This window comes from Providencia rettgeri, assembly GCF_001874625.1.
GTDB lineage: Bacteria > Pseudomonadota > Gammaproteobacteria > Enterobacterales > Enterobacteriaceae > Providencia > Providencia huashanensis.
Genome location: NZ_CP017671.1, coordinates 288,358 through 403,700, shown reverse-complemented (window position 1 = coordinate 403,700; position 115,343 = coordinate 288,358). Strand labels below are relative to the sequence as shown.

The window sequence follows — 115,343 nt, the reverse complement described above, 5'->3', positions numbered from 1 at the left end:
CAACTGCATCACAAGTGGTGTTGTCATCATAGAAAGGGTGACGACCACCAATAAGAGGTCCATTTGGCGCTCGTCAATCACACTTGCACCAGATGCGGTTGCGTAAATGACAAAAGCAAATTCCCCGCCTTGACTTAAAACACCAGAAAATTGTGCTCTAGCACCATTCCTAAGCCTTGCTGCATGGCTCAGGCCATAAAGGACAAGGGCTTTTACCGCGACAAGAATGACCACAGCAACCAAAACTTGTGGTAAATACGCCCAGAGTATTTGTAAATTTAGTGACATCCCAACTGAGATAAAAAATAACCCCAGCAATAGCCCTTTGAATGGCTCAATATTAATTTCGAGTTCATGGCGAAATTCTGTTTCTGCTAGCATCACACCTGCCATAAACGTCCCTAATGCCATAGAGAACCCAAGGCTTTCCATTATTAATGCAGACCCTAACACTACCAATAGTGCTGCAGCTGTAAAAATTTCATGTACGCCTGATTTCGCCGCTAATTTAAACATTGGGCGTAACAAGTAACGCCCCACCACCCATAAACCGGCAAATGCGATAACTTTTAAGCCAATCTTTTGCCAATCACTTGTGGCTGAATCCCCAGCTAATAAGGGGATCAATGCCATAATGGGGATCACCGCCATATCTTGGAATAACAACACAGAAAAACCAAGCTGCCCGCTTTCTTTGTTGGACATGCCTTTTTCATTCATGAGTTGCAAAGCCATAGCGGTTGAAGACATTGCCATCCCCAGCCCACCAACCACAGCAGCTTGCCAAGAAAACTTCGCTAAAAATAACAGTGATGCCATTATTGCCGCAGTAACAACCACCTGCACGGTTCCTACACCAAAAATAGAGCGCCTAAGTTCCCACAGTTTAGATGGTTTTAACTCTAAACCAATTAAGAACATTAGGAATACCACCCCCATTTCAGAGAAATGTAAAATGTCATCGACGTTATGAATAAAGCCCAAAACAAATGGCCCAATCATAATCCCCGCGAGTAAATACCCAAGCACCGCCCCTAAACGGATTTTTTGTGCAATAGGTACCATCACCACACCGGCACATAAAAAAATAATGACAGATTCAAATAGCCCCAATTCTGACATTAGGAGAGCCCTCCCGCGCTTAGCGGTTGTTGTATCCATTGACGGTAGTCATCAATCAGCTGTTGAAACCGCTCAGTGGGCTGCCGACGTGCTGCATAAATAATGATAGGTTCCAACCATTGCATATCACACATCAATGCGGTCAATTCAAATGGTCGAAGTATTTCGTTAAGTGGGTAATGATTATAGCCGTCATGTTGATATGCATGAATGGGTTCGCCTGTCGTGATCACAGAACGCCAGTATTTCCCTTTCAGTTTTTGATAGCCCATCTCCGTTGCAAAACGGCGCGTTAAAACACGGTCAAACCATTCTTTCAACAACGCAGGGCAACTATAAGTATAGAGAGGGTGTTGAAAAACAATGATATCGTGCTGGCACAGTAATTCTTGTTCCGCAGTTACATCAATAAAATAATCAGGATAGGTTGCGTATAAATCATGGACTGTCACATGTTCAAAACCACACACCACACTAAGCAATGCCTTGTTAGCAATAGACTCATCAGGGTCTGGGTGAGCGTAGATCACCAGTACTTTAGGTGTATTTGACATCTTTCCCTCCTCAAAGGCGTGTCAGACGGAACATTTTCCGTTACCATGCAGCCTGCTATACTCGTCATACTTCACGTTGCTGTGTTGTTGACTACGCGCATTCGCACTAGTCACCTACTTAAATAGGCTCCTAGCGACTCATTTGCTTGTCGCCTAACAGCACCGTGAATTATTTAGAGTATATACGTTGATAATTTAACATATTTTTAATAGACGGTTGCTATGATTGTTTTCTCTTCACTCCAAATTCGCCGAGGTGTTCGTATCCTACTGGATAACGCCACTGCGACGATTAACCCTGGCCAAAAAGTTGGTTTAGTGGGTAAAAACGGCTGCGGTAAATCGACCCTTCTAGCACTATTAAAAGGCGAATTACAAGCTGAAGCAGGTTCTGCAACCTTCCCAAGTAATTGGTCTATGGCATGGGTCAACCAAGAAACCCCTGCCCTTGATGTCCCTGCCCTTGAGTATGTGATTGACGGTGACCGTGAGTTCCGCGCCCTAGAACAAAAACTACAACAAGCCAATGAAAAAAATGATGGCCATGCCATTGCGGTTATCCATGGGCAACTCGATGCAATTGATGCATGGACAATCCGTTCTCGCGCATCCAGCTTGCTACACGGCTTAGGCTTTAGCCAAGCGCAATTAGACTCACCAGTGAAATCTTTTTCTGGTGGGTGGCGTATGCGTTTGAACCTCGCTCAGGCTCTACTTTGCCGTTCTGACCTATTACTACTCGATGAACCAACTAACCACCTTGATTTAGATGCGGTTATTTGGTTAGAAAAGTGGCTTAAAGGCTACCAAGGTACATTAATTTTAATTTCCCATGATAGGGATTTCCTTGATCCAATTATTGATAAAGTCCTGCATATAGAACAAGAAAGCCTGTTCGAATACACGGGCAACTATTCTTCTTTTGAGCGCCAACGTGCAACTAAATTAGCACAACAACAAGCGTTGTATGAAAGCCAACAAGCAAAAGCCGCTCATTTACAAAGCTATATTGACCGTTTTAGAGTGCAAGCGACAAAGGCCAAGCAAGCGCAAAGCCGTATTAAGATGTTAGAAAAAATGGAAATGGTGGCGCCCGCTCATGTGGATAACCCGTTCCATTTTTCATTCCGCAAACCTGAAAGCTTACCTAATCCATTATTAAAGATGGAAAAAGTCAGTGCGGGTTATGGCGAAAAAGTCATTTTGCAATCGATAAAATTGAATTTAGTGCCCGGTTCACGTATTGGTTTATTAGGCCGTAATGGTGCTGGTAAATCCACCTTAATTAAAATGCTAGCTGGCGATTTACCACCATTACAAGGGGAGATCTCCCTCGCTAAAGGTATTAAGTTAGGTTACTTTGCTCAGCATCAATTAGAGTATCTGCATCCTGAAGAATCGCCCTTGCAGCATCTAGCTCGTTTGGCTCCTGAGCAAACTGAGCAGCAGTTACGCGACTATTTAGGCGGTTTTGGCTTTAAGGGTGACCAAGTGACAGACCCTAGTGGCCGTTTCTCTGGCGGTGAAAAAGCACGCTTAGTCTTAGCGTTGATTGTTTGGCAGCGCCCGAATCTGTTGTTACTCGATGAACCAACCAACCACTTGGATTTAGACATGCGCCAAGCGTTGACAGAAGCCTTAATGGCATTTGAAGGGGCTTTAGTGGTGGTTTCCCATGATAGGCATTTATTGCGCTCAACTACCGATGAGCTGTATTTAGTTCACGGCGGCGCGGTCGAGCAATTTGATGGTGATTTAGAAGATTACCAACAATGGCTTGCCGAGCAAAACAAGCTGGAACTACAGCAAGTCCGAGATCAACAAGAAAAAGATAAGCCTGCGGCAACTTCAACAGTCACCGCCCAAGATAGAAAAGACCAAAAGCGCCGCGAAGCAGAGTTCCGTCAACTGACTCAGCCAATCCGTAAAAAAATCACGGAATTGGAAAAGCAGATGGATAAACATTCCAACGCCCTGAGTGAGCTAGAGGCAAAACTTTCTGATGCAGCTATCTATGAACAAGATAAAAAAGCCGATTTGGCAGAATGTTTGAAAAAGCAGACTGAGCACAAATCAGCACTTGAAGACGTTGAAATGGAATGGATGGAGCTGCAAGAACAGTTAGAAACCATGACCAGTGAGTTTGAAATAAATTAGTTATAAAACATCACAATTCCTTAAAATCACGAAAAGCTATCTTTGATAGCTTTTCGTTTTTATCATAGTTGAATCTTATCCTTTCACACACATCACATAATACTGCCCATCGATAATTTCAGTCCCTTCGGTTTCGTGTTCAAAACCGGGGAACTCACTGTCCCACGCTTGCAAGCTATGCAAGTAACCGATATGTGGACTATTTTTATCACCGAAGCTTTCACCTGATAACAACATTGGGATACCCGGTGGATACGGAATTATTGAGTTAGCAGCAATGCGCCCTGCCAATTTATCAAGGGGCACCGCTTCAACACGGTTAGCGACAATCTCTTGGTACGCATCCCTTGGGCTCATCATTACTTCAGGCAGTTGCTCATAAGCTTGGTTCAGTTGCCCTCCGGGGTTATTTTTTTGCAGATAAGTGAACATTTTATCACCTAAGTCACGTAACCCCATATGACCATAAATCTCAGGAGCGGTTTCCACCACTTCCGGTAATACCTTCTTCAGCCCAGTATTATTGTCATAGTGGCGTTTAAAAGACAGCAGCGCATTGACCAAAGTCCCCCACTTCCCTTTGGTGATCCCCATAGAAAACAAGAACATAATCTGGAAGTCAGTGGTGCGGGTCGGCACAATACCATAATGATTTAGCCACGCGGTCACTAGTGCCGCGGGTACACCTGTACCCAGCAGTTTGCCATCCTCCCCCATTCCCGGTGACAAAATACTGACTTTAATTGGGTCAAGCATCGCCCAGTTTTCAGGGATATCCTTAAAACCGTGCCATTTATCTTCAGGATTCATTACCCAGCAGCTTTGCTCTTTCATCAACAATTCAACAGGGGCTTCTTCAAAGGCATAACCTTTACCTGTTGCAGGGTCTTTCACCATTTCCTGATTCCATGGTTTAAAGAACCATTCATCATCGTTAAGAAACTCTTTATACAAGTAACCTAATGATTGGCGAAAATCGATAGCTTCACGAATAACTTCATCTGTCAAAGAACGCCCACTATTACCATCCATCATATCTGCTGCGATATCATTCGAGGCACAAATCGCATACAGCGGTGAGGTGGTGGCATGCATATGATAAGCCTGATTAAAGCGATTGAAATCAATAGCATTACGGCCATTTCGGATATGAATAAATGAGGCTTGTGAAAGCGCGTTAAGTAATTTATGAGTGGAGTGTGTAGCAAAGATGGTCGGTTCATCGCCATTTCGTGGTTCATCCCGCATGGCAAAATGGCCATGATAAATTGGGTTAAAACGTGCATAACCGTACCATGCCTCATCGAAATGGATTCTATCTAAGGATTTATCGAGTAAATCTTGCACCTTACGTGCATGGTAGCAAACACCGTCATAGGTGCAATTGGTTACCACGCTATAAGCTGGGCGTTTGCCGATTTTATCCGATGTTAGTGGATTTTGAGCGATTTTTTCAGTGATCGCTTCCGGCGTCATCTCTGTCGGGTAAATTGGCCCAATAATTCCGTAGCGGTTACGACTCGGGGTCATGTATACGGGCTTAGCTCCGGTAAGGATCAGCCCTTGTTCGATAGATTTATGGCAATTTCGATCGATTACCACCACATCTTCATCAGTCATACAGGCTTGCATAATGGTTCGATTGGAGCCCGAGGTTCCCACAACCACGGAATAAGACTGGTCAGCCCCGAAAATACGCGCTGCATTTTTTTCGCACTCACCAAAAGCACCGGTATGATCCAGTAATGAGCCTACTGCGACGCGTTCAATACCAATATCAGTACGAAATAAATTTTCACCAAAAAAATCATGATAAATGCGGCCCGCAGGGGTTTTGGTAAAACCAACGCCACCTTGGTGACCCGGTGCTGCCCACGAGTATTCATGTACATCGCTATATTTAATTAAGCTTTTCATCAGTGGCGGCAATAATTGCGCACGATAACGAATAATAGCGGCGAGGACGCGCCCTGCGATAAAATCAGCTGAATCTTCTAAAATCCATGCAAACTCATCGACTTGTTCCATCATTTTTCGGTCAAATGCCGTTAAAGCTTCTTCGCGATCACTCAATAAAAAAACGGGGACATCTTCTTGGCGGCGATGAAGTTGAGTAATTAATTGATGTGCTTGTGTTTGTTCTTGTTTGTCGGACATATCACGCCCATATAACAAACAATCAATGCTGGTATTCGAGCGAATGTATGCCATTCCATCTTCAAAATCGCGGATAATCACGGTCTCTACGTGTTCATCATTAAGCTCACTAGCAAGCCTTGCTACGGCATGGCTGATAACGGAATCTTCGTCGGTTAACTCAGTATAAACAATGAGTGCTCTCATCAATAATTCCTCTTAAACTAGTTAAAATTAAAATACTTATATCGTTAGTCTTAACGTAAATAAGGATTTTTTGCAAAGTTATCGATGAGCCCGTTCTTCCTTTTCAACGCTATTCATCTAATTTATTAATAACAACTCTTGCATTCATTACTAGCGATTTTGCTTTGGCTTCTCGCCTTTGTAATAGCGCCATAAAGATTAAATCGGTCAGCGTATTCTGAGCAGTTCTCGATGAAATAGAAGAACTACGCCATTCATCTTCTTCTGCGACACTTTCAAGAATGTAATCAGAAATTTGTGCAAGAGGTGAATGCCGGTCCCGGGTAATGGCAACCACACAGGCTCCTTGTTTACGTGCAATATTAGCCGCTGTTAGCATGTCTTTGCGTTTACCTGTAAAAGAGATAACTATCTGTATGTCATTGGCATTAAGTGTTAAAGCGGCGGCAATTTGCACATGATGGTCGGATTCGACGAGTGTCGTAATACCTATTTTTTGTAACTTGTAGCTCAAGTCCTTTGCCGTCAGCCCTGACCCACCAATGCCAACAATTTGTACTCGCTGAGATTGGTCTATTCGTTCGACAATTTTTTCAAATTGCTTGAAATCAATTAATTTTGTTGTTTCCGTGATGGAATGGTTCTTTTCCATCGCTAATTTTTGAGCTACCACCATCAAGTTATCATTCGGTGCAATACGGTTATGCAAAGCCACGTGAGGGGCACTTTCATTAAGCTGTTGACGCCCAATAATCTCACTTAATGCCAATTTTAGCGCTGGGTAGCCTTTTACCCCAACTTTTTGACTAAACTTAACAATAGCTGATTGGCTCACATCTAAGATTTCTGCCAATTGTTGAGAAGATAAGTTCAGTACGTTTTCCGGATTTTCAATAATAAATTGTGCAATTTTACGTTGATTTTCGGCTAATCGCGGTAATGAATAAGTAATGATATCCAATAATGTCATGACAACCTCAGCTGATAATCGCTATATCAGGGTTCATAAAAATAAAACAACAATAAATTATTCCTCTTTTAATTCTCTGATGAATCAAAAATAATAACTATAATTCAATCACATACAATTTAAATCCATTAAAAAAATAACAAAATATTCTTTTATATTCGCAACTTAGAATAGATAACACCGTGATTCCAATCACACCATTGGAATAAATAATTCCTTAATATTAATCCAATTATGGATTTAGGAGCAATTTTTTATGGCTATCGATTTAAGCAAAATGGTAACGGAAAGCCGCAATGCGGCGAGTACGCATATTGACCAACTACCGACCTTGCAAATGCTGCAAGTGATTAACAACGAAGACAAACAAGTCCCTTTGGCAGTCGAGAAAGTTCTTCCTGAAATTGCACAATTGGTTGATAAGGTCGCAGACGCATTTCTAAACGGCGGGCGGTTAATTTACTCGGGAGCAGGAACATCAGGGCGTTTAGGAATACTTGATGCCAGCGAGTGCCCACCAACGTACGGTACCCCCCATGAGCAAGTCGTTGGGCTTATTGCAGGCGGCCACCAAGCGATTTTCCGTGCCGTTGAAAATGCAGAAGATAAACCCGAATTAGGTGAGCAAGACCTGAAAAATATTCAATTTAATGAAAAAGATATACTCGTTGGCATTGCTGCGAGTGGGCGTACCCCATATGTGTTAGGTGCGTTAGCCTATGCAAACAAGATTGGTGCAACCACAGCTGCCATCAGCTGTAACCCAAATAGCCCTATCGCTAATGCAGCAGATATCGCTATCACCCCTGTTGTGGGCGCAGAAGTGGTCACAGGCTCTTCACGCATGAAAGCGGGAACCGCTCAGAAATTAGTGCTGAATATGATCACTACTGGCGCGATGATCCGCATTGGAAAAGTATTTGGTAATTTGATGGTCGATGTAGAAGCCACCAATGCCAAATTAATTGAAAGGCAAACGAAGATTGTCATGGAGGCAACAGACTGCGACCGAGCAACCGCAGAAACCGCGCTTCAACAATGTGATAGGCACTGTAAAACGGCCATTTTGATGGTGTTAACCGGCCTGAATGCCGATGATGCACGTCAACTACTCTCGGACAATCATGGTTTTATTCGTACAGCACTCAATATGGCACCTTCCGCCTAATTCGCGGATTTTAATGAGATAAATGGTATGGCTAAAATAACAATAGAAATGATGCAGCAGATCCTGCAACAGGTTGGGGGTCGTCGCAATATTAAATTAGCGGGTAACTGTATGACCCGTTTACGACTCACACTCAATAATGATCAATTAGTCGATAAAGCCGCACTAAAACAAATCGCAGGTGTGCTTGGCGTTATCGAAAGTGATGAACAACTGCAAATTGTTCTGGGCCCCGGTAAAGCCCAAACTGCCGCGGACTTAATGAACCAAATGCTAGAAGATGCTGAAGATGATATCGACGAGTCTTCTCATCAGACCCAAGACCTTAACCAAATTGCTTCTGCTAATAAACAGCAGTTAAAAAAGAAACAAACTAGCGCAGTACACCGCTTTCTCTCAAAATTCGCCACCATATTTACCCCATTGATTCCAGGATTCATCGGAGCGGGTCTTTTGATGGGGATAGCCTCATTGCTTGGGTTGTTAGTCGCCAATGAAAACTTATTTCCACCGGACTCCCAACAGTTGGGCTGGTTAAAAAGTGCCATTGCCTATCTCGCGATATTCGGCAAAGGTTTATTTACCTTTATGGGACTATTAATTGGCTATAATGCCCAAAAAGCCTTTGGAGGTAGTGGCGTTAATGGTGCCATTATTGCCGCTTTATTTATTTTAGGTTACGACCCAGAAGCAACAAAAGGCTTTTATTCGGGGATGTCAAACTTCTTCGGCTGGCACATTGACCCTCGAGGCAACATCATTGGAATTTTAATTGCCTGTATTTTTGGGGCATGGGTTGAAAAACAAGTTCGCAAAATTATCCCATCCAGCCTTGATATTATTTTAACCTCAACCATAACTCTGTTAATTGTGGGCGCAGCAACCTTTATCTTTATCATGCCGATTGGTGTTTGGCTGTTTGATGGAATGTCTTGGTTATTCATGCACTTAAATGGCAATCCTATTGGAACAGCTATTTTGGCTGGGGTGTTCTTAATCGCCGTGATGTTTGGTGTTCATCAAGGGTTTATTCCTGTCTACGTTGCCCTCGTTGATGCACAAGGGTTTAACTCACTATTTCCGATATTGGCAATGGCGGGTGCTGGTCAAGTGGGTGCAGCCCTCGCCTTGTATGTGAAAGCGAAAAAAGGTTCAGTCACCCGTGGGCAAATTGGTGGCGCCCTGTTCCCCGGTTTCTTAGGGATCGGTGAGCCGCTGATTTATGGTGTCACACTCCCGCGCGTCAAACCGTTTGTCACCGCCTGTTTAGGTGGCGCAGCTGGTGGTTTCTTTATCGGGGCCGTCGCGTGGATGGGGTTACCTGTCGGTTTAAATACTGTGTTTGGGCCATCTGGGTTAATTGCCATTCCATTAATGACATCCGGTCAAGGTGTCCTCGCCGGGATGGCTGTGTACGCGGGGGGAGTATTGGTTTCCTATGTGTGCGGCTTCCTATTTACCTACCTGTTTGGTAGTAAAGGCGTAGATTTAAGTTAATCATGCCCTAAACAAAAAGCAGCTCTTAGGGCTGCTTTTTTCAATCAATAAAAAACGCTATTCCAACCAAATCAATGGGACACACAGCGCAGTTAGCAGCCCCATCGCTAAATTAAAGATAAACCAAGCTTGGCGACTACGTAAAAATAAGCTAATCAATGAGCCAAAGCCCATCCAAATCAAACCTGCCACTAAGTTGACGATTACAAATGCCACGCTCATGACTAAAATAGATTGGCTGAATAACTCACCAGGCAGGCTAAAGCCACCAACTGCCCCTAGCCCCATCATCCAAGCTTTAGGGTTTAGAAATTGTAATAAGCCCCCCTGATACCATGTTACGCTTTTCCCCACTTCGCTATCCGTCTTAATTGGTGCATAATTAGCTGTTGCTGTTTTCCATGCCAGCCAGAGAAGATACACACTGCCCACCACTTTTAAGGCAATATGAATCGCAGGATAGAGCAATAAAAGTGCAGCAATACCAAATGCTGAGAGGTAAAGTATCGATTGCATACCTAGCATAATACCTAAGCATAATGTAATCGCATGACGAAAACCGTAGTTTGCCGCACTTGATGTTAGCAACATATTATTAGGGCCGGGTGTGACTGCTGCAATGAATAGAAATGTAAAAAGAGAAAAGATCAGCCCCAGTGTCATTTATAATTTAATCCTCAAACCCAAATTTGTTTACTTGCATCACAAAAAAATAACAGTATGTTATGTGACTCACAAGAGCTCCTATTAAATAAAAATAAGGTTATGTCTGAAAACTTTCGTCCAATCAGTTGGGCTAAAAATCCACACCTCCAAACTCTACTGCCTAGGATTTTTCGTAGAACCCCGAAAATTAAACCTATTTGGCAGCGACTTGAATTGCCTGACGGTGATTTTATTGATCTCGCATGGAGTGAAAAACCTGAGCTTGCGGCTCATAAACCACGCTTAGTCATTTTTCATGGGTTAGAAGGTAATTTTAAGAGCCCTTACGCTCATGGAATGTTAGAAACAGCGGAAAAACACGACTGGCTGGGCGTTGTCATGCACTTTCGTGGGTGTAGCGGCGAACCCAATCGCCAACAGCGTATTTATCATTCAGGTGAAACCGATGATGCTCGCTACTTCTTACGCTGGTTAAAACAAACTTTTGGTGATACGCCAACGGCTGCTGTGGGGTATTCCCTTGGTGGGAATATGTTGGCTTGTTACTTGGCTGAAAGTGGTCAAAATGCGGATTTAGATGCGGGAGTGGTTGTATCTGCCCCATTAATGTTAGAGGCTTGCTCCCTACGAATGGAAAAAGGAATTTCCCAGTTTTATCAGCGCTATTTATTAAATGGCTTAAAACGTAACGCAACTCGTAAACTCGTACGCTATCCTGGGTCATTACCACTGAATTTATTGCAGCTTAAGCAAGTTAAACGCATTCGTGATTTTGATGATGTTATCACTGCACGTATCCACGGTTTTGATGATGCCTCAGATTACTATCAGAAATGCAGTGCATTACCTAAATTGGCTCACATTACTAAACCAACATTAATTATTCACGCCAAAGATGATCCATTTATGGCTCCTGAGGTTGTTCCTGATTTATCTTTTCTTCCCCATAATGTGGAATATCAAATGACAGAACATGGCGGGCACGTTGGTTTTGTCAGCGGGACCTTTAGAAAACCGCAAATGTGGCTAGAAACTCGAATTCCACAATGGTTAACCCCTTATTTAAATAAGGAAAACCCATGATTATCCCTTGGCGTGAGTTATCTCCAGAAGCACTGGAAAGCCTCATCGAAAGCTATGTTTTACGAGAAGGAACTGACTATGGGGCACATGAGAAAAGCTTACAAGACAAAGTTAATGATGTGAAACGGCAGTTAGTTTCTGGCGAAATTGTGCTAGTCTGGTCTGAATTGCATGAGTCGGTTAATTTCATGCCTAAAACCCGCTAACCCGCTTTGTTCGCTATTTTGCCATAGTGGACATAAGCGCAACACAGGGAGTTCGCTATGTCCAAAAAACATCCGATTATTGCTATCACCGGTTCCAGTGGTGCAGGCACGACCTCAACTAGCCAAGCATTCCGTAAAGTTTTCCACCAACTCAATATCCAACCAGCTACATTAGAAGGGGACAGCTTTCATCGTTACACGCGGCCTGAAATGGACATGGCTATCCGCAAGGCGAGAGAACAAGGTCGGCATATCAGTTATTTTGGTCCTGAAGCGAATGACTTTGCTTTGCTAGAACAAACTTTAATTGATTATGCAAAAACAGGTTGTGGACAATCACGAAAATACCTACATACCTATGATGAAGCGGTTCCGTACGGTCTACAACCAGGTACTTTTACACCTTGGGAACCACTCCCTGAAAAAACTGATGTGTTATTCTACGAGGGTCTGCATGGTGGGGTTGTTACACCTGAGCATAATGTAGCGCAACATGTTGATTTACTTGTTGGCGTTGTCCCGATTGTCAATCTTGAATGGATTCAAAAGTTGGTTCGTGATACGACCGAAAGGGGCCATTCCCGTGAAGCGGTTATGGACTCTGTTGTGCGTTCAATGGGGGACTATATCAACTACATTACCCCTCAGTTTTCGCGTACTCATATCAACTTCCAACGAGTTCCGACTGTAGACACCTCCAACCCATTTTCAGCCAAAACTATCCCTTCACAAGATGAAAGTTTTATTGTGATCCGCTTTAGAGGGCTCGAACACATCGATTTCCCCTATTTGCTTTCAATGATCTGCGGTTCTTTTATTTCGGCTATGAATACCATTGTCGTACCCGGAGGAAAACTCGGTCTAGCAATGGAATTGATCATGATGCCATTAGTTGAAAAGTTAATTAATCAGAAAAACAGTTAAATTATTTCTCAAATAATAAGTAAGACGCTTACCATTAATTAAGGTAAGCATCTTTTTATTAAAATTTTAATATAAAAAATAAATTTATTTTTAATTTTTTATTTCAAAGCTATGAGTGACTTCAACCGTTTTTTCTAGCATCAGTGCCACTGAGCAATATTTTTCAGCCGAGAGCTGAACAGCTCTTTCAACCGTTTTTTCCGTTAATTCATTTCCTGTTACGATAAAATGCAAATGTATTTTAACAAAATAACGTGGAGCTTCTTCACGGCGCTGCGATGTTAATTTAACTTCACAATCAGTAATATCATTTCGCCCTTTTTGTAAAATTGAAACGACATCTATTGCACTACATCCACCTGCCGCCATTAGCACCATTTCCATTGGGCTAGGTGCTTTATCACCTGCATTACCATCCATCATGACTTGATGCCCTGAAGCTGACTCACCTAGAAAGGAAAGTCCTTCTACCCATTTTACTCTTGCTTCCATTTTATTCCCCTTGAAATGAAATCGGTTTAAAGGCTACATTGTTCCATAGATATAATGAATGTTATATCAGCTTTATTAGGCTGAAGCGATACAGGGGAGACTTTCTTCATTGGATATGCTACAAACAATACTTAGTTGATAGGACTAAGATCAAAACTCAGCGGTTTAATTGATTATATTATAGTGTTGATATCAATTTGTTTACCCTAGCCTATCGAATGCGCTGAAGTTATTCAGCTCTTCACATTATTTAGGGTATATAAGGCAAATTAATATGCTAAGCTAGTGACTTTAAAGCCAGCCTTTCTGGTAAGCTTTTCCGGATGGCTGCAATAACATACAGAGGATAACGCTAATGGTTCTCGGCAAGCCACAAACAGACCCTACTCTTGAATGGTTTTTGTCACACTGCCATATTCATAAGTATCCATCCAAGAGCACACTGATCCATCAGGGTGAGAAAGCAGAAACCCTTTACTATATCGTTAAAGGTTCAGTGGCTGTTTTAATTAAAGATGAAGAAGGCAAAGAAATGATCCTCTCTTACCTGAATCAAGGGGATTTCATTGGTGAACTGGGGTTATTTGAAGAAGGGCAAGAACGTACTGCGTGGGTGAGAGCTAAAATCGCTTGCGAAGTTGCTGAAATTTCTTACAAAAAATTCCGTCAATTGATTCAGGTTAACCCTGATATTTTAATGCGTCTCTCAGCGCAAATGGCCAGTCGTTTACAAACAACATCAGAAAAAGTCGGCAACCTTGCCTTCTTAGATGTCACAGGCCGTATCGCTCAAACCCTATTGAATCTAGCGAAACAACCTGACGCAATGACCCACCCAGACGGTATGCAAATCAAAATTACCCGTCAGGAAATTGGCCAAATTGTCGGTTGTTCCCGTGAAACTGTTGGCCGTATTTTAAAAATGCTGGAAGATCAAAACCTGATCTCTGCACACGGTAAAACCATCGTTGTTTATGGTACACGTTAATTAACCTTTCAGCCTCGCTCTCTTGGCGAGGCATGCAATTTAAAATAGCTTTATATCGTCGATATAAGGCTATTTCAGTTTAATTATAGCAACATATTTATATGCTTATATTAATGAGTATCGTTTCTTTATATTTTCTCTATTTAGCTCTCTATATAATAATAATTATAATATTAAGTAGGGTTATATTTATGAAAATTACACTTAGCAATTTGTCAGGCCATTCCGAAATTTTTAAAAACATTAGCAATTCCGATGATTTTATAAAGAAAATCTTTGCTGTGACTGCCTCATCGAGAAAAGAGCCATTATCCACTCAGCGACAATCTAAACCATCACATGCTTGTAGCCTAGAAAGCATTGACTCTGCTTATGAAAGTGATTCAGAAAGTATAAATGATACTAAATTATTGAGTACTGACAAATTTAAGCATAAAGTTAATCAATTGAAAGGCCGCTTATATAAATTTTATGCATCTACTTTTTATAATGAACAAGATGCAGAGTCGCTAATAACAGAAAACCAGACAGTTTTTGAGGATTTTAACAGTACTGATAAAGAAATGCATGGATATGCGAATTTTTTATATCGGTACGTTAAAATCCCAGGAATTAACATCAACAGCTCAGAAATAAAAAACGAAATCATAAAAAACTACCATCATCCTAAGCAACTAGAAAATAAAAATGGCACTAAAATCCCTTTAATAACCAGAACAAGCAAAAAAAACATCAATAATATTGCTTTACCTTTAGAACCAATTAAACAAAGAACAAAGAATTCCTCTCAGAAAAAGTTTAAATATGTGCACTATAAAGTCGCTGATAATAATCAAGATAATTCCAAATACATTCCTCTACCTAAAAGCACTTTTGAATTCAAGGGAAATATACAACAAACAAAAACTTCAGTATTAAGAACACAATATATCATGCAACATTACAAACTATCTAACAAATCTATGCCATTAGACTATAAACCACGAAAAAATCACTTTAATAGAAATGTTAATTCAATTAAAACCGCTGACTTAATAAAAATAAGCAATAGCATTGAAAAAGAAAAAAGACTAACCATGGAAATGATGGCACTTAAAGATAATATATTTGAAATACAAAACCAAATTCATATTAACGATAACTTATTGAAAGAATTAAAAAAACAAACCATTAAATAAAACATCTCTATTTTATATAAGATCATTATTAATTCAAATGATTAATAATACATTATTAGTAAAATCATAATGCCATAAGATAAAATCAATGCATTGAATAAATTAATTATTTCAATATTAAGCATGAATATTTATTTAGCAAATTACTTTTTTAATATTAATATAGGATATGACTATGAAAACCACCCCCCTAGATACCACCATAACTAGCTCACTATACAGAAAAAACTCATCAACTGGGGCTAAGAAAGAAACACCCACTATTACACAAAAAATTAAAAATTTGAAAATAAATAATCCATTCTCATTTTTTCATTTTAACAAAAAAAATACGGAATCAAAATTCTATATTAGCTTACCAGAAGCTGGTTCAAAGGGAAGTGATTTAAATTTACTTAATAAATTAAACTCAAACAAAAAAACAATTTCTTCCCTTGAAAATAAGCTTATAGATAATTCATTTAATATCCCACAATTCATTAAGGATTTAAAAAATAAAACAGAAAACTCCATTGATAATTTACTAGGTAAGAATGATTTTTTTAGTGAAATTCCAGCTACAGATGAAATCATAGAGAAACAAAATGAAACAATAGGCTATCTTAAACATTACCTAGATTTATTAGACAAAAATAAAAAATTGACCAATAAAAGCGAAGAGCTAAAAAACGAAATTGATGATCTGAAATCAGCCATAAGATATGAATCAAAAATAAGAGGAATTGCATACTTAAAAAAAGAAAGTAAATACTTAGTGTCATTAGAAAAAGAAATACCAATGAAAAATAATATAGAAGGAAAAAATAAAAAAATTGAAAAATTAATTAAAATACAAAACTCAGTAAAAATTTTATTGAGTAATGAATTAAAAGATATAAAAAATAAAGTTCACAATATTACATTGGATAAAAATGCTCTAGAAAAAAATATTTTAGCTCTGAAAAAACCGATAATATGTGAATCTTTCATTACCTACGATGAAGATAATACACCTATTTACCACAATGAGTCTCACGACTTTGATTTTGATGACCTATTTGAAAAAAAATTAGAAACTGAAAACACAAAAAACAATAGAATTATTAAAAACTTAATATTAGAAAATGACTTGTTATATAATTCAATTGAAGAGTTAGATAATGATAACCTTGATTATAGAGGTTTAGTCCAAGACTTAAGAATTGATAATAATAATAAAAATCATGAAATTAGAGCACTACAGGAAAAGCTTGCCAACAAAGCGCTATCCATGGCCTCAATTAGTCTCACCTCGTTATCTTCTGGCTACCACTCCGATAATGAAGACAATAACCTTACATCAGCCCTTAAGGTTAATGAGGGAAAAACAGCTCAAAAAGAAGAGACCCTAAAAAATAAATACCCTTTAGCCAATAATAAAGGAGTAAAAAAATATTCACATACACATAAAGTTCAATGCCTAGCGGCTGGAATACCAATTAGTAGTTCAAAAGAGCAATTACAAGCACGATTAAAAGCAATAAAAATACCATTACCAACTCAGTAAACGCTATAAAATTTAACTTTTCAATAAGTTGCAGAAATCATTCTGCAACTTATCTCTTAGTTATTTCAACAACTTCCCAATCGCTGTCTCTAATTTCACCATACCGCTATTAATTTCTTCTTCAGAAATAATCAGTGACGGCGTAAACCGCAATACATTAGCACCCGCATTAAGCATCATTAAACCTTCTACTGCACTGGCTTGCAGGATATCTTTCGAACGGTTCAATAGTTTGCCGTCTAACTCAGCACCAATTAATAAGCCCATTCCTCTGATCTCAGAAAAAACGTGGTATTTATCATTCAGTTTATTTAAATGAGCGATAAATAATTCACGACGTTTTTCGACACCATTTAGTACTTCCTCAGTATTAATAATATCAAAGGCCGCGTTCCCTACCGCACAAGCCAATGGATTACCACCATAGGTTGTACCGTGAGACCCAACTTCCATTGTTTTAGCAATTTCTTCTGTGGTGATCATAGCACTAATAGGAAAGCCGCCCCCCAGTGCTTTTGCCGTGGTTAAAATATCGGGGGTCACATCATAATGCATATATGAAAATAATTTCCCTGTACGCCCCATACCACTTTGTACTTCGTCAAAAATTAACAGTGCATTATTTTCATCACACAGCTTACGTACACCTTGTAAAAATGCAGATGTTGCCGCGGTCACCCCACCTTCACCTTGTACAGGCTCAAGCACTACCGCACAGGTATTTTCATCTATAACCGCTTTTACTGCTTCAAGATCGTTGAAAGGGACATGGATGATATCGGCAGGTTTTGGCCCAAAACCATCTGCATATTTCGCTTGCCCACCAACAGAGACCGTAAATAATGTTCTGCCATGGAAAGCTTGCTTAAATGCAATAATCTTAGTTTTATAAGGATTATATTTGGTGATGGCATAACGACGCGCTAACTTAAATGCGGCTTCATTCGCTTCAGAGCCTGAATTAACAAAAAATGCACGGTCAGCAAAAGTAGCGCTAGTTAATTTTTGCGCTAACTTAAGTGCTTGCTCATTGGTAAAAATATTACTGACATGCCACAGTTTTTCGCTTTGTTCACGCACTGCCGACACTAAGCTAGGATGGCAATGGCCAAGGGCAAGAACGGCAATCCCCCCTGCAAAATCAATATATTCTTTACCTTGCTGATCCCAAACACGGCTACCTTCACCTTTAACTGGGATAAACTCAGCGGGTGAAAAAATAGGCAACATAACTTGATCAAAAGTCTGCCGATTGACTGATTGTTGTTCTGACATACCCCTCACCTACCCTTACTCTCTGCTAAAATGAAAATATAATCATCAAATATGAATAAAAAATCACAAAAGAGCAATAGTTAACGGAGAAATATGCATAATTAATTTGTTATCAATGATATTCGCAAACTAATACTTCAGAAAATTATTCAGTAATTCATGACCTTGTTCACTTAGAATACTTTCTGGGTGGAATTGAACACCTTCTATAGGTAAAGTTTTGTGCCGTATTCCCATGATTTCATCAACATCACCGTTATTTAATGACCATGCTGACACATCAAAAGAAACAGGAAGTGTCTCTGCTGCAATAACTAAAGAATGGTAACGAGTCACAGTCAAAGGACGGTTTAAACCTTTAAACACACCTTGGTGATTATGATGGATTGCTGATGTTTTGCCGTGCATAACTTGACGAGCCTTAACGACTGATGCGCCAAAAGCTTGCCCAATCGCCTGATGCCCCAAGCAAATACCCAAAATAGGGAGTTTACCCGCAAAATATTTTATTGCCTCAAGGGAGATACCAGCCTCATCAGGCGTACATGGCCCAGGCGAAATCACAAGATGGGTAGGCGAAAGCTGTTCAATTTCTTCGATGGTAATTTCATCATTACGTTTTACAACAACCTCAGCACCTAACTCACAGAAGTATTGGTATAAGTTGTAGGTAAATGAATCGTAATTATCAATAAGTAGAAGCATATTAGGCTATCCGACTGATTTTTATCATTATATATTATTTTCTTATGCATATTTTTTAGGTCTTGGCAATCAGAACGATGATTAAAAACGCTAAAAAATAATAAGGTCGGCTATCATAGCACAGCCAAGACAAGAAAATAGCCTATTTAAGTCAATGAATGCTTTTATCAGAAATAATTTTCCATATAAAAATCATGGAATTATATTTACATTACGATAACAAAATGATATTGAAGTTAAGAATTACTTTAAATACAAGGAAGTAAAAGCCACCTCAAAAAATAGAAAAATCGGATTAACTTTTAGTGGATAACACAAGTAAGGTGCATCAGAACATGTCACAGAACCGATATTTACAACTCAAGCGGGCAGGTAAATTCACCTACCCACTGTGTATATAAGATTAAGGCTTTTTAATCACTTCTGCTGAAATGATAGTAACGGGTTCAACAGGAACATTTTGATACGGACCAACATTCTCTGTTTTCACTTTAGAGATTTTATCCGCTACATCCATACCTTTTACCACTTTACCAAAAACCGCATAACCAAAGTCACGTTGACCATGGTCTAAAAACGCGTTATCAGCAACGTTAATAAAGAACTGGCTTGTTGCGCTATCTTTATTTGCAGTACGAGCCATAGAGATGGTGCCACGTAGGTTACGTAGCCCGTTATCTGCTTCATTTTTAATTGGCGCTCGAGTTTGTTTTTGCTGCAAATCTTTATTAAAGCCACCGCCTTGGATCATAAACCCAGGAATAACACGGTGGAAAGTGGTTCCGTTGTAATAACCTTCATTAACATATTGAACAAAGTTTTCTGTCGAAACAGGGGCTTTCTTACCATTCAGTTCTAATTCAATATCACCCGCTGAAGTGACTAATTTAACATAAGTCTCACCCGCCGATAATGCAAAAGAGGACGCGCTAATTGCGCAAATGGCCAAAATTGGCACAAAAATTCGTTTTAACATGTAAGATCCCTTTCATTGTGACTCATTACAACTACAATCAAGCAATTTTAGAGCGAAGCTAGCAAGATTGCTGAAGATTTACCTATATTTACGCCAAAAACGGTCAAACCTACCAAGCATGTTAAATTGTAGACTAATTTAGACAAAAAACTTCACAGATAATGATTATTTATTAATTAGCTAGATTTTACGATTTATATCACGCTAAAGGTAAAGCATTTCACTATTAAGTCAGTAAAATCAATACAAGGGATATTTCAAGTTGTCGGGATGGCGTAAGCAAAGCTATAATCCCCCAGCCTTTTGAGGCTAACTCAGGGAGAACGACAAATGGCAATTAAGAATCATAACTACCAGATGGCAAAATTTGTCATCAGTGCACCGGATATTCGGCATTTACCAAAAGATACCGGTATCGAGGTTGCTTTTGCTGGCCGCTCAAATGCGGGTAAATCAAGCGCTTTAAACGCATTAACTCAACAAAAAGGTTTAGCACGCACCAGTAAAACCCCAGGAAGAACTCAGCTAATCAACCTATTTGAAGTTGAGGAAGGCATTCGCCTTGTTGACCTTCCCGGTTATGGTTATGCCGAAGTTCCCGAAGAAATGAAACGCAAATGGCAACAAGCGCTCGGTGAATACTTACAAAAGCGGGAATGTATTAAAGGGCTTGTGGTGCTAATGGATATTCGCCATCCATTGAAAGATCTTGATATGCAAATGATAGAATGGTCTGTTGCAATGAGTGTACCAGTCCTCGTTTTACTGACTAAGGCGGACAAACTTGCCTCTGGCGCGAGAAAAAAACAGCTGACGGAAGTGCGTCAAGCTCTTGCACCACTTGAGGGGGATATTGAAGTTGAATATTTCTCAGCACTGAAAAAAATAGGCGTTGATAAACTTCGTATTAAGTTAGATAGCTGGTATAACACACCAATTTAATCCCATCACTGTGTGAGCTAGAAATAGCTCACTAAGCCTTTGATAGTCTAATCTACTGAATTTTAGGCAAAAAAAATGCTCCAATCAAAAAAATTGACTGGAGCAGCTAATATTCAGCTAAATCCGATTACGTGAAGTAAAAGGTCTGAAAGATAGAACATCTTACCTCTGTACCCTACGCCTATTAATGTACTTTATTTTTCGCTCGAAAAAAAGGCTTTTTGTAGTTTTTTTTCAAAGCTTACTACGATTCAGCAAGTACATCTTAAAAACACAGCCCTAAAAACGTATTTTAATTACATATTTATGAGAGGTAAGTCGCATAAATATGTCATAAAATCATTCTGTTTTCATTGTTAGTTTAGTGGTTTATCGGGTAGTTATATTCAATTTATAGTGAATAATGTCAAATGCATAAAAAAACGCCTAATGGTTTTATTAGGCGTTTTTTATTGTCAGTCAGATAAAACTAATAATTAATGAGCTTCATCCCAATTATTACCTATTCCAATATCTACTTTTAACGGAACATCCAGTTTCATGCTTTGCTCCATTAATGTCTGAACCTGTGCTTGTACCTGTTCGAGTTCTGACTCCTTAACTTCAAACACTAATTCATCATGAACTTGCATTAGCATATCAGCATGGGGTTTCTCTGTTTGTAGCCACTCATCGACAGCAATCATTGCTTTTTTAATAATATCAGCAGCTGTTCCTTGCATTGGAGCATTGATAGCTTCACGTTCAGCAGCTTTACGGCGCATACCATTACTTGATTTTATATCAGCCAAATAAAGCCTGCGCCCTTCTAGTGTTTCAACGTAGCCTTGTTCTGATGCTTGTAGACGTGTATTTTCCATATAGCGTAGAACACCTGGGTAACGTTCAAAATAGAGATCCATATAACGTTGAGCTTCACCACGCGGGATACCTAATTGCCTTGCTAGCCCGAATGCGCTCATCCCATAGATAAGACCGAAGTTAATTGCCTTAGCACTACGACGCTGATCACTGGTTACTTGTTCAAGTGGAACACCAAATACCTCTGCTGCCGTTGCTTTGTGAATATCCTTGCCTTCCGCAAATGCAGTGAGTAGGCCTTTATCTTGAGATAAATGTGCCATGATACGTAATTCAATTTGTGAATAGTCCGCAGCCATGACTTTATAGCCTTCGCGTGCAACAAAAGCTTGGCGAATACGGCGGCCTTCTTCTGTTCTTACTGGGATATTTTGTAAGTTTGGGTCCCTTGAAGACAAACGCCCAGTCGCCGTAACGGCTTGATGATACGACGTATGCACACGCTGCGTACATGGGTTTATCATAAGCGGTAGTTTATCTGTGTAAGTCGATTTCAATTTAGCTAAACTACGATGCTCCAGAAGTAATTTTGGTAAAGCATGGTTTAATGCAAGTTCTTCAAGTACTTCTTCATTGGTCGAGGCTGCACCACTTGGCGTTTTTTTGATAACAGGTAGTTGTAATTTTTCAAATAAAATTGCCTGTAATTGTTTTGGTGATGCCAGATTAAACTCTTCACCAGCGAGCTCAAACGCTTCTTTTTCAAGTTCTGCTAAACGCGCAGTAATGATTTTCGACTGTGCAGCTAATACTGTTGCATCAATCAAAACCCCTTTACGCTCCATTCTGACTAAAACAGGAACTAATGGCATTTCGATATTCTTAAAAATATGGTTAAGTTTTGGCTCAGCTTCCAATTGAGGATACAGTGCTTGGTGCAGTAATAATGTTACATCAGCATCTTCTGCCGCATAGTTCGAGGCCTGCTCTAACGCGATTTGATTGAAAGTTAGCTGTTTTTTGCCTTTGCCCGCAATTTCTTCAAAACTCACTGTCTTATGGTTCAAATGCCGCTCAGCCAAACTGTCCATATCATGACGGCCCATCCCCGCAACGCTATTGAGCACATACGACTCCAACATCGTATCGTAGCCGATACCTTTTAACTCAATGTCATAATTTTCAAGAACTTCCGCATCATATTTCAAGTTTTGCCCGATTTTGAGGATTTTTTCACTTTCCAGTATCGGTTTCATTGCTTGTAAAACTTCATCCAGTGGCAACTGAGCTGGTGCATCAAGATAATCATGGGCTAACGGTAGGTAGGCGGCATGACCCGCTTCAATTGCAAATGACATCCCCACAAGGCGCGCTTCTTGTGTGTCTAAGCTATCTGTTTCAGTATCAAAAGCAAACAAAGATGCTGAGCTCAATTTTTCCACCCAGCGCTCTAAGTCTGCCTTTTCTAAAATTGTTTGGTAATTTTCAGCATTTAAGGTGGGGGCCGTCGGTACTGAGACTTTTGCCGTAGATGTTGCTATAGCCGGATTTGCTTTAGCAGTTGAACCTTTACCTTCCATCCACGTCCCATTTTCTACATCAGACAACCAGCGCTTGAATTCATAACGGCTAAACAACTGATGCAATTTGTCTACATCAGGTTGATCGACGCGTAACTCTTCACAGGTTTTGTCTAACTTAACATCCGTTTTAATAGTGGCCAGTTGGTATGATAAGAAAGCTAATTCACGATTTTCAGCCATTTTTGGCGCTAATGTTTTAGACCCTCTAAAGCCCAAAGGCGCTATAGCTTCTAGGTTCTCATATATTTTTTCTAAGCTGCCAATCCCTTGTAATAAAGCCAGCGCTGTTTTTTCACCAACACCAGGCACACCTGGGATATTGTCTGATGAATCCCCCATTAACGCTAAGAAATCGATGATAAGCTCAGGTGGTACCCCATATTTTTCTTGAACCTCATCCGGACCTAAAATAGTGTTATTCATGGTATTGATGAGCGTAATATTAGGCTCCACAAGTTGTGCCATATCTTTATCACCAGTACTAATCAAAACAGGTGTACCGTTACGACTAGCTTCACAGGCCAAAGTACCTATTACATCATCAGCTTCTACACCAGAAACAACGAGCAACGGTAGCCCCATAGCTTCAACCATACTGTGTAGTGGTTCAATTTGTGCGCGTAAATCATCTGGCATCGGCGGGCGATGAGATTTATAACTTTCGAATAACTCATCACGAAATGTTTTTCCCTTCGCATCAAAGACAACAGCAACATGGCTAGGTTTATATTGCATGACCAAGCTACGCAGCATATTAATTACGCCATACATAGCCCCTGTAGGTTCACCAGCACTGTTGGTCAGAGGTGGAAATGCATGGTAAGCACGGTATAAGTAAGAGGAACCATCAACCAAAATAAGAGGGTTTTCTGCAATCTGAGCCATAATCTGTCATCATCTTTTATCGGGAACGAATGCTAATAGGATGCCATAATGTCGCTTCAGATACATCCCAAGTTTTTTCCACTTAACCACTTTGTTAAAATCTCGCCGATCAGTATCTTCTTTCAAGTAAACGACCTAGCTATAGTTAACCTAAGTGATTACTTTCATTAACTCTAGTCACTTAATGTTACTAGGTGCTTTGACAAAACCTGTGGATAACCGTGTGTATAAATTTATGTTGCTCAGTAAATTCAACAAGTAACATGCATTAAAAAGACTAAAACAAGAAAGTAATATCAATGACTTAGTGTAATGAAGAATTGCTTTAATGCAAAGAAGAGGAGATTAAGTAATTGTGGATATTGATTCAATATACTTTATATGACAGTTGATGGTGGCGATATTACCACCATCAATCATACTTATTTTTTATTGACTAAAAAATTCACAACGTTAGAGAATTCTTTACCATAGTCTGCGGCGTTATCTACAGTGATGCCGTTATTACGTACTTGGTATTTACCATTAACAAATACAGCTGGAACGCCTCTAAGCTTTAAGTTCTGCGCGGCTTGTCTTTGTTGCTCAACAAGACCTTTAACAGCGAAACTATTTAAAGCTGCATCATACTCCTCAGCAAGAATACCAGCTTTGATAAAGGTATTACGGATATCTGCTTTGGTGTTAATAGTTTGCGTTTTTTGAATACCTTCAAACAAAAGAGGGGTCATTTTATCTTCTACTTTCAGAACAGTAGCAACCACCCAAGCTTCAGTTAAATCAGGCCCCAAAGGACCAAGGAAATCGACGTGATAACGCGCTTTTGTTACATTGTCTGGTAAGTTTTTCTCTACTGTTGCAGGTACTTTATACACAGTTTCAAATTGGTAACAGTGTGGGCAATAGAAAGAGAAAAACTCAATAACTTGAGGTAAACCTTGCACAGGTTGTACCTCAGTGTACTCTTTACCTTCGGTATAATTTGCCGCAGCAGCACCAAATGACATAGCAATACCAAGCAAAGCCAACATAATTTTTTTCATATACTACATTCTCCAAAAACAAAGACTTAAAAGTTAAAACTGAGGGGTTAACTGCAAAGGGGGATCTTTCAATCGTTCGGTTTGTTGTATAAATTCGAGTGATTGTTTTTTCCAAAAATCATCAGCTTGCAGCCATGAAAATGCACGAGGGAATGCAGGGTCTTGCCAGCGACGGATAACCCATCCAAGATAATGCACCATACGCATAGCCCTGAGAGGTTCAATAAGCTTTAGCTGTTTTACATCAAAGTCACAAAACTCATTATAACTTTCTAATAATGTATCTAATTGAATGACCTGCTCTTGACGAGGGCCATTTAATAACATCCATAAATCTTGGATTGCGGGACCATTTCGAGCATCATCAAAGTCCACCAGCCAAGCCTCATCTCGCCATAAAATATTACCGGGGTGGCAATCACCTTGTAAGCGAATTGACGACAATGTTGTAGGCCACAGTAATTTTACTTGTGCAATTAATGCATCCAGTGACTCAATAAACTGCTCTTTATAACGTGCAGTTATCAGTGGGCTAGATGTAATTATGTGCCGAGGTTGATCAAGGTATTCCTCAACACCCATTGTAGGACGAAATGCAAAGTTTTTACGTTTACCAATCTGGTGTATTCGCCCTAATAAGTGCCCTACACTTTCTAATTGAAATAAATTATCAGTTTCATATTGCCGACCACCGATACTCGGAAAAACAGCAAATAAAAAGCCACCGAACTCTAATACTGTTTGCCCTGCAAATTCAATTGGTGCAGCTATAGAGAGACCTTCCTCGACTAATTCCAATGTAAAGTCGTGTTCTTCTTGAATTTGTGAGCGGTTCCAACGTTCAGGGCGATAAAATTTCACCACATAACGCTGACGGTTTTCGTCTTGAAATTGATAAACTCGATTTTCATAGCTGTTTAACTCTATTAAGCCCGATTCAGGGTAAATGCCCACTTCCATCAAGGCATCTAGAATCAAATCAGGAGAAATTCCACTGAAATGGAAATTCGAATGCTCTATTTTATCCATCACAGTTTAATCTTTAATGATGCCGCGAGCGCGCAAAATGGCTGTTTTAAAGTCATCTTCATAATCTTTTTTTAGACCAGGGATCACTTCATTACTGTTCGTGCCACGCATTTTTAAATGATAAATTAGTACATCATCTGTCAATTCAGACAAACTGCCTTTAAAACCTGCTTCATCTGCCAGCTTTTGTAATAACTCTACTAGGTTTAAATCTGAATTATCTTTCCAAACAGGATGTAGTAGCTCAATAACTTCATTTAAACGATGGCATTTCATGTTTATTCCTTTATCACGAATATTCGATACAAGTTACCAATAATCATACAAGAGAAAAAGCGAACTGTTGTCAATCTACGTAAAGTTTAACTGCAATTGTGACGAATATTCATTGATTTTATAACCAAATAGAATAAATTTTAGCAATTACTATACTCGAAGGTGTTTTCTGGGAATGTTAAAACATTTTATTGAAGATATTCAAGGATATTGAACATGACGTTTCGCCAGTCAATAACAGGTGTCATACTTGCAGGTGGCCTAGGCACCAGAATGGGGGGGCAAGATAAAGGTTTAGTCCCTTTGATGGGTAAACCCCTTTACCAACACATATTAGAGCGCCTAAGCCCACAGGTAGGGTCAATAATGATCAATGCCAACCGTAACCAAGCTCGTTACAATGAAAGTCAGTTAACGGTTATTTCTGATTTAGAGAATAACTTTTCTGGCCCTCTTGCAGGTATGCAATCTGCAATGCATTATGCCAAAACTGATTGGTTGCTATTTGTCCCCTGCGATGTCCCCGCTTTTCCGCTAAATTTAGCTGAAAAAATGTTTAACGAAAAAGGCAATCATTTAGCCTGTTATGCACAAGATGAAAGACGCGAGCACCCTACATTTGCCTTGCTCCATCGTTCATTAAAAACACAACTTGATGATTACCTTGCAAGAGGTGATCGTAAATTGATGATATTTATGCAAGAAGTTAATGCAAAAGGGATTATTTTTTCATCAGAATTCGATGCATTTGCAAACCTAAATACCTTAGAAGATAGTCGTAATTGGGAGTTACAACAAAAATAACTATGAAGCAAAATACTCTACCTCTACTAGGAATTACTGCTTATAGCGGTACCGGTAAAACAACATTGTTGAAAAAAGTGATCCCTTTGCTCCGCCAGCGTAACTTACGTGTTGGCTTAATCAAACACACACACCATGATATGGAAGTAGATAAACCGGGCAAAGACAGCTTTGAACTACGCAAAGCTGGGGCTGACCAAACCTTAGTCGCCAGTCAAAAACGCTGGGCACTGATGACTGAAACCCCTGATGCCAATGAAATGGATTTGTATTATTTAGCGAGTCGCTTCGACCCCGCGTCATTAGACCTTATTTTAGTCGAAGGGTTTAAACAGGAAACGATCGATAAAATTGCCTTGTTTCGTTCAGAGGTCGGTAAGCCACTCAACGGCTTGATTGACAACTATGTCGTTGCTGTTGCTAGTAATGAAATTATCGATACCAATGTGCCACAGTTAGATATTAATAACCCTGAGCAAATTGCTGATTATATTGTATCTTGGTGGCAAAAGAGCCATTAGCTTGCTAATTTTTGTGTAATTAATAAACAAGTAAATTTGGATTAACTATACATAGCAATACGAGGTTCCTCACATTTTCAAGCTTTGGCATTTGAATTCATATCCCAATTTGATTAAAGTGCAGAAAAGTAAGAATACTGGATTGTTACTGTCATTACTGACAGGCAAAACCTGATATACCAATGATTTGTCATTGGGCTATCGGGTTTTTTTCGTTTCTAAGGGATTGAAAGTGAAGATCGCAAAAATATTAAACAACAATGTGGTCATTGCCCTGAATGAGAAACAACAGGAAATCGTTGTCATGGGGAGGGGCTTGGCATTTCAAAAAAAAGCACATGACGATGTCGATATAACAAAAATTGAAAAAATTTATGAGTTACGTAGCGACGAGTTAACTGCTCGGCTTAGCGAATTACTTAGCCATATTCCCATTTCCATCATGAAAACCTGTGATGAGATAATTCAACGAGCTAAATACCAGTTAGGTGAATTAAACGAAAGTTTATATATTGTATTAACCGACCATTGTAATTATGCCATTGAAAGGCAAACAAAAGGCTTAGCAATCACTAATACCATGCTATGGGAAATACAACGTTTATATCCAAAAGAGTACCAATTAGGCTTAGATTCATTAGCTCTAATTAATGAAAAACACGGTATCGAGCTACCTGTTGATGAAGCAGGGTTCATTGCTTTACATTTTGTAAATGCACAACTTACTGGTGAAATGCCCGTTGTCATACAAACAATGAAAGTAATGCAAGAAATCATTAATATCGTGAAATATAACCTCAAAGTTGACTATCATGAAGAAACTTTGAGTTATCAACGTTTTATTACTCACTTAAAGTTTTTTGCCCATCGCATGATGAATAATACACCCGTGCCAAATGATGATGCTTCGATGCATCTTGTCATTAAAGAAAACTATTCAACATCTTGGCGATGCGTCGAAAAAATAAGCCAGTTTTTACAAAAAAAATACCAACGCACTTTAACGGATGAGGAATGTATGTTTCTTACTATCCACATTGAGCGTGTCAGAAAAGAGAACTCGATATAACTTAATTAAATACGCTATGTGACTGACTTATAATAAAAACCTAATGGATTGTTACCGCCAATTCTGGTGGGCAAAACCTGATAATGACTCTTCTTACTGATAAGAAGAGGGTATCAGGTTTTTTTTTGCACATTCATAGCACTAATGTTTATCATCATGTGATAAAGGAATATTTTATGAAGTACCAACCTTTAGCAGAACAAATCATTCACGATGTTGGCGGTCAAGACAATATCGTCAATGTTATTCATTGTGCCACTCGCTTACGCTTTAAACTTAAGGAAATAAAACAAGCCAACCCTGAACATTTGAAACAAAATTCAGAGGTGATTACCGTTGTTGAAAGCGGTGGGCAATTTCAAGTTGTCATTGGCAATCACGTTCATGAAGTCTATAACGCAATAAATCAATTAATTGGCAAAGAAGATACAACCGTAGTGTCTCCCTCTAAAAAAGATAAAAACCTATCCAGCGAAAAAGAGGATAAAGAAAATATTTTTAGCCATTTTATCGATATTGTTTCCAGTATATTCACGCCAATACTGGGAGTTATGGCTGCATCAGGGATTTTAAAAGGCTTTCTTTCTTTATTTGTTACGCTTCATTGGCTATCAGAACAAAGTGCCACCTATAAATTATGGTTTGCAGCCAGTGATTCACTATTTTATTTCTTCCCGCTAGTGCTCGGTTATACCGCAGGGAAAAAGTTTGGGGGTAGCCCATTCTTAACCATGGCTATTGGAGGGGCGCTAGTACATCCATCCATGTTAACTGCGTTTCAACAAAGCCTTGCGGGCGCAGCTCCCGAATATTTTTTAGGAATTCCACTCACATTTATTAATTACAGTACGTCTGTTATTCCTATTATCTTTGCAGCTTGGCTGAGCTGTTTATTAGAAAAAAGGCTGAACCTCTTATTACCTGCGGCGATGAAAAATTTTATTTCACCATTTTTATGTTTATTAATTATCGTCCCCCTCACTTTCTTGGTTATCGGCCCGTCAGCAACTTGGTTAAGCCTATTAATTGCAGATACATTCCAAGCTATTTATAACTTTACCCCCATTATTGCTGGCGCATTTATGGGCGCAATTTGGCAGGTGTGTGTTATTTTCGGTCTACACTGGGGAATTGTTCCAATTAGTATCAATAACCTCAGTGTATTTGGGCAAGATGCACTCGTGCCATTACTTCTCCCTGCTGTTGCTGGGCAAGTCGGTGCAGCACTTGGCGTCATGTTAGCAACCCATAATGCAAAAATGCAAATTATGGCAGGCTCTTCCGTCACCGCGGGGATCTTTGGTATCACTGAGCCCGCTGTGTACGGTGTTACCCTACCACTACGCCGACCTTTTATCTTCGGCTGTATTGGAGGCGGTGTCGGTGGTGCAATCATCGGCTACAGCCAAACGCTAACTTACTCTTTTGGGCTAGTGAATATTTTTACCTTTACCCAAATCATCCCTGCAAGCGGCTTTGACAAAACCGTTTGGGGAGCAATCATCGGCTCATTGATTTCATTTACCTTCGCTTGCCTAGCAACCCGTTTTTTTGGCGTTAAAAAGCAGCCACAACAAGCTCAACCTACTGATGTTCAAGTGCAACCCGTTGCTCCGAATGACATTCTATCGCCAATGTCTGGCCGTACATTACCTTTAAATGAAGTTCCCGATGAAACCTTTGCAAGTGGATTACTCGGCCAAGGTACTGCAATTATTCCAAACATTGGTGCGGTATATGCCCCATTTGATGGGGAAGTGGCCTCATTTTTTAAAACTGGGCATGCGCTAGGTCTATTAAGTCAAAGCGGTATTGAGGTGTTGATCCATGTGGGTATAGACACCGTGAAACTAGACGGTCTCTACTTTACTCCTGAGGTAAAACAAGGGGATACGTTCAAAGCTGGTGACCTGTTACTCACCTTCGATTTAGAAAAAATTATTGAATCTGGTTATGACGTAACAACACCAATCATTGTTAGTAATAGTGATGACTATGCTGCTGTTAAAACCATCACGCTCAACCAAACAATCAATCCCGGTATTACATTCATGACAGTTAATCCGAAATAAGGAATAAAATGATGACAAAATTTCCTGAGACATTTTTATGGGGAGGCGCCATTGCAGCAAACCAAGCCGAAGGCGCTTATTTGACAGCAGGAAAAGGGTTAAGTACCTCTGATGTTCAACCAAATGGTATTTTTGGTGGAGTCGTTAAACGCACCAATAATGACCAATATATTAAAGATATCGCTATCGATTTTTATCATCGTTACCCAGAAGATATTGCTCTTTTTGCTGAAATGGGGTTCACCTGTTTACGTACCTCTATCGCATGGAGCCGTATTTTCCCACGTGGCGATGAGCAAGAAGCAAATGAAGAAGGGCTGGCTTTCTACGATAAATTATTTGCAGAAATGGCGAAATACCATATTCAACCTGTAGTTACTTTATCTCATTATGAGATGCCCTATCACTTAGTCACGGAATATGGTGGTTGGGGAAGTCGCCAAGTCATTACATTTTTTGAACGCTATGCACGCACTGTTTTTCAACGGTATAAAGACAAAGTCAAACTTTGGCTCACATTTAACGAAATCAACATGTCACTTCACGCCCCGATGACAGGTGTAGGATTAGCAGAGACCAGTTCAAAAACAGCGGTTTATCAAGCTATCCATCACCAACTTGTTGCCAGCGCAAGAGTGACAAAAGCCTGCCATGAAATTATCCCTGATGCCAAAATAGGGAACATGTTGCTCGGTGGGTTAGTTTATCCCCTAACATGCAAGCCCAATGATATTTGGGAAGCCATGACTGAAAATCGCACATGGTTATTCTTTGGTGATGTTCAATGCCGTGGGGCTTACCCCGGTTATATGCTACGTTATTTTAAAGATAACCAAATTCATCTGAATATTACCGAAGAAGATAAACAAGATCTTAAACAAACTATTGATTTTATCTCTTTCAGTTATTATATGACTGGCTGCATTACCGCAGATAAAGAAGAATATAATAAGAAACGAGGTAATATTCTCAGTATGATCCCAAACCCTCATTTAGAAAGCTCACAGTGGGGATGGCAAATTGATCCTCAAGGGCTAAGAACAATATTAAATTTATTATGGGATAGATACCAAAAACCATTATTTATTGTTGAAAATGGGCTAGGGGCTATCGACCAAGTGACTCCTGAGGGAGATATTATTGATGATTACCGCATACAATAATATATTAACGACCATTTAGTCCAAGTACATGAAGCCATTCAAGATGGTGTAGATGTTATGGGTTATACTAGTTGGGGACCGATTGATATTGTTAGCGCCTCAAATGCGCAAATGTCTAAACGTTATGGGTTTATTTATGTTGATAGAGATGACCAAGGCAATGGCACGCTTGAACGCAAACGGAAAAAAAGCTTTTATTGGTATCAAAAAATCATTAAGTCAAAAGGGGAGTTATTAATTCGTTAATTAACCTAATTAAATATTGAGGGGTTTATACTTTATAAGCCTCTCTAGTAATATTACAGATATTATATAGGTAGTTTCTACATCCTATATTTAATATATAAAATTTACGTAGATATTAATAAATACTATTTTGTATTTATTAGTTTTTTGCGCCTTAAAATAGGTTCCATAATAAATGAATAAAAAAATTATATTTCCCCTGTTATTTTTAACATTACCCGCTATTGCTAATGAACAATCATGGGATGGTACTGTATTAGGGTTTGAACCTGCCCCTAAAGGGCTATTTGGCGACATGCTTGGCATTCGCCCTATTTTATCGGATCATGGTTTTTCATTTCATAGTAATTATTTAAGCCAAGTTGCCTATAATGCAAGTGGCGGTTATGATGATGATAAATACACCGCTTATATTGACCAATTTGCCTTCACCTTTACCCAAGACCTAGAGCGGTGGACAGGCATCCCAGATGCTCGTATTGAAGGGAATATTGTTAACCGCAATCACAATGATGACCTCACCTTAAAACGGGTTCAAGACCCACGAACTCCTAATTATGACCAAACCCAAGAAAGTGCTGGCGGTGGTTCTATTACACGCTTAGGTTGGCTAACTTTCGCCCGAAGTTTTGACGAACGCCGTCTCACTTGGCGTATTGGCATGATGAATAAAGTACAAGAATTCGACCAAATTATTCCATGTGATTTTCAATTGCGCACCCAGTGTGGTGGTAAATCTGCAAATGCTCTTGTCTGGAGTAACTGGAATATTCACACGTGGGGAACCACTGTCAGCTATAAAATCACACCAGAGGTGACTATTAAAACAGGGGTTATGGAACAAAATCCTCAAGCAACTGATAGAAGCCACGCTTGGAGCTGGTCAACTAAAGGCAGTAAAGGCATTGTATTACCTTTAGAGGTCGAAAGCCGCACTTTCGTCAATGGGTTACCGGGGGCCTATAATGTAGGATTATTGTACACCAATGCCAAACAGCAAGATCTCTACAAAGATAAAACCTACCACAGCACATGGTTTATCTATGGTGGTATGAACCAACAATTAACTCGCCACCAAGACGACCCCAATAGAGGTTTAAGTTTATCCTTAAGTGGAAGCTACCACGATGAACGTAGTAATTTTATGAATTATGTGGTTTCAAGTTCCTTGCGTTATCGTGGATTATTCGATGCAAGGCCTGAAGACTGGGTGGGTTTAGGTGTTTCTTATATTGAATTAAGTGATCACTTTGCCAAAGGCCAAAAACAGTATAACCAACAATTTGGCATCACAGATTACCATGACCCTTTCTTTCGCCCTATAACCTCTAATGCGTTTAACGCAGAACTGTATTACCGTTTCAAACCGGTTTCTTGGCTAGAGCTACAACCTGATGTCCAATACTGGCACAATCCAGGGGGGATTAAGCAAACCTCTGATGCATGGGTACTCGGCTTAAAAACCGTCGTCACTTTCTAAACATATCAGGCCTGAAAGCTAAACTTACCGGCTATCAGGCCAATAATTTTCCGCCATCTTTCGCAGCTTTGATTTTTCCCTGTAATACCCTATTCTGTGTTTAATTTCTTAATCTATCGTTCTAGCTAGGCTGATAAATGACTCGCACTCAACGCTTACTGACTTTATTGCAAATACTCAAAGAAAACCGCTACCCCATTACGGCAGAAGCTCTTGCTTCTCAGCTACAAGTCAGTATCCGCTCTATTTACCGAGATATTGAGTCGTTACGCAACCAAGGCGCTGAAATCTTAGGTGAGGCGGGTATTGGTTACCAACTAAAAACCGGCTTATTATTGCCTCCACTCACTTTCGATGAAAATGAACTGGAAGCACTGGTTTTAGGTTTGCGCTGGGTTAAAAGTAATGCCGATAGAGAGCTAAAAAACTCAGCAATACGTGCCATTAGTAAAATAAATGCTGTCGTAGCAGGTAATTCACAGAAAATCTTAAACCAAAACACCTTGTTTGCGCCCACCACACATTTCCATGAAATAAACGATATTATTGCTAAAGACTTGCGCCTAAGCTTACGCGAAGAATGTAAAGCTCAAATTATTTACCTAGATGGCCAGAACCAACAGAGTGAACGAATTATTTGGCCGATTGCAATTGGTTATATGAAAGATTCCCAAGTACTCGCCGCTTGGTGTGAATTACGGGAAAGTTATCGCCATTTTCGTTTAGACCGCATTCAATCCTATCGTGCCCTTGAGCATAAACTCCCCTACCCTAAAAATTATTTGCTTGAACGATGGAGTAAAGAAGTCCTCTGCGTGTCTACTGACAATTTCTGACACAGCTGTACCTTATAGTAAGTGCTCAACTTCTTATAAGGGAATAATCATGAGCGAACTGGTGCTTTTTACTAATTCAATGTCACGCGGTAATACTGTTGACCTACTGTTAAAAATTTTAGATGTTCCTTATAAACGTATTGAATTAGATTATGGTGCAGATATGCACACGGCCGAATATTTGGCAATTAACCCAATGGCAAAAGTCCCAGCATTGGTTGATGGTGAGGCTATCGTCACTGAAACAGCGGCGATTTGTTTATATTTAGCGGACAAATTTATTGAAAAAGGCTTAGCTCCTGCACTTAACGACGCCAAGCGTGCTGATTATTATCGATGGTTCCTATTTACCGCGGGCCCAATAGAAACTGCGTTCACAATTAACGGCCTTAATATTCAGCTCAATGAAGAACAACAAAAATCATCTGGATTTGGTTCTGTTGAACGCACAATGGCGTGCTTAGAAACCGGTTTAAATAACGCTAAACCTTTTATTTGTGGCGAGCAATTCACCGCAGTGGATGTGTATGTAGGGGCATTTGTAATATTCTTCACTAAATACAATATGATGGAAGTCACACCAGCAATGAAAGCTTACATGAAAAGCTTGTCAACTATTCCTGAAATTGCCGAGCTACTCGCGTAATCCCCATGTAAAAAGAGCCAAGTTATTAACTACTTGGCTCTTTTATTCATTAACAGTATAACCAATATTATTCGTATGCTTAACGCATAGTCACAAACTCTTCCGCTGCGGTTGGGTGAATAGCCACAGTGTTATCAAAGTCTTTCTTGGTTGCGCCCATTTTTAACGCTACTGCGAAGCCTTGCAGAATTTCATCCATACCAAAGCCAATGCCGTGAATACCGACAATTTTTTCTTCTTCACCCACACAAATTAACTTCATACGGCAAGGTTGACGATGAGAAGTTACCGCAGTATACATGGCTGTGAAAGACGATTTATAAGTTTTCACATTTTCAGCGCCATATTTTTCAACGGCTTCTGGCTCAGTTAAACCCACAGTGCCAATTGGTGGGTGTGAAAATACTACCGTTGGAATATTACTGTAATCTAAATGTTCATCTGGTTTATTATTAAATAAACGTTCGGATAAACGACGCCCTGCCGCAACAGCCACAGGAGTCAATTCAACAGCACCAGTATTATCACCCACTGCATATACACCAGCGACATTGGTATTTTGGTATTTATCCACTTTGATGTAGCCTTTCTCATCCAGCTCAACACCCGTGGCTTCAATATTCAGGTTATCCGTCATTGGCTCACGACCAATAGCCCAAATCAATGCATCAACTGTATGCTCTTGGCCATTTTCCAATTTTAACGTTAAAGAACCATCGGCATTTTTTACCACTTCTTTTGGAATAGACTCTGTGTGCAGCTTTGGCCCTTCCGTGTTCATAACTTCAACCAGCGTTTCTACAATCAGAGGGTCGAATGAACGCAGTGGCGCATGTTTACGAACAAATAAGTGTGCTTGCGCACCGAGTCCATTTAAAACACCTGCCAATTCAACAGCGATATAACCCGCACCCACCACAGCAACACGCTTTGGTAGCGCTTCCAGCTCGAAGAAACCATCAGAAGTCATACCATACTCTGCACCAGGAATAGCAGGGATCACAGGGCGACCACCGGTAGCAATTAAAATATGATCCGCGGTATAAGTTTCGCCATCCACTTCAACAGTATGTGCATCAACAAAACGAGCAAAACCACTGATCACATCAACTTTATTATTGCCAAGAACGCGGTCATAAGATTGATGAATGCGATCAATATAAGCAGTACGGCTATCAATTAATGTTTTCCAATCAAAACGATTAATTGTCGTATCGAAACCATAGTCAGGACCATAATTACGAATGGCTTCAGAAATTTGTGCCGCATGCCACATAACCTTTTTCGGTACGCAACCTACGTTCACACAAGTTCCACCTAATGCTTTAGCCTCAATTAAGGCACATTTTTGCCCATACATTGCTGCACGGTTCATCGACGCAATACCACCGCTTCCGCCACCAATTGCAATATAGTCGTAATGTTTGCTCATAATTTGGTTATTCCCATTGATTGAATGACTCATTGATTCATTTTCTCGCATCATGCTATTGATTGCCATGGCATGAATAGCGTTTTATGATAGCTAATACCTGTTAATTCAATTGGCTATACCTATCCTATTGTGCGAATTATTCTGGTACAACCCACTCAACTAAAGTATGCCCTATACCTTCAGGCACCAGTGTTTTATGTAACCAAGGCAGCACATTTTTCATTTGCTGTTCCAATTTCCACGGTGGGTTGATGACAATCATACCCGATGCCGTCATGCCGCGTTGGTCGCTGTCAGGTCGCACAGCCAATTCGATTTGTAAAATTCTGCGGATCCCTGTTGCTTCTAATTGATTAAGCATACGTTTTATTTGTTGGCGCAACACGACGGGATACCAAATTGCATAGGTTCCCGTTGCAAAACGTTTGTACCCTTCAACCACACCTTTAACGACCGCTTCATAGTCTGTTTTCATTTCATAAGGTGGGTCCATCAACACAAAACCTCGACGACTTTGTGGTGGTAACTTTGATTTTAATTGTTGATAGCCATCTTCTTTAGAAACTTGTGCTCGATTATCACGTGAAAACTCAGTACGTAATAACGGATAATCGCTCGGATGTAATTCCGTTAATACCAGTTTATCTTGCTCACGCAATAAATATTTGGCTAATAAAGGCGAGCCCGGATAATAACGCAAACGGCCATTATCATTGAGCTTACGTACAATACTCATATAGGGCTGTAATTCCTCAGGTAAATCTGGTTGCTCCCATATCCGCGCAATCCCTTCGAGGTATTCACCTGTTTTTTCTGCATGTTCACTGGTTAGTTGATAACGACCTGCACCTGAATGCGTGTCTAAATACAGAAAAGGTTTTTCTTTCTCTTTTAGAGACTCAATAATCAAACTCTGTACCGTGTGTTTTAACACATCGGCATGGTTGCCTGCGTGAAAGCTGTGACGATAACTTAACATGTAACGTTTATTTCCTGAGGAAATTCAACACTAGCCAAATAAGATGACTACTATTAAATAGGTGCTTTAAAGAGTGCCTTTTTGAACAAAAAATAGGCCGGATTAATTCTTCAGCCTCATTATAGCTAAATTTAGCCACAATTGTCACAGTGAAGGCAGCGCTAAAATTCACATGACCTAAATGAAATAAAACGCTATCCTAAATACAAATTTCAACATAACCAGGGGTAAATCATGAAGAAGCTACTGATAGTAACCACAGCTTCCGCTTTGTTTTTTGTAAGTTCATCAGTCATGGCAGCTAAAACACAAAATGGCTGCGACATTAAAAAACAAAGAATTGAAGCACAGATAAAATACGCGAAACAGCATGGCAACCAATACCGTGTTCGCGGCTTAGAAGAAGCGTTAGATAACGTTAATCGTTATTGCACCCCAGAGTCTTTATATCGTGATAGCCAAAAGAATGTCGACGAAAAACGTGAAAAAGTGCAAGAACGCGAAGCTGAATTAAAAGAAGAAAAGCAACAAGGTAATGACCTCAAAAAGATTAAAAAACGTGAACGCAAATTAGCTGAAGCGCAGGCTGAATTAAAAGAAGCACAAGACGAGATGCAGATATACAAAGGGGCTCTTTAATTTTGATATATTCCCTTTTTCCTGATTAATGAATTGGTTACTTTCACTGCACAATATCATTCCAATGACATTTGTTTATCTAAAAAATAGGCATTGGGATGAAGTTACCCTTTATTTTAGGCTATAGTATTGTGCATATCATTCATAACTAGCCACTGAACAAGGCCAAAGTAAGACAGTTTTCGTTGCAGGAAAAGGGGATTAAATGTCGAATATGCAGGAAGAAGAACAAAAAGATAGCAACAAGCTGAAAGCGACACTGAATAAAAGTATTGATGGCAGTAAAAAAGCGCTCACATTCTCAATGCGTGTTGTTAATTTTATTTGTGCAATTCCATTTATTGCACACCTCATTCGAACCGCACAACGTTTTACTGACCGTATGGGAAACCAGTTTGGTGCCGCAATTACCTATTTCTCATTTCTATCGTTAATTCCTGTTTTAATGTTTTCATTTGCAGCTGCGGGTTTTGTCTTAGCCAGTAACCCTGAACTACTTGAAAAATTAGTCCGAGGAATTTCTGCAAATATTACTGACCCAACCCTAGCTAATACATTAGAAAGAACCATCGATACTGCAATTCGCCAACGTACGACGGTCGGGTTAACCGGTTTAGCCTTAGCGGTATATTCAGGAGTCAACTGGGTAAATAACTTACGCTTAGCTATTTTGGCTCAATCGCGCCCTGTATGGGAGCGAAATGAAGATGAGCACGAAAACATTATTTTCCGCTATATCCGCGATTTTTTTGCTTTGATTGGTTTGCTGATCGCATTGGTTGTCACAATCATGCTCACTTCAGTGGCCGGTTCTGCACAAGCAACCATTGTCAGCACATTAGGGCTTGATGGTATCGAGTGGTTAAAACCTGCGTGGACACTAATAGGGTTAACTATTTCTATCATGGCTAATTTCCTATTATTTTTATGGATTTTTTGGATTTTACCTCGTATGCAACATCGTCGTCGGTCCCTCATCAAAGGGACTTTTCTGGCTGCCATCGGGTTTGAAATTATTAAATCAATCATGACATGGATTTTACCGAACCTAGCGTCATCTCCTTCCGGTGCAGCATTTGGTTCAGTACTAGGTTTAATGGCTTTTTTCTACTTTTTTGCCCGTTTAACCCTATTTTGTGCAGCATGGATAGCTACCGATGAGCAAAAAGACTCATTGCCTACCGAAACAACGCTTTAATCATCCAATTAGGGCAGCGATAATCGCCGCCCTACTATTTACACAATTTATCCATTCATCTCTTCAACCCACGTTTTCACAAGCAAGGCGGCTGGCATTTCGCGTATTTTCACTAGGTTTTTCCCTGCCCAATGAGCAGAAAAGTCATCACTCCCCAACTGACTTGCTGCGGCATTTAACTGTTTTGCAATATCATAAGCAATTGGATAATCAGGTAATTCATTTATTTTATAATCAAGGCCTATTTGCGTAAATTGATTCGCAATCCCCCTTGCTGGCCGCCCTGAGATTACAGTTGTTAAAGTGGTGGTATCCGTTGTCTGGCTTTTCAATTTTTGCCGATAGCTACTATTTGCGGCAGATTCAGGACACAAAATAAACGCCGTTCCCAACTGCGCTGCGGCTGCACCTCCATCTAATGCCCCTTTGATATCATAACCATCCATCATTCCCCCTGCTGCAATAATAGGTAACTGGGTCTGTTTTATAAGTAATGATACCAATGCGTTAGTCGTTAATTGTTCATCTTGCATATTTACATCAAATATACCGCGATGCCCACCAGCCTCAATACCTTGAGCAACAATTGCATCAATCCCGGCCTGTTCTATTAACTGGGCTTCTTGCAAATTAGTCGCGGTGGCTAAGGTATAAATGCCTTGCGACTTTAATTGCTGTACGACCTCGGCTGAAGGGATATTAAAATGAAAGCTGACTGAAGCTGGTTTCATCTCTAACAACATCGCCAACATTTCAGAGTTACCTAAAAAAGTTTGGTAGATTTCATTAAGATGAGTTGGAGGAGTCGTATTAAACTGAGCAAAGTAAGGCGCCAGATATTCTATCCATGCGCGTTCATTAGTTTGGTTGCGTTTTGGTGGTTGATGACAAAATAGATTCACATTGAATGCCTTATCTGTCAGTGCCTGTGTTTGAGCTATCATCTGACGTGCTTGTTCAACTGTGCTTGCCCCTAACCCTAATGAACCTAACCCACCGGACTCAGAAACTGCCGCCACTAATGCAGGTGTAGACACCCCCACCATCGGTGCTTGAATGATAGGATAGCGTAAGCCTAACCGGTGTAAAAATGCATTTTCTTTAGCCATTTTCTTTCCTTTATTGTAATGTCGGGATACACTTTACTTTCTTACATTGAGAATGAATATAGCACCATATTCACATAAAGAGAAAATGAACACTGAAACTCTTAAAATATTCTGTACCGTTGCTGCTGAGCTCAATATCACCCGCGCAGCTGCACGTTTAGGTCGCGTACCATCGAATATCACAACACGAATTCAACAATTGGAGTCAAATCTTGGCGAACTGTTGTTTATTCGGCAAAATAAACGCCTTGAACTTTCAGAGGCTGGTAGACAATTTCTTGATTATGCTCATCGGTTATTAGCCCTTGAGGAAGAAGCTCGCCATGTCATTAGTGGGGGGCGAGAAGGTGGGCAGTTGCGTATTGGAAGCATGGAAAGTACGGCGGCTTGTCGGCTACCCATACCTTTAGCACAATTTCATCAGCAAAACCCAAATACTAAATTGTTATTACGTACTGGGTCTTCACTTTCATTGCTAGAACAAGTCAATAGCGGCAAACTAGATTGTGCGTTTGTCGCACTGCCTTCTGCGCTATATGAACCTAACCAACTCTCACAAATGGGGATCAAGACCGAGGTCATTTGGCAAGAAGAATTGCAATTGTTGCTTCCTGAACATGAACATTCAGCAACCATTGTAAATCAAGTTAAAACCCGTTGTTTAGCGGCTTTTGCACAAGGGTGTAGCTATCGGAATATTGCGGAGCAATGGTTAAATATTCCAGCAAGTTTCGATTGGAATGTACAAGAAATGAACTCTTATCACGCGATGGTGGCTTGTGTTACCGCAGGGAGCTGCGTGGCACTTCTTCCAAAAAAATTAATCGAATCAATGCCTGTTTCATCTTTAAAATTAGGCAGAATTACAGTGACTCACTGTGATACCCTTTTGATTTACCGCGAAAATTACCATGTCCCTGCTTTTAGCGCATTTAAAGCGTGTATTAGTGCATCTAGTCATGATTAATATAGTGCCTTCATTATAATTACCTAACATGGGGTCATGATGACTAGCTTTGTGAAACAACTTGAAGAATTAACCTGTGGGGTTGTTCTCTATTATCACAACCAGACGAAAAGCAGTGTTGCTAGTTTCTGTTCTAGGGGATCAGACCTTGCAGGCTCCCCACTCACTGTCGATACACCACTACGGATAGCGAGTAATACAAAAACCTTTACCGCGGCAGCGATTTTACGACTTGCTGAATTAGGCAAGCTGAGCATCAATGATGCTATCTCTAAACATATCGACCCAAAATATAATTTATTACTAAGTGCCCAATATGACACGAATGCAATTACCGTGCGTCATTTACTCAATCACAGTAGCGGGCTATTAGACCATGCTGATGCCGACTACCTAACTGAAGTTCTCAAACGCCCTAATTATCAGTGGAGCCGTGCAGAGCAATTAGAAATGTACATCCACAAGCAGTTTCCATTTTTTCCACCTGCTAAATCGTACATCTACTCAGATACTGGCTATATTTTGTTGGGGGATATTATTGAGCGAATAACAGGCAAATCACTTGGTCTAGCAGTAAGAGAATTACTCAAATTTGATTCAATTGGACTAGAAACTGCCTATTGGGAACACCTAGAATCTCCCCCAACAATAGCAGCACCTAGATCACGCCAATATTTAGGGAAGTTGGAAGGGACACATATCCACGCCTCTATGGATGCTTATGGCGGTGGTGGTTTAGTGATGTCATCAAAGCAGATGGCAGTGTTTTTAGAGGCGCTTTTCGGGGGGGCTATTTTTTCATCGCCAGCGACCCTAACAACCATGTTAAGTACCGGCCCCCATGATGGAGCAGAAAATTATCGACTCGGCATTATGGCAAGTGTTGTTAACGGCATTACCTTATATTCTCATTTAGGTTTTTGGGGCTCTGTGGCTTATTACTCCCCTCAAACAAAAACAAGTGCCGCAGGGTTTGTCGATAACAGGGGTTCACGAGAAATACTAATAACGGCTATTGAATCGTTACTAAGCCAACAAGTTTGAAAAAGGATAGCCAATGGTGACCAACGGCTACCCTTCATCATTTATTGTGCAACGGCCGGTTTAGCAGGCACGAGTTCTGTTTGCGTGCCAGTTGATGTGGAGGCTTGTGGCCAAAGTGCTTTAATAAATTTTTGGCGAATTTGTTCCGCATCCATTGTTTGTTTATCTTTTGGCTGCGCTAAAACAAAAGCTGCTTCTTGCGATAATAAGCGACGCGCTTCCATGTTAACTTGCTCAAGGCTTTGCGATGCTAAAAAAGACTGCCTTAAACGTTGATACTGTTCGGGAGCAATATCAACGACCCCATTTTGCTGGGAAATCAAACGCTGACTAATCAAAACATCAGTGCTGGTGCGGGCATAGGCAGCAAACAATTGTGATAGCTGCACCTGTTTTTCTTTCATCATGTCATCAAACAGCTCGGCAGGGATACCATTTTGGTTAATTGTAGCTAACTCATTAATGACAATATCAGTCACCGCGGCCATTTTTTCGGGTGCAGCACTGACTGATAGCGTACAAGTGGCTTTCTGGTATTGCACACGACAATCAAGCCCAGAGACCACTTCACCTTGGTTAAATTTTTGATTAAACGTTTTTTGCAAAGAACGATAAACCGCTTCGCGCGCTAAGTCACTTGCCCAATAACGTAATAATATATTTGAGTCTTTAATTGGTATCCAATCGATATCCCAAATCAAAGAAAGGGTATCCTGCGCCAGTTGTTCTTGTAAAATATCAATAGATTGTGGTTTTACCGTGGATAGCACCGCGACAGAAACAGGCTCAGAGCGTCTTCCTTCCAGAGATGAAAAAGTTTGCGATATCGAGTCAGATAACATCCGAGGATCCACATGACCAGCAACGTATAACGTCATCACATCTGGCGTATACCATTTTTGGTAAAAAGCGTTCACGCTTTCGAGATCGACATTGTCATTTGGTTTTTGGCCAGGGTCATAACCCATCATCGCAGAACCTTTTAAACGAGCTCGCCAAACTGGGTCGCTTGCATTTAAAGGCAGTGTTGCAACAGGCACGTTTTCAGCTGTTAAGCCATTATGCAGTGTCGTTTCGGTATATTCGGCTTTCACTACAGAGGTAGCTAGCCAACTCAATGCTTGCTTGATTAAATCAGGCCTGTTGTTAGGTAAACTTAAGCTGTAAGTTGTGTAATCATAAGAAACAACCGCAGGTGGAATTGGCATGTCTGGGTCTGTTGCCTGACGCCAAAACTCTTGTAACGTTGCGGTTGGAAATGTTTCAGTCTGATGATACAACGCCATTTTAGGAATTAAATAACTGTACCCTTTCTCACTCGCTTTTTCTGTTAATGAACCTGTTTTAATTGCTAATCTGAGTTGGATACGGTCATTTGGACGCTGTGGTGTTTGTAATAATTGCCAGCTAAAGCCATTTTCTAGCTTTCCTTGCTGCCATGCTGGATCAGGTTGCAAAGATTCAGCGCTTGCAAATTGAGTCACTGATAATAATACAACACTGATAATATACCGAACTTTCAAGCCCTGCATGTAAACCCCTATGTGTTTTATATCTTTATATTTAACCGCAAATTACGACAGGTAAATTAACGAAAAGCGTGAACTTACCGGGTTAAACAATACCGTTTGGCTTTATCCAATTTTAATTTTCACCACTATAACGATATTAGACCATAAAGCTGAGTTCATGTTCATGGCTTAGTCTGAATTTTGCTGTTTTCTTTGACGGTTGTAACCTTTTGCAAGTAACCCAAGCTCATCATCATGATGATATTCAGAAACAACCAGCTGATTAACTTGATCATTTGTCTGTAACTCGATAGCCATTTTACGCAATGGCCTGACAATCATCCTGCTGACACACCACGTCATTGCAATAGCAATGATAAGCACCAACAATAAGTAAGTCGTTGTCATCAATGCCAGTGTGTTTAAAGCAAACCGATATACACGATTAGGGTCGACTTGTAAGGTTAAATACCCTTGAGGCTTCGCTTGCAATACAGCATTGCCGTATGCATATAAAGGTACCGTCATTTCGACTGGAATGCCGACAAAGTAAGTCGCCCACTCGGGGATTGGCTTCGGTGTTGCAAAACTTAAATTCATCACCGTTGCATTATCAACCGTCACAATCGCATTACCCATAATACCTGATGTCTTTAAGCTAATGAGTAATCTTTTCGCCTCGCTAAGGTCCGAACTTAGCAATGCGTCGGTTAATGGTTTCTGAATTTGTACAACAGCATTACTAAGCTGGTCTAAATAATCTTGCTTACGTTGTTCGATTAAGTAGCTGAATTGGATAGCTAAAAAAAGCGCGAGAGAGAGTAACGTAATTCCAAAGAATACGATCATACTTTTTAACGTTAGTGAGCGTTGGACCTGTGTGTTCATTTGACCACAACCTTCCTAATCAAGCAGCTTTTTAAAGAAAAATAGAAACGTCAATCAGTATACTTGATTTTATCCCCAAAAGAGTAATTTAAAAAGAAAGATTGGATATTTAGGATAAACGATATCCTAAAGAGAATTAAATATAAAATAGAAGAGAAAAACGGCAGAAAGTCAGACTTTCCGCCGTATTAAACATTAACTCACGACAACAGATTGTTTCTCGTCTTCATCAACAGCAAAACACGCTACTAACTGTTGGTCATACTCATTTAATGTCGGCTGGAACTGAGTACATTGGCCAAAAGCTCTACGGCAACGAGCCGCGAAAGCACAGCCTGGAGGTGGGTTCAGTGGGCTCGGCAATTCCCCTGTTAACTTAATACGTTCACGCCTTGAGTCTGGGTTTAACCTTGGTGTTGCAGATAACAAGGCTTGTGTATAAGGATGCAAAGGGTTATTAAAAATCTGCTCTTTCGTGCCTTTTTCAACGCAACGTCCTAAATACATTACCATGACCTCATCAGCAATATGCTCAACCACAGATAAGTCATGGGAAATAAACACATAAGACAAGCCAAGATCCTGTTGTAAATCCATCATCAAGTTTAATACCTGAGCGCGAACAGAGACATCCAGCGCAGAAACAGGCTCATCTGCAACAACAATGTCTGGGTCAAGCATTAAACCTCGTGCTATCGCAATACGTTGTCTTTGCCCTCCCGAGAACATGTGTGGGTATCGGCTATAATGTTCTGTTTTTAAACCTACTTTTGCCATCATTGATAATACTTTTTCTTTGCGCTGTTCTTTCGATAGCGAAGTATTAATCAATAAAGGTTCTTCTAAAATTTGCCCCACCTTTTTACGGGGATTCAATGAGCCGTATGGGTTTTGGAAAACAATTTGAATTTTCTGACGACGCAGCTTCTCCGCTGATTTATCTCTAATCAGCAAATTTTGATCTTGATAATACAATTCGCCATCAGAAGGTTGCTCTATCATCGTTAACAAACGACCAAGTGTGGATTTACCACACCCCGACTCCCCAACTACGGCCAGCGTTTTACCTTTCTCTAATTCAAAAGAAACCCCATCTAACGCTTTAAGGGTTTTCTCCGCAGAAAAAAAACCACTTTTAACAGAATAATACTTTTTCAAATCCACGGCTTTTAGCAATGGGGTATGTTGTTTGTCACTCATAATGTTGGCCTCCCCATATCATCTAACGGCATATGGCATTTGACTTGGCGATCACCAACGGTTTGTAACATTGGCTCCTCTTGACGGCACTTATCCGTTGCGTATGGGCAACGTGGATTTAATAAACAACCGACAGGCCTGTCATATTTACCGGGAACAACACCAGGGAGTGATGCTAAACGTGATTTATTCGTTGCAAACTCAGGTAATGCTCTCAATAGTGCTTGGGTATAAGGGTGACGTGGGTGTTTAAAAATATCACTCGCTTTTGCTGATTCAACCACCTGCCCTGCATACATCACGATGATATGGTGTGCAGCTTCAGCCACAAGTGCAAGGTCATGGGTGATCAACACTAACGCCATGTTTTCTTGCTGTTGTAGCTCCAAAAGTAGCTCAATAATCTGCGCTTGAATTGTGACATCCAAAGCTGTTGTTGGCTCATCAGCAATCAACAGTTTAGGGCGACAAGCAATCGCCATTGCAATCATCACCCGCTGACTCATCCCACCTGATAATTGATGGGGATAGACATCCAAGCGTGATTGAGGATCAGGGATACCTACCATGTCGAGTAAATCGACAGCCCGCTGTTTCCGTGTGCTTTTACTGCCGCCTTGATGCACTTTGAGTGCTTCCATGATTTGATAACCCACGGTAAAACATGGGTTTAGGCTGGTCATCGGGTCTTGGAAAATCATCGCGACATCCGCACCAATAATTTGTCTACGTTCTTTTTCAGGCATAGACAATAAATCGCGTCCATCAAACTCCAACGATTCTGCCATCACTTTCCCGGGGTAATCAATTAACCCCATGATGGCAAGTGAGCTAACCGATTTCCCAGAACCAGATTCACCGACGATACCAACGACTTGCCCTTTATCAACGCTATAACTGATACGATCAACCGCGCGAAATGGCGCTTTTCCATCGCCAAAATGAACCGAGAGTTGTTCTACATTTAACAGTGCCATTAGATTACCTCATCACTGCTTGAGTTTTGGATCGAATGCATCGCGTAAACCATCACCCATCAGGTTAAACGCAAGCACCGTCAGTAAAATCGCCAGTCCTGGGAAAGTCACCACCCACCATGCACTCTGTGCAAACTGCAGCACATCAGACAGCATAGTTCCCCACTCAGGAGTTGGTGGCTGAGCGCCCATACCGAGGAAACCCAAAGCAGCCATATCTAAGATAGCATTCGAAAAACCTAAAGAGGCCTGTACAATCAATGGAGCCAAACAGTTAGGTAAAATATTCACAAACATTTGACGTATTGAGCCTGCACCAGCAACTCGAGAGGCCGTCACATAATCACGGTTCACTTCCACTAAAACGGCGGCACGCGTTAACCTGATATAGTGAGGTAAAGCAACAAAAGTCAGAGCAATAGACGCATTAACAATAGAAGGCCCAAAAATTGCGACTAAAACTAAAGCCAATAGCAAGCTAGGTAATGCCAACATGATATCAACTACACGCATGATTAGCGCATCAACAATACCACCGAAGTAACCTGCAATTACGCCAATGGTCACGCCCATTATCAAGGACAGCACGACAACCAAGCACCCAACTAATAAAGATAAACGAGCGCCATACATCAAGCGAGAAAGTAAATCACGCCCAACATCATCCGTTCCTAGAATAAACTGCCAGCTCCCACCCTCATCCCAAACTGGTGGAGCCAATAAAAAATCACGAAACTGTTCATCAGGGGCATGTGGTGCTAATACACCCGCAAAAATAGCAATTAGTACCATCAGGATGATATAAAACATCCCAACAACGGCCCCTTTATTACGTTTAAAATAATGCCAAAATTCTTGTAGTGGTGTCATCGGCTGTGGGGCGCTGACAACAGTTGGCTCAGTAGATTGAGACATTTAGCGCTCCTTATTTTTTATGACGAATGCGTGGATTTACAATGCCATATAGCAAGTCGACCACTAAGTTAACAAAAATGATCAGCGTTGCCACGAGCAGTACGCCACCTTGTACGACAGGGTAGTCACGACGTTGCAGCCCTTCGATTAACCAACGTCCCAACCCAGGCCATGAGAAAATAGTTTCTGTTAAAATAGCGCCTGCTAACATGACGCCAACTTGTAAACCGATAACCGTTACAACGGGGAGTAAAGCGTTGCGTAGTGCGTGGATTAGGATCACGCGTGCACGGCCAAGGCCTTTCGCTCGCGCTGTTCGAATATAATCTTCGCCTAACACTTCCAACATTGATGAACGCGTCATGCGAACAATAACCGCCAGAGGGATCGTCCCTAATACAATAGAAGGCAATATCAAGTGCTCAACAGCATCAATAAAGTTACCTTCTTCACCCCAAATCCAAGTATCGATTAACATAAAACCGGTCAGTGGGTTTGAATCATCAAGGAAGACCATATCACTCACCCGCCCAGCAACTGGAGTGAGGTCTAATTGCACCGACACTAACATGATGAGCATAATCCCCCACCAAAATATCGGCATTGAATAACCCGTTAAAGAAAGACCAATCGCGGTGTGGTCAAAGATTGACCCACGTTTTACAGCGGCTAAAACCCCAACAGGGATACCAACAGAAACCGCAAAAATCATTGCACAAGTGGCTAATTCAACTGTCGCTAAAAAGCGAGGTAAAAACTCTTCCCAAACACCAATACGGCTTTTTAGAGAAATCCCTAAGTCACCATGAAATATCCCATTAACATAATGCAGATATTGCTTCCAAAGTGGCTGGTCAAGGCCTAACTCAGCCATTAAGTAGGCGTGCCTTTCAGGAGAGATCCCCCTCTCCCCAGCCATGATCATAACTGGGTCACCGGGGATCATGTGAACAAAAGCAAAAGTAAGTAGTGTGATACCGATAAACGTCGGGATCACAAGCCCCAATCGTCGGAGGATAAATTGCAGCATATCCTGAATCTCTTTAATAATGCCGTTGACGGCTCTTAGTCCGTTTGGCTACTCAGAAAATAAATTTTCCGGGTGCTCACAAACAACTGAACTTCTCTGTTTCTTCTAAGTCTTTGGGTTATTGATCCTTATGGGTGCTGCTTACAGCACGCTTAGATGCAAGAAACCGTTAACATGATTAATTTACAGACTACTTAATACAAAACTCACCGTGCAAAATTATCATCTAGAAGAATACCCCTTAGAGGAGAAAACGCCCCGCGCTGCAAATTAGCAACGAAGGGCATTAACAGATTAGATACGATTACTTCTCAATGTCGACGTTTTCGAAGTGATGTTTACCTAATGGATCAACCACATAGCCTTTCACTTCCTTACGTACAGGTTCAAACACCGTTGAGTGTGCAATGATAAGCGCAGGAGCCTGCTCATTCATTACGACTTGTGCCTGTTTATACAATTCGACGCGTTTGTCATGATCAGCCGTCTGACGTGCAGGTTGGATCAAGTTTTCAAAGCTTTGATTACACCATTTTGAATAGTTAGAACCTTGTTCTTTTGCTGCACAGCTAAATAATGTTGCGAAGAAATTATCAGGGTCACCATTATCACCAGTCCAACCCATCATCACGGTTTGAGGCTCACCATCTTTCGCACGTTTGAGATATTCGCCCCACTCATAGCTCACAACTTTAGATTTAACACCGATCTTTGACCAATCCGCTTGGATCATTTCAGCCATACGGCGCGCATTTGGGTTATACGGACGTTGTACTGGCATTGCCCATAAATCAATCTCAAAGCCATTAGGGAAGCCTGCTTCTGCTAATAATGCTTTTGCTTTTTCAGGGTTATATTCATAATCCTTCACAGCGTCGTTATATCCCCACATTGTTGGCGGGATTAAGTTTTTCGCTTTCTGACCTGCGCCTTGATAAACCGCATCAATGATGGCGTCTTTATTCACTGCCATTGAGAGGGCTTGACGAACTTTTTGGTTATCCAGTGGTTTTTTCTCAACATTATATGAAAGATAGCCAACGTTCAGACCTGGCTGCTCCATCAATGTAATGTTTTTATCTTGCTTCATCCGCTCTAAGTCAGCCGGGTTTGGATATGGCATAACTTGGCATTCATTTTTTTGTAGCTTAGCATAACGTACTGAAGCATCCGGCGTGATTGAGAAAACTAAGCGGTCAAGTTTCGGTTTTGTACCCCAATACTGATCATTGGCTTTATACAGAATACGAGAGTCTTTTTGGTATTGCTGTAAAACAAATGGGCCCGTCCCTATTGGGTTTAAGTCCACTTTTTCTGGCGTACCTGCTTTGAGCATTTGGTCCGCATATTCCGCAGAAAGGATTGATGCAAAGTCCATAGCCATATCCGCTAAGAATGGAGACTCAGGGCGAGTTAGCGTAATTTTTACTGTGTTATCATCAACTTTTTCAACTTTATCAATGATTTTGTCCATATCCATGCCCATAAAGTACTCATAGCTACCACCTGATACTTTATGATATGGGTGATTAGCGTCTTTTTGGCGCATAAATGTGTAGATCACATCATCTGCATTGAAGTCACGGCTTGGCTTAAATTGTTTATTAGAGTGCCATTTAACCCCTTTGCGTAAATGGAAGGTATATACCTTGCCATCATCACTTACTTCCCAGCTTTCAGCTAAGCCAGGTGCGATCTCTGTTGTCCCTAATTTAAATTCAACTAAACGGTTATATAATGGGATTGAACTTGCATCATACGTTGTTCCAGAAGTAAAGAGTTGAGGGTTAAAACCTTCAGGAGAACCTTCTGAACAATAAACTAATGTTTTTGCTTGTACTGAGGCCGATACAGCCAATGCTGCTAATGTTAACCCTACAGTAAGTAGACCTGTCTTTTTAATAGAGCGCATCTGTATGCTCCTATGTTGTTTTTGCTTAATGCCTAAACCCGTCATATAAATGACAGATGTAGTATCTGTATTTTTTGTTATTCATTGTGCAATTAATCAACTGTCACTCACTTCGTCAATAGCCGTATTTGCTACACACCCACAACTCTCGTAACATATTAGAAACATTTGTCACACTAAATTAGCTTAATATATTACCAATCAAGACAAAAGGCAGACGTTATAACCACATTATTATTGATGATTAGTGTTTTATGTTTGAGCTATTTATTTTTATATTTGTGATTAAGTGCTGAATTAGTGAACGAATATAGCGTGCTATACGGAGGTACGCAAAATAAAACTCTAAAGGAAATAAAGTTAGAAACTATTTTAGTTTGTTATTATTTAGCTTGTTTTTCATGCAGACAAAAAACATTCAACTAAACAAGCTAAACATAATTTTAACTATTTGATAACTTAAAGAATAAAATCGCTATATGTCACTTTTTTATTTAATTAGACTGAATACAGAAAATGCTTTTATACCCACCATAAAAGATATAATTACCCAAAATTAAAATATATTAAATAAAAACAAATGGATACATTAAAAACCAATTAAGTTAATAATGAAAACTGAATTTAATACCGGAACTGACTGTATTGAAAGCAAGCGGCTGATATTGCCATAAAGGGGTATCAATGAATAAATGGTAAGACAAGCCCTTTAACTGACCTTTCGCGCCTATTTTGCAACCTAATAGTAAGTTCTCTTTCCAAAATGTCGCTCGGTCATTCGCCGTTGTTCCTAAGCCTAATGACGAATACAACTGTACATGTGGCCAAGGAGTCTGCCACCGCAGCTCATTGTGAAATTTTAAGCTATGATCCCCCATTTCAAAATGTTTTACCCCCGTAAGAAAACCACTCACACCGCCATTTCCTATGAATGTATCACGTTCTAATAAAGCATCTAGATTGGAACGACTTAACTGCACATCAAGTTGGCTTAGATAATAAAACGGCTGTATTTCTCTCAAGTTAGACAGTGAAAACTGAAAGATTTGTGCTTTATCCAAACCTGTCGTTTTTTGTGCATTAGCACCAAACCAATCTACCCCTTGTTTGTATTTTAAAGAAACAAGCGTATTCCCCTTTAAAAAATCAACCTGATGTGAGAATTCAGCAATAGCATAGCTCGCCAGACGTTTTTGCGTCTGTAAACGTAAGTCGGATAAAAAAGTATCACTTTTTTGAACTTGGCTACCAATACCGAATGAAGTCACCGCGTTTTCAGTGCGATTCAGTATGCGCTCAATTTGTAGCAATAAACCCCAGCTACGCTGTTGAAAAGGTAAATTAACATCATAATTTGTTATTACTACTTGGTTTTTATGGTACTCAGCAGATACAGAAAATAGCCAATAGTGGTATGGGAGAGAATATAACAATACCATTGATTTCATTTCGCTTCCGTTAAAAGCATTTAAGTGATGGTTAACCTCTGAATACAAAAAATCACTTCGTAGTAAAGGATTTGCAAGCATCCATATATGGCTTATAACATTAGTCGTTTGCCCAGCAGCCCTGTGAGCTTCATAAGAAATCACCCCATTTAATGCACGGCGTTGCTGGCCAACAACGATAACTTGAGTGGCATTTTTATCGACGTCATCAGGCACTAGATTTATATGAAATGGAAGTAAAGATACATTCTGTAAATTAGATAAGCCTTGTTCAATATGGCGGAGATTTAATAGATCCCCTGGCTTCAGTGGAAAAATAGATAATAAAGAGCGATCTTTGTTTTTTTCATTTTGGTAACTCACCGCAGAGATAGTCCCCTCAACGATTTTTATACGCAAAATACCAAACAAAAATGTTTGCTCAGGATAGTATAAATATGAGGTTAAATAACCTGCTCGGACAAGGTCAGCTGTAATATAATCGGCATACTCCAATAGCTTACGATCATCAACGCATTGCCCTTCAATTTGCTGCCTCCATGCATTAATACGTCTTGGCTCTACTTTAGTTAACCGCTGGGAATTTACCAAGTGAACTTGATTAATAAGAATGCATTGCGCAGTATTAATAGGTTGAGTTATAGCGGAACTATAAGCGTGAGAAGTAACAAGAATATATAACCCTAACAATAAAAAACGAATGTGTTTTGGTACAACGTATTTTGCTTTCATTAACAGGTCCTTGTCATGAAAAACTGTTTTATTAGCTAAAACCACCCTAATAGAGGGAGTTGCCAGCAAAAAATACGTAACCCATGAGATATTCTCAAACCGTATGCTTTTATCTATATCAGCAGAATCTAGGTGTTGGATGCAAGTAAAGTTATTCTTAAAAATGGAGAGGAAATGAGAAGTGCCATAAACGGAAAAACCCACCTCAATGAGGTGGGTTTTAAAATTTGGTCGGCGAGAGAGGATTCGAACCTCCGACCCACTGGTCCCAAACCAGTTGCGCTACCAAGCTGCGCTACTCGCCGAAAACGGTGTGAATAATACTGCCAAGAATGGGGGTCGTCAACCCATTTTTTATTAATTTGGCTCGAGTGCTGATAAAACCACCAAAATGGTAAGGTTTATAGGCAACTCACCTTATTTTACTAAAAAAATAAGCACTAAATTAATTTAGTGCTTATTTATCAAACAGATTAACTTTTATAAAAATAGCATCATAAAACCAGTTTATGGCCTAATTTTAAGTTATTGCAGTAAAGAAATATCTGCTACCTTTAAAAACAGCTCACGTAATTGGCTTAATAGCGTCAAACGGTTAACACGAACCGCTTGGTCTTGGTCCATTACCATCACATTTTCAAAGAATTCATCCACTACATCGCGTAAAGAAGCTAGCTCAGCTAATGCTTCTTGATAATTTCTTTGCGCAAACATTGGAGCAAGTTTTTCTTGTAGAACTACAACATGAGTTGCTAGTTTCACTTCTTCTGGTGTTTTCAGTACAGAAGCTAAGACAGTATCCGCTAATTTTTCTTCTGATTTACTCAGAATATTAGAAACACGCTTATTTGCCGCTGCAAGCGCTTGTGCTTCATCTAGCGTACGGAAGTGAGTCACAGCTTTCACTCGTGCATCGAAGTCAGCAGGTTGAGTTGGGTGACGAGCTAATACAGCTTGGATGGTATCAATGCTATAACCTAATTCTTGATACCAAGAACGGAATCGGCCAAGCATAAATTCGACCACATCATTAACAACGTCTTTATTCGTTAATTTATCGCCGTATAAACGAGCTGCTTCGGCGGTCATTTCAACGAGATCAAGCTGATAGCCTTTCTCAACGATAATGCGTAACACACCCAAAGCCGCGCGACGAAGAGCAAATGGGTCTTTATCGCCTTTAGGGTGCTGCCCAATACCAAAGATACCGGCAAGTGTATCCATTTTCTCAGCAATGGCTAATGCAGCAGAAACATCAGTAGAGGGAAGTGCATCACCGGCAAAACGTGGTTGGTATTGCTCTTTCAGAGCCAATGCGACGTCTTCTGATTCACCATCATGCCGAGCATAATGCATACCCATTACACCTTGAGTATCTGTGAATTCAAACACCATATTGGTCATTAAGTCGCATTTAGCGAGTAAGCCAGCACGAGTCGCATGATTAACGTCTGCACCAATTTTATTGGCAACCCAACCCGATAGTGCTTCTAAACGGTCTGTTTTATCACGCAAAGTACCTAATTGCTTTTGGAATAGCACCGTTTCTAAGCGCGGTAAGTTGTCTTCTAAACGTTGCTTACGGTCAGTTTTAAAGAAAAACTCCGCATCAGCTAAACGAGGGCGTACAACTTTTTCGTTACCTGAAATAATTTGTTGAGGATCAGAAGATTCAATATTCGCCACAAAGATAAAATTAGGCATTAATTTACCCGCATTATCATAGACGGGGAAATACTTCTGGTCACCTTTCATGGTATAAACCAATGCTTCAGATGGGACGTCTAAAAATTTCTCTTCAAACTTCGCCGTTAAAACAACTGGCCACTCAACCAATGAAGCAACTTCTTCAAGTAAACTATCAGTTAAATCAGCGTTACCACCTAAAGCTTGAGCCGCCTTTTCTGCATCCGCTTTGATTACGGCTTTACGCTCTTCGTAATCAGCCATCACTTTACCGCGTTCACGTAGGATAGCAGGATATTGCTCGGCGTTATCAATGGTGAATTCTGCTTCACCCATAAAACGGTGCCCACGAATTGTGCGCCCACTCTTAATACCTAAAATTTCACCCTCAATGACATCACTACCTAACAGCAATGTTACAGTGTGAACAGGGCGAACAAATTGGGTGTCTTTATCTGCCCAACGCATTAATTTAGGAATAGGTAGTTTAGCAAGTGAGCGGCTAACCATATCAACCAGTAGTTCATTCACGGCTTGCCCTTTAACTTGGGCACGATAAAGTAACCACTCGCCTTTATCGGTTGTTAAACGCTCAGCTTGGTCAACGGTGATACCACAGCCTCGAGCCCAACCTTCTGCGGCTTTAGTTGGTTGGCCATCAGGGCCAAAAGCCTGAGAAATAGCAGGACCACGTTTTTCAACCTCACGGTCAGGTTGGGAAGATGCTAAATCAGCAACTTTTAGTGCCAAACGACGGGGTGCAGCAAACCACGTTACCGCGCCATGCGCAATATTCGCGCTATCAAGTTCGCTGGTAAAATTTGCAGCAAATGATTCAGCTAATGAACGAAGAGCCTTCGGCGGTAACTCTTCGGTGCCGATTTCCACAAGGAAAGTCTGTTGAGTCATGACAGCCTCTTAATTCTTATGACACATAGGGAATCCAAGCGCTTCGCGTGAAGCATAATAAGCTTCAGTAACCCCTTTCGTCAGGGTGCGGATACGTAAAATATAGCGTTGGCGTTCAGTAACAGAAATAGCTTTACGCGCATCAAGTAAGTTAAAAGTATGAGCAGCTTTCAAGATACGTTCATAAGCCGGCAGTGGAAGTGGAGTTTCCAAAGCGAGCAGATGTTGAGCTTCTTTTTCATATTCTTCAAAGCATTTGAAAAGAAAATCAACATTTGCATATTCGAAGTTGTAAGTTGATTGTTCAACTTCATTTTGATGGTAAATGTCACCATAAGTGGTTTTGCCCAGCGGACCATCACACCATACAAGATCATATACGCTATCAACACCTTGGATGTACATCGCCAAGCGTTCCAAGCCATAAGTGATTTCGCCAGTCACAGGTTTACACTCAAGCCCACCCACTTGCTGGAAATAGGTAAATTGAGTCACTTCCATACCATTTAACCATACTTCCCAACCTAAACCCCAAGCCCCTAAAGTTGGGTTTTCCCAGTTATCTTCAACAAAGCGAATGTCATGAACAGTTGGGTCAACACCCAGCTCTTTTAAAGAACCGAGGTATAATTCTTGGATGTTATCTGGTGATGGTTTAATAATCACCTGAAATTGATAATAATGCTGCAAACGGTTTGGGTTTTCACCATAGCGGCCATCTGTTGGCCGGCGAGATGGCTGAACATAAGCCGCCGCAATAGGCTCAGGGCCTAATGCTCGCAAACATGTCATTGGGTGGGAGGTTCCTGCGCCGACTTCCATGTCCAGTGGTTGAACAATGGTACAGCCTTGGCGCGCCCAGTAATCCTGCAATGTCAGGATAAGACCTTGAAAGGTTTTGGTATCAAACTTTTGCATGTTAGATCCGCACGCGATACGTTAAATTAATGAAAGTACGTCAGTATACCCTTTGACCGCAAGATATACAGCATTGAATATGTCTGTATTTATTCTAAAAATAAAAAAAAATACTTTCACCCCTTTTAAGCTGGTTATTTATACAGTATAAATATCTCATTTTTAAAAAAGATTAATATGATTGTAAAAAGGATGAAAAATGAATACAGCATCAACACGTTGCCATTGGGTTAATAAAGACCCTGAATATATTGCTTATCATGATCATGAATGGGGCAAACCAACCCATGATAACCAAGCCCTGTTCGAAATGATCTGCCTTGAAGGGCAACAAGCAGGTCTTTCTTGGTACACTATTTTGAAAAAACGCCAAGGTTATCGGGAATTATTCTATCAATTTGATCCTAAAAAAATCGCCTTGATGAACGACAGTGATATAGAACGCCTTATGCAAGAGCCCCGTATTATCCGTAATAGGTTAAAAATTAAAGCGATAATTGCCAACGCAAAAGCCTATTTAGCAATGAAAGAAAGCGGAGAGGACTTTTCCACTTTTCTTTGGCAATTTGTTAATGGCCAACCTATTGTCAATGGCTGGGAAAACTCGTCCCAAGTCCCCGCCGAAACAGAACTTTCTATGCTGCTTTCTAAAGCGCTCAAAAAACGTGGGTTTAAGTTTGTCGGTTCAATTACTTGTTATGCCTTTATGCAAGCCACTGGCATGATAAATGACCATTTAATACATTGTTGCCAGTTTAAATAAATTAGTGTTTATGGATGATACTTAGCGTATAAAAAGAAAAAGAAACTACCAAACTATTAACATCTCAGAGCTTTCATCTATTAATTTACTCATTATCAGATATTTAAATCACAAATATATGCAAATGAGCGGTTGAACTCTAAGGTTCAGCAGAGTATGTTTTAAATCCTATTAACAATTTATATAGACATATGTGAATAAATGCGATGATATTCTCTAAATTTGGTAATAAATTTGCTCAAAATTCAGGTATTTCATTATTAATGAAAGACTTGAATGAAGGCATAAGAACCCCCGGCTCCATAATGTTAGGGGGAGGGAACCCAGCTCATATCCCTGAAATGGACAAGTATTTCCAAGATCTGTTAACTGAAATGTGTGCTAATGGCCAATTGACGGACACTTTATGTAATTATGATGGTCCTCAAGGCAAAGATGCCATGTTGAAAGCGCTTGCTGCAACACTAAAAGCAAAACTAGGTTGGAATATTAGTGCGAAGAATATCGCTCTATCAAATGGTAGCCAAAGTGCGTTTTTCTACCTATTTAACTTGCTAGCTGGTCGCTTTGAAGATGGTATCACCCGTAAAGTTCTATTTCCTTTAGCGCCTGAATATGTGGGTTATGCGGATTCTGGGCTCGACGATGATTTATTTGTCGCCAACAAACCGCAAATTGAATTTCTACCTAATGGTCAATTTAAATACCGTGTGGATTTCAATACACTAGAAGTCACTGATGATATTGGTGTTATTTGTGTTTCTCGTCCAACAAACCCAACTGGTAATGTAATTACCGATGAAGAAGTTGAACACTTAGATCAATTAGCTAAACAAAATAACATTCCACTATTAATAGATAATGCTTATGGTGTTCCTTTTCCAGGTATTATATTCAGTGAAGCCACACCATTTTGGAATGAAAATGTCATTCTGTGTATGAGCTTATCTAAACTTGGTTTACCGGGGACTCGTTGCGGTATTATCATCGCGAATGAAGAAATCATAGAAGCCGTCAGTAACATGAATGGCATTATTAGCTTAGCTCCCGGTGGGATTGGGCCTGCCCTAGCTTTAGAGATGCTGAAAAAAGACGACCTTATATCGCTGTCCCAAAATGTCATAGGGCCTTTTTACAAACAACGTGTAGAAGAGGCAATTGACATCATTCGCCGTTATATCCCTGAAGATAAGTGCTTAATACATAAGCCTGAAGGGGCTATTTTCCTGTGGCTATGGTTTAAAGATTTACCTATTAATTGTTTAGAATTATACCAACGCTTGAAAAAACGGGGGGTCTTAATGGTTCCCGGCCACTACTTTTTTCCTGGTATCGAGCAAGATTGGCCACATGCACACCAATGTATGCGTATGAACTATGTTCCTGAACCCGCAAAAATTGAACAAGGCATTAAAATACTGGCTGAAGAATTAGAAAAAGCTTATCAAGAAGTCACTTCTTAAATTGAAGTAAAAAAAAAGCCCTTTCAATGATAGAAAGGGCTAAAATTAGCGAGAACTCCGTAATTGAAATCAAATTTATTTTTCAATACGAATATCATTCAAAACTATTAAAACAGGTTTTAGACTTGGTGATTGCTTGAACAACGGTACTTTTTATCTCTATATATCGTGATACTAACTATTATTTTTTATGTACCTTATCAATCACAGCCCTTCTAACTCACCCTATCAAATTGAAAAATATATATTTATTTTATAAAAAAACGCTAAACTGCCCAAAATAAGATTGCAAGTAATTGAGGAGAAATAATCCTTAAAAACATCGCCAATGGATATACTGTCGCATAAGATAATGCAGGGGCACCACTCGTCGGGTGAATACCATTCGCAAATGCCAGTGCCGGAGGGTCAGTCATCGAACCCGCTAAAACCCCACAAAGGCTTAAATAATTCATTTTGCCAAAAATTCGGGCAACGACCCCCGTAATAAATAAAGGCACAAACGTAATCAACAAACCATAGCCAATCCACGTTAACCCATCACCTTTAATTAAGGTATCAATAAACCCACCACCAGAATTTAGCCCCACCACAGCTAAAAACATCACAATACCGAGCTCCCTTAAAGCAAGGTTAGCGCTCGGTGGCATAAACCAATATAAGCGGCCAATAGTCCCTATCCGGCCTAAAATTAATGCGACAACCAGCGGCCCACCAGCTAAACCTAATTTAAGTGCGGCAGGAAAACCTGGTACAAAAACGGGAATAGACCCCAATACAACCCCAAGCCCAATACCAAGAAAGACTGGAAGCATTTGTACTTGTTGAAGCTTTTGTTTCGCATTACCTAATAAAGCAGTCACCGCTTCAATAGATTCGGGCCGTCCAACAATATTTAGAATATCGCCAAACTGTAAAACTGAATTATTATTTGCCACCAAATCAATACCTGTACGATTTAGGCGTGTAACCACAACATCATATTTTTGTTTTAAATTTAGCTCTTTAAGCCGTTTACTTAGTACAGCATCATTGGTCACTACCACTCTGACAGAATGTAAAGTTGAATTTGATGTCGATAACGAGGCATCGACTTCTTCACCCAAAATTAAACGAACTTTGTTTAAATCTTCTTTCTGACCAACAACATGAAGTAAATCACCTAAGTGAATCTCTGTTGTTGGTTGAGGGACAACAAGCATATCGCCACGCTTTAACCTTGAACAAACAATGGCTTCACTACCAAGCAATGGAACATCTTGCATCATCAAACCATCAAGATTCGCGTTACGAATAGCAATGTTCATTGTTTGTAGGGCATCGCGCTGTTGAAAATTAGAGCTATTGAATGCAGACGCTTCTTTATCCACTGAAATTCGAAAGATAATTCGTACAAGCCACATCACCAATAAAATACCGCAAATCCCCATAGGATATGCCATGGCATACCCCATTCCCATTTGGTCAACAAGATTTGGGTCTGAGCCTAAATCTGTTAAAATTTGCTGCCCTGCCCCCAGAGATGGAGTATTGGTTACTGCGCCTGAGAAAATACCTAATATGATTGGCAAAGGAATATTAGCGACTTTATAAATAATTGCGGTTACAACAGCCCCTAATACAACGACCATCAATGCAAAGCCATTAAGCTTCAAGCCCGAAACTCGAAGCGAAGAGAAAAAACCGGGTCCAACTTGAATACCTATCGTGTATACAAAAAGTATTAAGCCAAACTCCTGAATAAAATGCAGCATGTCTTTATTGAGTTGTAAACCATAACTTTGAGCAAAGTGCCCAACGATGATCCCTCCAAAAAGGACACCTCCGATACCTAACCCAACATTACGGATTTTCCAATTACCAATCCATAATCCAAGCGCGGCAGCCAACGCCAACAAACTTACAGTAAGAGCTAATTCACTCATAGACCGCATCCTTTTGACGATAAGTAACCCATTACCTCAACCTAAATAGGCGAGAAAACATACTACTGAATCGATTATGCCAAATAGCACAGCAGTAATATGTGCCATAGAGCACAGTTCAGGATGAATTAAAATGGCTATTTATTTGAGTTTTCAATCTGATAACAAATATAGAATAGTAAACCTTTATTCTTTAACGTTATTCACAGTCTATATAGATACACAAAGAATAAACAACCTCAGCTAATACTTAAAAATAATGCATTAACATAAAAAATATATCTTGTTAAATTCGATAATAATATCGCTCTGTCATTGTGAATTTTTTGTTTTTAGTTATTATAACTACAAGTTAGAACTAACAAACCAATTTAGGTTAACTAGCATATGTCGAGTTTAATTTCAGCACGGTTACTTACCCTTATAATACCGGTTATTTTAAGTGGTTGTTCAAGTATTATGACTCATGCCGGCCCTTCAGAAGGCTATTATCCGGGTTCTAAAAATAGTATTAAAATGATTAAAGATGATGAGACAGGTTGGGTTGTTAGGCCGCTACTTGCTATTGACCTTCCATTTTCTTTCATAATGGATACTCTTTTAATTCCATTAGACTATTCTAGGTCGAATAACGACTCAAAAGAAGATTCCCCCAAAAAGCGCTTGGAAGAATTAGATAAAAAAACAATAAATTAATGAATTTATTTAATGTTACCTGTTTTTTAATGGTAATGACTTAATTTAAATAATTATATACCCACTAGTTCTATGGGATTTTTGTAAACTTAAAGGCAACTAACAACCTATTTTTTATAATAGTTTTGATTAGAATTATCTTTTTATTGGGTCAAAGTAATTAAACTATAGATGCTTATTTATATAGCCTAAATTAAATGTTATCTTCCTACTTTGACGAGAAATAACAACAGAATAAAATAAAGCAAATTATGAATAAAAAAGTTAACTAGAACATTTTTATTCATAATAATAGTGAATACCTTATTAAAATTTAACAAGATAACCCTGTTTCTACGATATAAATTTGCCTGAAACCATCTAGGTCACGCATAAAAGCAATCAGTTTATTGTTAGGAGAAAAAACAACAGCATCTGCTACTGGAGGTTGCTGGGTTCTCTCTGTTAATCTTTCTATAGCCCCAGATGCAACATGACAACGAACTACACTGTTATCCCAGATAAAAGCGATATACTCACCAGTGCTATCCCAATTAAATGCTGATTGAATTGGAGATAAGCTATGAGTAATTTGTAATATCCCCCCTGTAAGTGTATCTACTAAATATAACTGAGCATTACCGTGGTCGTCTGCCATCAAACAGGCGATTGATTGACCATTCGGTGAGGCTCTAAGCCAATGCCTTGGCTGCTTTGCTAGCCCTGGGAACTTTCTGTGATGTGTAAAGGTTAAACGCCTTTGAGACACCCCTTTTGGTGGAAAGGGCATCCGTGACTCCGTGCCTTGAATGGGGAACTCCCCTGCTATTGTGTATTTTTCAGGCTTTGCTGGGAGATCAACAAGATAAACCTCTGGCACAATATCCCCATTTATAGAATGGGTATCACCAATAAATGCTAATGCCCTTTCTTGCCACTCCCCATTGCTTTTTTGATACCCTCTAACCCCTACCCACCCCTCTTCATATGCTCGGCTAATTTGATCGCTATTTGGCGCAGGCTCTAATGTGGTTTGCGTTACTACGCAACAGAAATAATCCCCATTATATTCCCTACAATGCTGTTTCACAGCGACCTCAACAGGCCCAGCTGGAACGGCTACAGCTACATTCCGTTGGTCTAATTTTGCATCTAATTCATGCATTACATGGTCATTATAGGTAAAACTCAGCCATTTTCCATCAGGGCTAAAAACATGTACATGAGTGCCTCCCCTTAACGCCCCCACTAAATAAGGAGGTGTAATACACATGGCATCAATAGGATAGGCAACATTTAGCTGTTCATCATGAACGTATACTCCTCGACGATGATGAAAGTCATACTGCCAATGCTCATCTGGATATTCAGGGCCGTGTATAAAGGCATATTTGGCCGGTGAATTTGGGCTGACCGTAACAACACCGACATGAGCCCCGTGACTCGCACGATAAATCTCAACCAGTTGTAACGTATTTACATGAATTTTTTCTATCGATAAACCAGTAAAAGAGCTCCCGCTTGGACGGACATCATAAGCTAACCATTCGCTATCAGGCGTCCATACATTAATATTAGTCAGCTGATGACATCTATTATCATAGGTTAAACGTGTTTCTTTATAAGGTAATTTGCTATTCAATCTGTTATCCTTTGGCATCATTAACTATCACTATCGGATTACTTTAACTAATCTACCCTATTGAGTACTAGAAAATCTCAGTCGAGAAGTTATTAAAGTAATAATACCCTTTAGTAATAACCTTAGCATCGAATAAAACCATCATGTTATTAAGTGTACTTTATATCATTGGTATCACCGCCGAAGCCATGACTGGGGCGCTTGCTGCTGGTCGGAGAAAAATGGACGTCTTTGGCGTCATCATTATTGCATCTGCCACTGCGATTGGCGGTGGCTCCGTCCGTGATATTTTACTTGGTCACTACCCTCTTGGTTGGGTCGAACACCCAGAGTATATTCTGACTGTTGCTGGAGCCGCTATTGTAACAATTTGGATAGCTCCGATGATGAAACACTTAAGACGGTTATTTTTAATTTTGGATGCTATCGGGCTTATTGTTTTTTCTATACTTGGCGCTCAAATTGCGTTAGATATGAATTACAGCCCAATCATTGCAGCAATCGCCGCAGTGATTACTGGTGTTTTTGGTGGTGTTTTAAGAGACATGTTGTGTAATACCATACCTTTAGTGTTCCAAAAAGAAGTCTATGCGGGTGTCTCTTTTGCCGCTGCTTGGATTTACATCGGTTTGGTGCATACCCCACTCCCCAAAGATATTGTCGTTATCATTACCCTTGTTGTTGGCTTAAGTGCTAGGTTAATAGCAATTCGCTATCGCCTTGGGCTGCCCATTTTTAATTATGAAAGCCAAGATTAAATACCTCTATAACCAAACTTCTCGCCCCAAAGTGAACTGAACGACGGGGCTCTGCCGTATGTTGAATAACAACTTTTGAGTGATTACTTACTCCCCATTAACAACACTAAATTAAGGGGAGTTTACTTGTCTACCCGCCAACACTTGTAGAATCAATTTGACTTCAGGCTCTGCTAACCATTTGCTAAGTTTTTTCTTTTGATTGGCGGTTAATTTCATTTTGTTAATCACAGATTGGTTATCCAACATTTTCAAATCAGTAATTCGCCCTATATATTCTTTTGATAAAGGGATCGCTAGCCCCCTTAACCATGCAGAAAGTGGTTGGACACTGGCCAATCTTAATTGCTCAATTAATAACTGATTTCTTTTATTTTTAGGTAAACTATTTTGCCATGACTCTGATAGCCATGTTGTTAGCTGAGTGAGGTTATTATGAGTTACCCACTGCTGCCATGTGGCTTCACTGATCCCTTTCATATTTAATTGCTTACCTAACCAAACGAGCCTCGCAACAAACTGTTGCAGGCAAGACCTCGTATAAGTAAAACAAGTTAATGAGTGGAATTGTATAAAATTGGTGGTATCAGGATAAAGTCGTTCTTCTCGCCGCCAAACAACTTCTTCAATTTTCGGTGTCCCCAACCCTGAAAGGGAGACAAGGACTTTATCTCCGACTAACAAATCACGTTTTTTCCATGAAGACAGCGACCCTAGACTTACCCTAGAAATTTTTTTTGAATCAATCGTCACTGGGCTAATGACTGCGACAACACTGACCCGCCCTGTTCGACCTACTTTGAACTGTAATTCGACGATACCTGACAACGTGCTACGAAACGGGTATTTCCACGCTATCGCCCAACTATTTTGCTTAGCCTGCCAAGCTTGTGCGCTTGGGGCAGGGAAACTTTTTAATACTATGCCGTCGGTTACGAAAGGTAATTTACTTTGATAGTAATATTCACGTAATTGCTTAACGTCAGCTTTACTTTCAATCTTATGGCTATATTGCTCTGCAAGTGGGAAGCCGATTTTAGAAAGTAATGACAGCTGTGTTTTGGGGTCAGTATTTCCCGATGGCCACGCCCAAATGAAAATGCCAATATTATTTTCATTGGATGTTGGTAAATTTTTTCGCATTAACCACCCAGCGACTTTATTTCTCGCATTCACTCCCCCATATTCTGCTTGAATATGTTCATGCATTTGCCAAAAAAGCTCACCCTGGAGGATTAATGTCCCCTGATGTTTAATTTTTTTAGGTACTGTAGGGATAAAATCCGCTTTTGCTCGCCACTCTATGCCTTCAAGGTTATTACCTCTACTTATCATTGAAATAAGTTGCCCATTTTCATAAACCAAGCTGACTGCTACACCATCGATTTTTGGTTGAAGCCAAATATCCTTGCGTGTATTTATCCAGTTATAGACTTCTCGTTCATTAAGTTTTTTTAACCCTGTATGGGGGATTGGGTGTTTAGCCAATAACACTTTTTCAGGAAGAGGGACAGGGGGAAGTTTTCTGAAAGCTGGCGACACCGCTGCATAGAGCGCCATAAGTTGAGTAATTGGTCATAGGCTTCATCACTAATTGGGCTACTACCTGATAACTGATAAGCCTGATCCCACTTCTGTAATTGTCCCCCTAACCTATTACTCTCTTGAGCTATTAAGGTGAGGTTTTTTGCTTCGCACAGTTGGTCAACTGAATGATTACTCGCCGCCTGCACCACATTTACACCAACCACTAACCCAACAATTAATTTGCTTAGCCTATAAACTAAAACCAATATATACCTACAGATAATAGAGAACATAAACATTCCTTGTCGTTATCCACCGATGACGGTGCCTTCATTTAGCTCTTTTCTACCCCCTTAAGCATGAAGCTATTTTTTGTAGCACTCATATCAAAATGCCGTTATTTACAAAAGTCTTCGCAAAAAAAAATGTGATTTTCATAAGTAAAAGACTAATTTCTGGAACCGGCTCACAACTTGATCGCAAATTAAATATTTTTATCTAAAATTCATGGTTTATTGTTATCGCTGCATGTTAGCGCAAGTATGTGTATACTATGTCGGGTTTATCACCATCTTTTATGTTTAATCCTCGACTATTCAAGAAATCATCATGATACAAGGCACGTTATATATTGTTTCTGCGCCTAGCGGTGCGGGTAAATCAAGTCTCATTCAGGCTTTATTAAAAACACAACCATTGTATGACACTCAAGTTTCTGTTTCTCATACAACACGAGCAGCACGTCCTGGGGAAGTTCATGGCGAACACTATTTCTTTGTATCTGAAGCTGATTTTTTAGGTATGGTCGAAAAAGGTGAGTTCTTAGAACATGCTTGTGTTTTTGGTAATTATTATGGAACGTCTAAACCTATCATCGAAGATGTCCTAAATAGCGGTGTCGATGTTTTTTTAGATATTGATTGGCAGGGAGCGCAACAAATTAGGGCAAAAATGCCTGAAGCGCGTAGTATTTTTATTCTCCCTCCATCAAAAGATGAGTTATATCGCAGGTTACGAGGCCGTGGGCAAGACAGCGATGAAGTGATTGAAAAACGGATGTCGCAAGCAGTAGGTGAAATTGAACATTTCAACGAGTATGATTACCTTATTGTTAATGATGATTTCAACACGGCATTAAGTGATTTACAATCTATCATCCGAACTGAACGTTTGAAATTAGAGCGCCAAGTTCAAAGACATGGTGCTTTAATCAGCAAATTACTAGCAGACTGAGAATAGTTTCAGTATCATATCAGGTCATTTTTTTATTTCTTTGGAGTAGCACACTTATGGCACGCGTAACTGTTCAAGACGCAGTAGAGAAAATTGGTAACCGTTTTGACCTCGTATTGGTCGCAGCACGTAGAGCTCGTCAGTTACAAACGGGCGGAAAAGACCCTTTAGTTCCTGAAGAAAACGATAAATATACTGTTATCGCGTTACGTGAAGTAGAAGAAGGCTTAATCAACGGTCACATTTTAGATGTGCGTGAGCGCCAAGAGCAGCAAGAGCAAGAAGCGGCTGAAATGCAGGCAGTTTCTGCAATCGCTGAAGGTCGTCGCTAATCACTAAGGTGGGTCTGCCTTGTATCTGTTTGAAAGCCTTAATTTAGTCATTCAAAAGTATCTCCCTAAAGAACAAGTTGAATTACTAAGAAAAGCCTATGTTGTCGCGCGGGATGCCCATGAAGGACAGACCCGCTCGAGTGGTGAGCCTTATATAACTCACCCAGTTGCTGTTGCTTGTATTCTTGCTGAAATGCGGCTGGATCATGAAACACTTATGGCAGCGCTACTTCATGATGTGATTGAAGATACTCCAGCGACATTCCAAGATATAGAAGAGCTGTTTGGTACCACGGTAGCCGGTTTGGTCGAAGGGGTATCCAAACTAGACAAGCTTAACTTTCGCGACAAAAAAGAAGCTCAAGCAGAAAACTTCCGCAAAATGATCATGGCGATGGTAAAAGACATCCGGGTCATTTTGATCAAACTGGCAGACCGCACTCACAATATGCGCACCTTAGGGTCTTTAAGGCCTGATAAACGCCGTCGCATTGCTCGTGAAACCCTTGAAATCTATAGCCCTTTAGCTCATAGATTGGGTATACATCATATAAAAACAGAGCTCGAAGAACTCGGTTTTGAAGCGTTATATCCTAACCGTTACCGCGTAATCAAAGAAGTTGTAAAAGCGGCTAGAGGTAACCGTAAAGAGATGATCCAAAAAATCCTCTCTGAAATTGACGGCCGCCTAACCGAAGCTGGTGTACCTTGCCGAGTCAGTGGGCGGGAAAAGCACCTTTATTCCATCTATCGTAAAATGCACCAAAAAGAGCAGCGTTTCCATTCCATCATGGATATCTATGCTTTCAGGGTTATTGTCAAAGATGTGGATACTTGCTACCGCGTGTTAGGCCAAATGCATAGTCTATATAAGCCACGTCCGGGGCGTATAAAGGACTATATTGCTATTCCTAAAGCTAACGGCTATCAATCGCTACATACCTCTCTAATTGGGCCTCACGGGGTACCTGTTGAAGTACAAATTCGTACTGAAGATATGGACCAAATGGCTGAAATGGGGGTTGCTGCACACTGGGCTTATAAAGAACAAGGTGAACAAGGCACTACAGCGCAAGTTAGAGCACAGCGCTGGATGCAAAGTTTGCTTGAATTACAACAAAGTGCGGGCAGTTCATTTGAGTTTATTGAAAGCGTTAAATCAGACTTATTCCCTGATGAAATTTACGTTTTTACACCGGAAGGGCGAATTGTTGAATTACCGACCGGAGCAACGCCTGTTGACTTTGCGTATGCCGTGCATACTGATATTGGCCATGCCTGCGTAGGCGCCCGTGTTGACCGCCAGCCTTATCCGCTATCACAGTCACTCACTAGTGGTCAAACTGTCGAAATCATTACTGCTCCTGGTGCGCGGCCAAATGCAGCTTGGCTTAATTTTGTCGTGAGTTCGAAGGCTCGCGCCAAAATACGCCAATTATTAAAGAATTTAAAACGTGAAGATTCTATCAACTTAGGTCGCCGTTTACTGAATCACGCTTTAGGAGCCGGAAATAAATTAGCGGATATCCCCCAAGGGAACATCGATGCTGAACTGGCACGCATGAAACTAAACTCAATTGATGACCTACTGGCAGAAATCGGGTTGGGGAATGCAATGAGCGTAGTCGTTGCCCGTAATTTACAAAATAACGCTCAAACGACACCGGAAGAACAACCTGTCGTAGAAAGTCGCAACAAATTATCAATCAAAGGGGCTGATGGCGTTTTAATTACTTTCGCCAAATGTTGCCGCCCTATTCCCGGCGACCCAATTGTCGCACATATCAGTCCCGGTAAAGGTTTGGTTATCCACCATGAATCTTGTCGCAATATACGCGGTTATCAAAAAGAACCCGATAAATTTATGCCGGTCGACTGGGATAACGACACTAATACCGATTTCATCGCTGAAATTAAAGTGGATATGATCAACCACCAAGGTGCTCTTGCAAACTTAACTGCCGCAATCAATGATGCAAACTCTAGTATTCAAAGTATGAATACTGAAGAAAAAGATGGTCGCGTGTATTGTGCCTTTATCCGCCTAACAACTAAAAACCGTGTTCAATTGGCGAATGTCATGCGTAAAATTCGTATCATGCCAGATGTCCTACGTGTTAGCCGAAACCGTAATTAACTACTATGAATGAACGCCGCTATCGCCGCATTTGCCAAATGATGGCGATGCGGCAACCCGACCTAACTCTCTGTCTTGAAGAAATTCACAAACCTCACAATGTTTCCGCTATTGTACGTAGCGCTGACGCCGTAGGGGTCCATCAAATTCATGCCATTTGGCCCGACCAACAGATGAGGCTCTCTGTCTCCTCAGCCGCGGGAAGCAATAGTTGGGTAAAAATCATTTCGCATCAATCAACTGAAGATGCGATTACCCAAATAAAATCACAAAATATGCAAGTTCTAGCAACCAACTTATCTGAGCATGCGGTTGATTTTCGCGAGATTGATTATACCCGTCCAACTTGTATTATGATGGGGCAAGAGAAAAAAGGAATTTCACAACAAGCTCTCACATTAGCGGATAGCCATATCATCATTCCAATGGCAGGCATGGTGCAATCTCTAAACGTTTCAGTTGCTTGTGCATTAATCCTATATGAAGCACAAAGGCAACGGCAGCAAGCGGGCATGTATGAACGCGAATACAGCCTACTATCGCCACATGAACAACAAGAATGGCTATTTGAAGGTGGCTACCCTGTACTGGCAGAGGTTGCTAAACGTAAAGGCCTTCCTCGTCCATTTATTAATGATCAGGGGCAGATTGAAGCTGATGACGAATGGTGGGTACAAATGCAGTTAACTGAAAAAATGAAAAGACGGCAATTTGGTTAAGGAAAAGGACATAATATGAATAATGGGCTACTTGATACCATTTCTCTGACCTCATTGCATGGAATTGGTGCAAGCCAGTCAGAAAAGATGCGTAAAATCGGTTTGAACACCGTTCAAGACCTGCTCCTCCATTTTCCTCTTCGCTACGAAGACCATACCCGCCTTTACCAAATCAAAGATCTTTTACCTGGAACTACAGCAACTATTACTGGCGAGGTGTTACAAACAAAAGTTGTCTTTGGACGACGAAGGATGATGACTTGCCTGATAACAGATGGAACCGGCAACCTCACCTTACGTTTTTTCAATTTTTCTGCGGCGATGAAAAACAACTTAGCCGAAGGGCGTCGGGTTACAGCTTATGGTGAAGTACGTCGAGGAAATACAGGCCCAGAAATTATTCACCCTGAATATAAAGTTTCTCAAGATGCCGATAATGTTACTTTACAAGAAAATTTAACACCGGTTTACCCCACAACAGAAGGGGTACGCCAAGCCACATTACGCAAAGTCATCGATCAAGCTCTTGCTCTGCTTAGTAATGGGAAAATTAAAGAACTACTTCCTGAAGAACTTAGCCGGGGGATGATTAGCTTACCAGACGCAATACGCCTGTTGCACACCCCTCCACCAAACGTCGCGTTGAGTGAACTGGAAAAAGGTCATCACCCAGCCCAAAAACGTTTAGTGCTTGAAGAGCTACTCGCTCACCACCTAAGTATGTTAGCGATCCGTGCAGGTAATGAGCGTCTGTATGCAGAGCCATTAATCAATAATGGTAAGCTAAAAACACAACTCTTAGCCCAACTTCCTTTTTCACCCACCAAGGCTCAAAATCGAGTTGTCAGTGAAATCGAAGCAGACCTTGCTAAAAACGCGCCTATGATGCGCTTAATTCAAGGTGATGTCGGGTCAGGGAAAACCCTTGTCGCGGCCTTAGCGGCTCTCTGTGCTATCGAGAATGGCAAACAAGTTGCCTTAATGGCACCTACCGAAATTTTAGCGGAGCAACATGCTAATACATTTAAGCAATGGTTCGAACCTTTAGGTATCAAAGTTGGCTGGCTCGCTGGGAAGCAAAAAGGTAAAGCACGCCAACAGCAACAAGAAGCGATAGCCAATGGTGAAGTGGCAATGGTTGTTGGGACGCATGCTATTTTCCAAGAACAAGTCAGCTTTAAAGCTTTAGGGCTGGTAATTATTGATGAACAACACCGCTTTGGGGTTCATCAGCGGCTCGCTCTGCGTGAAAAAGGCGAAAAACAAGGCTTCCACCCCCATCAATTAATTATGACCGCAACGCCCATTCCACGCACGCTAGCAATGACCGCCTATGCAGACTTAGATACATCAATTATTGATGAACTTCCACCGGGTCGAACACCTGTAACTACGGTTGCAATACCGGATACACGGCGTAATGATATTATCGAACGAGTTCGCCAAGCTTGTATCGAAGAAGGCCGCCAAGCCTATTGGGTATGCACTTTGATTGAAGATTCGGAGTTATTAGAAGCTCAGGCCGCTCAGGTAACAAGTGAAGAATTAGCCCTAGCATTGCCTGAATTGAAAGTGGGTTTGGTACACGGTCGTATGAAACCCGCAGAAAAACAAAGCATCATGGCTGCTTTTAAAAATAATGAAATTCAGCTACTTGTTGCGACCACGGTTATTGAGGTCGGTGTAGACGTGCCTAATGCCAGTTTAATGATAATCGACAACCCTGAACGTTTAGGCCTAGCACAACTGCATCAATTAAGAGGGCGTGTAGGGCGAGGGGCTATCGCCTCCCACTGTGTATTACTCTATAAAACACCGTTAACTCACACCGCAAAGCAAAGGTTGCAAGTCTTACGAGACAGCAATGATGGTTTTGTGATCGCCCAAAAAGACCTTGAAATTCGCGGGCCTGGGGAGCTATTAGGGGCGAAGCAAACGGGTAATGCCGATTTTAAAGTCGCTGATTTATTACGCGACCAATATATGTTGCCAGAAGTGCAACGCATTGCTCGTCATATTCAGCAACACTACCCTGAAAACGCGCAGCAAATTATTGATCGCTGGTTACCAGAGCGGGAACAATATAGCCACGCTTAATTATTACATAGCAACCTATCATTATTGTTTATTCATATCTTAAAACGAAAATTGCCGTGAAAAATTTCACGGCAATACCTGCTTTACTTATTATTATTTAATCTATGTTATCCAGCAATCGTTGGAAATATCGGTAGCAATAGATACAGTTTAATCACGATTGCATTAACGATATCAATAAAGAATGCTCCAACCATTGGCACTACTAAGAATGCTAGGTGAGATGGGCCTAGCCTATCTGTTACCGCCTGCATATTTGCAATTGCAGTCGGTGTTGCACCAAGACCGAAGCCACAATGACCCGCAGCTAAAATAGCAGCATCATAATTTTTGCCCATCACTCGGAAGGTGACAAAAATCGCATACCCTGCCATAACACAAGCTTGAACAGCCAAAATAACTATCATCGGAATTGCCAATGATGCTAATTCCCATAATTTTAAGCTCATTAATGCCATTGCTAAGAATAATGAAAGGCTGACGTTCCCCATGACGGAAACCGCGCGATCAAATACACGGTAAAAACCCAGCAATGATAAGCTATTACTTAAAATCACACCGACAAACAGCACACACACAAATTTCGGTAACGCGAACACTGTGTCCGCTAATAAACCTGCAATATAGCTTCCCACCAGCAAACAGATAGCAATTAATGCAATAGTTTCAATTAAAACCATTGAAGTGATCATTCGCCCTGATTGCGGTTTTTCAAATGCGCTAGGAACGTCTTTATCATCGTCAGTATTTCCCGGCGTTGGGATATTTCGAGTTAAGAAGCGAGCAACAGGCCCACCGATTAACCCACCCAGAACCAAACCAAACGTTGCACAAGCCATAGCAACTTCTGTTGCACTCTGGAAACCGTAACTCTCGGTAAAAATTTTACCCCATGCCGCACCAGTACCATGACCACCGGATAAAGTTACAGAACCCGCTAACAGCCCCATTAATGGGTCTAGGCCAAGTAACTCAGCAAGAGCAATACCCACCGTGTTTTGAACAAGCAGTAACCCTACAACAACAAAAATGAAAATAAACAATGCCTTACCACCTGCCTTCAAACTCGCTAAGTTAGCATTTAGGCCGATTGTGGCAAAAAATGCCAGCATCATTGGTTCTTGCAGTGATAAGTCAAAAGAAAGGCTCCAGTCAAATAATTGCTTCAGCAATAAAAGACTAAAAGCGACTAACAACCCGCCCGCAACGGGCTCTGGGATAGTGTATTTTTCAAGAAAGGGAACTGATTTTACCAGTTTACGCCCAAGCAATAATACTAAGGTAGCAGCTACTAGCGTACCGTAGACATCGAGATGATACATTTACGTACCTCGTCTGTTGTTAAAATTATTAAAAACCAATAAGACGTTAATATCTTCCTTAAAACGCCAAAAGCAGGTTATAGGATTAGAAAAAAAAACTGTTATAAATACAAGTTAAAAGATATAAAAATGTGACAGCGTTATTTAACTATCGTATAAAACTTTTTCTGAGCAAACGATTGCTTTTTAATTTCGCCGCATTACAATGCGTTTTTTGGTGGGGGAAATGAAGGCAATGAATACTGCAACGTCTGAAAAACAAACTACAGAAGCAACCATACAAACACAAAGTGAGCTTATCTATAAATTAGAAGACAAACCACCGCTACCACAGGCTCTGTTTGCCGCGGGGCAACACCTTCTCGCTATGTTTGTAGCTGTTATCACGCCAGCAATGTTAATTTGCCAAGCGCTTGGGCTACCAGCTCACGACACCCAACGTATTATTAGTATGTCCTTATTCGCTTCAGGGATTGCTTCTTTAATTCAAATTAGAGCATGGGGCCCAATTGGTTCAGGTTTACTTTCTATTCAAGGCACCAGTTTTAACTTTGTTGCACCTTTAATCATGGGCGGAGTCGCACTAAAGCAAGGTGGGGCAGATATTCCCTCAATGATGGCAGCACTATTTGGTACTTTACTCGTTGCCGCACTAACTGAAGTGATTCTTTCCCGCTTCTTACATTTAGCTCGCCGCGTCATCACACCGTTAGTGTCTGGTGTTGTGGTCATGATCATCGGGTTATCGTTAATTCAAGTTGGCCTAACATCCATCGGTGGTGGCTACGGTGCAATTAGCGACAATACCTTCGGTTCCCCCGATTATTTAATTTTAGCGGGAGTGGTACTCGCCGTTATTATTTTATTAAATCGCCAGAAAAACCCGTACTTACGTGTTGCTTCACTCGTCATTGCCATGGCTGTCGGCTATATTGTTGCTTGGTGGATGGACATGTTGCCAACTGCGCAACCAGCAGAAGCTAACCAAGCGATAATTACCGTACCAGAACCGTTTTATTATGGGTTATCATTTGATTGGAACCTACTCGTCCCACTTATTCTTATTTTTATGGTGACCTCTTTAGAAACGATTGGTGATATCACTGCGACTTCGGATGTATCAGAACAACCCGTTCGTGGTCCTTTGTATATGAAACGTATTAAAGGTGGGGTGCTCGCTAATGGTTTAAACTCAATGGTTTCTGCTGTATTTAATACCTTTCCGAACTCCTGCTTTGGGCAAAATAACGGGGTGATCCAGTTAACAGGGGTCGCTAGCCGCTACGTCGGTTATATCGTCGCCTTAATGCTCGTATTGCTAGGTTTATTCCCTGCTGTTGCAGGCTTTGTACAGCAAATCCCTGAACCTGTTCTGGGTGGCGCGACCATCGTGATGTTCGGCACTATCGCCGCGTCAGGTGTACGTATTGTGTCTAGAGAGCCATTAAATCGTCGAGCAATCATGATAATCGCCCTTTCACTTGCGGTAGGAATGGGGGTCTCACAGCAACCTCTGATCCTACAATTTGCGCCCGACTGGCTAAAAACCTTATTTTCTTCTGGAATTGCTGCCGGTGGTTTAACTGCAATTGTTCTGAATTTAGTCTTTCCCCTCGAAAAATAAGCTTTCATTTTAACCGTCAGAGTTGAATATTCTGGCGGTTCTTCTGTATGCTATCCTTAAACTGCCGCGATATTAAACAAGTCTCTATCTTGTTATCCACCCACATGATGAAGGAGTAGCAAGCCGTGAAATGGTTAATCAAATTTGTTACCTATGCACTTTTGCTACTATTACTTCTATTTATTTTTGCCTATATTGGCTTACAGACGCGTCTAGGAGCCTCCTATTCCAGCCAATTTTTAAGTCAATTTACCCGTTATGATATTAATGTCGGGGTCATGGGGCATGAGTTTTCCAACCCTGGGGAATTTATCTTTCAAGATGTTAAGTTATCTTCAGAAGACAAAAACCTCGCCTTGGATGCACGGCAAATTGTCGTCGATATCAACTGGCGTAATTTATTCAGTGGAAATGCTATTCGGCGTTTTGTTATTACACAAGGTGACTTGTCAGCTGCCATCACTCAAGGGGAAATGCCCTTACCTATCACTGCGGATATCTTGCAATTCGAGAACAGTAAAATTCTGCTAAAACAAGGTGATGATGATATTCAGGTTGATGGGTTCACTGGAGGAATAACACCTTGGCAACCAACAGTTAATTCCCCTTTTGGCTATGGTGATTTTCGTTTTACAGCCAACCAATTAAAAATGAATAAACTGTCGTTAAAAAATGTCGCAGTGACAGGGAAACGGCAAACGCAAGCCACTGAAATTAGCAAAGCAAGTGCCTACCTAAATAATGGCTATGTCTCAGGGGAAGGTAAACTATTTGCTGATGGTTCAATCACAATCGGTTCTCTCATCATGAATAAAGTGGGCTGGGAAAACAGTATTGATTTCGATACATTATTTACTGCGATTAAAAGTGATAGAACCATAAAAATCAAAAACCTTGAATTAGCCAATATTGATATTCAAGGTAAAGATTGGGCTCTTTCAGGGCTGAGTACTGAAATCGACCACCTTGACCTCGTTCGGGGAAGTTGGTCTAGCCCTAAAAGTAAAATCAGTTTCAATGTTGAGCAACTGGTTGTGAAAAACCAACAACTCAGCACACTGATTGGCGAATTAAATATTGATGGCGATGCCCTTAATATCGATAAGCTGTCTGGCTACTACAATAAAGGGGTATTCAACCTAAACGGCACTTGGCAACGTAATGACCAAGTACTGACCATCAATGAAGGCAAGCTAGCGGGTATTTTGTACACATTACCTGAAACATGGCTATCCTTCTTGGCAGAGCCAGCTCCTGCATGGTTATCTGGGTTATCCATCAAGAAATTTAGCTTATCTCAGTCTCTGTTAATGAATATCCAACCCGAGTTCCCTTTCGAGTTTACAGCGTTAAGTGCCAACATTGAAAACGTTGATTTGGTCAAACAAAAACAATGGGGAGTTTGGAGCGGTAAAGCGACGTTTAATGCAGATAGCGGCACAATTAACCAAGTTCTAGTTCGACGTCCATTCTTAGAAGTTCGTCAAAGTGGCAAATCTTCAGCCGCTGCAAGTTTAACGGTCAGTACTGATAAAGGTATCAGCAAAATCGGTTTGCTGGTTAAGCAAACGCCAAATAAAGTGCCATTCCTGTTACGTGCATCCGGTTCTAATATTGATTTAACTGATTTAAATCAGTGGGGCTGGTCTGGTTTCCCAGCACAGGTTATTGGTGATTTTGATGCGACTCTACAAGGCGATTTACTCGCACCGTCTCTCTCAAAAAGCCTAAACGGGGAGCTAATGGCCGTTCCGTTACAAGGTAAACGTATGTTCAGAACCGTTGTTAACGGGGTAGTGACTTCTTCAGTTGAAACCGAAGCAGAACAACCGCCAATGGAAGGAGCAATACTTCAAGAAGAGATCCCTGTACTAGGTACGCCGTAATAAACACAAAACTAAGGCAGGTAACGCTAATTATATAAATTACCTGCCTCTGTTATTTAATAATCAAAAATATACTTTATTTTGTTGTTTCAATGGGTAATACCATATAAGTCCCACTAAAAACAGCGCCCACTTGGTTATCAGTATTACTTACCTCGACCTTAAGTTTCACTCGGGCTCGGCTGCCACGAGCTAATCGGTCAAGGTCACCACTCATATTTGCTAAATCAGCAGTGGCGGTTGGCCTACCACTGACAGGCTTACCGTAGCGGATATTTGCATCCACTAACACAATCTCACCGCCTAACTGGTGTTCTTGCATCAATAACCAAATTAACCCCCAACCCGTTAATGTTGCTAACGAAAATTGGCTGCCTGCGAAAATAGTTTCATGGGGATTTTGATTGCCCGCTTCGGGCATGGTTGTTATAAAGCGAGTCCCAGTGTACTGCTCTATCCGTACTCCCATTTTCTCGCTCAATGGTATGTATTTATACCAAGCTTGTTGCAATTCACCGCACCAATCTGGACGGTGTAAAATTTGATCTAAGGTTTCAATCGGTTTAATCATCAAATAATGACGAACTGGTGTTTTTAACTGCCCTGCGACTATCCCGCGATTTGCAAACCCCATTTTATCGAAAAAAGGAACCGCTTCTTCACGCACACTGGATACAATCCGCTTCACCCCTTCTTGGCGTGCAACAGACTCAAGTGCCATGATAATCAGCTTCCCCAGCCCTTTACCTTGCATTACTGGGTTGACGGCTAAAAAACGGATCGCACCTTCGTTATCTGCATTAATATATAAGCGGCCGATCGCAAGAATACGGTTTTTATCATCAACAACCATTTGATGATGTGCAGTGGCATCATAGCCATCTTTCTCTGAACCTAGGGGTTGATTAAAAGGTTTTCTCAACATTTCCCAACGAAAATGGTAGTAAGTTGCAAACTCAAGTTCATCTTTCGGCGTACGTAGATGGTACATCGTTTCCCCCTTAAAAAGTTGATTCACACCTGTAGCCAGAAGGTGACCGGTCCATCATTTGTTAAATTGACTTGCATATCTGCAGCAAACTGGCCTGTTTGCGTATTAATGCCTTGTTGGCGGCTTTGCTCAACAAAGTATTGATACAAGCGGTCTGCACGCTCTGGCTCTGCCCCACCAGAAAAGCTGGGTCTCATACCCTTTTTGGTATCTGCGGCTAAAGTAAATTGCGAAACAACCAGTAAACTACCGCCAGCTTGTTGGACGTTTAAGTTCATTTTCCCTTGTTCGTCACTAAAAATACGGTAGCCCAACACCTTTTCACATAAACGCTTTGCCTTTTGCTCATCATCGTCTTTTTCGACACCAAGCAAAACCAGTAGACCTGAATCAATTTGCCCTACGGCGGTTTCATCAACAACGACACTCGCGTGAGTGACTCTCTGAATTAATGCAATCATGTTTACTCTATAACAAAAAGATGGAGCAACGTTTTACAGTTACTCCATTATAAAAACCAGTAAGTTACTTAACTTCGGCACTAAAATCGTAAGTCCGGAAATATTCGGGAATGGTGTCTTTACTGGTAACATGGATACTGCGAATGCCAAGTGCTTCCGCGGCTTTTACATTTTCCTCAACATCATCAAAGAAAATAGCATCTGCAGCATCAAATTCTTCAGATTGCAGAACATATTCATAAATTTCCGGGTCAGGCTTACGCATGCCTAAATCTTGGGATAGGTAAAGGAAATCAGAGCTAGCTGCAATTTCTGGGTAGTGTTCTGGCCAATAGTCTAAATGTAGGCGATTCGTATTTGATAAGACGACAACACGGTGCCCTTGTTCGCGCAAGCGCTCCATGATATCAATCACTTCAGCTCTTAACGAAATAAAAATAGCATGCCAGCCTTCAGCAAAATCTTCAAAGCTCAGTGTAATGCCCATTTCTTCACACAGAAGCTCTGCGAACTCGATATCTGAAATTTTGCCACATTCATGCAATTGAAAGATATTACCAAAAGAAAACCGCGATTTGATTTCTTCACTTGGTGTACCACTAAGCTCAGCCCATTTATCAAACACACGATTAAAGTCGATATCAATAATCACATTACCCATATCGAAGATATACAGCATAAATTTTCCTCATTGTTATTCACTAAATTTACTTTAATCATTATTCATGCAACTGAACAGCCCTAATTGGTGATATTTCACGTTATTTTGTCAAAATATTGGTGAACCACTGACTCAGGAAACCGCCTTACTTAACCATTCCTTTAATAGATAAATGCAAAAATATTATCTACCTACCTTATTCCCATCATCATTATTACGGCAATAAATACGAAATAATCGGGCTAGGTGTTCCCCTGCGGGTGTCAATGTGGCATCTCTTCGTTGAACCAAAGCAAAGGTGGCATAGGGTAATTGTTCTTTTAAATCTAAAGCGATATACCTTTGTTCGAATAACGGCTCGTCGATCGTATCCACAGAAACAATGGTTAGAAAATCGCTTTGAGCAACTAAACTTAAGCAGCCAATTAACGTTTCGCAAGTTACGCTAAAGACCATGGGACGCTCCATCAACGAAAAAACGTCAGCAAGTTGCTTATAATACGTCCCCTTGGGAGTTGGCATCGTCCAATCACAATCAACCAACTCACTCAAAGATTTCGCATGCCGTAAAGGATGGTCTTTACGCATAATCACCTTGTACTCTTTTTGCATCAGCCGCTCAAAATTAAATTCTGCGTCTAAACTGCCTGGGTAATATGTATTAATCGTAAAATCCAGCTCTCCTTGCCTTAGCTGAGTTAACATGGTTAGTAGCTGCCCTTCCATGATACGCAATTTAATATTGGGGAAATCGCGGTGAAATTGTGTGACGACTTTAGGCATCAAAGAACGAGCGATACTTCCTGCCACACCAATATTGACAGTCCCGCCAATCAAACCAATCCGTTGGGAGATTTCCTCTTGCCCAACCCTTAACTCTTCAAGAATTAAGCTCGCACGCCTTAAAAAACCCTCACCGCATTCTGTTAAGTAAATCCCTTGGTTGCTGCGAATAAATAACTTTGCCCCTAACGTACTTTCTAATTCACGAATCGATTTCGTTAGTGCCGGTTGGGAGAGTTGTAAAAAACGGCTAGCGGCTCGAATGCTGCCATGACGGCTTACCTCTACAAATGCCCTAAGCTGATTCAATTTTATTGCTGGAGCCATGTGTTTACCCCGATAACTTTTAGTTATATAGCGAAAGATAATTGTATCTTTTTTGCTCTGATTTGATTGTGTAAAGTCTAAAAACAAAGAAACAAATAATTAACATTTAGCCTTTTAAAATAATTTTTAAAGGTAAAAAATACATCAACATCTAAATAAATTTATTTTTAATTAATAAACAAAATTTTATCTCGCTAAATGTTAATAATTCGTAATCAAACATAACAGAATTTACTTTTTTTGTGATAACTAAAAGAGATAAAAAATGGATACTGACTTATATGCCACTATCAATCAGATGGCACAGCAGTTACAGACATGGCGCCGAGATTTTCACCAATATGCAGAGTCTGGTTGGTTAGAATTTCGTACTGCGACTCTAGTAGCAGAAGAGCTGCATCAGCTTGGCTACCAATTACAACTTGGCAAAGAAGTGATTAAAGCTGACGCTAGAATGGGGCTCCCTTCTCCTGCTGAATTAGAAAAACAAGAAAAAAGAGCAATTGAGCAAGGGGCTCTTACCCAATGGCTAGGGCATTTCTCTGGGGGGTTTACAGGAATTGTCGCGACATTAGATACCGAAAGACCCGGTCCAACTCTAGCCTTCCGAGTCGATATGGATGCCCTTGACCTAAACGAAGACCTTTCGTGCCAACACCGTCCTTACAATGAAGGGTTTGCCTCTTGTAACCCACACATGATGCATGCCTGTGGTCATGATGGCCATACCGCTATTGGATTAGGGCTTGCGCATGTTCTCAAACAATACGAATCCAAACTCTCCGGTCGTATTAAAATTATTTTCCAACCAGCGGAGGAAGGCACTCGCGGCGCGAAATCCATGATGGAGGCAGGTGTTGTCGATGATGTCGATTTTTTTGTTGCTATTCACCTTGGAACTGGAGTCCCACAAGGCGAGGTCGTTTGTGGCAGCAAAAACTTTTTAGCGACAACTAAATTTGATGTTACCTATCAAGGTGTTGCTGCTCATTCAGGTGCAAAACCTGAAGATGGTAAAAATGCATTACTGGCCGCAGCCCATGCGACTTTAGGCTTATATGGCATTCCACGCCATAGTGAAGGTAGTTCTCGAATAAATGTTGGGGTTTTACAAGCAGGGATTGGTCGAAATGTCATTCCAGACTCTGCGTTATTAAAAGTAGAAACTCGAGGTGAAACTAATGAAATTAATGAGTTTATCTATCAAAAAGCCCTAAATATCGTCGAGGGTGCAGCCAAGATGCAAGATGTTTCCGTTGATATTAAATTAATGGGCGCTGCACAAAGTAGCCATCCAAGTCCACAATGGGTTGATTTTATTTGCGATTTGGCTCAAGCCCACCTCCCTGAATTCACATCTGTGGTGAAAGACCGCTCCCAAGCCGCGGGCTCTGAAGATGCAACCTACTTTATGGAGCGCGTCAAACAACTCGGGGGACAAGCAACTTATATGATTTTTGGCACCCAGCTCAGCGCGGGTCACCACAATGAGCGCTTTGATTTCGATGAACAAGTGATGACGACCGCCGTTAAAACGCTGTCCACTATCGCCCTGCATTTACCTGAATTCGGAGCTCAAAATGGATAATACATTTACATCATTTATTAATGATTATATTGAAAAAAACCAACATCAATTCACTACATTAAGTGATGATATTTGGGATCATCCAGAAACACGTTTTGAAGAAACTTACTCATCGACTCTGCTCGCTGATGCGTTAGAAAAGGAAGGTTTTCACGTCGAAAGAGGCGTTGGTAATATCGAAACCGCTTTTATCGCAAGTTACGGTTCAGGCACTCCCGTTATTGCACTACTCGGGGAATTCGATGCCCTTGCAGGCCTGAGCCAACATTCGGCATGCAGTGAACCTAGCCCAGTTATTGAAAATGGAAATGGCCACGGCTGTGGTCACAATTTGTTAGGTACCGCTGCCTTATCCGCCGCTTATGCAGTCAAAGCATGGCTAAAAGAAAATAACTTATCGGGTACGGTACGTTTCTATGGCTGTCCGGGTGAAGAAGGCGGTTCAGGTAAAACCTTCATGGTGAGGGAAGGACTATTCAATGATGTTGATGCCGCAATTACTTGGCATCCAGAATCTTTTAGTGGCGTTTTCAACGTCAAGTCTCTTGCTAATATTCAAACGGCTTTTCGTTTTAAAGGTATTGCATCACATGCAGCAAACTCACCTCATCTTGGACGTAGTGCTTTAGATGCAGTAACGCTCATGAATGTCGGCGTTCAGTTTCTACGCGAACACATTATTCAAGAGGCACGCATTCATTATGCCGTCACCAATACGGGCGGTGCCTCTCCGAATGTCGTACAAGCAGATGCAGAGGTTCTTTACCTTGTGCGCGCTCCGCAGCTCGATGAAGCGCAAGATATTTACCAACGCGTTATTAAGATTGCTGAAGGCGCGGCCTTAATGACCGGCACTCAGTTAGAGGTGCGTTTTGACAAAGCATGTTCAAACTATGTACCGAATCGCACTCTAGAACATGCGATGTTTAATCATATTACGGAATTTGGCATCCCTGAATATACAGAACAAGAACGCCAATTCGCTGAACAAATCTATAGCACTCTGACTAAAGATGATTTGCGCAATGCCAAATTGAATGCAGCTCGTAGTGGCGGTGAAAAAGGGGTGCTTTGGTGTGAAAGGCAAGGTAATAAAGTACTCACTGACGAAGTGCTACCTTACGTTGAATCAAAAGAATTAATGTATGGCTCAACAGATGTAGGAGATGTCAGTTGGGTGACCCCTACTGCACAGTGTTTTAGCCCATGCTTCGCATTCGGTACCGCACTACATACATGGCAGTTAGTCGCTCAGGGGCGCACATCCATTGCTCATAAAGGAATGCTGCTCGCAGGAAAAATTATGGCATCCAGTGCACTTGAGTTGTTCTTAAAACCAGAATTATTAGCACAAGCTAAAGCTGAGTTTCATCAACAAAGACAAACCGCACCCTATCAATGCCCTATCCCTAAAGATGTAACGCCTTCAAAATTAAAGTAGTTCCTTATACTGGCGGGATTTATCCCGCTCAATAGTCATAACAATAACAATGAATACAGACACAAGGAAATTCTATGAGTGACACAACAACTCATCACAAAAGCCCCGGTGCGATTTTTCGCTGGATAGAGCGCGTGGGAAATAAAATACCTAACCCGTTTATTTTATTTGTTTATTTGATTGCGGTACTCATGATTGCTACTGCAATTTTGTCTTGGTTTGGTTTATCCGTTAAAAACCCAGCCAATGACGAAATGGTTAGCGTTAAAAATTTATTAAGCGTTGAGGGATTACAATGGATTTTGCCCAATATTGTTAAAAATTTTAGCAGTTTTGCCCCTCTTGGTGCCATTCTTGCACTTGTGATTGGTGCCGGTTTAGCCGAAAAAGTCGGTTTACTCCAAGCTCTGATGTATAAAATGGCTTCCGGCATTAATAAACGTTATGCCAGCTATATGGTGCTATTTATTGCTTTTTTTAGCCATATCTCTTCTGATGCTGCGCTGGTCGTCATGCCACCCTTAGGAGCGCTAATTTTTATTGCTGTAGGCCGTCATCCTGTTGCTGGCTTACTAGCTGCAATTGCAGGGGTCGCTTCAGGTTTTACTGCTAACTTATTGATTGTCACGACGGATGTTTTATTGTCAGGGATAAGTACAGAAGCGGCCATGATCATTGACCCAAGCCTTCATGTTAGTGTTATTGATAACTGGTATTTTATGGCTACGTCAGTGATTGTACTCACGATTGCGGGGGCACTACTTACTGATAAATTTATCGAACCTCGCCTGCCTATATGGGAAGGCACATCCCATGACCGAATCGAACAATTAACACCTATTCAAAACCGTGGATTATTGATGAGTGGGCTGTCTGCATTAGTTTTTATCGGTCTAGTGGCTTTACTTGTTGTGCCTGAAGGTGCCCCACTACGCGATCCAGTCACCAATACAGTGATCCCATCCCCTTTCATTAAAGGGATTGTTCCTGTCATTATTATTTTCTTTTTCGTGGTCTCCATTACCTATGGTGTATCAACAAAGCAAATCAAAAAGCCTAATGATATTCCTGATTTATTAGTTGACCCAATGAAAAGTATGGCAGGGTTTATTGTTATGGTTTTCCCCCTTTCACAATTCGTTGCTTTTTTTAACTGGAGTAACATGGGGAAATTTATGGCGATTGGGTTAACCGACTTACTGGAAGCCCTTGGTATGACCGGAGTACCTGCGTTTATTGGTTTGATGTTCCTATCCGCTTTCCTTTGTATGTTTATCGCAAGTGGTTCAGCTATCTGGTCGATCCTCGCCCCAATATTTGTTCCTATGTTTGTGCTACTAGGTTTTCACCCTGCATTTGCTCAGATTGTGTTTCGTATCGCAGATTCAGCGGTGCTACCACTTGCACCTATGTCACCTTTTCTTCCTCTCTTTTTAGGTTTTTTACAACGCTACTATAAAAATGCACAGCTCGGAACTTATTACACCTTAATATTACCGTATCCTATTGTCTTTTTTATAGTTTGGATGTTATTGCTTGTTGGCTGGTACTTTGCAGGACTGCCTATAGGGCCGGGTGTTTACCCACAACTCAACCCATAAAAAAGGCGCCTTTCGGCGCCTTCTTATTAACTAATTTAACTAAAAATTAGTCTTCTTTTGTACGGCTCGCGCGACGACGATCGTTTTCAGTCAGGTGACGCTTACGCAGACGAATAGACTGCGGAGTCACTTCAACTAATTCATCATCATCAATAAACTCAAGAGCTTGTTCCAGAGTCATTTTAATTGGTGGTGATAATGTTGTCGCTTCATCAGTACCTGACGCACGCATGTTAGTCAGTTTTTTACCCGTTAAGCAGTTAACTGTTAAGTCGTTAGAACGAGAGTGAATACCAATGATTTGGCCTTCATACACTTCTGCACCGTGACCTAAGAATAACTTACCACGATCTTGTAAGCTGTACAGTGCATAAGCAACTGCTTTACCTTGACCGTTAGAGATCAGAACACCGTTCTGACGACCACCGATTTCGCCTGGGCGAACATCGTCGTAATGGCTGAATGTAGAGTACAGTAAACCAGTACCTGAGGTCATCGTCATGAATTCTGTACGGAAACCAATCAAACCACGGCTTGGGATAATGTAGTCAAGACGCACACGGCCTTTACCATCTGGCATCATGTCACGTAGGTCACCTTTACGCTCACCTAACGCTTTCATCACATCGCCTTGGTTTTGCTCTTCAACGTCTAAAGTAACTTGTTCGAATGGCTCTTGTTTACGGCCATCGATTTCACGAATGATAACTTTCGGACGAGAAACGGCTAATTCGAAACCTTCACGACGCATATTTTCAATCAGAACAGATAAGTGAAGTTCACCACGACCAGAAACACGGAATGCATCTGGGTCTTGAGTTTCTTCAACACGTAGTGCCACGTTGTGCACCAGTTCTTTATTCAGGCGGTCAAGGATTTGACGTGAAGTCACAAATTTACCTTCTTTACCGCAGAATGGTGAGGTGTTAACACAATAGAACATGCTAACTGTTGGCTCATCAACGGCTAATGCAGGCAGAGCTTCAACGCTACCCACTTGGCAAATAGTGTCAGAAATATTCAGTTCACCTAAACCAGTTAGAGCAACGATATCGCCCGCATCGGCTTGCTGTGAGTCAATTCGCTCTAAACCTAAGTGTGTCAGAACTTTACCGATTTTACCGTTGCGAGTTTTGCCTTCACTATCGATAACAGTGACTTGTTGGTTTGGCTTCACAACACCACGTTTAATACGGCCAATACCGATTACGCCTAAGTAGCTGTTGTAATCTAATTGCGATACTTGCATCTGGAATGGACCATCGATGTCAACTGCTGGCGGCGCAACGTGCTCTACGATAGCTTCGTACAGTGGCGTCATGTCTTCAGCCATTTCAGTATGGTCAAGACCTGCAATACCGTTTAATGCAGATGCATAAACGATAGGGAAATCGAGTTGCTCATCCGTTGCACCTAAGTTCACGAATAAGTCGAATACTTGGTCTACAACCCAATCAGGGCGTGCACCTGGGCGGTCAACTTTGTTGATAACAACAATAGGACGTAAGCCGTGGTCGAACGCTTTTTGCGTTACGAAGCGAGTCTGTGGCATTGGGCCATCCATCGCATCAACAACCAGCAGAACGCAGTCAACCATAGACATAACGCGCTCAACCTCACCACCAAAGTCGGCGTGGCCTGGGGTGTCTACGATGTTAATGTGATAACCATTCCATTGGATAGCGGTATTTTTAGCAAGGATGGTAATACCACGCTCTTTCTCCAAGTCGTTGGAGTCCATAACACGCTCATCAACAGTTTCACGTTCACCGAACGTACCTGACTGCTGCAGTAATTTACCAACCAGTGTGGTCTTGCCATGGTCAACGTGAGCGATGATGGCGATGTTTCTTAAATTTTGAATTGACAAGGATTTTTACCGTTTAATTGACAGGAAAGGAATATGCTTTTTTAGCCGTTATTATCGACCAAAACATACTTTCTACGTTAATTTGCTGTTATTTTACACGTTTTTCCGCAGAAGTGGAATAAATGTGAAACCCATCACTGTATAAAAAGTTTTTAACGAAAAAACATTCAGTTGCATAACAGCGCCAAAATACCCAATAAAATAGTGAGTATCAGCACTAATAATTCACAAAGTAGCAGAATAATACGCTAAAAACTCAATATTAGCAGCCAAAAAAAAGAATATAAAATAGACTTTCTTTCTTAACTACCTTTTTTAATGTCTTTTTGTGTCATTTAGATATATCTAAATTGACTAATTAGATATATCTAAATATAGTGAAACGACAAAATAGATTCGATATATCTAAAGTTACAAACTAAGGAATAACTATATGCTAATTAAATCTTGTCGTCATGTATATTATGCACAGCATGACGAAAATCAGCATGACCACCACCATAACGGCTGTCATGGTAATCATCGTCATGAACACAAAGAATGTTGCCATGGTGAAGGGCGTCATAGTCAGGAACACAGTGAAGAACGCTGCCATGGTGAAGGCCGTCATAGTCACAGACACAGTGAAGAACGCTGCCACGGTGAAGGCCGTCATGGTCACGGACATGGTGAAAAATGCTGCCACGGTGAAGGCCGTCATGGTCACGGACATGGTGAAAAATGCTGCCACGGTGAAGGGCGTCATGGCCATGGACATGGCGGTGAGCGCCAAAGGGGTCGAGGAAGAGGCAAAGGTCTGCGTCGTCTATTTGACCATGGTGACCTTCATATTATGGTGCTTTCATTAGTTGCCAAAAAACCAAGTTATGGCTATGAGATAATTAAAGATATTCAAGAAGCCTCTAACGGCCTTTATGTGCCTAGCCCTGGTGTAATCTACCCAACTCTTACACTACTAGAAGAACAAGGCTTCTTGGAATCACAAATTGTTGAGCGGAACCGTAAAAGCTTTACTATCACGCCTGAAGGAGCATCGCATTTAGCTCAGAATAAAGACATAGAAGTGGTGATTGCCCGTAAACTGGCAAAAGCACGCGATATGCAACAAGGTGGTAATTTAGCGGAAGACATTGAAATGGCGGTCAGTCGTTTTAAAGCATTATTACGCCATAAAATGGTTTTAAAGCAGCTCAATGAAGAACAAACTCGCCAAATTGCATCCATCATCAATGATGCAGTAAAACAAATTGAAGAAGTGAATACGTTACTAACCAATAGTAACGATGAATAATGTAAGAGGCCCATATTCTTTGTTATATGGGCTTTCTTTATATATACGAGTTCTACTCTTCTCGCATCTCAGAATAAATAACATGAAATATTCTGTTTATAGTTTATACTATAAACAATTGAGTATTTGGAATGATAATAACATTTATGAATAATTCAAAAAAATCTTTTTTATTTCATCTATAGCAATTATAACGGGGCTATTGCTCATTAGTTGCAAAATTAAAAGCGATAACATTTTATCTTACTCTACAAATAATTCTTTTTTTCAATTAGATAAAGAATGTATCGAATCATATAAGGATGAATCAAAAAATAATGAACATATTGTTTTTATAACACTTAGCAATACAAATAATTGCCGACCTAAACTATATGATTTTCTAACCAAAAATAAAAATAAAAAAATGAATGTTTATTTTAATAACGTTCTTATTCAAAAAAACATTCATTTAGGAAACATCCATTCATTAGATGATGGTTTTTACCAAAATCTAAACAATCAATCTAATTTAAATTTATTTAAATCTTTGATGAATAAGTAAAGTTAGCATAAAGCCACTTTTATATTTAGTACCTAACTTCTATCGTCAGCCCTACTGAATGGCTCTTAAACCTAATCCGGTCTTGTCCTGCCCCATTATTTCCATTAATTCTATATGAGCTAGGCCCCATAGTACGAACGATTCTATCACCTGAATTGGTTACATATTGTATTTCAGCATCAAATGTTGATTGCAGACTTGATACTGCATCAAATGAAACAGTATAAGCGCTATTCCCTACGTGCGTATGAAGATTAACCCACGGTCCCCATGCTAATGGTGGAGCCCAACCTTGAGATCTTGCCATATATTTATACCCCTATTAACTATGTCGTCACTTTTCCACATAAATATTATGTAAAGTACAAAAATATATTTAGATTCAATACTCAATGTTGCTCAAATATATCCTTATTAATACTGGCATAAGCGAAGAACATAAAATATTATATTTATGATGAATGCATGACATAAATGATTCACATTTAAAAAAAACGCACCAAAACAGTGCAAACAACTAACAAAAAGCACCAATTTAGTGCATTTTATTCCATTTTATCATTTTCTCTCCCATCATTTCTTTGTAACAATCAGAATTTACTATAATTTAAAAAGTTGGCATGATTTTCGCTTGTATATTTACAGAGCGAATAACAGTGCCTCGTTTTACACGACTCACTACCGCTAGACAAAAAACAACAAGCGCATCATCTAGACGATTGTTGATTAGACCCGACCAGGAGAGCCGAGAATGTCCGCTGAACATGTTTTATCGTTAATAAAAGAGCAAAATGTTAGATTTATTGATCTGCGCTTTACCGATACTAAAGGTAAAGAGCAACACATCACTATCCCTGCTCACCAAGTTGACGAAGACTTCTTTGAAGAAGGCCAGATGTTTGATGGTTCATCTATCGGTGGATGGAAAGGGATTAATGAATCAGATATGGTATTGATGCCAGACCCATCAACCGCGGTTATCGACCCATTCTTTGCTGACATAACCTTAATTATCCGTTGCGATATTTTAGAACCAGGCACTATGCAAGGTTATGACAGGGACCCGCGTTCAATTTCAAAACGCGCTGAGGACTTTTTACGTTCTAGCGGTATCGCTGATATCGTTCTGTTTGGTCCAGAGCCTGAATTTTTCGTTTTTGATGATATCCGTTTTGGCAATAATATGCATGGTAGCTACTACCATATCGATGATATCGAAGCAGCGTGGAATACTGGCACAAAATACGAAGGCGGCAATAAAGGTCATCGCCCAGCAGTACAAGGCGGTTATTTCCCAGTTCCCCCCGTTGATTCATCACAAAACCTGCGCTCTGCAATGTGTACCACAATGGAAGAAATGGGCTTAGTGGTTGAAGCGCATCACCATGAAGTGGCAACAGCAGGTCAAAACGAAGTTGCTACCCGCTTTAATACTATGACCAAAAAAGCGGATGAAACCCAGATTTATAAATATGTTGTTCATAATGTTGCCCATGCATACGGTAAAACCGCAACCTTTATGCCAAAGCCACTCGTCGGTGATAACGGCTCAGGTATGCACTGCCATATGTCTTTGTCTAAAGACGGTGTTAACCTGTTTGCTGGTGACAAATACGGCGGTTTATCTGAGATGGCGCTGTATTACATTGGTGGGATTATCAAGCACGCACGTGCGCTGAACGCATTTACCAACCCAACAACCAACTCATACAAGCGTTTAGTTCCGGGCTTTGAAGCACCAGTCATGCTGGCTTACTCAGCGCGTAACCGTTCTGCATCTATCCGTATTCCGGTGGTTGCCAGCACTAAAGCACGTCGTATTGAAGTACGCTTCCCAGACCCTGCGGCTAACCCATACCTCGCGTTTGCTGCACAGTTAATGGCAGGCCTTGATGGCATTATCAATAAAATCCATCCAGGCGATGCAATGGATAAAAACTTATACGACTTACCACCTGAAGAAGCCAAAGAAATCCCAACAGTTTCAGGCTCTTTAGACGAAGCCTTGGCTGAGTTAGATAAAGACCGTGAATTCTTAACCCGTGGCGGTGTATTCACGAATGACGCCATTGACGCTTATATCGAATTAGTTCGCAGCGATATCCAGCGTGTCCGTATGGCACCACACCCTCTCGAATTTGAAATGTACTACAGTGTGTAACACGCCGTTCCACTGCTAGTCTTTGTTGCCGTGAAGCACTTGCCCCATCTTTTGATGGGGCCTTTTCTCTGTAAAATATTAGCGGAACAAAATCAAATATCGGTTGTTTGGTCTATCAGGTATAATGCACCAAAATAGTGCAGGAGCAACATTACATGAAAACCGAACATTTGCCAGCACCAGAACAACTTCTCGATTCACTAATTAATAGCGTGCTGATTTTGGATTACGACCTGGTTATCCACTATGCCAATCATGCTGCACTCCAGATTTTAACTCAAAGCCAGCGTAAGCTATATGGTACCCCTCTCCCTCTTCTCTTTAGTTATTGTTCACTCAATGATGAACTGATGTTGAGTAGTTTAAAGGAAGGGCATAGCTTTACAGAAAATGAAGTCACACTGGTGTTTAATAACCATTCCCATGTGATGTCTTTCAGTGCTCAGCCATTTTCTGAACAATTTATTTTAGTTGAGCTTTCTCAACTTGATAGTCAACGGCGTCTAAGCCAAGAATTAGCGCAAAATGCCCAACAACTTGCAGCCCGCGAGCTCATTCGCGGACTTGCCCATGAAATAAAAAACCCACTAGGCGGTTTGCGAGGTGCCGCGCAGTTATTATCTAAGGCACTGCCTGACCCTCAACTGAATGAATATACTCAAGTTATCATTGAGCAAGCTGACCGCTTAAGGGCACTTGTCGATAGGTTGCTTGGTCCGCAATATCCGGGTCCTAAAACCCAGCAAAGCATTCATCATATAATGGAAAATGTGACGCGTTTGCTATCCTTAGAAAAGCCGGATAACGTCACACTGGTTCGTGATTATGACCCAAGCTTACCTGAACTCGAATATTACCCTGATCAAATCGAGCAAGTACTACTAAATGTAGCACGCAATGCGCTGCAAGCTCTCGCGGTAACTGGGGGAAATATTACGCTACGGACACGCACCGCATTTCAGGTGATGTTACAAGGTGAACGCTATCGACTAACAGCGCGTATTGATATTGAAGATAATGGCCCAGGTATCCCATTAGCAATTCAAGACACTTTATTTTACCCAATGGTTAGTGGGCGACCTGATGGTACAGGGCTCGGTTTATCTATTGCTCGAAGCTTAGTCGACCAACACGCGGGTAAAATCGAATTTACCAGTTGGCCGGGGCATACCGAGTTTTCTATTTATCTACCAATCAAAAAATAGGAGATATCTATGGCACAGGGAAAAATTTGGGTTGTTGATGATGACAGTTCTATTCGCTGGGTATTAGAACGGGCACTTAGCAGTGCTGAATTTTCATGCACCTGTTTTGATAGCGCTGATGCTGTTCTCGCTGCCTTAGAGACCTCACTTCCTGACGTGTTGTTATCTGATATTCGTATGCCAGGCACAAATGGTATTGAATTACTAAATACTATTAAGCAATCTCATCCCTTACTGCCGATTATTATCATGACGGCGCATTCAGACCTTGATGCCGCGGTCAATGCTTACCAATCTGGGGCCTTTGATTATCTACCAAAGCCATTTGATATTGATGAAACAGTGGCACTGGTCGAACGGGCACTCAATCACAGCCGTGAACAAAATCACACTGATCGGGATACTAAACAGCAGGCTCCTATTGTGTCTTCAACCATGATTGGTGAAGCCCCTGCCATGCAGGAGGTTTATCGGATCATTGGTCGCTTATCTCGCTCATCCATCAGCGTGCTAATTAATGGTGAATCAGGAACAGGGAAAGAGTTAGTTGCTCACGCCTTACATCAGCATAGTCCTCGTGTTAATCAGCCATTTATTGCACTGAATATGGCTGCGATCCCGAAAGATTTAATTGAATCCGAACTATTTGGTCATGAAAAAGGGGCATTTACCGGTGCAACCCAAGTGCGCCAAGGCCGGTTTGAACAAGCCAATCATGGGTCATTATTTTTAGATGAAATTGGCGATATGCCCCTCGATGTGCAGACTCGATTACTACGCGTTCTCGCTGAAGGGCAATTTTACCGGATTGGTGGTTATACTCCTGTAAAAGTGGATGTGCGTATTATTGCAGCAACCCACCAAGATCTCGAAAAACGCGTCAAAGAAGGGCTTTTTCGTGAAGACTTATTTCACCGGTTGAATGTCATTCGAGTACAATTACCACCATTACGCGAGCGTACCGAAGATATCCCACGCCTTGCGCATTACTTCTTACAAAATACCGCTAAGGAGTTAGGTGTAGAGAGTAAAGTGCTACATGCTGATAGCGAAAAAATCCTCCAGCGCTATTATTGGTCGGGTAATGTCCGCCAATTAGAAAATGTTTGCCGCTGGCTCACAGTGATGGCCGCTAGCCAAGAAATTTTACCGCAAGACCTACCGGAAGATTTGCTGGAAGAGCGCCCGATACAAAATACTGAAGAAAATAACCTGAAGGCCAATGAATACGTAACTTTACCTACACATCAAGCCAACTCAGAAGCACAATGGTTTGAATTATTAGAAAAGTGGGCTAATAACGCGTTATCAGCAGGTAAAGACGATTTATTAGCACAAACAATCCCTATATTAGAGCGTACTATGCTAAGTTGCGCATTGACATATACCAAGGGCCATAAACAAGAAGCCGCCCGTTTATTAGGCTGGGGAAGGAATACTTTAACTCGAAAATTAAAAGAATTAGGGCTTGAGTAATTCATTATTTGTTTATGTAAGCCTAATTAAAACAAAAGCATATCATTAAAATAAGGTGGCGAAATAAAAGAATACATCTCCATCTTATTTATGATAATTAGCTTAACATTTAATTTTCTCTCTCAGCCATTGATAATAAAAACAATAAGCAATCACTTATATAGACCATTGAAATGCGATGGTTAATAAATGATATCCATAATAAAAACACCAAAACAAGCATATTTAGACCATCGTGATTTGATATTTATAATGATTTTTCATTTTTAGATAATATAAATGACAAACACTTCAAGTATACTCCATATGCTAACACCTGATAAACCTAAATAATCACCATATAAGAGATAAATTAAATTTATCCACCACTTTATAGGTAATCTTAGTTTTATATCGTTATTTAACTTTAGTAAAAAACCCAGTAAAAATGAAATTTACTTTAAGTAAGAACATAGAGTTAATTATTAACCAATAGTGTGTTAATTACTTATTATGATATTAATCATATTAAAATTTAATTATATTTCACCAAATATAACAAAACTTGTTTATTTTAAAAAATAGATTCAAAATACTCTTCAGTTGAGTAATTGATATTTTCAACCACTCAATGAAAAATAAATAAATTATATTCCGGAGAAAAACAGATGAAAAAGAATTTACTTGCATCATTAATTGCTGCATCCTCAATCTTTGCTATTAATAATGCATTAGCAGCGGATGGTACTATTGATTTTACTGGTGAAATTATTGACCAAGCCTGTGAATTAGCTGCTGGTTCTGATGCATTAAAAGTTAATTTAGGTAAAGTTTCAAAAACCGCATTACCAAGTGCAGGTAGTACTGCTGCCGCCACTAAATTTACCATTAAATTAATTAATTGCCCAACGACTGTAACAAGTGCTTCTGTTAAGTTTGATGCGGATTCTTATATCGGCGATGATGAAGTTATTAAATTAAAAGAAGAAACTGGTGTTGCAACTGGTGTCGGTATTCAAATTACTGATGATGCTAATAAAGTAGTCCCACTATTTACTGCCTCTAAAACATACCCATTAAAAGATGGTGTTGAAAATAATTTAGACTTCAGAGCACGTTATATTGCTAAATCTGACACTGTAACTCCTGGTCCTGCTAACGGCACAGCAACATTTACAATCAATTATAACTAAATAACAAATAAGGTTTAAAAGGAATTAAGACTTATATAATTATAATCAATGGTGGTATTATGAAATTCATTATCTATATTTTCATTTCTGTATTTACACTATTAAACACTGCATATGCAGGTGTCATTATTGGTGGAACTCGTGTTATTTACAATGAGGGAAACAAAGATGTCAGCATTAGTGTAGAAAACCCAGATAAGATCCCTTATTTAATTCAGTCTTGGATTGATAATATCGATGAAAAAAAACAATCTGATTTTTCTATAACACCACCATTATTTAGGTTGAATCCGGATAACACAAATGCACTTAGAATCTTTCTAACTGAGAATAAACTACCTAATGATAGAGAGTCATTATTCTGGCTGAATATAAAAACGATCCCTGCGACAGAAAGAACAGAAAATTCATTGCAAATTGCATTTAAAACACAAATGAAGCTGATCTATCGTCCAAAAAGCTTAAAGAATGTTGATTTTATTGAAGAACAAAAAAAATTAGTATGGTCTAAGTCAGGAAATAACATTATTGTTAAAAACCCAACTCCCTATTTTATGAACTTTCAAAGCATTAGCTTTAATGGAACTAAAGCAAATGATGTTTCTTATGTCGCACCATTTGCAAGTGCATCTTTTGACGTTAATAACCCTAGTTCTAATGGAATAATTAAATGGGAAGTTATTAATGACTATGGGTCTGCACCAGAAACACTCGAAAAGAAAATATAAACTTATAAAATGAGTTAGGTTACGATATGAAATTAAATAAAATATTTCTTGGCCTATTATTATATTTAGGCTATACGACGGCATTATATGCTGAAGAAAAACCAGATGATACAGTCTATTTTGACCCTGATTTTTTAGAGCTACCTAATAAAGATTCAGTTGACCTATCACAATTTGAAAATGATGAACAATTAGCTGGGGATTACTATGTTGATATCTATGTTAATACCAACCTAATTGGTGCTAAAAGCCTTAAGTTTGATAAAGACAGTAATAACAAGTTAGCTCCTTGTTTATCTCTTAATGATCTCAAAGAATTTGGCATTAAAGTTAATGATTACCCTGAATTGCAACATTCAGGAAGCCACTGTATAAACCTTGCTGCCATTCCTGATGCAAAAAGTGATTTTGAATTTGGTTCACAACGTTTATATCTTAGTATTCCTCAAATTGCCTTGGATAGAAACCCAAGGGGATATGTTGATTTAGCTAACATTGACAATGGAATCAACGCGTTATTATTAAACTATAGCTATAATGGTTCAAAAAATTACGACCGAAAAAATAATGATTCAGATAGTACATCTCATTATGTGAATTTAAGACCCGGTATAAATCTTGGGGCCTGGCGTTTGCGTAACTATACAACATGGTCCAGTAATAATGACCAATCCGGTAAATGGGACACCATTTACACTTATGCATCGCGTGGCATTAATAGTATCAAAAGCCAATTAACTTTAGGTGATAGTGTTTCGCCTTCGATGGTTTTTGATAGTGTGCCCTTTCGTGGTGCACAATTGGCAACAGATGACGATATGTCCCCTGAAAGCTTGCGTGGTTATGCGCCTGTAGTTCGCGGGATAGCACGTAGCAATGCACAAGTAACAATCCGCCAAAATGGCTACATTATCTACCAAACTGAAGTGGCTGCTGGTCCTTTTGAAATTACAGACCTCTACCCAACAGGGGGGAGCGGCGATTTACATGTCACAATAAAAGAGTCTAATGGTAGCGAGCAATACCAAATTGTTCCTTTCGCTTCATTACCCGTATTACAACGTGAAGGGTATTTTTCTTATAGCGTAACTGGCGGTGAATACCGCGCTTATGATAATAGCATTGATAAAACAAAATTTGGTCAGTTCACCTTAATCTATGGCTTGCCTTATGGCATCACCGCATATGGAGGAAGCCAAGTTAGTGAACATTACCAGTCTTATTCCATTGGTGCAGGGCAAAACCTTGGGCGCTTTGGTGCCTTATCAATTGACGTTACTCATGCAAATTCAACGCTCAGTAATGATGTTAAGGAAAAAGGCCAATCATACCGTTTCCGCTATAACAAAAATATCAATGATATTGGTACTAATATCGCATTGGCAGGTTATCGTTATTCCACCAAAGGCTTTTATAGTTTAGCGGAAGTGTTTGATGGTTATAGGGATACAAACTATGCCCCTGAAATTGAACGACGCCGTAATCGTGGTGAAATTACCCTCAGCCAAAACTTAGGGGATAGTTTTGGTTCAATTTCTGTTGGTTATATTAATGAAGATTATTGGAACAGTGACCGAAAAACGCAATCTGCCACGGTGGGTTATAACAATAGTTGGCAAGGTGTCAGTTATAGTTTGAATTATACCTATAACAAAAATACCAATAGCTATTCTTATCGGTCAGGAAGTCGTTCAAAAAGCGAAGATGACCATCAATTAGCGCTTTCCGTCAGCGTACCCTTTTCGGTATTTGACGATACCTTCTATTACAACTTTAACAGTAGTAGCAGCAGTAATAGTGCAAGTACCGGAAGCATTGGTCTTTCAGCATCACAGTTAAATAACCGGTTAAATTGGAGCGTTCAACAAGGCTTTACTACTCGAGACCAAGGCACTAACGGTAATATGAATGCTTCTTATAAAGGCCAATATGGTGAAGTCTCAGGCGGTAGTGGCTACAGCAAAGACAGCTATAACCTCTATTACGGGGTTAACGGTAGCTTAGTCGCACATTCTGGCGGCCTTGTACTTGGCCAACAGTTGGGAGAAACCGCGGCGCTTGTTGAAATTCCTGATGCAGGTGATGTACCGATCCTAAACCAAGCTGGGGTGACTACAAATAACCAAGGTTACGCATTGGTACCTTATGTCACTGCTTATCGCAAAAATATGATCGATATCGATACCTCTGCATTACCTGAGAATACTGAGGTGGATTTATCCAGTCGAAGTGTTTCACCAAGCCGAGGGGCTTTAGTCAAAGCGAGCTTTACCGCAAACGTTGGCTACCGCGCAATTATGCTGCTGACTTTTACTGACGGTAAACCTGTACCTTTTGGCGCCCAAGCTATCTTTAACGATAACCCGCAGTTAAACAGTATGGTGGGGAATGATGGTGAAATTTATTTATCAGGCTTAGCTGAAAACGGCAATTTTATTATTCAATATAACGATAAACAACAATGCCAAGTCAATTATAACTTAGCAGGTATATCGAATTATATGGGGTTATATAAAACAGCAGCAGTTTGCCGATAATAAGGAATAAATAATGAAAAATTTTATTTATAAATCGATATTAGCTATGAGTTTTATATATTTATACTCAGGGTATGCTAATGCGGCTTGTACCTTAAACCCAAATTTAAATAATAAATTCGCTTACGTACCGACCGCAGTATATAACATTCAATATGATGATATTACACCTAGAGATTTAGGTTCTCTCCGTGCTAATTTTTCATCTACATCTCAGTGGGTAGCTAGTGATTCGAGTTCTTGTGCTACTTCATACTTAACGGGGAGTTTTATCAATAGCTGGTCACCAAATGCCAATAAAGTTGCCCTATCTAATATTCCGGGTATTGGCATTTCTGTTACAACCGCAGGCATTGGAGCGTTTAATGCTTCATGGGATAAAAACAACTCCAATTATAATATATTAACAACGCATTGGGGCATCACAGTAAAAAAACTTGGCTCGGTAACACAAGGTGGTACATTAAGAGCCGGAAATGTCGCAAGGTTAACCGTAACTTACCGTGCGCCAACCAGTGTGACGTGGACTTTAACAACCTTAAATATGCCTACTAATGCTATTCGTATCAATGTACTTAGCTGTTCATTAAAGAATAATCAGTCAACCTACAATATTGATATGCAAGATTGGTATGATACACAATTTCCTAATATAGGCTCAACCAGTACACCGGTTGATATTCCAATTACATTAACCTGTGCGGCAGGTACCAATATTAAAGCGACTGTCACAAGTTCTAAATATGAAGATGCGGCGACAGGAAAATTAGGGCTAACAGGAGCTAATAGTGCTACTGGTGTCGCAATACAATTATTGGATAAAAATAATAATCCAATCAAGCTAAATACCAAGAACAGTCTGCAAAATAATGTTCCGGCTGGAGACTACATGTTTAATTGGAAGGCTCGTTATATCAAGACGGCAGATAACATCACGCCAGGTACAGCGAATGCCTCTGCTACTGTAAATATTCGCTATGAGTAGGAATAAAAAAATGAAAATAATAGTTAATAATTTAATTTTACTTAGTAGCTTAATAATCAGTGGGAATTTATTTGCTGCTAGCACAGTTACATTGAATTTTACCGGAAATATTAAAGCGGCTACTTGTAATATTACTGGTGGGAATAATATTGATATTGACCTAAAAAGTATTTCTGCAGATGTTTTTAAAAATACCAATTCAGGTTCCCCATGGAAAAACTTTAATATTAGCTTAAATAACTGTTCTACCTATATTAACCAAGTAAAACTGACGTTTACAGGAACCGCGGATACTGCGGATGCAACAAGTTTATACAAAAACCAAGGTACGGCAAGGAACCTAGCTGTACAACTACAAAATGGTAATGGAACAACCGCTTTAGGTAACCAAAAAGTATTGCAAGTCACTACAAATGGACAAACAAATATTAACATCCCATTAAGAACACGTGCGTTTAGCTCATTAGGTAATGTCACCCCTGGAACTATTTCTGCAAATATTACAGCAACAATTACCTATTTATAAACAGGGAAAAGAATATGAGACACTTTATTTTATTTCTATCACTAATGAGCTGCTCTTTCATTGTTTTTGGGCAAGCTGCGAATATTAAAGTACACGGTACTGTCATAGCTGCGCCTTGTGAACTTGAAAAATCTAATTACCTTATTGATTTAAAAAAGATTAATATTTGGAATATTAAGGATACACAAAAATCGTCATGGGTTGATTTTTCAGTTAAGCTCAAAAATTGCCCTGTAGGAACAAGCCAAGCTGTAATGGCTATATCAGGTACTCCAGACCCAACGACTCCAGAGTATTTTATAAACAACGGGACAGCAAAAAATGTTGCTTTGAATTTAGCAAGAACTGCAAATAAAGCGACTATAAAAAACGGCGATACCATTACAACAAATGTCAACACACAAACTAGAAGTGTAGAAATTCCGTTATCAGCTAGAGTTTCAGGTTATGGTAATGGAATGATTGCAGGGTCTTTTAAAAGCCACTTAGAATTTACATTTACTTATCAGTAATTAAATATAATTTCTTATTACGCCTATATTTATTTTAATAGGAGATACATTATGTCTAATTACTACCCTATTTCCAAAATAGTTGGAAGTAAAATAACATATTATAGAAAAATGAATGGAATGACATTAAACCAGATTGCAAACATAATTGGTGTGAGTGAACAACAACAATCAAGATATGAACATGGTATTAACCGAATAAATTTAGATAGGCTAAATCAGTATGCTGAGATATTTAACATTAGTATATTAGAGTTTTTCATCTTCACTGAAATAGAGAAAGAATATATTAAAAAAGAATTCCTTATAAAAACCAGAGGAAACATCTATGAAGAAATCTAATGTAAAAGCATTATTAATGACAACACTATTGTATTCTACATATTCATATTCTGCTTGTATTCAAAACCCAAACTTAAGGAATATTAATGTCAATGTTCCTACACAAACTCATACTATTCAATATGATGATAATTCAACAAGGAATTTAGGTTCATATACAATTCGTTTTGCTAGTGATAATATTACGACATTCTCAGGAAAAGACGGCCAATGTGGACAGGCAAGATTACATGCCAGCTATATAAATGGCTGGGTGCCAAACTTAAATAAAATAGCTGCCACTAATATTCCAGGTATCAGTGTAGAAATTCGAGCGATGGGGGCAGGGTCATTAAATTATTATAGTTCATACCCTATCGGAGATAGAATGCCATGGCGTATTGAAGTGCCCAAATGGGTTTTTATAGTAAAAAAAACCGGAAATGTAACACAGTCTAATACCCTTAAGGCTGGGGCTGTTGCACGATTAGTCCAAGAAAACCCTAACCATATAAATTGGAATATCAGTACATTAAATATACCGATGAATGCCGTGAGAATAAATGTAGCAAAATGCACAACAAAGTCGAACAACTATACCGTTGTTTTAGGTGATTGGTATGACACACAATTTAAGGATATTGGCGCAGTAAGTGCTAGTGTTAATATCCCGATCACCTTAAGTTGTGCTGCCGGAACTAATATTAAAACAACCATTACCAGTAGTGCGGGGTATGTTGATACGCAAACAGGGAAAATCAAGTTATCTGGCACGGGCTCTGCAACAGGTATTGCCATACAACTACTAAATGCAAGTAATGCCCCTATAAAACTAGCTACTAAAAATAATACCATAACTAATTCAGCTGCTGGAGATATCCGGTTCAACTGGAAAGCTCGCTATATTAAAACGGCAGCTAAAATAACGCCTGGGAAAGCGAACAGTACAGCAACAGTCAATATTCGATATGAATAATTGGCCTAGTTTTAAGTATCATATTACGACCATCTAAAATGGGTGGTCATTAAATAATACCATTACATATAAAAATACAATATCTTGATTTAAACACATGCTTTTTTTTAAATTATCTATATATTAACTATTAAGCTCTAGTTTTTGCCTTATCTATATCTAGTGTAGCCCTGTTGTTTATGATTTATTTTATAAAGGGAAAACATGTCAAAAAATTATTCAATATCCAAACAAATTGGATATCAAATTTATTATCATAGAAAAAAGTTAGGTATTCCTATATCTATTATATCTAAGGAAATAGGAATTAGTCCACAACAACAATCTAGATATGAACGAGGAGTGAATAGAATAAATATAGATAGGTTATCTCAATATGCAGAATACTTTAAGATTGATATTAAATCTTTTTTTCATTTTTTTAGTACTAAAAAAGAGAATTAAACCACATAAGAAACATTAATAACATTAAAAATCCTTAATTAATTTTGTGTTATTAAAATTAGAGAGAACATTATGAAACGAAAAATATCAAAATCTGTTGGTCTAAAAATTAGAGTATTAAGAGAAGCTAATGGTATGAGCGGAAAAGAATTAAGTAGCTTATTAGGTATTAGCCAACAACATCAATCACGTTATGAAAATGGCGAAGTCAATATCCATGTTGATACGATATATCAATTATCTCAGATATTTAATATTGACCCTGCCTATTTTTTAACTGACGAGACAGAAATAAATAAAAATACAGACACTCCACTTAGTAAAAAAAATTATTTTTCTGCTGAGGCGTTAGTATTTTAATATTTAAATATGAGCATCATTATATGCTGATTTATTAAATGTCGGTGCATGACATTATTGCACCGATTTATCTTTGTTGGGATTCATCCAATAACCAATTACGGAATATCATCATCGCAGGTGTACATGGTTTGGACTTCAAACGACTAAGCCAATAGCCCCCTAATGTCACTGAAATATCAAATGGCTGCACTAAACTCCCAGCACTCAACTCATGTTCAAACATACAACTCGGTACCAATGCCACACTATCCGTTAATAACGCAGCTTCAACCATTAGACGAGACGAGTCAAACACAGGCCCTTTCACTCGCCACGGCTCTAAACCTGCGGCAAGAAACCATTTTTCCCATTCATCTTTACGGTATGAGCGCAATAAATGATGCGCTTTTAAATCTAGGGGAGTCGTTAAGCGGTTAGCCATTTTCTCAGAGCATAACACAGTATGCGATGCGCTAAATAATGGAATATTCTCAGCCAGAGGCCATAACCCCTCCCCAAAGCGTATGGCAAAATCAACACCTTCTGCCGCCAAATTGACTACGTTATTATGTGTCATAATCCGTAAATCAATATACGGGTATAAATTAGAAAATTTTGATAATTGAGGTAGTAACCAACCCACCGCAAATGTTCCCACTACTGATATACTCAACACTTCATGGTAGTGCCCATCATCAAACTGCTGCAATAAAGACTCAATTTGGTCGAAAGAACGACTCAACACAGGTAGGAGCGCTAAGCCTTCATCTGTTAAGGCCAACCCTCTGGGTAAGCGGATAAATAATTCTAAACCTAGTTGCTCTTCTAATAACCGAACCTGCTGGCTTACCGCCGCTTGGGTCACATTCAATTCCATACCTGCTCGCGTGAAACTTAAATGGCGGGCAGATGCTTCGAATGCACGCAAAGCATTTAAAGGTAGTCGATGACGATAATTCCCTGACATAAGATTTTCTTTTACCTCATCGAACTTTATATCGTTTTAAATGAAGGCGTAAAACACGCATACTGCTATACAACAACGGTATAACAGCCTAGAAATCTATACTAAAGCACTTCAGTTATGCAATGAAGTTCTTCCTTATTTATATTAGCAACAACTTAAACTTTTATTTAATTGGACTACCTATGAGAAATGTTTTTCGTCAGGGGCGGATTTTTGCCGCTCTTAGCTTAGCCTTAACCACAATTTCAGCCAACGCGCTAACTCAACAAAACGTTGATAACATTATTAAACCACTAATGAAACAACAACAGATACCCGGAATGTCGGTGGCAATCTCCATTGAAGGAAAGCACTATTTTTATCATTACGGTGTATTGTCTAAGCAAAGCAAAGCCCCTATCAATAACAACACATTATTTGAAATTGGCTCTCTTTCGAAAACATTTACAGCAACATTAGCCGCTTATGCACAAGAACAAGGTAAATTAGATTTCTCACAAAAAGTGAGTCATTACCTACCCGAGTTAACAGATTCAGCATTTGACCATATCACCGTGATGAACTTAGCCACCCACACCTCTGGATTACCATTATTTGTGCCGGAGACCATTACGAATTCAGCTGAATTAATAAGCTATTACCAACATTGGCTCCCTGAAAAAACCATTGGAGAATATCGTTCTTACTCAAATTTAGGTACTGGATTATTAGGCATCGTCACCGCTAAACAACTCAAAATGCCATTTGAACAAGCGATGGAAAAATTAATGCTGCCTTCACTGGGGCTCAAACATACCTATATTCATGTCCCTAAGCACCAAATGAAAAATTATGCTCAGGGTTATAATAAGAAAGATCACCCAGCGCGAGTGGCACCACAGATTTTAGATGCCGAATCCTATGGTTTGAAATCTACTGCCAAAGATTTGATCCGTTTCTTAGATATTAATATGCAGACGGTAAAAGTCGCAAAATCATGGCAAGAAGCGGTAGAAGATACCCACACAGGCTTTTATCTAACAGATTCATTTGTACAAGATATGATGTGGGAAAGTTACCCGTGGCCTGTCTCTTTATCACAATTACATCAAGGTAACCGTGATGAAATGGCATTACAGCCACAGAAAATCGAAGCAATTAAACCGGCAATGCCGCCAGAAACGCGAGCGTTCTACAACAAGACAGGCTCCACAAATGGTTTTGCAGCTTATGCCGCCTTTATCCCTGAAGAACAAATCGGCATCGTGATTTTATCCAATAAATGGTACCCAATTTCCGACCGCATCACCGCTGCTTATCAATTAATTGAAAAGATTAATGAATAAATTAGATTTCTGACGAGGAGTAGATGCTCTATATAGTTCGAGTACCACTAGGCGTCAAAGTGAAAACAGCGCGGGAAGCATACGCTAAGTTGTGACTAAGGTTAGTGAACGTAGCCAACAACGCTACAGCATAAAATATGACGAAGAGTAAATGCTCTAAATAGTTCGTTCTGTAGCTAGGCGGCAAGAGAAACTAAGCCCTAGGAGCATACATAAAGTATGTGACTAGGGTTAGTGAACGTAGCCAACAACGCTACAGCATAAAATATGACGAAGAGTAAATGCTCTAAATAGTTCGTTCTGTAGCTAGGCGGCAAGAGAAACTAAGCCCTAGGAGCATACATAAAGTATGTGACTAGGGTTAGTGAACGTAGCCAACAACACTACAGCATAAAATATGACGAAGAGTAAATGCTCTAAATAGTTCGTTCTGTAGCTAGGCGGCAAGAGAAACTAAGCCCTAGGAGCATACATAAAGTATGTGACTAGGGTTAGTGAACGTAGCCAACAACGCTACAGCACGAAATATGACGAGCATTCAGATGACGCGGGAAAACTGCCGCTGCCTCATCTGCCTACGCAAATACACATCAAAACACATGCAAATATTACGAATAAGTAAACGTCCTTGAGGAGTCACCTTAATCCCTGTTTCGCTAATTTCGACTAGGTCATCTTCTGCCATTGGTATCAATAAGTTTAAGTCTTCTACAAAGTAAGATTTAAAATCAATTGGATATAGTGCTTCTATTTGTGCGAAATTCAGTTGGAAATTACAAATTAAGGTTTTGATAACATCACGACGTAAACAGTCATCATCCGTTAATACCAACCCACGCCACAGCGCATGCCCCTGCTCTTCGACTTGTGCATAATAGGTTTTTAAATCTTTTTGGTTTTGAGCGTAGTTATCCCCTAACATGCTAATCGCCGAGACGCCGAGCCCTAACAGATCACAGTCCCCTTGGGTGGTATACCCTTGGAAATTACGGTGCAGTATGCCTTCACGCTGGGCTACCGCAAGTTCATCTTCTGGGCGTGCAAAGTGATCCATACCGATAAATTGATAACCATTTCCAGTGAGTGTAGCTATCGTATCTTGAAGAATATCCAGTTTTTGCTCTGCGCTTGGTAGATCTTCATCTTTAATTTTACGCTGCGCTGCAAACAAATTAGGTAAATGTGCATAATTAAATACACTTAAGCGGTCAGGTGACAGCTCTGCCACTTTTTTCAGGGTAAAAGCAAAACTTTCTGGCGTTTGCTTTGGCAAGCCATAGATAAGGTCAATACTGGTTGAAGTAAACCCTGTTTCTTTTGCTCGCTTAATTAGAGCAAAAATAAACTCTTCATCTTGCTCTCGGTTAACCAATACTTGCACTTCTTTATTAAAGTCTTGTACCCCCATACTCAGGCGGTTAAACCCTTCAGCGCGTAAATGGTCTATCATATCCAACTCAATTTCACGCGGGTCGACTTCAATCGACATCTCTACGTTATCTGCAAAATGAAAGTGCTTTTTCAATAAACCGACTAGATGGCTAACTTGCACTTTATCAAGATAAGTTGGTGTACCGCCTCCCCAGTGCATCTGAGTAACAAGACGTCCTTTTAATAAAGCTGCACGCTGAATAATTTCTTTTTCAATGACTTGTAGGTATTCATCTGCTTTATGTTTTTGGCGAGTAACTAATTTATTACAGCCACAGAAATAACAAAGCTTATGGCAAAAAGGAATATGAACGTAGAGCGATAAAGGACGGTCGGGATAACGCTGAGTTGCTTGAACAAACGCACTTTCGTCATAATCTTGGTTAAATTCCAAGGCAGTGGGGTACGATGTATAACGCGGCCCTGAATAATTATATTTTTGAATGAGAGCGAGGTCCCAAACAATATTTTGCTCTGACATAACATTCCTCAATTGACCAAAAGCTTAAACCATCACAACGGGTTGCACCTTATTTAATTTGTTATTCGGTGATGTGAAAATTTTATAGCATACATAACGTTATAGATTCTAAATATTTCAAGTTGCGGCTAGGCGGCAAATGAATGAGTCGCTAAAAGTATACATAAGTATATGACTAGAGCGAATGAGCATAGCCAACAACGCTGCAACTTGAAATATGACGAGTATAAAGATGTTAAAGAAAAGAGACTTGATGCAACATCAAAGAAAAGTGTATTTATGGAAAATAATAGCGACATCCCCCGAATATACGAGGGATGGTTAAACGAAGTTATTTACTTTTTAAGATACGCATGATGTCATCGAGTTTTTCTTCGTCTTCTTCCTCTTCTTCTTCAGCATATTCTATGCCTAAAATGTTCATCAGCTCATCAATACGGTCTAAACAAGTATTGATATATTTCTGTTCTTCTGCGGTAACGGTCTCACCATCTTCCAAACGTGCTAACAAACCATCTAAACGGTCATCACTTTCTAACAATGCTAACTCAGCTTCAGGGGTTAATTTTTCTTTAACCACTGGCTGTTTTTTCTCAACCACAGGTTTAGTCGCTGAATTATCATCAACAATTAAAGGCACTGGTTTTTTACTGCCTAAGCGTGGGTCAACAATGTTATTTTGCCCATTATTTTGGCTGCTTGATGACTTATCTTGGTAGCGACTACCTGATTTATTACCACGATGTTTACTTTCGCGCTTACGCTCACGACCTTCTGCGTTCAATTCTTCTTTCGTTTTACGGTATTTTTTCTTTGGCTTACTTGCCGGTTTTTTTGGTGAATTCATGGCCTGATACCTTGATAAAGTCAGTTTCTGCTGCGAAATCTAGCAGTTTCCCATGAAGGGGGAAAGTACTAGTTTGCAATTTCAGTAGATTTTTATCTCACCTGACCTTCACAGCAGTAGTTTATTAATTATTTAGGGCATGGAGGGGGCAAATAATAAAAAGAGAAATGATTAACTCATTAAATAATGCAAGTTGTGACTAGGCGCCAAGCGAGGTTATCTCGGGGAGCATACACAAGTATATGGCCCGAGTAACCAAGTGTAGGCAACAACGCCACAGCTTGAAGTATGACGAATATTAATGCGCTAAATAGTTTGAGCTGTAGCAAGGCGGAAGAATTGCTAATCCCTAGGAGCATACAAAAGTATGTGACTAGGGTTAGCAAACGCAGCCAACACCGCTACAGTTCAAAATATGAAGCACATGTTAGGCGTCGACTAGGATCATTTTTAACAGGAACATCGCCGCAACTAAAATGACGCACAGCCCCAGATCACGCCAGCGCCCCGTACCAATTTTCATTGCGCAGTAGGCAATAAAGCCCAGTGCGATACCTTCGGTAATAGAGAAACTAAACGGCATCATTACTGCGGTAATAAATGCAGGCACAGACTCGGTTAAATCGTCCCATTTCACCCGCGTTAAACTTGAAGTCATCAGCACACCCACGTAAATCAGGGCACCTGCGGTTGCATAAGCAGGAACCATACCTGCAAGAGGTGAGATAAACATGGTCAATAGAAATAGAACACCCACAACAATTGCGGTTAAACCAGTACGCCCACCAACAGATACCCCTGAAGAGCTCTCAATATACGCAGTCACTGATGATGTTCCCATTGCAGAACCTGCTACCGAACTCAAACTATCCACATACAGGGCTTGTTTCATTCGTGGAAATGTCCCGCGTTCATTGGTAATCCCAGCCTTATCCGTCACGCCAATCATAGTGCCCGATGAGTCAAACAGGTTTACTAACATAAAGGCGAAAATAACACCTGATAGCGCTAAATCTAAAGAACCAGCAAAATCGACTTGCCCAACCACACTAGTGATACTTGGTGGCATGGAAAACACACCCGAATATTTCACATCACCCAACGCAAGACCGATCAATGTAGTCACGGCAATAGACACCAAAACTGCTGCATGAATATTACGCGCTGCCAGAATTGCGATGATAAAGAAACCCAGCGCCCCCAGCCAAACGTTATGGTGAGTTAAGTTACCAATTGAGACCAGTGTATCTGGATTTGCAACAATAATGCCTGAGTTTTTTAACCCCATCATGGCAATAAATAAACCGATACCACTGGTGATCCCGACACGAAGACTAAGCGGGATATTAGCAATAATCCAATAACGAATACGGAACAATGTCAGAATAAATAAACCAACCGCTCCCCAGAATACCGCGCCCATAGCGACTTGCCACGAATACCCCATGGCCCCGACAACAACAAAAGCAAAAAAGGCATTCAGCCCCATTGCAGGTGCTACCGCGATTGGTAAGTTTGCTAATAGCCCCATCAAGATACTACCAATAGCAGCAATCAAGCAGGTGGTAACAAACACCGCTTTAATGTCCATCCCTGCAACAGAAAGAATTTGTGGGTTAACAAAGACGATATACACCATCGTCAGAAAGGTCGTGAAGCCTGCAACAACTTCTGTTCGTGCGGTTGTGCCGTGTTCCTGTAATTTAAAAACACGCTGAAACAAGCCCTGCGGTTGTGCCGAGCTAGAAGATTGATTACTCATTAGATATAGCGCCCAAAAAAAGTTTTTTTCGCCCTATACTACAATTAAAAATCACAAAAGAAAACGATTGCGTAAACCATAATAGGCAAAAATGTCCTAACTAACTGATACAGCAAGCCGAAATAAGAAAAATAATCAGATAAGTGTTGTTGAGATAATAGCGGTTATTACACCGCTATGTTGACTTAAGACAGCGCCAATAGCTTTTGCCTACGCCAAAACAATAAGCTACGCTTCGCGGCTCGTTTTTGAGGTTCATTTTGTGCGCTTAGCCTTTTCGCTACCCTATTCGCAATAATTTCCACCGCAAAACACATCACAAAATAAATAAACGCCACAAATAAGAAAACCTCGAGCGGGTATACCATTTCACGGTTATTCACTTGAGTAGCTAAAAATGATAATTCAGCAACCCCCACAATATAAGCTAGAGAGGTATCTTTAATTAATGCAACCCATTGATTAATAAATGAAGGTACCATCATACGTAACGCTTGTGGTAAAACAATGTGCCAAAGCACCTGCCAACGGCTAAAACCCAAAGACATGCCAGCTTGCCACTGCCCTTTACCAATCGCTAAAATCCCCGCCTTTACCGCGTGAGCTAGATATGCTGAAGTAATCAACGCTAATGCACATACCACAGTAGCAATCCCAGGGATTTCTGCGCCAAGCAAAATAGGCAACAGAAAGTAGGTCCAAAAAATCAACATAATCACAGGAATTGCACGGAAAAAGCCTAAAATAGCGGCAAATAGGTTAACCCAGAAACCACGCAGCATGGCTAACGCAATACCGCCCAATGTCCCCAATACTATAGAAGCCGCCCCTGCAAGTAAGCTCATGAGTAAGGTTAAAGCAGCGCCTTCGAGTGGGCCGTCAGGGAAAGTACCTAATAATAAATATTGCCAGTTTTGCTCAATAATCGAAAAATCCATTTTATGCCCCTTGAGCTAAATTACGTTGCTGGCGCCACTGCCCCCAGCCTTCCATTAATGCAATAATGGCAATGTACAACACTGTGGCAACACCAAATGCGGCGAAAGTTTGTAATGACTGGCTATCCACTTGCCGCGATACATAAGAAAGCTCCGCCACCCCAATCGCCATCGTTAACGATGAATTCTTTACCACATTCATATATTGGCCAAGTAAAGGCGGCATAGCGATTTTAACCGCTTGAGGCAACACCACGAGTTTCATCGCCTGCCAAGAAGTTAGCCCCAAAGCGAAAGCAGCATATTTTTGCCCCTGACGAACGCCCCTGATACCTGCTCGAATTTCCTCAGCAATAAAGGGTACGGTATACAAGGTCAAACCAACAAAACCCGCTAAAAATTCAAATGATGGCCACCCCACGGGTATCCCCAACAATTGGATTTCATGGGGTGTATTCAACCATTCCATTGTGGCAGATGGTAAAATTTCACCAGAAGCGAAATACCAAAAAAATAGCTGCACCAACAAAGGCGTGTTTCTAAAAATAGAAATATAGATGTTCACTCCCCAACGAAGAGGAGCAATCTGGCTATCCTTTGCTGATGCAACTAGAAAACCTAATAAAGTAGCCGCAATAATGGTACACACAGAGATCCAAACTGTGATCAAAAAACCATAACCGAACCATTCAAGGTACTGTGGTGCCAGCAGATGTTCTGACCAAAAATTACCGCTGAAAAATTTCTCAAACATAGTCAATCACCATTCTACTTGGTTCTATTAACCAAGAACCCCGCACAATGTGCAGGGTAACCAACAAGTTATTTTTTTATTTCAGGCCATTAAGATTGGGGCTGTTGTTCGCTTAATGGTGCAAACTTAAAGTCACCACGTGGTTGAGCGGCTTTAGTTTCTGGGCCAAACCAACGGTTGTAAATCACCTCGGCTTTGCCGTCTTTCTCTAATTTCAACAGTGTTTCATTGACGTTTTCAACCAAACGTGTTTCGCCTTTGCTTGCTGCAAGTGCTTGATATTCTTTTGTTAGGCTGAATGGCGAAATTTCAAAATCAACTTTAACTTTCTCAGGTAAATTACCTAATAAACCCACCAATTTTGCATCGTCTTGGGTAATAGCTTGTACGTTACCATTACGCAGTGCAGCAAATGCCTGTGGGGTATCATCGTAAGAAATCACTTTAGTGTCTGGAAAACGCTCACGTAAAGTGACTTCTTGTACGGTGCCTTTATCTGCACCAATACGCAGAGGTTTAATATCATCAGGGGTTTTTAATACGCCTTTACGGGCAATAAATTTTTGCCCGGTAGCAAAATCAGGGATGGAAAAATCAACTTGTTTTGCGCGTTCATCCGTAATGGTAAAATTCGCCCCAATAAGATCAACTTTGCCAGAAGTTAAAAGTGGAATACGATTCGCAGGGTTAGTCGGACGAAGCTCAAGTTTTACCCCTAGGCCATCAGCAATTTCTTGTGCGATATCCACATCATAGCCAGCCAATTTCTTAGTTTGAGGGTCAATAAAACCAAAGGGCGGGTTGCTATCAAAGACTGAAATGCGGATCACTCCGGCTTGCTTGATATCATCTAATTTATCTGCGCTAGCGACATTCGCTGTCAGCGCCAAACCTGTGAGTAGAACAGTTGAGAGAATACGAGCTTTCATTGAACACCTCTGGCGGTAAATTTATGTAAATCGACCGTCACAAGCTATCAACTATCTCTTAGCACTTGAAATACTATTAAATAATATATTTATAACTAAGAGGAATAAATGAAGTGAATAAAGAAAGGGGGAAACTTTATACAAGGACCCCGAACATGGTTAAACCATCAATAGACTCTTATTGAGCAAGAAGAAAGTCGGTAGAAGAACGTTTTATACGCTAAACAATTTGTTCTAAAGTAAGCTGACGCCGATATTCAAGAGTAATACTCTAAATAGTTCGGGCTGTAGCTAGGCGGCAAATGAAATTATCCCTAGGGGCATACACAAGTATGTGACCCGAGTAGTCGAACTCAAATATCAGAACTACAGCTTGAGGTATGATAGGTATTTAATGCATTAACCTCATATATTAATACTCTAAATAGTTCGCGTTGTGGCTAGGCGGCAAGCGAGGATATCTCGGGGAGCATACATCAGTATGTGACCCGAGTAACCGAGCGAAGCCAACACCGCCACAGCACGAAATATGACGAGTATTCGAGTAATTATTTATTCGTTAACATCTTCTCAAGACTATCCCCACCGACGTGACGGAAATCTTGCCCCTTCACATAGTAGAAAATAAATTCACAGATATTTTGACAACGGTCGCCAATGCGCTCAATGGAGCGTGCGCAGAACAGTGCCGTTAATACACTCGGGATTGTCCGCGGGTCTTCCATCATATAGGTCATTAATTGACGTACGATACCCTCATACTCTTGGTCAACTTTTTCATCTTCACGGTAAATACGGATGGCTTCTTCAAGATCCATTCGTGCAAATGCATCAAGTACATCATGTAGCATTTGTACCGTATGACGGCCTAATGATTCCAAACTCACTAACAAAGGCTGATGTTGATGAGAGAATTTCTCCAATGCAGTTTGGCAAATTTTGTCCGCAACATCGCCAATCCTTTCCAATTCTGCAATGGTTTTTGAAATTGCCATAATCAGACGCAAATCACTCGCTGTTGGCTGGCGCTTGGCAATAATTTTTACGCACTCTTCGTCAATCGCCACTTCCATCATATTGACTTTATGGTCATTCTCAATAACTTCACGTGCTAAGGCTTCATCCTGATTATGCATGGCCGTAATGGCTTTGGTGAGCTGTTCTTCCACCAGCCCTCCCATTGTCATCAACTCAGTATGGATATGTTCCAGTTCAGCATTGAACTGCCCCGATATATGTTTGTTGTGATTCAGCGTATCCATCGTCGGCTCCATATCAACCGTAGCGGCCAGTAATATAATCTTCAGTTTGCTTCATTTCAGGGGTCGTAAACATCTTGTCAGTGTGATTAAACTCAACTAACTCCCCTAAGTACATGAATGCCGTATAATCAGAACAACGTGCTGCCTGTTGCATATTATGGGTAACAATCACCACAGTGTACTCTGATTTTAATTCACTAATTAATTCTTCAATACGACCTGTTGAGATAGGGTCAAGTGCAGAGCAAGGCTCATCCAGTAACAATACCTCTGGGCGAATAGCTATCCCACGAGCAATACATAAACGTTGCTGCTGACCACCAGACAAGCTATAACCACTTTGGTGGAGTTTATCTTTAGTTTCATTCCATAATGCAGCTTTTGTCAGTGCCCATTGCACACGCTCATCCATTTCTACACGCGATAATTTTTCAAATAAACGGACTCCAAATGCAATATTATCGTAGATAGACATTGGGAATGGAGTGGGTTTTTGAAAGACCATTCCTACTTTTGCTCGTAATAACGCGATATCTTGTTTGTCCGTCAGGATATTCTGACCATCTAATAAAATTTCACCTTCTGCACGTTGTTCGCCATACAGCTCATACATTTTATTAAAGGTACGTAACAATGTGGATTTACCGCAGCCTGATGGGCCGATAAATGCCGTCACTTTATTCTTTTCAATGTCTAAAGAGATATTTTTCAGCGCGTGAAACTTGCCATAGTAGAAGTTGAGGTCACGAACTTTAATTTTACTGTTTGCAATTTCGTTTGCATTAATCATGGTTTACTTTTCTCTCTAAATCTTTAGTTATCCGGGCTTAGTGTTTTTTCTGTGCAAACACAACACGCGCAATGATATTAATCAGTAGGACACATAGGGTAATTAATAACACCCCAGCCCATGCAAGCTCTTGCCATTCAGAGAATGGGCTCATTGCAAATTTGAAGATAGTCACTGGTAAGTTGGCAATTGGCTCGCTCATATCTGTACTCCAGAACTGATTCGACAGTGAAGTAAACAGTAACGGTGCGGTTTCCCCCGCAATACGTGCAATAGCCAGCAAAATCCCCGTGATAATCCCGGATACAGATGCTTTTAGCGTAATAGATAAAATCATTTTCCATTTTGGTGTGCCGAGTGCATAAGCGGCTTCACGCAAGCTATCAGGCACTAACTTCAACATATTTTCAGTTGTCCGGATAACAATTGGAATTTGCAACAATGCAAGTGCGACAACCCCAGCCCAACCGGAAAAATGCTGCATCTGTGCAACCACGATGGTGTACACAAACAGACCTACAACGATAGATGGCGCTGATAATAAGATGTCATTAATAAAACGAGTTACCGAAGCTAACCATGACTTACGGCCATACTCTGCTAAATAAATCCCCGCTAAGATCCCTAAAGGAGTCCCGATAACCGTAGCCCAGAGGATCAGTAAACCACTACCAACAATGGCATTTGCTAAGCCGCCACCTTCTGTATTAGGTGGTGGGGTCATTTCAGTAAACAGATTGAGGGACATCCCATCAATCCCTTTCGTCACTGTAGAAAATAAAATCCAAACTAACCAGAACAAGCCAAAAGCCATGGTTAACATCGAAACCAATAGAGCCATTCTATTGATTTGACGGCGCCATGCTTGACGGCGAGCGCGTTCTTTTTGATTGACGGCAATAGGTTGAGATAACGACATATTAACGGCCCTCATTCTTCGCAAGGCGCATAACCATCAGCTTGGAGATTGCTAGCACAATGAATGTGATAACAAATAGAATCAGCCCAAGCTCCATCAAGGCAGAGGTATGCAAGCCGCTTTCTGCTTCTGCAAACTCATTCGCCAATGCAGAGGTGATACTATTACCTGGCATAAATAATGACACGCTATCTAGTTGATAAGTATTACCAATCACGAATGTCACCGCCATGGTTTCACCCAATGCGCGGCCCAGACCTAACATCCCCCCCCAATTACCCCATTACGGGTATAAGGCAGAACGATGTTCCAGATCACTTCCCATGTAGTACAGCCAATACCATAAGCTGACTCTTTCATCATCACAGGAGTTTGTTCAAATACATCGCGCATAACAGACGCAATGTAAGGAATAATCATAATCGCGAGGATGATCCCCGCAGCTAAAATACCGATACCGAATGCTGGGCCTGAGAATAACTCACCAACAATCGGAATACTCGACATCACATTCCCCACTGGTTCTTGGAAATATTCCGCAAACAACGGCGCAAAGACGAATAACCCCCACATCCCATAAACAATACTTGGGATAGCAGCAAGGAGTTCAATTGCAATACCTAGAGGCCGTTTTAACCAGTTAGGTGCAAGCTCAGTTAAAAATAAGGCGATACCAAAACTCACGGGTACCGCAATGATCAGAGCAATTAACGATGTCACAATCGTGCCATAAATAGGCACAAGCGCACCGAACTCTTCCGCTGGAGCATCCCACTCTTTGGTCCATAAAAACGAAAAACCAAATTTTTGCATACTTGGCCAAGATGCAAAAATAAGGGAGATAATAATACCCCCAAGCATTAATAAAGTGATTAGCGCGGCAATCTTTACCAATGCACCAAAAATCACATCACCTGATTTGCTAGGAGCTTTAAATGCCGTTGTTTTTTCGGCCATGCGCTTTGTTCTCATTCCACACCTACTTGCTTACGTAGGATTTAATTTACTTCATTTAGAAAGCGGATGTTAGATCCTCTAACATCCGCCTGCCACTGCCAACCCGAGGTTCACTTAGAAAAGTGCTTTACCTTGGCTATCTTTTACTTCTGTTTTCCATGCTGCGCGAACAGCTGTCACCACTTCTTCAGGTAAAATTGCGTAGTCTAATGC

98 protein-coding genes, 1 tRNA gene and 2 pseudogenes (2 of these 101 only partly in view) are annotated in these 115,343 nt (G+C 40.4%); 51 read left to right on the top strand and 50 right to left on the bottom strand.

Translation table 11 applies throughout. The features are described 5' to 3' along the window. Positions 1–1,122, bottom strand: the 5' portion of a protein-coding gene (gene kefB / locus RB151_RS01840; RefSeq protein WP_042847594.1) for a glutathione-regulated potassium-efflux system protein KefB. 684 nt of this gene lie to the left of the window's left edge; only the first 1,122 of its 1,806 coding nucleotides appear in the window; the start codon lies at positions 1,120–1,122; its stop codon lies beyond the left edge, outside the window. Next, positions 1,122–1,676, bottom strand: coding sequence for a glutathione-regulated potassium-efflux system ancillary protein KefG (kefG, locus tag RB151_RS01835; RefSeq protein WP_042847597.1), 555 nt, complete (start codon positions 1,674–1,676; stop codon positions 1,122–1,124). Before kefG ends, kefB begins: the two co-directional genes overlap by 1 nt. A 222-nt stretch (positions 1,677–1,898) precedes the next feature. On the opposite strand from kefG, the gene RB151_RS01830 reads away from it, so the two are divergent. Continuing rightward, positions 1,899–3,833 (top strand): ABC transporter ATP-binding protein, encoded by a 1,935-nt coding sequence (locus tag RB151_RS01830; protein WP_048605410.1) that lies wholly within the window; start codon positions 1,899–1,901, stop codon positions 3,831–3,833. A 75-nt stretch (positions 3,834–3,908) separates the two neighbouring features. On the opposite strand, the gene adiA is transcribed toward RB151_RS01830, so the two are convergent. Next, positions 3,909–6,176 (bottom strand): arginine decarboxylase, encoded by a 2,268-nt coding sequence (gene adiA / locus RB151_RS01825; RefSeq protein ID WP_048605411.1) that lies wholly within the window; start codon positions 6,174–6,176, stop codon positions 3,909–3,911. 109 nt (positions 6,177–6,285) lie between these two features. After that, complete coding sequence (locus RB151_RS01820) at positions 6,286–7,146, bottom strand: MurR/RpiR family transcriptional regulator (protein ID WP_042847601.1); 861 nt, start codon at positions 7,144–7,146, stop codon at positions 6,286–6,288. Positions 7,147–7,402: 256 nt separating this feature from the next. Between RB151_RS01820 and murQ the strand changes: the two genes are divergently transcribed. Together murQ and murP are read left to right on the top strand one after the other, a co-directional pair. Continuing rightward, entirely contained in the window at positions 7,403–8,314 is a 912-nt protein-coding gene (gene murQ, locus RB151_RS01815; protein WP_042847603.1) for an N-acetylmuramic acid 6-phosphate etherase, read from the top strand. A gap of 27 nt (positions 8,315–8,341) precedes the next feature. Further along, positions 8,342–9,811 carry a PTS N-acetylmuramic acid transporter subunit IIBC gene (gene murP / locus RB151_RS01810; protein WP_042847605.1) on the top strand — a complete coding sequence of 490 codons (1,470 nt, stop codon included), beginning with the start codon at positions 8,342–8,344 and terminating at the stop codon, positions 9,809–9,811. Positions 9,812–9,868: 57 nt separating this feature from the next. On the opposite strand, the gene RB151_RS01805 is transcribed toward murP, so the two are convergent. Beyond that, positions 9,869–10,474 (bottom strand): LysE family translocator, encoded by a 606-nt coding sequence (locus RB151_RS01805; protein WP_048605414.1) that lies wholly within the window; start codon positions 10,472–10,474, stop codon positions 9,869–9,871. A 102-nt stretch (positions 10,475–10,576) separates the two neighbouring features. Between RB151_RS01805 and RB151_RS01800 the strand changes: the two genes are divergently transcribed. Genes RB151_RS01800 through RB151_RS01790 form a run of 3 tightly spaced genes read left to right on the top strand, consistent with a single transcriptional unit; the run spans position 10,577 to position 12,690 of the window. After that, the gene (locus RB151_RS01800; RefSeq protein WP_042847799.1) at positions 10,577–11,560 is read left to right on the top strand and encodes a hydrolase; all 984 of its coding nucleotides are present in this window, start codon (positions 10,577–10,579) and stop codon (positions 11,558–11,560) included. After that, a complete protein-coding gene (locus RB151_RS01795) occupies positions 11,557–11,766 on the top strand; it encodes a YheU family protein (RefSeq protein WP_034783253.1) in 210 nt (69 codons plus the stop codon). Before RB151_RS01800 ends, RB151_RS01795 begins: the two co-directional genes overlap by 4 nt. Positions 11,767–11,823: 57 nt before the next feature. Continuing rightward, positions 11,824–12,690, top strand: a complete 867-nt coding sequence (locus RB151_RS01790; protein WP_042847611.1) for a phosphoribulokinase — start codon at positions 11,824–11,826, stop codon at positions 12,688–12,690. Between the two features lie 90 nt (positions 12,691–12,780). Here RB151_RS01790 and RB151_RS01785 read toward each other — a convergent pair whose 3' ends face one another. Then, a complete protein-coding gene (locus RB151_RS01785; protein ID WP_042847613.1) occupies positions 12,781–13,182 on the bottom strand; it encodes an OsmC family protein in 402 nt (133 codons plus the stop codon). 355 nt (positions 13,183–13,537) lie between these two features. Between RB151_RS01785 and crp the strand changes: the two genes are divergently transcribed. The 3 genes from crp (at position 13,538) to RB151_RS01770 (ending at position 16,873) form a co-directional block, all read left to right on the top strand. Next, entirely contained in the window at positions 13,538–14,170 is a 633-nt protein-coding gene (crp, locus tag RB151_RS01780; RefSeq protein ID WP_004262556.1) for a cAMP-activated global transcriptional regulator CRP, read from the top strand. A 191-nt stretch (positions 14,171–14,361) separates the two neighbouring features. Further along, positions 14,362–15,348 (top strand): hypothetical protein, encoded by a 987-nt coding sequence (locus RB151_RS01775; RefSeq protein ID WP_071547630.1) that lies wholly within the window; start codon positions 14,362–14,364, stop codon positions 15,346–15,348. Positions 15,349–15,523: 175 nt separating this feature from the next. Continuing rightward, positions 15,524–16,873: a hypothetical protein gene (locus RB151_RS01770; RefSeq protein WP_071547629.1), complete on the top strand. Its 1,350-nt coding sequence runs from the start codon at positions 15,524–15,526 to the stop codon at positions 16,871–16,873. Positions 16,874–16,933: 60 nt separating this feature from the next. Here RB151_RS01770 and RB151_RS01765 read toward each other — a convergent pair whose 3' ends face one another. The 3 genes from RB151_RS01765 to ppiA all read right to left on the bottom strand — a co-directional run bounded on the left by RB151_RS01765 (position 16,934) and on the right by ppiA (position 19,829). Beyond that, the gene (locus RB151_RS01765) at positions 16,934–18,148 is read right to left on the bottom strand and encodes an aspartate aminotransferase family protein (RefSeq protein WP_042847617.1); all 1,215 of its coding nucleotides are present in this window, start codon (positions 18,146–18,148) and stop codon (positions 16,934–16,936) included. Between the two features lie 129 nt (positions 18,149–18,277). Beyond that, positions 18,278–18,853 carry an aminodeoxychorismate synthase component II gene (locus tag RB151_RS01760; protein WP_042847620.1) on the bottom strand — a complete coding sequence of 192 codons (576 nt, stop codon included), beginning with the start codon at positions 18,851–18,853 and terminating at the stop codon, positions 18,278–18,280. Between the two features lie 403 nt (positions 18,854–19,256). Continuing rightward, positions 19,257–19,829, bottom strand: a complete 573-nt coding sequence (gene ppiA, locus RB151_RS01755) for a peptidylprolyl isomerase A (RefSeq protein WP_042847622.1) — start codon at positions 19,827–19,829, stop codon at positions 19,257–19,259. Between the two features lie 330 nt (positions 19,830–20,159). On the opposite strand from ppiA, the gene yihA reads away from it, so the two are divergent. Next, positions 20,160–20,771, top strand: a complete 612-nt coding sequence (gene yihA, locus RB151_RS01750) for a ribosome biogenesis GTP-binding protein YihA/YsxC (RefSeq protein ID WP_042847624.1) — start codon at positions 20,160–20,162, stop codon at positions 20,769–20,771. A 476-nt stretch (positions 20,772–21,247) separates the two neighbouring features. Here the strand turns inward: yihA and polA are convergent, their stop codons facing one another. The 4 genes from polA to RB151_RS01730 all read right to left on the bottom strand — a co-directional run bounded on the left by polA (position 21,248) and on the right by RB151_RS01730 (position 26,388). Then, the gene (polA, locus tag RB151_RS01745; protein WP_071547628.1) at positions 21,248–24,040 is read right to left on the bottom strand and encodes a DNA polymerase I; all 2,793 of its coding nucleotides are present in this window, start codon (positions 24,038–24,040) and stop codon (positions 21,248–21,250) included. A gap of 422 nt (positions 24,041–24,462) precedes the next feature. After that, positions 24,463–25,083, bottom strand: a complete 621-nt coding sequence (gene dsbA, locus RB151_RS01740) for a thiol:disulfide interchange protein DsbA (protein ID WP_042847629.1) — start codon at positions 25,081–25,083, stop codon at positions 24,463–24,465. A gap of 33 nt (positions 25,084–25,116) precedes the next feature. Next, entirely contained in the window at positions 25,117–26,112 is a 996-nt protein-coding gene (locus tag RB151_RS01735; protein ID WP_042847631.1) for a serine/threonine protein kinase, read from the bottom strand. Between the two features lie 6 nt (positions 26,113–26,118). Next, positions 26,119–26,388 carry a YihD family protein gene (locus tag RB151_RS01730; RefSeq protein ID WP_042847634.1) on the bottom strand — a complete coding sequence of 90 codons (270 nt, stop codon included), beginning with the start codon at positions 26,386–26,388 and terminating at the stop codon, positions 26,119–26,121. A 216-nt stretch (positions 26,389–26,604) separates the two neighbouring features. Between RB151_RS01730 and mobA the strand changes: the two genes are divergently transcribed. From mobA to RB151_RS01690, 8 genes and pseudogenes are all read left to right on the top strand, one after another. Beyond that, a complete protein-coding gene (gene mobA, locus RB151_RS01725; RefSeq protein WP_048605421.1) occupies positions 26,605–27,192 on the top strand; it encodes a molybdenum cofactor guanylyltransferase MobA in 588 nt (195 codons plus the stop codon). A 2-nt stretch (positions 27,193–27,194) separates the two neighbouring features. Then, positions 27,195–27,713 (top strand): molybdopterin-guanine dinucleotide biosynthesis protein MobB, encoded by a 519-nt coding sequence (gene mobB, locus RB151_RS01720; protein WP_042847638.1) that lies wholly within the window; start codon positions 27,195–27,197, stop codon positions 27,711–27,713. 232 nt (positions 27,714–27,945) lie between these two features. Further along, positions 27,946–28,782: a BglG family transcription antiterminator LicT gene (gene licT / locus RB151_RS01715; RefSeq protein WP_071547627.1), complete on the top strand. Its 837-nt coding sequence runs from the start codon at positions 27,946–27,948 to the stop codon at positions 28,780–28,782. A gap of 176 nt (positions 28,783–28,958) precedes the next feature. Beyond that, on the top strand, positions 28,959–30,854 hold the full coding sequence (gene bglF / locus RB151_RS01710; RefSeq protein WP_071547626.1) for a PTS beta-glucoside transporter subunit IIABC: 1,896 nt from the start codon (positions 28,959–28,961) through the stop codon (positions 30,852–30,854). Positions 30,855–30,865: 11 nt separating this feature from the next. Then, positions 30,866–32,263, top strand: a pseudogene (locus RB151_RS01705) (glycoside hydrolase family 1 protein). Between the two features lie 175 nt (positions 32,264–32,438). Continuing rightward, positions 32,439–33,743: a carbohydrate porin gene (locus tag RB151_RS01700; protein WP_071547625.1), complete on the top strand. Its 1,305-nt coding sequence runs from the start codon at positions 32,439–32,441 to the stop codon at positions 33,741–33,743. Positions 33,744–33,880: 137 nt separating this feature from the next. Continuing rightward, positions 33,881–34,579: a helix-turn-helix transcriptional regulator gene (locus RB151_RS01695; RefSeq protein WP_042847643.1), complete on the top strand. Its 699-nt coding sequence runs from the start codon at positions 33,881–33,883 to the stop codon at positions 34,577–34,579. A 49-nt stretch (positions 34,580–34,628) separates the two neighbouring features. Then, on the top strand, positions 34,629–35,225 hold the full coding sequence (locus RB151_RS01690) for a glutathione S-transferase family protein (RefSeq protein ID WP_042847644.1): 597 nt from the start codon (positions 34,629–34,631) through the stop codon (positions 35,223–35,225). 79 nt (positions 35,226–35,304) lie between these two features. Here RB151_RS01690 and gorA read toward each other — a convergent pair whose 3' ends face one another. Then, positions 35,305–36,657: a glutathione-disulfide reductase gene (gorA, locus tag RB151_RS01685; protein ID WP_042847802.1), complete on the bottom strand. Its 1,353-nt coding sequence runs from the start codon at positions 36,655–36,657 to the stop codon at positions 35,305–35,307. Positions 36,658–36,796: 139 nt separating this feature from the next. Next, complete coding sequence (locus RB151_RS01680; protein WP_048605429.1) at positions 36,797–37,639, bottom strand: 23S rRNA (adenine(2030)-N(6))-methyltransferase RlmJ; 843 nt, start codon at positions 37,637–37,639, stop codon at positions 36,797–36,799. 234 nt (positions 37,640–37,873) lie between these two features. Here RB151_RS01680 and RB151_RS01675 point away from each other — a divergent pair, with 234 nt between their 5' ends. Together RB151_RS01675 and yhjD are read left to right on the top strand one after the other, a co-directional pair. Beyond that, entirely contained in the window at positions 37,874–38,278 is a 405-nt protein-coding gene (locus RB151_RS01675) for a DUF1090 domain-containing protein (RefSeq protein WP_042847646.1), read from the top strand. Between the two features lie 205 nt (positions 38,279–38,483). Beyond that, positions 38,484–39,476, top strand: coding sequence for an inner membrane protein YhjD (gene yhjD, locus RB151_RS01670; protein ID WP_370661209.1), 993 nt, complete (start codon positions 38,484–38,486; stop codon positions 39,474–39,476). A gap of 47 nt (positions 39,477–39,523) precedes the next feature. Here yhjD and RB151_RS01665 read toward each other — a convergent pair whose 3' ends face one another. Continuing rightward, the gene (locus RB151_RS01665; protein ID WP_048605434.1) at positions 39,524–40,585 is read right to left on the bottom strand and encodes an NAD(P)H-dependent flavin oxidoreductase; all 1,062 of its coding nucleotides are present in this window, start codon (positions 40,583–40,585) and stop codon (positions 39,524–39,526) included. An 85-nt stretch (positions 40,586–40,670) separates the two neighbouring features. Here RB151_RS01665 and RB151_RS01660 point away from each other — a divergent pair, with 85 nt between their 5' ends. Both RB151_RS01660 and RB151_RS01655 read left to right on the top strand, forming a co-directional pair. Next, positions 40,671–41,552: a LysR substrate-binding domain-containing protein gene (locus RB151_RS01660; RefSeq protein ID WP_071547624.1), complete on the top strand. Its 882-nt coding sequence runs from the start codon at positions 40,671–40,673 to the stop codon at positions 41,550–41,552. Positions 41,553–41,588: 36 nt separating this feature from the next. Then, the gene (locus tag RB151_RS01655; RefSeq protein ID WP_071547623.1) at positions 41,589–42,596 is read left to right on the top strand and encodes a serine hydrolase domain-containing protein; all 1,008 of its coding nucleotides are present in this window, start codon (positions 41,589–41,591) and stop codon (positions 42,594–42,596) included. A gap of 41 nt (positions 42,597–42,637) precedes the next feature. Here RB151_RS01655 and RB151_RS01650 read toward each other — a convergent pair whose 3' ends face one another. From RB151_RS01650 to glyQ, 11 genes are all read right to left on the bottom strand, one after another. After that, on the bottom strand, positions 42,638–44,128 hold the full coding sequence (locus tag RB151_RS01650; protein WP_071547622.1) for a M16 family metallopeptidase: 1,491 nt from the start codon (positions 44,126–44,128) through the stop codon (positions 42,638–42,640). A 168-nt stretch (positions 44,129–44,296) separates the two neighbouring features. Continuing rightward, positions 44,297–44,995: a HAMP domain-containing protein gene (locus RB151_RS01645; RefSeq protein ID WP_071547621.1), complete on the bottom strand. Its 699-nt coding sequence runs from the start codon at positions 44,993–44,995 to the stop codon at positions 44,297–44,299. Between the two features lie 195 nt (positions 44,996–45,190). Continuing rightward, complete coding sequence (dppF, locus tag RB151_RS01640) at positions 45,191–46,195, bottom strand: dipeptide ABC transporter ATP-binding subunit DppF (protein ID WP_042847655.1); 1,005 nt, start codon at positions 46,193–46,195, stop codon at positions 45,191–45,193. Then, on the bottom strand, positions 46,192–47,172 hold the full coding sequence (gene dppD / locus RB151_RS01635; protein ID WP_042847656.1) for a dipeptide ABC transporter ATP-binding protein: 981 nt from the start codon (positions 47,170–47,172) through the stop codon (positions 46,192–46,194). Before dppD ends, dppF begins: the two co-directional genes overlap by 4 nt. 12 nt (positions 47,173–47,184) lie before the next feature. Further along, positions 47,185–48,087 (bottom strand): dipeptide ABC transporter permease DppC, encoded by a 903-nt coding sequence (gene dppC, locus RB151_RS01630; protein WP_042847657.1) that lies wholly within the window; start codon positions 48,085–48,087, stop codon positions 47,185–47,187. Positions 48,088–48,097: 10 nt separating this feature from the next. Then, positions 48,098–49,117, bottom strand: coding sequence for a dipeptide ABC transporter permease DppB (dppB, locus tag RB151_RS01625; RefSeq protein ID WP_048605437.1), 1,020 nt, complete (start codon positions 49,115–49,117; stop codon positions 48,098–48,100). A gap of 304 nt (positions 49,118–49,421) precedes the next feature. Continuing rightward, entirely contained in the window at positions 49,422–51,029 is a 1,608-nt protein-coding gene (dppA, locus tag RB151_RS01620; protein ID WP_042847660.1) for a dipeptide ABC transporter periplasmic-binding protein DppA, read from the bottom strand. A gap of 605 nt (positions 51,030–51,634) precedes the next feature. Further along, positions 51,635–53,209 (bottom strand): ShlB/FhaC/HecB family hemolysin secretion/activation protein, encoded by a 1,575-nt coding sequence (locus RB151_RS01615; RefSeq protein WP_071547620.1) that lies wholly within the window; start codon positions 53,207–53,209, stop codon positions 51,635–51,637. 228 nt (positions 53,210–53,437) lie between these two features. Then, positions 53,438–53,514: transfer RNA gene (locus RB151_RS01610), tRNA-Pro, on the bottom strand. Positions 53,515–53,734: 220 nt separating this feature from the next. Continuing rightward, positions 53,735–55,804: a glycine--tRNA ligase subunit beta gene (glyS, locus tag RB151_RS01605; protein WP_048605440.1), complete on the bottom strand. Its 2,070-nt coding sequence runs from the start codon at positions 55,802–55,804 to the stop codon at positions 53,735–53,737. A gap of 9 nt (positions 55,805–55,813) precedes the next feature. Continuing rightward, positions 55,814–56,722, bottom strand: coding sequence for a glycine--tRNA ligase subunit alpha (gene glyQ / locus RB151_RS01600; RefSeq protein WP_071547619.1), 909 nt, complete (start codon positions 56,720–56,722; stop codon positions 55,814–55,816). Between the two features lie 199 nt (positions 56,723–56,921). Between glyQ and RB151_RS01595 the strand changes: the two genes are divergently transcribed. Beyond that, entirely contained in the window at positions 56,922–57,485 is a 564-nt protein-coding gene (locus RB151_RS01595) for a DNA-3-methyladenine glycosylase I (RefSeq protein WP_042847664.1), read from the top strand. Positions 57,486–57,691: 206 nt separating this feature from the next. Then, on the top strand, positions 57,692–58,948 hold the full coding sequence (locus RB151_RS01590) for a valine--pyruvate transaminase (RefSeq protein ID WP_042847666.1): 1,257 nt from the start codon (positions 57,692–57,694) through the stop codon (positions 58,946–58,948). A 266-nt stretch (positions 58,949–59,214) separates the two neighbouring features. On the opposite strand, the gene RB151_RS01585 is transcribed toward RB151_RS01590, so the two are convergent. Then, positions 59,215–60,873: a putative transporter gene (locus tag RB151_RS01585; protein ID WP_042847668.1), complete on the bottom strand. Its 1,659-nt coding sequence runs from the start codon at positions 60,871–60,873 to the stop codon at positions 59,215–59,217. A gap of 387 nt (positions 60,874–61,260) precedes the next feature. Here RB151_RS01585 and RB151_RS01580 point away from each other — a divergent pair, with 387 nt between their 5' ends. Then, positions 61,261–61,569 carry a YceK/YidQ family lipoprotein gene (locus RB151_RS01580; protein ID WP_042847670.1) on the top strand — a complete coding sequence of 103 codons (309 nt, stop codon included), beginning with the start codon at positions 61,261–61,263 and terminating at the stop codon, positions 61,567–61,569. Positions 61,570–61,882: 313 nt separating this feature from the next. Here the strand turns inward: RB151_RS01580 and RB151_RS01575 are convergent, their stop codons facing one another. Next, positions 61,883–63,211, bottom strand: coding sequence for a DUF3748 domain-containing protein (locus RB151_RS01575; protein WP_048605442.1), 1,329 nt, complete (start codon positions 63,209–63,211; stop codon positions 61,883–61,885). A gap of 122 nt (positions 63,212–63,333) precedes the next feature. Between RB151_RS01575 and RB151_RS01570 the strand changes: the two genes are divergently transcribed. Further along, positions 63,334–63,948 (top strand): trimeric intracellular cation channel family protein, encoded by a 615-nt coding sequence (locus tag RB151_RS01570; protein ID WP_042847674.1) that lies wholly within the window; start codon positions 63,334–63,336, stop codon positions 63,946–63,948. 111 nt (positions 63,949–64,059) lie between these two features. Here the strand turns inward: RB151_RS01570 and ligB are convergent, their stop codons facing one another. Continuing rightward, positions 64,060–65,436, bottom strand: coding sequence for an NAD-dependent DNA ligase LigB (gene ligB, locus RB151_RS01565; RefSeq protein WP_158516010.1), 1,377 nt, complete (start codon positions 65,434–65,436; stop codon positions 64,060–64,062). Next, on the bottom strand, positions 65,403–65,768 hold the full coding sequence (locus tag RB151_RS23120; protein ID WP_145927295.1) for a hypothetical protein: 366 nt from the start codon (positions 65,766–65,768) through the stop codon (positions 65,403–65,405). The genes ligB and RB151_RS23120 overlap by 34 nt, the downstream gene beginning before the upstream one ends. A 316-nt stretch (positions 65,769–66,084) precedes the next feature. Between RB151_RS23120 and gmk the strand changes: the two genes are divergently transcribed. Genes gmk through recG form a run of 5 tightly spaced genes read left to right on the top strand, consistent with a single transcriptional unit; the run spans position 66,085 to position 71,993 of the window. After that, positions 66,085–66,708 carry a guanylate kinase gene (gmk, locus tag RB151_RS01560; RefSeq protein ID WP_042847679.1) on the top strand — a complete coding sequence of 208 codons (624 nt, stop codon included), beginning with the start codon at positions 66,085–66,087 and terminating at the stop codon, positions 66,706–66,708. 56 nt (positions 66,709–66,764) lie between these two features. Then, positions 66,765–67,040, top strand: coding sequence for a DNA-directed RNA polymerase subunit omega (rpoZ, locus tag RB151_RS01555; protein WP_004262665.1), 276 nt, complete (start codon positions 66,765–66,767; stop codon positions 67,038–67,040). Positions 67,041–67,059: 19 nt separating this feature from the next. Continuing rightward, complete coding sequence (gene spoT, locus RB151_RS01550) at positions 67,060–69,177, top strand: bifunctional GTP diphosphokinase/guanosine-3',5'-bis pyrophosphate 3'-pyrophosphohydrolase (protein ID WP_042847681.1); 2,118 nt, start codon at positions 67,060–67,062, stop codon at positions 69,175–69,177. A gap of 5 nt (positions 69,178–69,182) precedes the next feature. Next, positions 69,183–69,896 (top strand): tRNA (guanosine(18)-2'-O)-methyltransferase TrmH, encoded by a 714-nt coding sequence (trmH, locus tag RB151_RS01545; protein ID WP_042847682.1) that lies wholly within the window; start codon positions 69,183–69,185, stop codon positions 69,894–69,896. Positions 69,897–69,911: 15 nt separating this feature from the next. Beyond that, positions 69,912–71,993 (top strand): ATP-dependent DNA helicase RecG, encoded by a 2,082-nt coding sequence (gene recG / locus RB151_RS01540; RefSeq protein ID WP_042847683.1) that lies wholly within the window; start codon positions 69,912–69,914, stop codon positions 71,991–71,993. 107 nt (positions 71,994–72,100) lie between these two features. Here recG and gltS read toward each other — a convergent pair whose 3' ends face one another. Then, entirely contained in the window at positions 72,101–73,315 is a 1,215-nt protein-coding gene (gltS, locus tag RB151_RS01535; protein WP_042847684.1) for a sodium/glutamate symporter, read from the bottom strand. Between the two features lie 235 nt (positions 73,316–73,550). On the opposite strand from gltS, the gene RB151_RS01530 reads away from it, so the two are divergent. Beyond that, a complete protein-coding gene (locus tag RB151_RS01530) occupies positions 73,551–74,939 on the top strand; it encodes a uracil-xanthine permease family protein (RefSeq protein WP_042847810.1) in 1,389 nt (462 codons plus the stop codon). A gap of 125 nt (positions 74,940–75,064) precedes the next feature. Further along, positions 75,065–76,825: an AsmA family protein gene (locus RB151_RS01525; RefSeq protein WP_071547617.1), complete on the top strand. Its 1,761-nt coding sequence runs from the start codon at positions 75,065–75,067 to the stop codon at positions 76,823–76,825. Positions 76,826–76,901: 76 nt separating this feature from the next. Here the strand turns inward: RB151_RS01525 and fabY are convergent, their stop codons facing one another. From fabY to RB151_RS01505, 4 genes are all read right to left on the bottom strand, one after another. Beyond that, a complete protein-coding gene (gene fabY, locus RB151_RS01520) occupies positions 76,902–77,816 on the bottom strand; it encodes a fatty acid biosynthesis protein FabY (RefSeq protein ID WP_042847688.1) in 915 nt (304 codons plus the stop codon). A gap of 23 nt (positions 77,817–77,839) precedes the next feature. After that, the gene (dtd, locus tag RB151_RS01515) at positions 77,840–78,277 is read right to left on the bottom strand and encodes a D-aminoacyl-tRNA deacylase (protein WP_042847691.1); all 438 of its coding nucleotides are present in this window, start codon (positions 78,275–78,277) and stop codon (positions 77,840–77,842) included. A 64-nt stretch (positions 78,278–78,341) separates the two neighbouring features. Beyond that, a complete protein-coding gene (yihX, locus tag RB151_RS01510; protein WP_042847693.1) occupies positions 78,342–78,956 on the bottom strand; it encodes a glucose-1-phosphatase in 615 nt (204 codons plus the stop codon). A gap of 165 nt (positions 78,957–79,121) precedes the next feature. Beyond that, positions 79,122–80,048, bottom strand: a complete 927-nt coding sequence (locus RB151_RS01505) for a LysR family transcriptional regulator (protein WP_071547616.1) — start codon at positions 80,046–80,048, stop codon at positions 79,122–79,124. 265 nt (positions 80,049–80,313) lie between these two features. Here RB151_RS01505 and RB151_RS01500 point away from each other — a divergent pair, with 265 nt between their 5' ends. From RB151_RS01500 to abgT, 3 genes are all read left to right on the top strand, one after another. Then, entirely contained in the window at positions 80,314–81,636 is a 1,323-nt protein-coding gene (locus tag RB151_RS01500) for a M20 family metallo-hydrolase (RefSeq protein WP_042847697.1), read from the top strand. After that, on the top strand, positions 81,629–83,077 hold the full coding sequence (locus tag RB151_RS01495) for a M20 family metallopeptidase (RefSeq protein ID WP_042847700.1): 1,449 nt from the start codon (positions 81,629–81,631) through the stop codon (positions 83,075–83,077). The genes RB151_RS01500 and RB151_RS01495 overlap by 8 nt, the downstream gene beginning before the upstream one ends. Before the next feature lie 74 nt (positions 83,078–83,151). Further along, positions 83,152–84,678: a p-aminobenzoyl-glutamate transporter gene (gene abgT, locus RB151_RS01490; RefSeq protein WP_071547615.1), complete on the top strand. Its 1,527-nt coding sequence runs from the start codon at positions 83,152–83,154 to the stop codon at positions 84,676–84,678. A gap of 46 nt (positions 84,679–84,724) precedes the next feature. Here abgT and typA read toward each other — a convergent pair whose 3' ends face one another. Continuing rightward, positions 84,725–86,548 (bottom strand): ribosome-dependent GTPase TypA, encoded by a 1,824-nt coding sequence (gene typA, locus RB151_RS01485; protein WP_042847704.1) that lies wholly within the window; start codon positions 86,546–86,548, stop codon positions 84,725–84,727. Between the two features lie 433 nt (positions 86,549–86,981). Between typA and RB151_RS23555 the strand changes: the two genes are divergently transcribed. Then, positions 86,982–87,839 (top strand): PadR family transcriptional regulator, encoded by an 858-nt coding sequence (locus RB151_RS23555; protein WP_225833145.1) that lies wholly within the window; start codon positions 86,982–86,984, stop codon positions 87,837–87,839. Positions 87,840–88,408: 569 nt separating this feature from the next. Here the strand turns inward: RB151_RS23555 and RB151_RS01465 are convergent. Then, on the bottom strand, positions 88,409–88,690 hold the full coding sequence (locus RB151_RS01465; protein WP_042847711.1) for a colicin Z C-terminal domain-related protein: 282 nt from the start codon (positions 88,688–88,690) through the stop codon (positions 88,409–88,411). Between the two features lie 444 nt (positions 88,691–89,134). On the opposite strand from RB151_RS01465, the gene glnA reads away from it, so the two are divergent. The 13 genes from glnA to RB151_RS01400 all read left to right on the top strand — a co-directional run bounded on the left by glnA (position 89,135) and on the right by RB151_RS01400 (position 101,786). Then, a complete protein-coding gene (gene glnA / locus RB151_RS01460) occupies positions 89,135–90,544 on the top strand; it encodes a glutamate--ammonia ligase (protein WP_042847713.1) in 1,410 nt (469 codons plus the stop codon). A 155-nt stretch (positions 90,545–90,699) separates the two neighbouring features. Then, the gene (gene glnL / locus RB151_RS01455; RefSeq protein WP_042847714.1) at positions 90,700–91,749 is read left to right on the top strand and encodes a nitrogen regulation protein NR(II); all 1,050 of its coding nucleotides are present in this window, start codon (positions 90,700–90,702) and stop codon (positions 91,747–91,749) included. Between the two features lie 9 nt (positions 91,750–91,758). Further along, positions 91,759–93,225, top strand: coding sequence for a nitrogen regulation protein NR(I) (gene glnG / locus RB151_RS01450; protein WP_042847715.1), 1,467 nt, complete (start codon positions 91,759–91,761; stop codon positions 93,223–93,225). Between the two features lie 647 nt (positions 93,226–93,872). Continuing rightward, positions 93,873–94,397 carry a fimbrial protein gene (locus RB151_RS01445; RefSeq protein WP_042847716.1) on the top strand — a complete coding sequence of 175 codons (525 nt, stop codon included), beginning with the start codon at positions 93,873–93,875 and terminating at the stop codon, positions 94,395–94,397. A gap of 59 nt (positions 94,398–94,456) precedes the next feature. Next, complete coding sequence (locus RB151_RS01440; RefSeq protein WP_071547613.1) at positions 94,457–95,125, top strand: fimbrial biogenesis chaperone; 669 nt, start codon at positions 94,457–94,459, stop codon at positions 95,123–95,125. 26 nt (positions 95,126–95,151) lie between these two features. Beyond that, a complete protein-coding gene (locus RB151_RS01435) occupies positions 95,152–97,662 on the top strand; it encodes a fimbria/pilus outer membrane usher protein (RefSeq protein WP_071547612.1) in 2,511 nt (836 codons plus the stop codon). A 13-nt stretch (positions 97,663–97,675) separates the two neighbouring features. Next, on the top strand, positions 97,676–98,647 hold the full coding sequence (locus tag RB151_RS01430; RefSeq protein WP_071547611.1) for a fimbrial protein: 972 nt from the start codon (positions 97,676–97,678) through the stop codon (positions 98,645–98,647). Between the two features lie 10 nt (positions 98,648–98,657). After that, a complete protein-coding gene (locus tag RB151_RS01425) occupies positions 98,658–99,173 on the top strand; it encodes a fimbrial protein (RefSeq protein ID WP_042847720.1) in 516 nt (171 codons plus the stop codon). A gap of 14 nt (positions 99,174–99,187) precedes the next feature. Continuing rightward, complete coding sequence (locus RB151_RS01420) at positions 99,188–99,685, top strand: fimbrial protein (RefSeq protein ID WP_042847721.1); 498 nt, start codon at positions 99,188–99,190, stop codon at positions 99,683–99,685. A gap of 51 nt (positions 99,686–99,736) precedes the next feature. Then, on the top strand, positions 99,737–100,027 hold the full coding sequence (locus RB151_RS01415; protein WP_042847722.1) for a helix-turn-helix domain-containing protein: 291 nt from the start codon (positions 99,737–99,739) through the stop codon (positions 100,025–100,027). Then, entirely contained in the window at positions 100,014–100,982 is a 969-nt protein-coding gene (locus tag RB151_RS01410; protein ID WP_071547610.1) for a fimbrial protein, read from the top strand. Before RB151_RS01415 ends, RB151_RS01410 begins: the two co-directional genes overlap by 14 nt. A 204-nt stretch (positions 100,983–101,186) precedes the next feature. After that, positions 101,187–101,426, top strand: coding sequence for a helix-turn-helix domain-containing protein (locus RB151_RS01405; protein WP_042847724.1), 240 nt, complete (start codon positions 101,187–101,189; stop codon positions 101,424–101,426). 72 nt (positions 101,427–101,498) lie between these two features. Next, positions 101,499–101,786: a helix-turn-helix domain-containing protein gene (locus RB151_RS01400; RefSeq protein WP_042847726.1), complete on the top strand. Its 288-nt coding sequence runs from the start codon at positions 101,499–101,501 to the stop codon at positions 101,784–101,786. A 67-nt stretch (positions 101,787–101,853) separates the two neighbouring features. On the opposite strand, the gene RB151_RS01395 is transcribed toward RB151_RS01400, so the two are convergent. Next, entirely contained in the window at positions 101,854–102,735 is an 882-nt protein-coding gene (locus tag RB151_RS01395) for a LysR family transcriptional regulator (RefSeq protein ID WP_042847728.1), read from the bottom strand. A 182-nt stretch (positions 102,736–102,917) separates the two neighbouring features. On the opposite strand from RB151_RS01395, the gene ampC reads away from it, so the two are divergent. Further along, entirely contained in the window at positions 102,918–104,060 is a 1,143-nt protein-coding gene (ampC, locus tag RB151_RS01390) for a class C beta-lactamase (RefSeq protein WP_042847730.1), read from the top strand. Positions 104,061–104,598: 538 nt separating this feature from the next. On the opposite strand, the gene hemN is transcribed toward ampC, so the two are convergent. The 11 genes and pseudogenes from hemN to pstS all read right to left on the bottom strand — a co-directional run. Continuing rightward, positions 104,599–105,972 carry an oxygen-independent coproporphyrinogen III oxidase gene (gene hemN / locus RB151_RS01385; RefSeq protein WP_048605462.1) on the bottom strand — a complete coding sequence of 458 codons (1,374 nt, stop codon included), beginning with the start codon at positions 105,970–105,972 and terminating at the stop codon, positions 104,599–104,601. 331 nt (positions 105,973–106,303) lie between these two features. Next, positions 106,304–106,819, bottom strand: a complete 516-nt coding sequence (yihI, locus tag RB151_RS01380; protein WP_048605465.1) for a Der GTPase-activating protein YihI — start codon at positions 106,817–106,819, stop codon at positions 106,304–106,306. Between the two features lie 427 nt (positions 106,820–107,246). Beyond that, positions 107,247–108,581: an NCS2 family permease gene (locus tag RB151_RS01375; protein WP_042847736.1), complete on the bottom strand. Its 1,335-nt coding sequence runs from the start codon at positions 108,579–108,581 to the stop codon at positions 107,247–107,249. 185 nt (positions 108,582–108,766) lie between these two features. Further along, positions 108,767–109,519 carry an amino acid ABC transporter permease gene (locus tag RB151_RS01370; RefSeq protein WP_042847738.1) on the bottom strand — a complete coding sequence of 251 codons (753 nt, stop codon included), beginning with the start codon at positions 109,517–109,519 and terminating at the stop codon, positions 108,767–108,769. Between the two features lies 1 nt (position 109,520). Next, complete coding sequence (locus tag RB151_RS01365; protein WP_042847739.1) at positions 109,521–110,273, bottom strand: amino acid ABC transporter permease; 753 nt, start codon at positions 110,271–110,273, stop codon at positions 109,521–109,523. Between the two features lie 89 nt (positions 110,274–110,362). Continuing rightward, complete coding sequence (locus RB151_RS01360) at positions 110,363–111,202, bottom strand: ABC transporter substrate-binding protein (protein WP_042847740.1); 840 nt, start codon at positions 111,200–111,202, stop codon at positions 110,363–110,365. A 548-nt stretch (positions 111,203–111,750) separates the two neighbouring features. Then, entirely contained in the window at positions 111,751–112,464 is a 714-nt protein-coding gene (gene phoU, locus RB151_RS01355) for a phosphate signaling complex protein PhoU (RefSeq protein ID WP_036958602.1), read from the bottom strand. 13 nt (positions 112,465–112,477) lie between these two features. Beyond that, positions 112,478–113,254, bottom strand: a complete 777-nt coding sequence (pstB, locus tag RB151_RS01350) for a phosphate ABC transporter ATP-binding protein PstB (RefSeq protein WP_042847741.1) — start codon at positions 113,252–113,254, stop codon at positions 112,478–112,480. Between the two features lie 37 nt (positions 113,255–113,291). Next, complete coding sequence (gene pstA, locus RB151_RS01345; RefSeq protein WP_042847744.1) at positions 113,292–114,173, bottom strand: phosphate ABC transporter permease PstA; 882 nt, start codon at positions 114,171–114,173, stop codon at positions 113,292–113,294. Between the two features lies 1 nt (position 114,174). Continuing rightward, positions 114,175–115,130, bottom strand: a pseudogene (pstC, locus tag RB151_RS01340) (phosphate ABC transporter permease PstC). A 114-nt stretch (positions 115,131–115,244) separates the two neighbouring features. Continuing rightward, positions 115,245–115,343, bottom strand: the end of a protein-coding gene (gene pstS / locus RB151_RS01335; protein WP_042847746.1) for a phosphate ABC transporter substrate-binding protein PstS. 945 nt of this gene lie beyond the right edge of the window; the window shows 99 of its 1,044 coding nt (coding positions 946–1,044); its start codon lies beyond the right edge, outside the window; its stop codon occupies positions 115,245–115,247.

Coding starts and splice junctions, on each gene's coding strand:
- RB151_RS01765 (WP_042847617.1), bottom strand. CDS start 18,148: ATGTCAGAACAACAATCAGTCAATCGGCAGACTTTTGATCAAGTTATG.
- RB151_RS01410 (WP_071547610.1), top strand. CDS start 100,014: ATGAAGAAATCTAATGTAAAAGCATTATTAATGACAACACTATTGTAT.
- RB151_RS01370 (WP_042847738.1), bottom strand. CDS start 109,519: ATGGATTTTTCGATTATTGAGCAAAACTGGCAATATTTATTATTAGGT.
- dppD (WP_042847656.1), bottom strand. CDS start 47,172: ATGGCACTGTTAAATGTAGAACAACTCTCGGTTCATTTTGGCGATGGA.
- RB151_RS01790 (WP_042847611.1), top strand. CDS start 11,824: ATGTCCAAAAAACATCCGATTATTGCTATCACCGGTTCCAGTGGTGCA.
- RB151_RS01505 (WP_071547616.1), bottom strand. CDS start 80,048: ATGGCTCCAGCAATAAAATTGAATCAGCTTAGGGCATTTGTAGAGGTA.
- RB151_RS01395 (WP_042847728.1), bottom strand. CDS start 102,735: ATGTCAGGGAATTATCGTCATCGACTACCTTTAAATGCTTTGCGTGCA.
- RB151_RS01805 (WP_048605414.1), bottom strand. CDS start 10,474: ATGACACTGGGGCTGATCTTTTCTCTTTTTACATTTCTATTCATTGCA.
- dppB (WP_048605437.1), bottom strand. CDS start 49,117: ATGCTGCAATTTATCCTCCGACGATTGGGGCTTGTGATCCCGACGTTT.
- yihI (WP_048605465.1), bottom strand. CDS start 106,819: ATGAATTCACCAAAAAAACCGGCAAGTAAGCCAAAGAAAAAATACCGT.
- dppC (WP_042847657.1), bottom strand. CDS start 48,087: ATGTCTCAATCTACTGAGCCAACTGTTGTCAGCGCCCCACAGCCGATG.
- glyS (WP_048605440.1), bottom strand. CDS start 55,804: ATGACTCAACAGACTTTCCTTGTGGAAATCGGCACCGAAGAGTTACCG.
- mobB (WP_042847638.1), top strand. CDS start 27,195: ATGAAGCAAAATACTCTACCTCTACTAGGAATTACTGCTTATAGCGGT.
- pstA (WP_042847744.1), bottom strand. CDS start 114,173: ATGTCGTTATCTCAACCTATTGCCGTCAATCAAAAAGAACGCGCTCGC.
- RB151_RS01655 (WP_071547623.1), top strand. CDS start 41,589: ATGATGACTAGCTTTGTGAAACAACTTGAAGAATTAACCTGTGGGGTT.
- dppA (WP_042847660.1), bottom strand. CDS start 51,029: ATGCGCTCTATTAAAAAGACAGGTCTACTTACTGTAGGGTTAACATTA.
- RB151_RS01425 (WP_042847720.1), top strand. CDS start 98,658: ATGAAAATAATAGTTAATAATTTAATTTTACTTAGTAGCTTAATAATC.
- polA (WP_071547628.1), bottom strand. CDS start 24,040: ATGGCTCAGATTGCAGAAAACCCTCTTATTTTGGTTGATGGTTCCTCT.
- RB151_RS01695 (WP_042847643.1), top strand. CDS start 33,881: ATGACTCGCACTCAACGCTTACTGACTTTATTGCAAATACTCAAAGAA.
- crp (WP_004262556.1), top strand. CDS start 13,538: ATGGTTCTCGGCAAGCCACAAACAGACCCTACTCTTGAATGGTTTTTG.
- recG (WP_042847683.1), top strand. CDS start 69,912: ATGAATAATGGGCTACTTGATACCATTTCTCTGACCTCATTGCATGGA.
- kefG (WP_042847597.1), bottom strand. CDS start 1,676: ATGTCAAATACACCTAAAGTACTGGTGATCTACGCTCACCCAGACCCT.
- rpoZ (WP_004262665.1), top strand. CDS start 66,765: ATGGCACGCGTAACTGTTCAAGACGCAGTAGAGAAAATTGGTAACCGT.
- RB151_RS01775 (WP_071547630.1), top strand. CDS start 14,362: ATGAAAATTACACTTAGCAATTTGTCAGGCCATTCCGAAATTTTTAAA.
- RB151_RS01365 (WP_042847739.1), bottom strand. CDS start 110,273: ATGTTTGAGAAATTTTTCAGCGGTAATTTTTGGTCAGAACATCTGCTG.
- glnA (WP_042847713.1), top strand. CDS start 89,135: ATGTCCGCTGAACATGTTTTATCGTTAATAAAAGAGCAAAATGTTAGA.
- murQ (WP_042847603.1), top strand. CDS start 7,403: ATGGCTATCGATTTAAGCAAAATGGTAACGGAAAGCCGCAATGCGGCG.
- mobA (WP_048605421.1), top strand. CDS start 26,605: ATGACGTTTCGCCAGTCAATAACAGGTGTCATACTTGCAGGTGGCCTA.
- fabY (WP_042847688.1), bottom strand. CDS start 77,816: ATGTACCATCTACGTACGCCGAAAGATGAACTTGAGTTTGCAACTTAC.
- RB151_RS01760 (WP_042847620.1), bottom strand. CDS start 18,853: ATGCTTCTACTTATTGATAATTACGATTCATTTACCTACAACTTATAC.
- RB151_RS01500 (WP_042847697.1), top strand. CDS start 80,314: ATGGATACTGACTTATATGCCACTATCAATCAGATGGCACAGCAGTTA.
- RB151_RS01465 (WP_042847711.1), bottom strand. CDS start 88,690: ATGGCAAGATCTCAAGGTTGGGCTCCACCATTAGCATGGGGACCGTGG.
- murP (WP_042847605.1), top strand. CDS start 8,342: ATGGCTAAAATAACAATAGAAATGATGCAGCAGATCCTGCAACAGGTT.
- ppiA (WP_042847622.1), bottom strand. CDS start 19,829: ATGTTAAAACGAATTTTTGTGCCAATTTTGGCCATTTGCGCAATTAGC.
- RB151_RS01445 (WP_042847716.1), top strand. CDS start 93,873: ATGAAAAAGAATTTACTTGCATCATTAATTGCTGCATCCTCAATCTTT.
- glnL (WP_042847714.1), top strand. CDS start 90,700: ATGAAAACCGAACATTTGCCAGCACCAGAACAACTTCTCGATTCACTA.
- abgT (WP_071547615.1), top strand. CDS start 83,152: ATGAGTGACACAACAACTCATCACAAAAGCCCCGGTGCGATTTTTCGC.
- RB151_RS23555 (WP_225833145.1), top strand. CDS start 86,982: ATGCTAATTAAATCTTGTCGTCATGTATATTATGCACAGCATGACGAA.
- yihA (WP_042847624.1), top strand. CDS start 20,160: ATGGCAATTAAGAATCATAACTACCAGATGGCAAAATTTGTCATCAGT.
- RB151_RS01495 (WP_042847700.1), top strand. CDS start 81,629: ATGGATAATACATTTACATCATTTATTAATGATTATATTGAAAAAAAC.
- RB151_RS01660 (WP_071547624.1), top strand. CDS start 40,671: ATGAACACTGAAACTCTTAAAATATTCTGTACCGTTGCTGCTGAGCTC.
- yihX (WP_042847693.1), bottom strand. CDS start 78,956: ATGCTGTATATCTTCGATATGGGTAATGTGATTATTGATATCGACTTT.
- phoU (WP_036958602.1), bottom strand. CDS start 112,464: ATGGATACGCTGAATCACAACAAACATATATCGGGGCAGTTCAATGCT.
- ampC (WP_042847730.1), top strand. CDS start 102,918: ATGAGAAATGTTTTTCGTCAGGGGCGGATTTTTGCCGCTCTTAGCTTA.
- RB151_RS01820 (WP_042847601.1), bottom strand. CDS start 7,146: ATGACATTATTGGATATCATTACTTATTCATTACCGCGATTAGCCGAA.
- dsbA (WP_042847629.1), bottom strand. CDS start 25,083: ATGAAAAAAATTATGTTGGCTTTGCTTGGTATTGCTATGTCATTTGGT.
- RB151_RS01575 (WP_048605442.1), bottom strand. CDS start 63,211: ATGATGCCAAAGGATAACAGATTGAATAGCAAATTACCTTATAAAGAA.
- hemN (WP_048605462.1), bottom strand. CDS start 105,972: ATGTCAGAGCAAAATATTGTTTGGGACCTCGCTCTCATTCAAAAATAT.
- RB151_RS01430 (WP_071547611.1), top strand. CDS start 97,676: ATGAAAAATTTTATTTATAAATCGATATTAGCTATGAGTTTTATATAT.
- RB151_RS01420 (WP_042847721.1), top strand. CDS start 99,188: ATGAGACACTTTATTTTATTTCTATCACTAATGAGCTGCTCTTTCATT.
- RB151_RS01770 (WP_071547629.1), top strand. CDS start 15,524: ATGAAAACCACCCCCCTAGATACCACCATAACTAGCTCACTATACAGA.
- RB151_RS01800 (WP_042847799.1), top strand. CDS start 10,577: ATGTCTGAAAACTTTCGTCCAATCAGTTGGGCTAAAAATCCACACCTC.
- adiA (WP_048605411.1), bottom strand. CDS start 6,176: ATGAGAGCACTCATTGTTTATACTGAGTTAACCGACGAAGATTCCGTT.
- trmH (WP_042847682.1), top strand. CDS start 69,183: ATGAATGAACGCCGCTATCGCCGCATTTGCCAAATGATGGCGATGCGG.
- RB151_RS01440 (WP_071547613.1), top strand. CDS start 94,457: ATGAAATTCATTATCTATATTTTCATTTCTGTATTTACACTATTAAAC.
- RB151_RS01650 (WP_071547622.1), bottom strand. CDS start 44,128: ATGCAGGGCTTGAAAGTTCGGTATATTATCAGTGTTGTATTATTATCA.
- RB151_RS01730 (WP_042847634.1), bottom strand. CDS start 26,388: ATGAAATGCCATCGTTTAAATGAAGTTATTGAGCTACTACATCCTGTT.
- RB151_RS01700 (WP_071547625.1), top strand. CDS start 32,439: ATGAATAAAAAAATTATATTTCCCCTGTTATTTTTAACATTACCCGCT.
- RB151_RS01690 (WP_042847644.1), top strand. CDS start 34,629: ATGAGCGAACTGGTGCTTTTTACTAATTCAATGTCACGCGGTAATACT.
- RB151_RS01375 (WP_042847736.1), bottom strand. CDS start 108,581: ATGAGTAATCAATCTTCTAGCTCGGCACAACCGCAGGGCTTGTTTCAG.
- RB151_RS01400 (WP_042847726.1), top strand. CDS start 101,499: ATGAAACGAAAAATATCAAAATCTGTTGGTCTAAAAATTAGAGTATTA.
- RB151_RS01595 (WP_042847664.1), top strand. CDS start 56,922: ATGAATACAGCATCAACACGTTGCCATTGGGTTAATAAAGACCCTGAA.
- RB151_RS01665 (WP_048605434.1), bottom strand. CDS start 40,585: ATGGCTAAAGAAAATGCATTTTTACACCGGTTAGGCTTACGCTATCCT.
- RB151_RS01645 (WP_071547621.1), bottom strand. CDS start 44,995: ATGAACACACAGGTCCAACGCTCACTAACGTTAAAAAGTATGATCGTA.
- RB151_RS01795 (WP_034783253.1), top strand. CDS start 11,557: ATGATTATCCCTTGGCGTGAGTTATCTCCAGAAGCACTGGAAAGCCTC.
- RB151_RS01615 (WP_071547620.1), bottom strand. CDS start 53,209: ATGAAAGCAAAATACGTTGTACCAAAACACATTCGTTTTTTATTGTTA.
- gmk (WP_042847679.1), top strand. CDS start 66,085: ATGATACAAGGCACGTTATATATTGTTTCTGCGCCTAGCGGTGCGGGT.
- RB151_RS23120 (WP_145927295.1), bottom strand. CDS start 65,768: ATGTTCTCTATTATCTGTAGGTATATATTGGTTTTAGTTTATAGGCTA.
- RB151_RS01580 (WP_042847670.1), top strand. CDS start 61,261: ATGTCGAGTTTAATTTCAGCACGGTTACTTACCCTTATAATACCGGTT.
- gltS (WP_042847684.1), bottom strand. CDS start 73,315: ATGTATCATCTCGATGTCTACGGTACGCTAGTAGCTGCTACCTTAGTA.
- RB151_RS01680 (WP_048605429.1), bottom strand. CDS start 37,639: ATGTTAAGTTATCGTCACAGCTTTCACGCAGGCAACCATGCCGATGTG.
- RB151_RS01675 (WP_042847646.1), top strand. CDS start 37,874: ATGAAGAAGCTACTGATAGTAACCACAGCTTCCGCTTTGTTTTTTGTA.
- yhjD (WP_370661209.1), top strand. CDS start 38,484: ATGTCGAATATGCAGGAAGAAGAACAAAAAGATAGCAACAAGCTGAAA.
- gorA (WP_042847802.1), bottom strand. CDS start 36,657: ATGAGCAAACATTACGACTATATTGCAATTGGTGGCGGAAGCGGTGGT.
- glyQ (WP_071547619.1), bottom strand. CDS start 56,722: ATGCAAAAGTTTGATACCAAAACCTTTCAAGGTCTTATCCTGACATTG.
- RB151_RS01415 (WP_042847722.1), top strand. CDS start 99,737: ATGTCTAATTACTACCCTATTTCCAAAATAGTTGGAAGTAAAATAACA.
- dppF (WP_042847655.1), bottom strand. CDS start 46,195: ATGAGTGACAAACAACATACCCCATTGCTAAAAGCCGTGGATTTGAAA.
- glnG (WP_042847715.1), top strand. CDS start 91,759: ATGGCACAGGGAAAAATTTGGGTTGTTGATGATGACAGTTCTATTCGC.
- RB151_RS01585 (WP_042847668.1), bottom strand. CDS start 60,873: ATGAGTGAATTAGCTCTTACTGTAAGTTTGTTGGCGTTGGCTGCCGCG.
- RB151_RS01360 (WP_042847740.1), bottom strand. CDS start 111,202: ATGAAAGCTCGTATTCTCTCAACTGTTCTACTCACAGGTTTGGCGCTG.
- RB151_RS01405 (WP_042847724.1), top strand. CDS start 101,187: ATGTCAAAAAATTATTCAATATCCAAACAAATTGGATATCAAATTTAT.
- RB151_RS01530 (WP_042847810.1), top strand. CDS start 73,551: ATGAATACTGCAACGTCTGAAAAACAAACTACAGAAGCAACCATACAA.
- RB151_RS01570 (WP_042847674.1), top strand. CDS start 63,334: ATGTTATTAAGTGTACTTTATATCATTGGTATCACCGCCGAAGCCATG.
- RB151_RS01785 (WP_042847613.1), bottom strand. CDS start 13,182: ATGGAAGCAAGAGTAAAATGGGTAGAAGGACTTTCCTTTCTAGGTGAG.
- RB151_RS01435 (WP_071547612.1), top strand. CDS start 95,152: ATGAAATTAAATAAAATATTTCTTGGCCTATTATTATATTTAGGCTAT.
- bglF (WP_071547626.1), top strand. CDS start 28,959: ATGAAGTACCAACCTTTAGCAGAACAAATCATTCACGATGTTGGCGGT.
- pstB (WP_042847741.1), bottom strand. CDS start 113,254: ATGATTAATGCAAACGAAATTGCAAACAGTAAAATTAAAGTTCGTGAC.
- RB151_RS01735 (WP_042847631.1), bottom strand. CDS start 26,112: ATGGATAAAATAGAGCATTCGAATTTCCATTTCAGTGGAATTTCTCCT.
- RB151_RS01590 (WP_042847666.1), top strand. CDS start 57,692: ATGATATTCTCTAAATTTGGTAATAAATTTGCTCAAAATTCAGGTATT.
- dtd (WP_042847691.1), bottom strand. CDS start 78,277: ATGATTGCATTAATTCAGAGAGTCACTCACGCGAGTGTCGTTGTTGAT.
- RB151_RS01830 (WP_048605410.1), top strand. CDS start 1,899: ATGATTGTTTTCTCTTCACTCCAAATTCGCCGAGGTGTTCGTATCCTA.